108 protein-coding genes, 2 tRNA genes, 1 other RNA gene and 2 pseudogenes (1 of these 113 running past the window's edge) are annotated in these 112,082 nt (G+C 70.4%); 62 read left to right on the top strand and 51 right to left on the bottom strand.

Annotated elements, in window-relative coordinates:
* Positions 1-142: the final stretch of a UPF0182 family protein gene (locus ACLJQZ_RS36360; protein WP_410624739.1), read on the top strand. 2,846 nt of this gene lie to the left of the window's left edge; the window shows 142 of its 2,988 coding nt (coding positions 2,847-2,988); its start codon lies beyond the left edge, outside the window; it ends in the stop codon at positions 140-142.
* 66 nt (positions 143-208) lie between these two features.
* Positions 209-282, top strand: a tRNA-Met gene (locus ACLJQZ_RS36355).
* Between the two features lie 132 nt (positions 283-414).
* Here ACLJQZ_RS36355 and ACLJQZ_RS36350 read toward each other — a convergent pair.
* Positions 415-1,842: an FAD-dependent monooxygenase gene (locus ACLJQZ_RS36350; RefSeq protein WP_410624737.1), complete on the bottom strand. Its 1,428-nt coding sequence runs from the start codon at positions 1,840-1,842 to the stop codon at positions 415-417.
* A gap of 92 nt (positions 1,843-1,934) precedes the next feature.
* On the opposite strand from ACLJQZ_RS36350, the gene ACLJQZ_RS36345 reads away from it, so the two are divergent.
* The 8 genes from ACLJQZ_RS36345 (at position 1,935) to ACLJQZ_RS36310 (ending at position 7,960) form a co-directional block, all read left to right on the top strand.
* Positions 1,935-2,513, top strand: coding sequence for a TetR/AcrR family transcriptional regulator C-terminal domain-containing protein (locus ACLJQZ_RS36345; protein ID WP_410624735.1), 579 nt, complete (start codon positions 1,935-1,937; stop codon positions 2,511-2,513).
* A 78-nt stretch (positions 2,514-2,591) separates the two neighbouring features.
* Positions 2,592-2,668 (top strand) — tRNA-Met (locus ACLJQZ_RS36340).
* A gap of 380 nt (positions 2,669-3,048) precedes the next feature.
* Positions 3,049-3,549: a PadR family transcriptional regulator gene (locus ACLJQZ_RS36335; RefSeq protein WP_247061271.1), complete on the top strand. Its 501-nt coding sequence runs from the start codon at positions 3,049-3,051 to the stop codon at positions 3,547-3,549.
* 64 nt (positions 3,550-3,613) lie between these two features.
* Entirely contained in the window at positions 3,614-4,717 is a 1,104-nt protein-coding gene (gene prfB, locus ACLJQZ_RS36330; protein ID WP_247061274.1) for a peptide chain release factor 2, read from the top strand.
* Positions 4,718-4,897: 180 nt separating this feature from the next.
* A complete protein-coding gene (gene ftsE / locus ACLJQZ_RS36325; RefSeq protein ID WP_247061275.1) occupies positions 4,898-5,587 on the top strand; it encodes a cell division ATP-binding protein FtsE in 690 nt (229 codons plus the stop codon).
* A gap of 45 nt (positions 5,588-5,632) precedes the next feature.
* The gene (ftsX, locus tag ACLJQZ_RS36320; protein ID WP_410624731.1) at positions 5,633-6,526 is read left to right on the top strand and encodes a permease-like cell division protein FtsX; all 894 of its coding nucleotides are present in this window, start codon (positions 5,633-5,635) and stop codon (positions 6,524-6,526) included.
* A gap of 58 nt (positions 6,527-6,584) precedes the next feature.
* On the top strand, positions 6,585-7,067 hold the full coding sequence (smpB, locus tag ACLJQZ_RS36315) for an SsrA-binding protein SmpB (RefSeq protein WP_247061279.1): 483 nt from the start codon (positions 6,585-6,587) through the stop codon (positions 7,065-7,067).
* Positions 7,064-7,960, top strand: a complete 897-nt coding sequence (locus tag ACLJQZ_RS36310) for an amidohydrolase family protein (RefSeq protein ID WP_410624729.1) — start codon at positions 7,064-7,066, stop codon at positions 7,958-7,960. The genes smpB and ACLJQZ_RS36310 overlap by 4 nt, the downstream gene beginning before the upstream one ends.
* Here the strand turns inward: ACLJQZ_RS36310 and ACLJQZ_RS36305 are convergent.
* The 5 genes from ACLJQZ_RS36305 to ACLJQZ_RS36285 form a co-directional block, all read right to left on the bottom strand.
* The gene (locus tag ACLJQZ_RS36305) at positions 7,950-9,284 is read right to left on the bottom strand and encodes an acyltransferase family protein (protein WP_410624727.1); all 1,335 of its coding nucleotides are present in this window, start codon (positions 9,282-9,284) and stop codon (positions 7,950-7,952) included. The genes ACLJQZ_RS36310 and ACLJQZ_RS36305 overlap by 11 nt on opposite strands.
* 109 nt (positions 9,285-9,393) lie before the next feature.
* Positions 9,394-9,627 (bottom strand): hypothetical protein, encoded by a 234-nt coding sequence (locus tag ACLJQZ_RS36300; protein ID WP_410624725.1) that lies wholly within the window; start codon positions 9,625-9,627, stop codon positions 9,394-9,396.
* 119 nt (positions 9,628-9,746) lie between these two features.
* Complete coding sequence (locus ACLJQZ_RS36295; RefSeq protein ID WP_247061287.1) at positions 9,747-10,388, bottom strand: response regulator transcription factor; 642 nt, start codon at positions 10,386-10,388, stop codon at positions 9,747-9,749.
* A gap of 39 nt (positions 10,389-10,427) precedes the next feature.
* Positions 10,428-11,561, bottom strand: a complete 1,134-nt coding sequence (locus tag ACLJQZ_RS36290; RefSeq protein WP_410624723.1) for a sensor histidine kinase — start codon at positions 11,559-11,561, stop codon at positions 10,428-10,430.
* Positions 11,558-12,232, bottom strand: coding sequence for a sensor domain-containing protein (locus ACLJQZ_RS36285; protein ID WP_410624721.1), 675 nt, complete (start codon positions 12,230-12,232; stop codon positions 11,558-11,560). Before ACLJQZ_RS36285 ends, ACLJQZ_RS36290 begins: the two co-directional genes overlap by 4 nt.
* 161 nt (positions 12,233-12,393) lie before the next feature.
* Here ACLJQZ_RS36285 and ssrA point away from each other — a divergent pair.
* Both ssrA and ACLJQZ_RS36275 read left to right on the top strand, forming a co-directional pair.
* Positions 12,394-12,761, top strand: a transfer-messenger RNA (tmRNA) gene (ssrA, locus tag ACLJQZ_RS36280).
* A gap of 739 nt (positions 12,762-13,500) precedes the next feature.
* Positions 13,501-13,722 (top strand): hypothetical protein, encoded by a 222-nt coding sequence (locus ACLJQZ_RS36275; RefSeq protein WP_410624719.1) that lies wholly within the window; start codon positions 13,501-13,503, stop codon positions 13,720-13,722.
* 7 nt (positions 13,723-13,729) lie between these two features.
* Here the strand turns inward: ACLJQZ_RS36275 and ACLJQZ_RS36270 are convergent, their stop codons facing one another.
* Both ACLJQZ_RS36270 and ACLJQZ_RS36265 read right to left on the bottom strand, forming a co-directional pair.
* Positions 13,730-15,022 (bottom strand): diguanylate cyclase, encoded by a 1,293-nt coding sequence (locus tag ACLJQZ_RS36270; protein ID WP_410624777.1) that lies wholly within the window; start codon positions 15,020-15,022, stop codon positions 13,730-13,732.
* An 85-nt stretch (positions 15,023-15,107) separates the two neighbouring features.
* A complete protein-coding gene (locus tag ACLJQZ_RS36265) occupies positions 15,108-16,334 on the bottom strand; it encodes an MFS transporter (protein WP_410624775.1) in 1,227 nt (408 codons plus the stop codon).
* A 271-nt stretch (positions 16,335-16,605) separates the two neighbouring features.
* Here ACLJQZ_RS36265 and ACLJQZ_RS36260 point away from each other — a divergent pair, with 271 nt between their 5' ends.
* From ACLJQZ_RS36260 to ACLJQZ_RS36250, 3 genes are all read left to right on the top strand, one after another.
* On the top strand, positions 16,606-17,613 hold the full coding sequence (locus ACLJQZ_RS36260; RefSeq protein WP_410624718.1) for a type IV toxin-antitoxin system AbiEi family antitoxin: 1,008 nt from the start codon (positions 16,606-16,608) through the stop codon (positions 17,611-17,613).
* Complete coding sequence (locus ACLJQZ_RS36255) at positions 17,582-17,731, top strand: hypothetical protein (RefSeq protein ID WP_410624716.1); 150 nt, start codon at positions 17,582-17,584, stop codon at positions 17,729-17,731. Before ACLJQZ_RS36260 ends, ACLJQZ_RS36255 begins: the two co-directional genes overlap by 32 nt.
* A 142-nt stretch (positions 17,732-17,873) precedes the next feature.
* Entirely contained in the window at positions 17,874-18,392 is a 519-nt protein-coding gene (locus ACLJQZ_RS36250) for a hypothetical protein (protein ID WP_410624714.1), read from the top strand.
* Here ACLJQZ_RS36250 and ACLJQZ_RS36245 read toward each other — a convergent pair.
* On the bottom strand, positions 18,389-19,171 hold the full coding sequence (locus tag ACLJQZ_RS36245) for an IclR family transcriptional regulator (protein WP_410624712.1): 783 nt from the start codon (positions 19,169-19,171) through the stop codon (positions 18,389-18,391). The genes ACLJQZ_RS36250 and ACLJQZ_RS36245 overlap by 4 nt on opposite strands.
* Before the next feature lie 193 nt (positions 19,172-19,364).
* On the opposite strand from ACLJQZ_RS36245, the gene hutH reads away from it, so the two are divergent.
* From hutH to ACLJQZ_RS36215, 6 genes are all read left to right on the top strand, one after another.
* A complete protein-coding gene (hutH, locus tag ACLJQZ_RS36240; RefSeq protein WP_410624710.1) occupies positions 19,365-20,891 on the top strand; it encodes a histidine ammonia-lyase in 1,527 nt (508 codons plus the stop codon).
* Positions 20,892-20,893: 2 nt separating this feature from the next.
* A complete protein-coding gene (hutU, locus tag ACLJQZ_RS36235; RefSeq protein WP_410624708.1) occupies positions 20,894-22,546 on the top strand; it encodes a urocanate hydratase in 1,653 nt (550 codons plus the stop codon).
* The gene (locus ACLJQZ_RS36230; RefSeq protein WP_410624706.1) at positions 22,543-23,739 is read left to right on the top strand and encodes an allantoate amidohydrolase; all 1,197 of its coding nucleotides are present in this window, start codon (positions 22,543-22,545) and stop codon (positions 23,737-23,739) included. The genes hutU and ACLJQZ_RS36230 overlap by 4 nt, the downstream gene beginning before the upstream one ends.
* On the top strand, positions 23,736-25,025 hold the full coding sequence (locus tag ACLJQZ_RS36225; RefSeq protein ID WP_410624704.1) for a formimidoylglutamate deiminase: 1,290 nt from the start codon (positions 23,736-23,738) through the stop codon (positions 25,023-25,025). Before ACLJQZ_RS36230 ends, ACLJQZ_RS36225 begins: the two co-directional genes overlap by 4 nt.
* Positions 25,013-26,158, top strand: coding sequence for an imidazolonepropionase (gene hutI, locus ACLJQZ_RS36220; protein ID WP_410624702.1), 1,146 nt, complete (start codon positions 25,013-25,015; stop codon positions 26,156-26,158). Before ACLJQZ_RS36225 ends, hutI begins: the two co-directional genes overlap by 13 nt.
* A 109-nt stretch (positions 26,159-26,267) precedes the next feature.
* Positions 26,268-27,425, top strand: a complete 1,158-nt coding sequence (locus ACLJQZ_RS36215) for an FAD-dependent oxidoreductase (RefSeq protein ID WP_410624700.1) — start codon at positions 26,268-26,270, stop codon at positions 27,423-27,425.
* Positions 27,426-27,476: 51 nt separating this feature from the next.
* Here ACLJQZ_RS36215 and ACLJQZ_RS36210 read toward each other — a convergent pair whose 3' ends face one another.
* Positions 27,477-28,343 carry an esterase/lipase family protein gene (locus ACLJQZ_RS36210; protein WP_410624698.1) on the bottom strand — a complete coding sequence of 289 codons (867 nt, stop codon included), beginning with the start codon at positions 28,341-28,343 and terminating at the stop codon, positions 27,477-27,479.
* A gap of 104 nt (positions 28,344-28,447) precedes the next feature.
* Here ACLJQZ_RS36210 and ACLJQZ_RS36205 point away from each other — a divergent pair, with 104 nt between their 5' ends.
* Positions 28,448-29,650, top strand: a complete 1,203-nt coding sequence (locus ACLJQZ_RS36205) for a PucR family transcriptional regulator (protein ID WP_410624696.1) — start codon at positions 28,448-28,450, stop codon at positions 29,648-29,650.
* On the opposite strand, the gene ACLJQZ_RS36200 is transcribed toward ACLJQZ_RS36205, so the two are convergent.
* Positions 29,647-31,053 (bottom strand): nitrilase-related carbon-nitrogen hydrolase, encoded by a 1,407-nt coding sequence (locus ACLJQZ_RS36200; protein WP_410624694.1) that lies wholly within the window; start codon positions 31,051-31,053, stop codon positions 29,647-29,649. The genes ACLJQZ_RS36205 and ACLJQZ_RS36200 overlap by 4 nt on opposite strands.
* A 221-nt stretch (positions 31,054-31,274) precedes the next feature.
* Between ACLJQZ_RS36200 and ACLJQZ_RS36195 the strand changes: the two genes are divergently transcribed.
* Positions 31,275-32,399, top strand: a complete 1,125-nt coding sequence (locus ACLJQZ_RS36195; protein WP_410624692.1) for an anion permease — start codon at positions 31,275-31,277, stop codon at positions 32,397-32,399.
* An 8-nt stretch (positions 32,400-32,407) separates the two neighbouring features.
* Entirely contained in the window at positions 32,408-32,629 is a 222-nt protein-coding gene (locus ACLJQZ_RS36190; protein ID WP_410624690.1) for a hypothetical protein, read from the top strand.
* Here ACLJQZ_RS36190 and ACLJQZ_RS36185 read toward each other — a convergent pair.
* Together ACLJQZ_RS36185 and ACLJQZ_RS36180 are read right to left on the bottom strand one after the other, a co-directional pair.
* On the bottom strand, positions 32,611-33,357 hold the full coding sequence (locus tag ACLJQZ_RS36185) for a hypothetical protein (protein WP_410624688.1): 747 nt from the start codon (positions 33,355-33,357) through the stop codon (positions 32,611-32,613). The genes ACLJQZ_RS36190 and ACLJQZ_RS36185 overlap by 19 nt on opposite strands.
* The gene (locus ACLJQZ_RS36180; protein WP_410624686.1) at positions 33,354-33,563 is read right to left on the bottom strand and encodes a hypothetical protein; all 210 of its coding nucleotides are present in this window, start codon (positions 33,561-33,563) and stop codon (positions 33,354-33,356) included. Before ACLJQZ_RS36180 ends, ACLJQZ_RS36185 begins: the two co-directional genes overlap by 4 nt.
* A gap of 41 nt (positions 33,564-33,604) precedes the next feature.
* Here ACLJQZ_RS36180 and ACLJQZ_RS36175 point away from each other — a divergent pair, with 41 nt between their 5' ends.
* The 3 genes from ACLJQZ_RS36175 to ACLJQZ_RS36165 are packed head-to-tail and all read left to right on the top strand — an operon-like array spanning position 33,605 to position 36,610.
* Complete coding sequence (locus ACLJQZ_RS36175) at positions 33,605-34,312, top strand: dienelactone hydrolase family protein (RefSeq protein WP_410624684.1); 708 nt, start codon at positions 33,605-33,607, stop codon at positions 34,310-34,312.
* A 46-nt stretch (positions 34,313-34,358) separates the two neighbouring features.
* Entirely contained in the window at positions 34,359-35,939 is a 1,581-nt protein-coding gene (locus ACLJQZ_RS36170) for a sensor histidine kinase (protein ID WP_410624682.1), read from the top strand.
* Complete coding sequence (locus ACLJQZ_RS36165; RefSeq protein ID WP_410624680.1) at positions 35,936-36,610, top strand: response regulator; 675 nt, start codon at positions 35,936-35,938, stop codon at positions 36,608-36,610. Before ACLJQZ_RS36170 ends, ACLJQZ_RS36165 begins: the two co-directional genes overlap by 4 nt.
* Here ACLJQZ_RS36165 and ACLJQZ_RS36160 read toward each other — a convergent pair.
* On the bottom strand, positions 36,555-37,682 hold the full coding sequence (locus ACLJQZ_RS36160; protein ID WP_410624678.1) for an FAD-dependent monooxygenase: 1,128 nt from the start codon (positions 37,680-37,682) through the stop codon (positions 36,555-36,557). The two genes, ACLJQZ_RS36165 and ACLJQZ_RS36160, sit on opposite strands and share 56 nt — an antisense overlap.
* 108 nt (positions 37,683-37,790) lie before the next feature.
* On the opposite strand from ACLJQZ_RS36160, the gene ACLJQZ_RS36155 reads away from it, so the two are divergent.
* Positions 37,791-38,288: a TetR/AcrR family transcriptional regulator gene (locus ACLJQZ_RS36155; RefSeq protein ID WP_410624773.1), complete on the top strand. Its 498-nt coding sequence runs from the start codon at positions 37,791-37,793 to the stop codon at positions 38,286-38,288.
* 292 nt (positions 38,289-38,580) lie between these two features.
* Positions 38,581-38,859, top strand: a complete 279-nt coding sequence (locus ACLJQZ_RS36150) for a hypothetical protein (protein ID WP_410624676.1) — start codon at positions 38,581-38,583, stop codon at positions 38,857-38,859.
* A 189-nt stretch (positions 38,860-39,048) separates the two neighbouring features.
* Here ACLJQZ_RS36150 and ACLJQZ_RS36145 read toward each other — a convergent pair whose 3' ends face one another.
* The 4 genes from ACLJQZ_RS36145 to ACLJQZ_RS36130 all read right to left on the bottom strand — a co-directional run bounded on the left by ACLJQZ_RS36145 (position 39,049) and on the right by ACLJQZ_RS36130 (position 43,993).
* The gene (locus ACLJQZ_RS36145; RefSeq protein WP_410624674.1) at positions 39,049-39,804 is read right to left on the bottom strand and encodes an ABC transporter permease; all 756 of its coding nucleotides are present in this window, start codon (positions 39,802-39,804) and stop codon (positions 39,049-39,051) included.
* Positions 39,801-40,715 (bottom strand): ATP-binding cassette domain-containing protein, encoded by a 915-nt coding sequence (locus ACLJQZ_RS36140; protein ID WP_410624672.1) that lies wholly within the window; start codon positions 40,713-40,715, stop codon positions 39,801-39,803. The genes ACLJQZ_RS36145 and ACLJQZ_RS36140 overlap by 4 nt, the downstream gene beginning before the upstream one ends.
* Positions 40,716-40,784: 69 nt before the next feature.
* Positions 40,785-43,166, bottom strand: coding sequence for an ATP-dependent helicase HrpB (gene hrpB, locus ACLJQZ_RS36135; protein ID WP_410624670.1), 2,382 nt, complete (start codon positions 43,164-43,166; stop codon positions 40,785-40,787).
* Positions 43,163-43,993: a glutamate ABC transporter substrate-binding protein gene (locus tag ACLJQZ_RS36130; protein ID WP_410624668.1), complete on the bottom strand. Its 831-nt coding sequence runs from the start codon at positions 43,991-43,993 to the stop codon at positions 43,163-43,165. Before ACLJQZ_RS36130 ends, hrpB begins: the two co-directional genes overlap by 4 nt.
* A 67-nt stretch (positions 43,994-44,060) precedes the next feature.
* Here ACLJQZ_RS36130 and ACLJQZ_RS36125 point away from each other — a divergent pair, with 67 nt between their 5' ends.
* The 8 genes from ACLJQZ_RS36125 (at position 44,061) to ACLJQZ_RS36090 (ending at position 51,297) form a co-directional block, all read left to right on the top strand.
* On the top strand, positions 44,061-44,588 hold the full coding sequence (locus ACLJQZ_RS36125; protein WP_410624666.1) for a MauE/DoxX family redox-associated membrane protein: 528 nt from the start codon (positions 44,061-44,063) through the stop codon (positions 44,586-44,588).
* 72 nt (positions 44,589-44,660) lie between these two features.
* A complete protein-coding gene (locus ACLJQZ_RS36120; RefSeq protein ID WP_326946483.1) occupies positions 44,661-45,404 on the top strand; it encodes a DsbA family protein in 744 nt (247 codons plus the stop codon).
* Between the two features lie 110 nt (positions 45,405-45,514).
* On the top strand, positions 45,515-45,844 hold the full coding sequence (locus ACLJQZ_RS36115; RefSeq protein WP_328646205.1) for a hypothetical protein: 330 nt from the start codon (positions 45,515-45,517) through the stop codon (positions 45,842-45,844).
* Complete coding sequence (locus tag ACLJQZ_RS36110) at positions 45,841-46,965, top strand: NlpC/P60 family protein (RefSeq protein ID WP_410624664.1); 1,125 nt, start codon at positions 45,841-45,843, stop codon at positions 46,963-46,965. The genes ACLJQZ_RS36115 and ACLJQZ_RS36110 overlap by 4 nt, the downstream gene beginning before the upstream one ends.
* 9 nt (positions 46,966-46,974) lie before the next feature.
* Positions 46,975-47,349 (top strand): YbaB/EbfC family DNA-binding protein, encoded by a 375-nt coding sequence (locus ACLJQZ_RS36105; RefSeq protein ID WP_410624662.1) that lies wholly within the window; start codon positions 46,975-46,977, stop codon positions 47,347-47,349.
* 5 nt (positions 47,350-47,354) lie between these two features.
* A complete protein-coding gene (locus tag ACLJQZ_RS36100; protein WP_410624660.1) occupies positions 47,355-47,858 on the top strand; it encodes a YbaB/EbfC family nucleoid-associated protein in 504 nt (167 codons plus the stop codon).
* 292 nt (positions 47,859-48,150) lie between these two features.
* Positions 48,151-49,977 (top strand): glycoside hydrolase family 3 protein, encoded by a 1,827-nt coding sequence (locus ACLJQZ_RS36095; protein ID WP_410624658.1) that lies wholly within the window; start codon positions 48,151-48,153, stop codon positions 49,975-49,977.
* A gap of 66 nt (positions 49,978-50,043) precedes the next feature.
* A complete protein-coding gene (locus tag ACLJQZ_RS36090; protein WP_410624771.1) occupies positions 50,044-51,297 on the top strand; it encodes a ThuA domain-containing protein in 1,254 nt (417 codons plus the stop codon).
* A gap of 62 nt (positions 51,298-51,359) precedes the next feature.
* Here the strand turns inward: ACLJQZ_RS36090 and ACLJQZ_RS36085 are convergent, their stop codons facing one another.
* Entirely contained in the window at positions 51,360-51,704 is a 345-nt protein-coding gene (locus tag ACLJQZ_RS36085) for a hypothetical protein (protein WP_410624656.1), read from the bottom strand.
* A complete protein-coding gene (locus tag ACLJQZ_RS36080; protein WP_410624654.1) occupies positions 51,701-52,966 on the bottom strand; it encodes a PepSY-associated TM helix domain-containing protein in 1,266 nt (421 codons plus the stop codon). The genes ACLJQZ_RS36085 and ACLJQZ_RS36080 overlap by 4 nt, the downstream gene beginning before the upstream one ends.
* 131 nt (positions 52,967-53,097) lie before the next feature.
* On the opposite strand from ACLJQZ_RS36080, the gene ACLJQZ_RS36075 reads away from it, so the two are divergent.
* From ACLJQZ_RS36075 to ACLJQZ_RS36050, 6 genes are all read left to right on the top strand, one after another.
* Positions 53,098-54,405 carry a family 1 glycosylhydrolase gene (locus tag ACLJQZ_RS36075; RefSeq protein ID WP_410624652.1) on the top strand — a complete coding sequence of 436 codons (1,308 nt, stop codon included), beginning with the start codon at positions 53,098-53,100 and terminating at the stop codon, positions 54,403-54,405.
* Between the two features lie 97 nt (positions 54,406-54,502).
* Positions 54,503-55,687, top strand: coding sequence for a lipid-transfer protein (locus ACLJQZ_RS36070; protein ID WP_410624651.1), 1,185 nt, complete (start codon positions 54,503-54,505; stop codon positions 55,685-55,687).
* 7 nt (positions 55,688-55,694) lie between these two features.
* Complete coding sequence (locus ACLJQZ_RS36065) at positions 55,695-56,126, top strand: SRPBCC family protein (protein WP_410624649.1); 432 nt, start codon at positions 55,695-55,697, stop codon at positions 56,124-56,126.
* Entirely contained in the window at positions 56,123-56,962 is an 840-nt protein-coding gene (locus tag ACLJQZ_RS36060; protein WP_410624647.1) for a MaoC/PaaZ C-terminal domain-containing protein, read from the top strand. Before ACLJQZ_RS36065 ends, ACLJQZ_RS36060 begins: the two co-directional genes overlap by 4 nt.
* Positions 56,962-57,831, top strand: coding sequence for an SDR family oxidoreductase (locus ACLJQZ_RS36055; RefSeq protein ID WP_410624645.1), 870 nt, complete (start codon positions 56,962-56,964; stop codon positions 57,829-57,831). Before ACLJQZ_RS36060 ends, ACLJQZ_RS36055 begins: the two co-directional genes overlap by 1 nt.
* Complete coding sequence (locus ACLJQZ_RS36050; RefSeq protein ID WP_410624644.1) at positions 57,828-59,006, top strand: acyl-CoA dehydrogenase family protein; 1,179 nt, start codon at positions 57,828-57,830, stop codon at positions 59,004-59,006. Before ACLJQZ_RS36055 ends, ACLJQZ_RS36050 begins: the two co-directional genes overlap by 4 nt.
* A 52-nt stretch (positions 59,007-59,058) precedes the next feature.
* Here the strand turns inward: ACLJQZ_RS36050 and ACLJQZ_RS36045 are convergent, their stop codons facing one another.
* The 3 genes from ACLJQZ_RS36045 to ACLJQZ_RS36035 form a co-directional block, all read right to left on the bottom strand.
* On the bottom strand, positions 59,059-62,829 hold the full coding sequence (locus ACLJQZ_RS36045; protein ID WP_410624642.1) for a DNA gyrase subunit A: 3,771 nt from the start codon (positions 62,827-62,829) through the stop codon (positions 59,059-59,061).
* Between the two features lie 29 nt (positions 62,830-62,858).
* Entirely contained in the window at positions 62,859-64,910 is a 2,052-nt protein-coding gene (locus ACLJQZ_RS36040; RefSeq protein ID WP_410624640.1) for a type IIA DNA topoisomerase subunit B, read from the bottom strand.
* A 132-nt stretch (positions 64,911-65,042) separates the two neighbouring features.
* Positions 65,043-66,371, bottom strand: a complete 1,329-nt coding sequence (locus ACLJQZ_RS36035) for a hypothetical protein (protein ID WP_410624638.1) — start codon at positions 66,369-66,371, stop codon at positions 65,043-65,045.
* A 114-nt stretch (positions 66,372-66,485) separates the two neighbouring features.
* Between ACLJQZ_RS36035 and ACLJQZ_RS36030 the strand changes: the two genes are divergently transcribed.
* Both ACLJQZ_RS36030 and ACLJQZ_RS36025 read left to right on the top strand, forming a co-directional pair.
* On the top strand, positions 66,486-67,583 hold the full coding sequence (locus tag ACLJQZ_RS36030; RefSeq protein WP_410624636.1) for an LLM class flavin-dependent oxidoreductase: 1,098 nt from the start codon (positions 66,486-66,488) through the stop codon (positions 67,581-67,583).
* Positions 67,580-68,176, top strand: coding sequence for an FMN reductase (locus ACLJQZ_RS36025; protein ID WP_410624634.1), 597 nt, complete (start codon positions 67,580-67,582; stop codon positions 68,174-68,176). The genes ACLJQZ_RS36030 and ACLJQZ_RS36025 overlap by 4 nt, the downstream gene beginning before the upstream one ends.
* Here ACLJQZ_RS36025 and ACLJQZ_RS36020 read toward each other — a convergent pair.
* From ACLJQZ_RS36020 to ACLJQZ_RS36010, 3 genes are read right to left on the bottom strand one after another with little or no spacing between them, the layout of a single operon-like run.
* The gene (locus tag ACLJQZ_RS36020; RefSeq protein WP_410624632.1) at positions 68,164-68,763 is read right to left on the bottom strand and encodes a dihydrofolate reductase family protein; all 600 of its coding nucleotides are present in this window, start codon (positions 68,761-68,763) and stop codon (positions 68,164-68,166) included. The two genes, ACLJQZ_RS36025 and ACLJQZ_RS36020, sit on opposite strands and share 13 nt — an antisense overlap.
* Position 68,764: 1 nt before the next feature.
* Positions 68,765-69,094: an SRPBCC domain-containing protein gene (locus tag ACLJQZ_RS36015; protein ID WP_410624630.1), complete on the bottom strand. Its 330-nt coding sequence runs from the start codon at positions 69,092-69,094 to the stop codon at positions 68,765-68,767.
* The gene (locus ACLJQZ_RS36010; RefSeq protein ID WP_410624628.1) at positions 69,091-69,426 is read right to left on the bottom strand and encodes an ArsR/SmtB family transcription factor; all 336 of its coding nucleotides are present in this window, start codon (positions 69,424-69,426) and stop codon (positions 69,091-69,093) included. Before ACLJQZ_RS36010 ends, ACLJQZ_RS36015 begins: the two co-directional genes overlap by 4 nt.
* Before the next feature lie 142 nt (positions 69,427-69,568).
* Here ACLJQZ_RS36010 and ACLJQZ_RS36005 point away from each other — a divergent pair, with 142 nt between their 5' ends.
* Entirely contained in the window at positions 69,569-71,029 is a 1,461-nt protein-coding gene (locus ACLJQZ_RS36005; RefSeq protein ID WP_410624626.1) for a serine hydrolase domain-containing protein, read from the top strand.
* Positions 70,996-71,412 (top strand): PGPGW domain-containing protein, encoded by a 417-nt coding sequence (locus tag ACLJQZ_RS36000; RefSeq protein WP_247061384.1) that lies wholly within the window; start codon positions 70,996-70,998, stop codon positions 71,410-71,412. Before ACLJQZ_RS36005 ends, ACLJQZ_RS36000 begins: the two co-directional genes overlap by 34 nt.
* On the opposite strand, the gene ACLJQZ_RS35995 is transcribed toward ACLJQZ_RS36000, so the two are convergent.
* Positions 71,405-71,968 carry a TetR family transcriptional regulator gene (locus ACLJQZ_RS35995; RefSeq protein WP_410624624.1) on the bottom strand — a complete coding sequence of 188 codons (564 nt, stop codon included), beginning with the start codon at positions 71,966-71,968 and terminating at the stop codon, positions 71,405-71,407. The two genes, ACLJQZ_RS36000 and ACLJQZ_RS35995, sit on opposite strands and share 8 nt — an antisense overlap.
* A gap of 60 nt (positions 71,969-72,028) precedes the next feature.
* On the opposite strand from ACLJQZ_RS35995, the gene ACLJQZ_RS35990 reads away from it, so the two are divergent.
* Positions 72,029-72,700: a TetR family transcriptional regulator gene (locus tag ACLJQZ_RS35990; protein ID WP_410624622.1), complete on the top strand. Its 672-nt coding sequence runs from the start codon at positions 72,029-72,031 to the stop codon at positions 72,698-72,700.
* A gap of 4 nt (positions 72,701-72,704) precedes the next feature.
* On the opposite strand, the gene ACLJQZ_RS35985 is transcribed toward ACLJQZ_RS35990, so the two are convergent.
* From ACLJQZ_RS35985 to ACLJQZ_RS35950, 8 genes are all read right to left on the bottom strand, one after another.
* The gene (locus tag ACLJQZ_RS35985; protein WP_410624621.1) at positions 72,705-73,355 is read right to left on the bottom strand and encodes an epimerase; all 651 of its coding nucleotides are present in this window, start codon (positions 73,353-73,355) and stop codon (positions 72,705-72,707) included.
* A gap of 10 nt (positions 73,356-73,365) precedes the next feature.
* Entirely contained in the window at positions 73,366-73,761 is a 396-nt protein-coding gene (locus ACLJQZ_RS35980) for a carboxymuconolactone decarboxylase family protein (RefSeq protein ID WP_410624619.1), read from the bottom strand.
* A gap of 76 nt (positions 73,762-73,837) precedes the next feature.
* Positions 73,838-76,219, bottom strand: coding sequence for a DNRLRE domain-containing protein (locus ACLJQZ_RS35975; protein ID WP_410624617.1), 2,382 nt, complete (start codon positions 76,217-76,219; stop codon positions 73,838-73,840).
* A 120-nt stretch (positions 76,220-76,339) separates the two neighbouring features.
* Positions 76,340-78,835: a LamG-like jellyroll fold domain-containing protein gene (locus ACLJQZ_RS35970; RefSeq protein ID WP_410624615.1), complete on the bottom strand. Its 2,496-nt coding sequence runs from the start codon at positions 78,833-78,835 to the stop codon at positions 76,340-76,342.
* 31 nt (positions 78,836-78,866) lie between these two features.
* On the bottom strand, positions 78,867-79,841 hold the full coding sequence (locus ACLJQZ_RS35965) for an ABC transporter permease (protein WP_410624613.1): 975 nt from the start codon (positions 79,839-79,841) through the stop codon (positions 78,867-78,869).
* Entirely contained in the window at positions 79,838-80,800 is a 963-nt protein-coding gene (locus ACLJQZ_RS35960; protein WP_326946514.1) for an ABC transporter permease, read from the bottom strand. Before ACLJQZ_RS35960 ends, ACLJQZ_RS35965 begins: the two co-directional genes overlap by 4 nt.
* The gene (locus ACLJQZ_RS35955) at positions 80,793-82,349 is read right to left on the bottom strand and encodes a sugar ABC transporter ATP-binding protein (protein ID WP_410624610.1); all 1,557 of its coding nucleotides are present in this window, start codon (positions 82,347-82,349) and stop codon (positions 80,793-80,795) included. Before ACLJQZ_RS35955 ends, ACLJQZ_RS35960 begins: the two co-directional genes overlap by 8 nt.
* Complete coding sequence (locus tag ACLJQZ_RS35950; protein WP_410624608.1) at positions 82,349-83,425, bottom strand: ABC transporter substrate-binding protein; 1,077 nt, start codon at positions 83,423-83,425, stop codon at positions 82,349-82,351. The genes ACLJQZ_RS35955 and ACLJQZ_RS35950 overlap by 1 nt, the downstream gene beginning before the upstream one ends.
* Before the next feature lie 155 nt (positions 83,426-83,580).
* Between ACLJQZ_RS35950 and ACLJQZ_RS35945 the strand changes: the two genes are divergently transcribed.
* Positions 83,581-84,585: a LacI family DNA-binding transcriptional regulator gene (locus tag ACLJQZ_RS35945; RefSeq protein WP_410624606.1), complete on the top strand. Its 1,005-nt coding sequence runs from the start codon at positions 83,581-83,583 to the stop codon at positions 84,583-84,585.
* Between the two features lie 481 nt (positions 84,586-85,066).
* Here ACLJQZ_RS35945 and ACLJQZ_RS35940 read toward each other — a convergent pair whose 3' ends face one another.
* On the bottom strand, positions 85,067-86,230 hold the full coding sequence (locus ACLJQZ_RS35940) for an AAA family ATPase (RefSeq protein WP_410624604.1): 1,164 nt from the start codon (positions 86,228-86,230) through the stop codon (positions 85,067-85,069).
* A 312-nt stretch (positions 86,231-86,542) separates the two neighbouring features.
* Between ACLJQZ_RS35940 and ACLJQZ_RS35935 the strand changes: the two genes are divergently transcribed.
* From ACLJQZ_RS35935 to ACLJQZ_RS35910, 6 genes and pseudogenes are all read left to right on the top strand, one after another.
* Complete coding sequence (locus ACLJQZ_RS35935; protein ID WP_410624602.1) at positions 86,543-86,941, top strand: glycoside hydrolase family 95-like protein; 399 nt, start codon at positions 86,543-86,545, stop codon at positions 86,939-86,941.
* On the top strand, positions 86,941-87,891 hold the full coding sequence (locus tag ACLJQZ_RS35930; RefSeq protein ID WP_410624600.1) for an acetylxylan esterase: 951 nt from the start codon (positions 86,941-86,943) through the stop codon (positions 87,889-87,891). The genes ACLJQZ_RS35935 and ACLJQZ_RS35930 overlap by 1 nt, the downstream gene beginning before the upstream one ends.
* A gap of 80 nt (positions 87,892-87,971) precedes the next feature.
* Positions 87,972-88,301, top strand: a pseudogene (locus tag ACLJQZ_RS35925) (extracellular solute-binding protein); the annotation flags it as partial.
* Positions 88,302-88,521: 220 nt separating this feature from the next.
* Positions 88,522-88,725, top strand: a pseudogene (locus tag ACLJQZ_RS35920) (sugar ABC transporter substrate-binding protein); the annotation flags it as partial.
* Between the two features lie 48 nt (positions 88,726-88,773).
* Positions 88,774-89,013 (top strand): hypothetical protein, encoded by a 240-nt coding sequence (locus ACLJQZ_RS35915; RefSeq protein ID WP_410624781.1) that lies wholly within the window; start codon positions 88,774-88,776, stop codon positions 89,011-89,013.
* A 30-nt stretch (positions 89,014-89,043) separates the two neighbouring features.
* Positions 89,044-89,715 carry a GntR family transcriptional regulator gene (locus ACLJQZ_RS35910; protein WP_410624598.1) on the top strand — a complete coding sequence of 224 codons (672 nt, stop codon included), beginning with the start codon at positions 89,044-89,046 and terminating at the stop codon, positions 89,713-89,715.
* Between the two features lie 123 nt (positions 89,716-89,838).
* On the opposite strand, the gene ACLJQZ_RS35905 is transcribed toward ACLJQZ_RS35910, so the two are convergent.
* Entirely contained in the window at positions 89,839-90,402 is a 564-nt protein-coding gene (locus ACLJQZ_RS35905) for a snapalysin family zinc-dependent metalloprotease (RefSeq protein WP_326955688.1), read from the bottom strand.
* 186 nt (positions 90,403-90,588) lie between these two features.
* Positions 90,589-91,080: a winged helix-turn-helix transcriptional regulator gene (locus ACLJQZ_RS35900; RefSeq protein WP_410624596.1), complete on the bottom strand. Its 492-nt coding sequence runs from the start codon at positions 91,078-91,080 to the stop codon at positions 90,589-90,591.
* Between the two features lie 100 nt (positions 91,081-91,180).
* Here ACLJQZ_RS35900 and ACLJQZ_RS35895 point away from each other — a divergent pair, with 100 nt between their 5' ends.
* The 3 genes from ACLJQZ_RS35895 (at position 91,181) to ACLJQZ_RS35885 (ending at position 93,891) form a co-directional block, all read left to right on the top strand.
* Positions 91,181-91,885 (top strand): SDR family oxidoreductase, encoded by a 705-nt coding sequence (locus ACLJQZ_RS35895; protein ID WP_410624594.1) that lies wholly within the window; start codon positions 91,181-91,183, stop codon positions 91,883-91,885.
* A gap of 144 nt (positions 91,886-92,029) precedes the next feature.
* Positions 92,030-92,593, top strand: coding sequence for a TetR/AcrR family transcriptional regulator (locus tag ACLJQZ_RS35890; RefSeq protein WP_410624769.1), 564 nt, complete (start codon positions 92,030-92,032; stop codon positions 92,591-92,593).
* Between the two features lie 104 nt (positions 92,594-92,697).
* The gene (locus ACLJQZ_RS35885; RefSeq protein ID WP_410624592.1) at positions 92,698-93,891 is read left to right on the top strand and encodes a cytochrome P450; all 1,194 of its coding nucleotides are present in this window, start codon (positions 92,698-92,700) and stop codon (positions 93,889-93,891) included.
* A 469-nt stretch (positions 93,892-94,360) separates the two neighbouring features.
* On the opposite strand, the gene ACLJQZ_RS35880 is transcribed toward ACLJQZ_RS35885, so the two are convergent.
* Together ACLJQZ_RS35880 and ACLJQZ_RS35875 are read right to left on the bottom strand one after the other, a co-directional pair.
* Positions 94,361-95,155 (bottom strand): siderophore-interacting protein, encoded by a 795-nt coding sequence (locus tag ACLJQZ_RS35880; RefSeq protein ID WP_410624590.1) that lies wholly within the window; start codon positions 95,153-95,155, stop codon positions 94,361-94,363.
* Complete coding sequence (locus tag ACLJQZ_RS35875) at positions 95,152-97,425, bottom strand: ATP-binding cassette domain-containing protein (RefSeq protein WP_410624588.1); 2,274 nt, start codon at positions 97,423-97,425, stop codon at positions 95,152-95,154. Before ACLJQZ_RS35875 ends, ACLJQZ_RS35880 begins: the two co-directional genes overlap by 4 nt.
* Positions 97,426-97,501: 76 nt before the next feature.
* On the opposite strand from ACLJQZ_RS35875, the gene ACLJQZ_RS35870 reads away from it, so the two are divergent.
* The gene (locus ACLJQZ_RS35870) at positions 97,502-98,341 is read left to right on the top strand and encodes a TetR/AcrR family transcriptional regulator C-terminal domain-containing protein (RefSeq protein ID WP_410624586.1); all 840 of its coding nucleotides are present in this window, start codon (positions 97,502-97,504) and stop codon (positions 98,339-98,341) included.
* Here the strand turns inward: ACLJQZ_RS35870 and ACLJQZ_RS35865 are convergent.
* The 8 genes from ACLJQZ_RS35865 to ACLJQZ_RS35830 form a co-directional block, all read right to left on the bottom strand.
* Entirely contained in the window at positions 98,274-99,068 is a 795-nt protein-coding gene (locus ACLJQZ_RS35865; protein WP_410624584.1) for a class I SAM-dependent methyltransferase, read from the bottom strand. The genes ACLJQZ_RS35870 and ACLJQZ_RS35865 overlap by 68 nt on opposite strands.
* 11 nt (positions 99,069-99,079) lie before the next feature.
* Positions 99,080-99,310, bottom strand: a complete 231-nt coding sequence (locus ACLJQZ_RS35860) for a ferrous iron transport protein A (protein WP_410624582.1) — start codon at positions 99,308-99,310, stop codon at positions 99,080-99,082.
* Positions 99,307-99,537 (bottom strand): glutaredoxin domain-containing protein, encoded by a 231-nt coding sequence (locus ACLJQZ_RS35855; RefSeq protein ID WP_247061419.1) that lies wholly within the window; start codon positions 99,535-99,537, stop codon positions 99,307-99,309. The genes ACLJQZ_RS35860 and ACLJQZ_RS35855 overlap by 4 nt, the downstream gene beginning before the upstream one ends.
* The gene (locus ACLJQZ_RS35850; RefSeq protein ID WP_410624580.1) at positions 99,534-101,675 is read right to left on the bottom strand and encodes a phage holin family protein; all 2,142 of its coding nucleotides are present in this window, start codon (positions 101,673-101,675) and stop codon (positions 99,534-99,536) included. The genes ACLJQZ_RS35855 and ACLJQZ_RS35850 overlap by 4 nt, the downstream gene beginning before the upstream one ends.
* Entirely contained in the window at positions 101,672-102,274 is a 603-nt protein-coding gene (locus ACLJQZ_RS35845) for a DedA family protein (protein WP_410624578.1), read from the bottom strand. The genes ACLJQZ_RS35850 and ACLJQZ_RS35845 overlap by 4 nt, the downstream gene beginning before the upstream one ends.
* The gene (locus ACLJQZ_RS35840) at positions 102,271-103,062 is read right to left on the bottom strand and encodes an MBL fold metallo-hydrolase (protein ID WP_410624576.1); all 792 of its coding nucleotides are present in this window, start codon (positions 103,060-103,062) and stop codon (positions 102,271-102,273) included. The genes ACLJQZ_RS35845 and ACLJQZ_RS35840 overlap by 4 nt, the downstream gene beginning before the upstream one ends.
* Before the next feature lie 247 nt (positions 103,063-103,309).
* The gene (locus tag ACLJQZ_RS35835) at positions 103,310-103,495 is read right to left on the bottom strand and encodes a hypothetical protein (RefSeq protein WP_410624574.1); all 186 of its coding nucleotides are present in this window, start codon (positions 103,493-103,495) and stop codon (positions 103,310-103,312) included.
* A 1-nt stretch (position 103,496) separates the two neighbouring features.
* Entirely contained in the window at positions 103,497-105,674 is a 2,178-nt protein-coding gene (locus tag ACLJQZ_RS35830) for a terpene synthase family protein (RefSeq protein ID WP_410624767.1), read from the bottom strand.
* Positions 105,675-105,942: 268 nt separating this feature from the next.
* On the opposite strand from ACLJQZ_RS35830, the gene ACLJQZ_RS35825 reads away from it, so the two are divergent.
* Positions 105,943-106,233: a GNAT family N-acetyltransferase gene (locus tag ACLJQZ_RS35825; protein ID WP_326955677.1), complete on the top strand. Its 291-nt coding sequence runs from the start codon at positions 105,943-105,945 to the stop codon at positions 106,231-106,233.
* Between the two features lie 184 nt (positions 106,234-106,417).
* Positions 106,418-107,434, top strand: coding sequence for a S1 family peptidase (locus ACLJQZ_RS35820; RefSeq protein WP_410624571.1), 1,017 nt, complete (start codon positions 106,418-106,420; stop codon positions 107,432-107,434).
* Between the two features lie 89 nt (positions 107,435-107,523).
* On the opposite strand, the gene ACLJQZ_RS35815 is transcribed toward ACLJQZ_RS35820, so the two are convergent.
* Entirely contained in the window at positions 107,524-108,147 is a 624-nt protein-coding gene (locus tag ACLJQZ_RS35815; protein WP_410624569.1) for an SAM-dependent methyltransferase, read from the bottom strand.
* Positions 108,148-108,224: 77 nt separating this feature from the next.
* On the bottom strand, positions 108,225-109,811 hold the full coding sequence (locus ACLJQZ_RS35810; protein ID WP_410624567.1) for a discoidin domain-containing protein: 1,587 nt from the start codon (positions 109,809-109,811) through the stop codon (positions 108,225-108,227).
* Positions 109,812-110,025: 214 nt separating this feature from the next.
* On the opposite strand from ACLJQZ_RS35810, the gene ACLJQZ_RS35805 reads away from it, so the two are divergent.
* A complete protein-coding gene (locus ACLJQZ_RS35805; protein ID WP_410624565.1) occupies positions 110,026-111,231 on the top strand; it encodes a cytochrome P450 in 1,206 nt (401 codons plus the stop codon).
* Position 111,232: 1 nt separating this feature from the next.
* Here the strand turns inward: ACLJQZ_RS35805 and ACLJQZ_RS35800 are convergent, their stop codons facing one another.
* Complete coding sequence (locus ACLJQZ_RS35800) at positions 111,233-111,613, bottom strand: hypothetical protein (protein ID WP_410624563.1); 381 nt, start codon at positions 111,611-111,613, stop codon at positions 111,233-111,235.
* Between the last annotated feature and the right edge of the window lie 469 nt (positions 111,614-112,082).

Raw genomic sequence — 112,082 nt, 5'->3', positions numbered from 1 at the left:
AGCCGCCCAGAAATCCGGCAACTTCGCCGACCAAGGCGCGGCCCTGGCCGCCCTCGACGCGGCCGCGAAGGCCTACCAGTCGGCCAAGGCACAACCGGCCACGACACCCAGCACCACACCCACCAGCCAGCCCGGCGGGTGACGTCGACGACCTAAGTGACCCTGCTTTGCGCCCCCTCGAAACCAGGGCGTAAAGTAGGGAACACGACGCGGGGTGGAGCAGCTCGGTAGCTCGCTGGGCTCATAACCCAGAGGTCGCAGGTTCAAATCCTGTCCCCGCTACGGATGCAGGAGGCCTGTGTCGACGGAGAACGTCGACCGGGCCTCCTTCGCATTTCTCCTGGGGGTCGAACCCCCAGACCCCCGCCAGGGGGGCTTCGCCGCCCCTGGACCCCCCTTCGGGTGGTCGGGCTGTCAGGTCAGCCACGGCTCTGTTTCTCCTGTTGTGTTTGCTACGTAGCCGTCTGGGCGGATCAGGGCTCTTGTTACGTCTGGCCAGGGGAGGTTGTCCACTACTGCCACTTTGATGTTCGGGTGGGAGCTTTCTGTTTCTGTTTCTGTTGTTGTCAGTAGGACGAACTTTCCTTTGTGGAACCAGTCGCTTGCGTTGCCCGTCTTGGTTTTGAAGTCGGGTAAGCGGGTTCCTGTTGCTGGGTGGGCATTTTCGTCCGCTGGGTAGGTGATGCTCAGGCCTGATATCAGGCCTGACAAGTAATGCTGGGCTTGTGGGAGTTCGGACATTGCTCGGAAGAGCTTTCGTAGCGCCAAAAGCTCTGGGGTTGAGGGGATCAGGGCTGACTGGGCCGCTACGTTTTGTACTACCGCCTCTGCTACTGGGCGGCGTTCTTGTTCGTAGGTGTCCAGCAGGTCTTTGTGGCCGGTGCCTTTCAGGGTTGCTGCCAGTTTCCAGCCCAGGTTCATGGCGTCCTGGACGCCCAGGTTGAGGCCCTGGCCTCCGGCTGGGAAGTGCGTGTGTGCTGCGTCGCCTGCCAGTAGTACCCGGCCTACCCGGTACCTTGCGGCCAGTCTCGAGTCGTCTCCGAAGCGGGATGCCCAGCGGATCTCTTCGACCTTCGTCTCCGCGCCGTACGTCTTGGTGATCACGTCGCGGACTTCGTCGTCCGTTACCTCCGCTCGGAGGTTCGCCGGGCGGTTCAGGCGGTCTCCGTAGGCCAGGCGGTACAGGTTCGGTTCCGACAGCGGGATCAGGCCCGTGTACTTGCCGATGCCGTCCGCGGTGACGATGTCGCGCATCGAGCGCCACTCGCTCTGGGCTCCTGGTGGGGTTGCCGCGAACCGGACGTCCGCCACCACTCCGTGGCCGCGGCCGTCGATCCCTTCGAACGGGAGGTTCAGCGCTTTGCGGACCGCGCTTCGGCCGCCGTCGCAGCCCACCAGGTAGGACGCCCGGATCCGGGTCGTCGTGGTGGTGACCGTGACGGCCTCTTCGTCCTGGGTGAACTCCTTCAGCTCCTGGCCTCTGAGGACCTTCACGCCCTGCTCCGCCAGGCGCTCCTCCAGGGCCGCCTCCACTTGGGCCTGAGGGATGCCCAGCTGGTACGGGTGACGCGTGTCCCAGCCGGCGTAGCTCACCGGGATCATCGCGAAGTGGCCTTCGCCCACCGTCGCGAACGACCGCCGCTCCGCCCGGCCCAGCAGGCCGCGCAGATCCAGCACCTCCGCCGTGCGCGGCTGGAGGTTCAGGGCCTTCGACAGCCCCGTCCGCTCCGCCAAGCGCTCCAGCACCACGACGTCCACTCCGGCCAGTGCCAGCTCGTTCGCCAGCATCAGCCCGGTCGGCCCCGCCCCGGCGACGACCACCTCCGCCGTCAGCTCGTCCATGAGATCCCCTTAACAACGTTAAATTGACGTGCCCCGAGGATGCCCTTAACATCGTTAAGCTGTCAAGTTCGGACGCTGAGGAGATCGTGGACATGGCCCTGACCAGGCGGGACATCGCCCGTGCCGGGCTCAAGCTGCTCAACGAGGTCGGCCTGAATGGCCTCACGCTGCGGCTCATCGCCACCGAACTCGGCGTCAAGGCGCCGGCGCTCTACTGGCACCTGAAGAACAAGCAGGAGCTGCTCGACGAGATGGCGACGCAGATGTACGCCGACGCCGACCGGGAGCCGCCGGAGCCGCTGGGGGAGTGGGAGACCGTCGCCTACCGCGCCCGGGCGGCGCGCCGGATGATGCTGGCCTACCGCGACGGCGGGAAGGTCTTCGCCGGGACCTACCTCGGCGACCTGAGCCTGGTCGGCGAGCACGCGTTCCGCCGGAGCATCGACGCCGGGCTGGACGCGCGGCGGGCGGACCAGGTGCTCTTCACCGTCTACAGCTTCGTCGTCGGGTTCACCATCGAAGAGCAGGCCGTCTACCCGATGCCCGGCCAGCTGGACGAGCGCTACCGGGGCGCGCCCGGCGGCTCGGTGCTCACCGACGTCGACGCGCGGTTCGAGGACGGCCTGGCGATCGTCCTCGGGGGCGCCCGCGGCTGGCTCGGGCTGGCATAACGCCTGGTCAACGCGTTTCAGGACCCCCCTGTAAACGCCTTGAACGCACCGTGTAATCTTTCTCAAGTACCACAACGGCGCGGGGTGGAGCAGCTCGGTAGCTCGCTGGGCTCATAACCCAGAGGTCGCAGGTTCAAATCCTGTCCCCGCTACCACCAGGAGGCGCGTTCTCGGGAAACCGGGAACGCGCCTCTTTTTGTCATGTTCGTACGACTTTCGCCGCCGACTTTTCCGTGAAACCGTCGAATCGCTACGGATTCCGTCAGTCGGGCTCTCGTTCCCGATGGTTGCGGTGCGTGTCCACTGTGGGCCAAGCGGGGACGGCCGCCCGGCAAACTCACCTGCCTGGTGGTTGTCACCACCGTCCGGATGCGGCTGGTCGGACCAATGCGTGGTCACCGTGGTAGCGCTGCGTGTCCGGGGTCCACTGTGGACCAGAGCGGATTGGGCCGAACGAGGGGATCTCACTAGCCACAATGGACAGATCCGCTGACCACTGTGGACACAGGCGACGATAAGTGGGAATGTAGAGGGCGTGTCCGAATTGAATGCAACAGCCGCCGCCCTGCTCGGTCTGCTCCACGACGGTCCCGCCACCGGCGGGCAGCTCGTCGCGGGCGCCGGTGAGCGCTTCGGTGCCTTCTTCAGCGTCACCCGCAGCCAGGTGTACCGGGAGCTCCCGGCGCTGTCCAAGGAAGGTCTCGTCCGGCTCGGCAAGCAGGGTCCGCGCTCCAGTCAGCAGTACCTGATCACCGCCGCCGGCAAGAAGGCCTTCAAGACCTGGCTGACGTCCGAGGCCGGTCCCGACCACCTGCGCAGCCCGCTCATCCTGCGGCTCGTGCACGCCGGGTCGTTGACGGCCAAGCAGCGCGGGTCGCTGCTCGAGTCGGCGCGCACCAGCTACGGCCAGCAGCTCGACGACGCGAAGACGGCCACGAAGTCGGCCGAAGGGCCCTACGAAAAGGCCGTCGCCGAGTTCGCTCAGGCTCAGGCCAAGGCCGCCCTGAAGCTGCTCGACGCCATCCCGTCGGCCTGAGGTTCACCCCGCCCACGACCGGTGCTCGCGACCGGTCGTGGGTTTTGCCGTAACCTCGACAAACGTGAGTGATGAGTTCGACGCGGCATTGAAGGACCTGACCGGCAAGCTGACGCAGATCGAGTCGGTGATGGACCTCGACGCGTTGCGCGCGCAGGTGGCCGACCTGGAGCAGCAGGCTTCGAGCCCCAACCTCTGGGACGACCCCGAAGCGGCGCAGAAGGTGACCAGCCAGCTCTCCCACCGGCAGAGCGAGCTGCGACGGGTCAACGACCTGCGCCAGCGGCTCGACGACCTGGGCGTGCTGTACGAGCTCGCCGGCGACGAGGGTGACGCCGGCAGCATGGGCGAGGCCGAGGGTGAGCTGACCGAACTGGGCAAGGCCATCGACGGCCTCGAGGTTCGCACCCTGCTCTCCGGCGAGTACGACGACCGCAACGCCGTCGTCACCATCCGCTCCGAGGCCGGTGGCGTCGACGCCGCGGACTTCGCCGAGATGCTGCTCCGGATGTACATGCGCTGGGCCGAGCGCCACGGCTACCCGACCAACGTCTACGACATCTCCTACGCCGAAGAGGCGGGCATCAAGTCGGCGACGTTCACGGTGACCGCCCCCTACGTCTACGGCACCCTCTCGGTCGAGCAGGGCACCCACCGGCTCGTCCGGATCTCGCCGTTCGACAACCAGGGCCGCCGCCAGACGTCGTTCGCGCACGTCGAGGTGCTGCCCGAGGTCGAAGAGGTCGACCACGTCGACATCGCGGAGAAGGACATCCGCGTCGACGTCTACCGCTCGTCCGGCCCCGGCGGCCAGAGCGTCAACACGACCGACTCCGCGGTGCGCATCACGCACCTGCCGACCGGCATCGTCGTCTCCTGCCAGAACGAGAAGTCGCAGCTGCAGAACAAGGCCGCCGCGCTCAAGGTCCTCCAGGCCCGGCTGATGCTGCGCAAGAAGGAAGAAGAGCGCGCCGAGATGGACGCGCTCAAGGACGGCGGCTCCAGCTGGGGCAACCAGATGCGCTCCTACGTGCTGCACCCGTACCAGATGGTCAAGGACCTGCGGACCGAGTTCGAGGTCGGCAACCCGTCCGCGGTGCTCGACGGCGAGATCGACGGTTTCCTCGACGCCGGCATCCGCTGGCGTAAGCAGTCCGCGGCCGTTTAACGGTGCAAGGGGTGTTCGTGTGACCGCTCACAGGGGCTTTCCGGGGGTCCGGGTGGCGGAGCCCCCGGCGTGGGGCGTGGGGTACGACCCCACTACGCACAGTGCGCAAACGCCCCTTGCTCCACCCGGGTGGCCCGGGCAACCGGGGCTTCACGAGACCGGTGGGTAGTATGCCGAATCGTGATCCGGCTCGAAGAGGTTTCCAAGGTCTACAAGACCTCGACGCGGCCCGCGCTCGAGCGGGTGTCCGTCGACATCGAAAAGGGTGAGTTCGTCTTCCTGATCGGTCCCTCGGGATCGGGGAAGTCGACCTTCCTCCGGCTGCTGCTGCGCGAAGAGACGCCGAGCAAGGGCCGCGTGGTGGTGTCCAACTTCGACGTCGCCAAGCTGGCCCGCCGCCGGGTTCCCCGCCTGCGGCAGACCATCGGCTGCGTGTTCCAGGACTTCCGCCTCCTGGCCAACAAGACCGTCGCCGAGAACGTCGCGTTCGCCCTCGAGGTCATCGGCAAGCCCGGCCCGACCATCAAGAAGGTCGTCCCCGAGGTGCTGGAGCTCGTCGGCCTCGACGGCAAGGCGGACCGGCTGCCCAACGAGCTCTCCGGTGGTGAGCAGCAGCGCGTCGCGATCGCGCGCGCGTTCGTGAACCGGCCGCTGGTGCTGCTCGCCGACGAACCGACCGGGAACCTGGACCCCGACACCAGCCAGGACATCATGCTGCTGCTGGAGCGGATCAACCGCACCGGCACGACCGTCCTGATGGCGACCCACGACCACGGCATCGTCGACTCCATGCGGCGCCGCGTCGTCGAGCTGCAGCTCGGCCGGGTGGTCCGCGACGACGCCCGCGGCGTCTACGGCATCGGCCGCTGACCGCCCACCCCCGCACGCCCCCGACCCCAAGGACCTGCACCCGACATGCGCGCCAGTTTCGTCTTCAGTGAGGTAATCACCGGCCTGCGCCGGAACATCACGATGACCATCGCGATGATGCTGACCACGGCCGTGTCGCTCGCCATGCTCGGCGGCGGCCTGCTGGCCGTGCGGACGATCGACAAGATGAAGTCCAACTTCCTCGCCGACGTCGAGGTTTCGGTCTACCTCACCGACGACATCAGCGCGAACGACAAGAACTGCACCCAGTCGCTGTGCCAGTCGCTGCGCTCGGACCTGCAGGGCAACGACGGCGTCGAGTCGGTCGTGTTCGAAAACCAGGACCAGGCCTACGACCGGTTCAAGAAGATCTTCGAGAGCCAGCCCGAGCTGGTCGCCCTCACCGGCCCCGAGTCGCTGCCCGCTTCGCTGCACGTGAAGCTGAAGGACCCGGACCGCAGCGAGTCGATCGTGCAGGCCTACAGCACCAAGCCGGGCGTGCGGAAGGTCGACGACCAGAAGAAGTTCCTCGACCGCGTGTTCAACGCCTTCAACGGCGTCCGGAACATGGCCTTCGGCGCGGCGCTCATCATGGCCATCGCCGCCCTGCTGCTGATCGCCAACACGATCCAGGTGTCCGCGTTCACGCGGCGCACGGAGGTCGGCATCATGCGGCTCGTCGGCGCGACGCGGTGGTACACGCAGCTGCCGTTCCTCCTGGAGGCGGTGGTCGCCGGCGCGGTGGGCGCGATCCTCGGGATCATCATGCTGATCATCACCAAGGCCGGCTTCCTGGACTCGGTGTTCACCGGCGACGTGTTCCCGAAGATCACCATGCTGGAACTGCTGTTCCCGGTCGCGCCGATCCTGCTCGGGGTGTCCGTGCTGATCTCCGCCCTCACCGGTTACGTGACGCTGCGCCTGTACGTCCGGCACTAGCGGCGTCCGTCCGAAAAGGCAGCTGCTTGCTGCCCAGGTCATCACGTAGAGTGGTCGTATGCCCAAGGAACTTGGCCAGAAGGTGATCGTGTCGAACCGCAAGGCTCGGCACGATTACTCCATCCTCGACACCTACGAGTGCGGTCTCGTGCTCGTCGGCACTGAGGTCAAGAGCCTGCGCGAGGGCAAGGCGTCGCTGGCCGACGCGTTCGCGACCGTCGACGACGGCGAGGTCTGGCTGCGCAACGTGCACATCCCGGAGTACACGCAGGGCACGTGGACCAACCACACGCCGCGACGCACCCGGAAGCTGCTGCTGCACCGCCGCGAGATCGAGAAGCTCATCGGCAAGACCAAGGAGAGCGGGCTCTCGCTGGTGCCGCTGTCGATGTACTTCAAGGATGGCAAGGTCAAGGTCGAGATCGCCCTCGCGAAGGGCAAGAAGGCTTACGACAAGCGGCAGACGCTCGCCAAGCGAGACGCGGAGCGGGACATCAGCAAGGCCATGGGCCGCGCGCTGAAGGGCCGGTTCACGGAGTGACGCACGGCCCCGCGGACGACAGTGATGTCGCGCGCTGGACGGCGTCGCTCGGCCTGCCGGGCCTGGTCGACCTGCACGTCCACTTCCTGCCGAAACCGGTGATGGACAAGGTCTGGGCGTACTTCGACCGGGCCACGACGCACTACGGCACCGAGTGGCCGGTGCACTACCGCACCGACGAGCAGGACCGGATCGCCACCCTGAAGACGCTGGGGGTCCAGCGGTTCGCGCCGCTGGTCTACCCGCACAAGCCGGGGATGGCGCAGTGGCTGACGGAGTGGGCGCTCGAGTTCGCGGCGCGGGTCCCGGACGCGGTGCCGACCGGCACGTTCTACCCGGAGCCGGGCGCGGGGTCCGCTGTGGACGGTGCGCTGCGGGCGGGCGCGAAGGTGTTCAAGGCACACGTCCAGGTCGGCGCGTACGACCCGCGTGACGAGCACCTGACGCCGGTGTGGGGCGCGCTGGCCGACGCGGGTGTGCCGGTGGTCGTCCACTGTGGACACGGTCCGCTGCGGGGCGACTTCACCGGGTTGCAGGTCTTCGAAGAAGTTTTGGCGCGGCACCCGCGGCTGACAGCGGTGCTCGCGCACGCGGCGATGCCGGAGTTCGGCGCCGCGTTCGAGCTGCTCGCCAAGTACCCGCGGGTGCACCTCGACACCACGATGGTCGGCGTGCCGTTCGTCCAGGCGATGTCGCCGCTGCCGGCGGACTGGACGTCGCGGCTGGCCGACGTCGCCGACCGCGTGGTGCTGGGCACCGACTTCCCGAACATCCCGTACTCCTACGCGACACAGCTGCAGGCGATCGCCGGCTGGGCGGCCGACGATCGCCTGGGGGAGCCGTTCCTGCGGGCCGTCCTGCACGACACCCCGCTGCGCCTGCTCAACGCCTGAGCGCGGCCTTCTCCGTGACCGTCACCGCGTGGCCCAGCAGGCGGGTGCCCAGGTCCGTCGCCGGGATGTGCTTGCCCGCCAAGAGGAAGCCGGCCGTCGCGAGCAGCACCCACCGCACCGGCCCGTGCACGATGCCGTCCGACAGCGGGGCGAAACCGTGGGCGGCGAGGCCGAGCAGGCCACCCGACACCATCAGCCCGGCCACGATCAGCTGCGGCAGCTTCGCCGTCACCGCGACCGTGTCGCGCTGGGTCTCGAAGTGGGCGAACAACCGCAGCAGGCCCAGCAGCACCAGGCCGCACACCGCGAACCACGCGGGCGCCATCACCAGCCAGAGCACCGTGCCCGGCGCCGGGGTTTCGTAGCCGAGGCCGTACACCGTCACGCCCGCCACCACGATCAGCGCCGGCATGTGCCACAGGTAGACGGTCATGAACCGCGCGCCGAGCCAGCTGAGCGCGGTGCCGACGCCCGGTCGCTCGGCGAGTGCGTTGAGCTGCGGGCGGAAGGCGAGCAGCAGGCCGATCTGGCCGACGGCGAGGAACGCGAGCAGCACGGTCGGCGGGCTCATGTTCGACACCGGCGCGCCCGGCATGCCGATCATGCTGGCCGGGTACGGGCCGAACGCGACCATCAGCGCGGTGACGCCGAAGCCGGCGGCGGACAGCGTCAGCGCGCCGCGGCGGGTCAGCGAACCGAGACGGCCGTCGACGTAGTGGAAGCCGAGCTGGTGCACCGCGACCCAGACGAAGATCGCGTTGGCGTAACCGATGTAGCCGAGGTCGTTGAAGCGCGCGACGTCGACGAGCACGCCCGCCACCGCCATCACCAGCGGCACCTTGAGGCCCCAGCGGCGGTGCGCGGCCACCATCACCGGCGTGAGCAGCACGACCAGGACGTACACCGCGAGGAACCACAGCAGCTGCGCGGCGATCGCGCTGGCGACCTGCACCGGCTGCGGCGGGATGCCCAGGCCGCGCAGGAAGTCCGGCACGACCAGCCAGACGGCCAGCAGCGGCAGCACCGGCACCATCAGGCGCCGGATCCGCGCGGCGAGCCACTGGCGCGGGGAGTCCGCGCGGCGCAGCGAGATGAGGTTGGCGGCGCCCCCGGCGAAGAACACCAGCGGCATCACCTGCGACAGCCAGGTGACGATCCACCACCCCGGCGTCGCCAGCGCGTTGCCGGTGGCGAGCTGCCCGCCGGAGTAGGAGAGCACCGGCATGACCCAGTGCTGGGCGATGACGGCGAGGATGGCCCCCGCCCGGACGACGTCGAGAAACCTGTCCCGGCCGCCTCGTGCGACCCCCTGGCTTGTCTGCATGCAGTAGAGCTTGGCCGCTGCGACCTGCTGCAACAGCGGTGCTGACCGCCCTCTTCGGGGTCCTGTTCACCCCCAGCCGGAGCGGGGGTTGTCCCTACCGCCGGACGGCTCAGGACTCCCGGATGCCGTCGGGTTCGGCCTCACTGCGCGACGACGCGGCGACCCGGTACTCCCAGCCGTCCTCGGTGAGGCCGAGCTCGTAGCGCGTCTCGATCTTCGGGCCGTCGTGGAGGTGGATGTGCTTGATGACGGCGCCGGGCACGGGCTCGGTGTCCCCGAGCTCCTGGACCCGGCCGTCGAGCGGACCGCCGAAGAAGCGGACGCAGCGGGTTTCGTCGGACATCCGCGCACTCCTCTCGTCGGCGGGTCCGCTCATGGTAGGTGAGGGGACTCGAGGACGCCGCCCTCAGAACGGGTGACCCAGCGTCCACCTTACGGGACTTTTGGTCACTGAACGTCCACTCAACGGCCGAGATAGGTGAGGACAGCACGAACGCGACGGTGCTCCTCCGCGCTCGCCTCCAAACCGAGTTTCGAGAAGATGTTGCCGATGTGCTTCTCCACCGCGCCGTGCGACACCACGAGCGAGTTCGCGATCGCCGTGTTCGACAGGCCCTGGGCCATCAAGCCGAGCACCTCGGACTCGCGCGCGGTCAGGGCGTCCAGCGGGTTGCGGCGGCCGCGGGCCATCAGCTGGGCGATGACGTCCGGGTCGATCGCCGTGCCGCCGTTGGCCACCCGGCGGACCGCGTCCAGGAAGTCCGCGACGTCCGCCACGCGCTCCTTCAGCAGGTAGCCGACACCGCCGGCGCCACCCGAGAGCAGCTCGACCGCGTACGACTCCTCGACGTACTGCGAGAGCACCAGCACCGGGAGGCCCGGCACCTCCTTGCGGGCCGCGAGGGCGGCGCGCAGGCCCTCGTCGGTGAACGTCGGAGGCATCCGGACGTCGACTATCGCCAGGTCAGGACGGTGTTCCAGGACCGCGCCCAGCAGCTCGTCCCCGTTGTCGACGGCCGCCACCGTTTCGATGCCTTCGTCGGCGAGCAGGCGGGTGACCCCGGCCCGCAGCAGCACGGCGTCCTCGGCGATCACTACCCGCATCCGGCCCCCAGGTTCTCCGATGATCGGGGCCCAGCCTATTCACCATTCACAGGGGAGGTCAGCCCGGATTACGGTCGGCCCGCCGACCGGGCTCACCACGGTGATCACGCCGTCGATCGTCGCGGCGCGGTCGGCCAGGCCGGCCAGCCCGCCGCCGGGCCGCATCTCGGCGCCGCCGTGGCCGTTGTCGGTGATCTCGACGACGACGTGCGCGTCGTCGCGCCACACCTTCACCTCGGCCTCCTTCGCACCGGAGTGCTTCGCGATGTTCGTCAGCGTCTCGCCGACGATGAAGTACGCCGTCGTCTCCACCGCCGCCGGCGGCCGCGGCTCCACGTTCACCGTGACGTCCACCGGGATCGGCGACTTCGCCGCCTGCGCCGACAGCGCCGCGTCCAGGCCGCGGTCGCCCAGCACCGCCGGGTAGATCCCGCGGGCCAGGTCACGCAGCTCCGACACCGCGAGCTTCGCGTCCGAGTGCGCCTCGTCGATCAGCTCGCGGACGGCCTCGGGATCGTGGTCGAACTTCGCCTTCGCGCGGCCCAGGCTCATCGCGACGGCCACCAGCCGCTGCTGCGCGCCGTCGTGCAGGTCACGCTCGATGCGCCGGCGCTCCGCCTCGGCCGCGTCGACGCCCCGGGCCCGCGAAGCCTGCAGCCGCTCGGCCTTCTGCTCCAGCCGCCTCGTGCGGTTCGGGCCCAGCAACGCGATCGCCAGCTCCCCGTGCAGCCAGCCCAGCCACGGCGTCACCCAGATCGCCATCGGCAGCAGCACGATCGACGCGATCGCGATCGCGAACTCCACGCACGCCAGCGGGAACGCCGCCATCAGGTACGCCAGGTCCCGCCACGTCGTCGGGTCGCTCAGCCGGATCAGCCACCGCCGCAGCACCGGCTCGCCGTCGTAGGCCCGCCGCTCCACCGGCGGCAACGGCACCCGCAGCATCAGCCCGGCCCAGCCCCGCTCCCGATCCGCCGACCAGCGGATGAAGCTCGTCGTCGCCAGCAGGATCGGAAACCCGACCCACACCACCGCCGTGCCGACCCCCACCGAAATCCCCGTGACGATCAGCACGAACTGCACGAGCCGGAAGACGAAGCTCAGGACCATGTACCCGATCGTGCGAGCCGGGTGCGGCCGCGGGTGCTCGAGCTGGCGTTGCTCCGGCGTCATCCCGCCACCAGGTGCTTCTCTTCGTCTTCTTCCCACCAGCGCTCCATCCGACGGCGCTGGGCGACGGTCGGGCCGAGCAGCGCGTTCGCGAGCCGGGCGTGCGTCCCCGCCAGCGCCTTCGTCAGCGCCACGGACAACGCGATGAACAACACCCCCAGCGCCGCCCACGGTAGCGCTTCCACCGTCGAGTCCACGGTCAGCCACCGCAGGTCGTCCGACGGGAAGTAGTACGCGCCACCCGGCAGCCACCGGAAGTAGATCGGCAGCCCCGCCAGCGCCAGGCTCGTCGACCAGAACGCCGTCACCAGCGTGAACTCGATCAGCCCGAGCGGGAACAACACGAAGAAGTACAGCAGGTCCCGCCACGTCGACAGATCCTTCAGCCGCGCCTTCCAACGCAGGCTCTGCTTGCCCGCCGGCAACGGCAGGTACGGCAGATCGACGTACCGGTCCAGCAACGCGTAGACCCGCGCCCGCTCCATCCGCGCCGCACCCCGCACCCCCAGCACCAGCAACGCCAGCAGCGGAACCCCCACCCACACCACGACCGTCCCCAGCCCGGCCGCCGTCAGCGACGTCAAGATCGTGAACGCCGCCACCCCCAGCGGCAGGTTCATCAGCAGGAAAACCACCGAACCGCCGAACGGCGGATCCCGCCTCTCGCTAGCCATGACCTGGCTCCCTTCAGTCCCACGATGCCCCCAAGCATCGTTCGCCGGACCGCCGGCCGACATGGTGCGCGCGGGCATCCCGCCGGTAGGGCTGGCCCTACCCCGCCCTGGACCAAAGGGCTGGCGCCACGCGTTATGCTGTACAGGTTGTGTCCCACCAAGGGGGTGAACGGTTTCGACTTTGGACGTTGAGCCAGGAGAAGCGTGCCGGTGCAGGCGAGAGACCACCGTAAGCGTCATCGCAATCGAATAAGCGCCGATTCCAATCAGCGCGAGTACGCCCTCGCCGCCTGAGCGAGTGCGTCTCTGTCGGCCCGGGTGTGCCTCCGACCCGGGTACCGGCATCAGCTAGGAGGCTCAGCGGCAGTCCCGGCCACGGGGACCTGCCGTGAAGCAAACAGTGGCTGGGCCCGTCACTTCAGCTTGTTCGCGTGATTGAAGGGGCCGAGTAGAGACGAAGCGGACTGCGCACGGAGAAGTCCTGTCGATACGCCAGAGGACCCGGGTTCAATTCCCGGCACCTCCACCTTCGAGAAGGCCCTCGCTCCTTCGGAGCTTGGGCCTTCTCTTCGGTTTCGTCCATTGTCTCTGGGGGTCGGACCCCCAGACCCCCGCCAAGGGGCTTCGCCCCCTGGACCCCCCTGGGGCTGCCGCCCCTTGCCCCTGCTGCCGTGGCTGACTTGGGCGTGTTGGTGCACCCGTCTGGTGGTGCTGGGGGTCTTGGAGGTCCCGTCTGGCTTCACTGGGTGTCTTGGAGCACCCGTCTGGCTGCGCTGCGGGTCTTGGAACGCCTGTCTAGCCGCGCTGGGAGTCTTGGGGCGCCCGTCTTGCTTCGCTGGGGGTCTTGGGGCGCCTGTCTGGTGGTGCTGGGTGTCTTGGGGCCCTGTTTGCTGTGTCGGCAGTCTCTGGGTGTTCGGCATGCTGCGCTGGGAGTCTCGTAGTACCTGTCTGGCTTTGCTGGGTCTTGGTGTGCCTGCCCCGCTGACTTTGTATGTCTGGTGTGCTGTCCGGGCGTGCGGTGGTTGTCTTGTGTGGCTGTGGTTGCGCTGGGTGTGTGGGTGTTTCCGGCTGGTTCTGGTGGGGGTGCGGAGGGCCGTTCTTGTGGGTGTATCGGGCCCTAAGGTGCCGTGTTGGAGCGTTTACTGTGGGTGCTGTAGGGGACCTCCTTGTGGGTGATTTCACTCGGGGTGTCATGCTGTAGGTCGACGAAGGTTGTGGGTTCCGGTCGAGTCTCGACCGGGGATGCCCGTGCCGGAAGTAGGTGCCAGATGACCTGGGCCCGATCCAATGGCAGCTCCACCGCCAACGACGAAGACAGCCGGATGGGTCTTATCCGGGCTGAGGAAGCCGAACGGCTTTCCGAGCAGAACGACAAAGCCGTCATCACCGTGGCCGGGCACTCCTCGGACGTCACCGAGTGTGCCGAGCTGCTCGCCATGTTGGGGCTTGATGCCTCTTCCGGGCGGCGCCGATTCGTCCGCGCCTCATAACTTCCCGCTAGACCAGGTCCGCTACGTGGACCACCTTGTTCCTGCCCGTGGCTTTCGCGTGGTAGAGAGCGGTGTCCGCGGCGTCCAGGAGTCGTTGTAACGCCGTTCCCGCTGTGGGGTACGCGGCTATGCCTATCGATACCGACAGGCCCGTGACCCGCAGCTGGCCCACCGGGACAGTCAGTGCGCTGATCGCGCGGCGGATTCGCTCGGCAACCGCGCCGATGTCCGGGTGGGCTATGGCGGGCAGCAACACGACGAACTCCTCGCCGCCGAAGCGGCCCACCGCGTCGCCGCGGCCGCGGACCGCCGCGATGATCGCCTCGGCCACCGCTTTGAGCACCGCGTCACCGGCCAGGTGGCCGTACGTGTCGTTGACCTGCTTGAAGTGGTCCAGGTCCAGCATCAACAGACCGAACGTGCCGCGCTGGCGGGCCGCGCCGGCCAGCGTGCGCTCGGCCTGGGCGTGCCAGCCGCTCGTGTTGTACAGGCCCGTCTTGTCGTCCCGGTGGGCCGCCACCTCCAGCTGTCTCACCAGGACAGTGCGGTGCAGCAACAGCAGCGGCGGCAGGACCAGGAGCACCAGGCCCGGCAGCGTCGCGATCGCCACCGCGTTCAACGCGCCCAGGCACAGCGTGGCCACCTCCAGGCCGTTGTCGGCCCACGTGCCGAACAGCGCCTCCGGGGTCCGGCCGATCTCCCGGCGCGCGGGTAGCACCAGCAGCGCGTTGACCACGAAGAACGTCACGCCGGCTCCTGCGACCGCGAAGGTGCCCGGCCACGGGTGGGTCATCGCCGAGCGGACGTCGTCGAGATCGGCCAGGCGGAGCACGCCTTGGGCCGCGTAGCAGGACAGCAGGATGATCGCGGAGTTGCTGATCGTCCGGGACGCCGGGACGCGCTGCAGGCGGTACCAGCTGCGCAGTGCCAGGTGCAGGTACAAGCCGCCGACCAGCACCGCGAGCAGCAGCGGCGGCAACAGCAGAACTCCGGCGAACGTCCAGACCGACGTCATGTTGATGTGCGGCGTGCCCGAGACGCGGCGGCGGATGCGCTCGACCCGGCGGCCCGTCTCCGACTGCAGGACGCCGAGCGCCAGCAGGACCCCGAGGATCGCCAGCGTCCGCCGATCGACTTCGATGGGCGACGGCTTCAGCGTCAGCACCACCACCAGTGCCTCGCTGACCAGGCAGTACGTGATCACGCGCGGGCCTTGCCGCCACAGCGCCCAGCGCCGTGGCGAGACGAAAACGTCACGAAAGCGTGGCACAACGCGCGATGCTCCACCACCGCTCCGCATACTCATGGTGTCCGCCCGGTGACGCAGGCGGCACGGGTCGAGCCGGCGAAAGGAGGCGCGCCATGTGCGGTCGCGACAACTGATGTCATCGCTCTCCCTCCGAGTCCAGCAGCCTGACCCGGCGCCACGCTCGCGCGATCGGCACGGCCACGGCGGCCCCCGCCGCGCCGGCCACCGCGATGGTGTGCGCCGGGCTCAGCACGTCGGCCAGCACGCCGGCGGCCGCCGCGCCCACTCCTTGCACGGTGATCAGGCCTGCGGAGTTCACACCGGCGCACTGCGCGCGGTGCTCGTCCGGCACCCGCCGCATGAACGAGACCGTGCCCTGGATGTTGTAGCCGGTCGCCAGTAGCCCGGACGCGGCCAGCAGCACCACCGCCGGCACGAGCCCCGGCCGGACGACGAACACGATCAGCGGCAGCCCGGCCGCGATGCCCAGCCACCCGAGCACGCGGACCTGCGTCGCTTCCGGGATCCCTTTGCCGAAGACGAACCCACCGAGCACGCTGCCCGCCGGGTCCGCGGCCATGATCAGCCCGACGAGCGTCGCGCCCGCGCCGATGCCCGCCGCGTACGGCGCGGCCAGCGCCTCCGGGACGATGTAGAAGCCGGCCAGCCAGTTGAGCGCGACCAGCGTCCGCAGTGCCGGATCGCGCCGGATCAGCCGGGCGCCGGCCGTCGTCGACGCCAGCCAGGCGCGGCCGCCGGACGTCGTCGTGGCGGCGACGGCCGGCCGTCGCCGCACGCCGGAGGCCAGCAGCGCGGCCGACAGCAGGAAGGTCACGGCGTCCAGGGCCAGGGCGGCCGTCGGGGCGAGGGCCGCGATCAGCAGGCCGCCGCCGGCGAACCCGGCCAGCTGGGCGCCCTGGATCGTGACGTTCCGCAGGGCCATCCCGACGAGGTAGCGCTCGCCTTCGAGGACCGACGGCAGCAGCGCCTGCTGCGCCGCCTTGAACGGCCCGCCCAGCGCCGTCATCACCGCGACGAGCACGCACAGCACCCACAGCGGGACGCCGGGGATCGCGATGACGGCGACCAGCGCGGCCCGGGCCAGGTCGGACCCGATCATCACGTCGCGGCGCGGCCACCGGTCGCCGGCGCCGGCCAGCAGCACGCCGCCGAGCAGCGACGGAACGTAGGTGAGCGCGTAGGTCAGGCCGGTCAGCGCGGCCGAGTCGGTCCGCTGGAACACCAGCACGGCGAGCGCGACGCGGGCGAGCTGGTCACCGCAGATGGACAGCAGCTCGGCGGCCCACATCGCCCGGAACTCGGCGACGGCCAGGACCGCGCCGAAGCCCACCCGGGTCACCATCGGTGCCCCGGCTGCCACGATGCCACGCCGTCGTCCATCGCCGGTTCCCCTCGTGCCCCCACGACCGGTGTCCTCTTGCGCAACCACGGTAATCACCGAGCGGAGCGGAATCGAGGCGTTCGGTGACAGTTGCCCCGATCGCACCAGCCGGCACGCCGCCGGGTGGAGGTCAGCCGGGCGGGTTGCGGAGAAGAGAAAGAGTGTTCAGAATAAGAGCATGTTCAATTCAAATGAACATGCTCGCTCGTTGAACGCGAAAAGCTTGGCGGGTGTGGCAGTCGAGCGGCTGGGCGAGCTCGGGCTCCGCGGTGAGGTGCTCGCCGTGGAACACGCCGAACCCGCGAAGAGGCACCGGGTCGACGCCGTGCTGCGGCTCACGGCGGGGTCGGGGGCCACCCGGACCTACGGGGTCGAGATCAAGCCCCGGCTGACGCCTGAGCTGGCCACCAGCCTCAATCTGTCAACGCGGTTCCCGGCGTTGCTGGTCACGACCTACATCAGCGAACCGGTCGCCGAACGGCTGCGTGCCCTGGGGATCGACTACGTGGACACCGCGGGCAACGCCCACCTCGCATGGGACGACGTCCTCGTCGATGTCCGGGGACGTCGCAATCCGGCGGTCCCGCGTTCGAGAACTTCGCCGAGCGGGGCCGGTGCTTTCGGCCGGGCGGGTCTGCGGGTGGTGTTCGTCCTCCTCAGCTGGCCGGACATGGCGGCCCAGCCGTACCGGGTCCTGGCCGGAGCGAGCGGAGCCTCGCTGGGAACCGTCAAGGCGGTGATCGACGAGCTCACCGGAGCCGGTTACCTCTATGCGGGGGCGGAAGGCCGCCGGCTGGCCCGCGGTGGCGAGTTGCTCGACCACTGGTCGGAGGCATACTCGATCAACCTGCACGCCGCGCTCGCTCTTGGTGAGTTCTCCGTGGACGACCTCTCGTGGTGGCCGGACTCGGAGTCCGAGATGCGCTCGCTGGGGATCCAGGTGGGGGGAGAGGCCGGGGCCGGCCTCATCGACCCGCACCTGCGGCCCGCCTCCCTCACGCTTTACGCCGAACAGCTCCCGGTCCGGTTCATCGGCCGGCACCGCCTGGTCCGGGCCGAGGACCGGGGCAACGTCCACATCCGGGAACGGTTCTGGCGCGGGCCCGAACCCGATGCTTGGACGGTGCCATCCCCGCTGATCTACGCCGACCTGCTGGCTTCGGGAGATCCCCGCCAGCGCGAACACGGAGACCGGATCCGAACCAGTGATGATCGACTTATCCGCCTCGGCCGATCCTGAAATCCTGCTGGCCACCCGGGCGCTGACCCAGGTGGACGCCGCGGCCCAAGCGGCCGGAGTGGACTACCTGGTGGTCGGCGCGACGGCGCGCACGATCCTGTCGCTGGGGTTGATCTGACGCTCACCCGACCGGGCCACCCGCGACGTCGACATCGCCGCCGAGGTGGGCAGCTGGGTCGATTTTCCGACGGCTCGCCGGCAAGCTCGAAAAGCACGGCCGCAGCGAGCATTCGTTCCTCGTCGAGGGAATCGAAGTCGACGTGCTGCCCTATGGCGGCATCGAGCAGGCGGACCGCACCATCCTCTGGCCCGACGACCATCGGATGAACGTCCGCGGCATGCGCGAGGCGGTGGCGTCGGCTGAGTCCGTTCTCCTGCCCGGCGGGCTCACCGTTCGGGTTCCCGCGGTGCCCGCGCTGGCCATGCTCAAGCTGCTGACCTGGTGGGATCGTCGTGTTCTCACCACTCGCGACGCGATCGACCTCGCCACGATGATCTCCTGGTACTCATCGGGGACGTACTTCGATCTTCTGTACGACGAGTACGTGGACCTGCTCGGCCGGTTCGGTTTCGATCACGAGCCGGCCGGCGCCTGGCTCCTGGGCTCGCAGCTGCCCGGGTTGCTGGACGAGGAAGGAGCGCAGGTGTTGCTCCGGATCGTCGAAGACGACGACGTGCTGGGCCGGCTGGCCAACGACGCGCGGGCAGTCCGGGCTCCGGAGCTGATGCGGGCGCTGGGCGCCGGCATCCGGGACGCGGCCGGATCGCTCGACGGCTAACCCGGGTGGCCGCCGATGCGGGTGGTCAGCTCGGCTGCTGTTGCCGCTACCTCCGCTGCCAGCTCCGGCCATGTCTCTTCGCACGGTTCTGACGTGCAGTGGTGGCGCAACGTCACGCTGATCGCGGCCAAGGGGCGGGCGCCGTGGTCGAAGACCGGGCTGGCCACCGAGGCGAAACCCGCTGTGACGTGGCCGTCTTCGATCGACCAGCCCAGGCGGCGTTCCGCGGTGAGCGTGCGGCGTAGTTCGGCCAGGGTGGCCGGGCCGCGGCCGGTGCGGCGGACGAACGTCGAGGCCGACGGGAACAGCGCGCGGACGTGCGGGGCGGGCAGGTGGCGCAGCATCGCGCGGCCGGACGCGGTCAGCTGGGCCGGCAGGCGGACGCCGACCTCCGTCACCAGCGTCTCCGGGCGGGCCGGGCGCTCCTTGATCAGGTACAGCGACTCGTTGCCGTGCAGAACGCCGAGGTGCGCGGTGTGCCCGGCGCGGTCGACGAGCTTGCGCAGCAACGGGCCGGCCAGCCGTTCCAGGGGGTCGTGGCGCAGGTACGCCGAGCCCAGTTCGAACGCCGCGATGCCCAGGCCGTAGCGGCGTTCCGCGGGCAGGTGCACGACAAAACCGGCGGCCTCCAGCTCGTTGAGCAGGTGGTACGTCGTCGAGCGGGGGAGACCGGCCTCGCGGGCGATCGCCGACGCCGTGACCGGGCCGGGGCGCGTCGCCAGCAGCCGCAGCACCGCCAGCCCGCGCCGCAGCGCCGGGACCTCGCTGCTCTCGCCCACCGCTCACCTCCCCATGCGCCCCAATGTGGCGTTGGGTGCGCTGGACGCACCGAACGCCACATTGGGTGCGTCAGATGCACCCAACGCCACATTGGGGCGTTCGGGGCCAGCGTAACTCGGGGTGTCTGGGATCCCAGACGGAACCACTCGGTGGGGCATCCCACCAGCGGGAAAGACGCTGTCCAATGGGCCCATGCCGGAAAAAGTGCTCCTGGGTGCGGAACCCATGACCGCCGCCCAGGTCGTCGACGTCGTCCGCGGCCACGCGCCGGTCGGGCTCACGGACGCGGCCGAGAAGAACCTCGCCGCCACCCGCCAGCACATCGAGGACCTCGCTCACGCCGTCACGCCCACCTACGGCGTCTCGACCGGCTTCGGCGCGCTGGCCACCCGTCACATCCCGGTCGAGAGCCGGACCGCGCTGCAGCGCAGCCTGATCCGCTCGCACGCCGCCGGCGCCGGGCCGGCCGTCGAGACCGAGGTCGTCCGCGGGCTCATGCTGCTGCGGCTGCGGACTCTCGCCAGCGGTTACACCGGCGTTCGCCCGGGCACCGCGCAAACGCTTGCGGCCCTGCTCAACGCCGGGATCACGCCGATCGTCCACGAGTACGGTTCCCTCGGCTGCTCCGGCGACCTCGCGCCGCTGGCCGCGGTCGCGCTGGCGCTGATGGGGGAGGGCGACGTCGAGTACCGCGGTGAGGTCGTACCGGCCGGCGAAGCGCTCAAGCACGCCGGGATCGAGCCGGTCGTGCTCGCCGAGAAGGAGGGCCTGGCCCTCACCAACGGCACCGACGGCATGCTCGGCATGCTCCTGCTCGCCGCCGCCGACCTGCACCGGCTCTTCGACATCGCCGACCTCACCGCCGCGATGAGCGTCGAGGCGCTGCTGGGCACCGATCGCGCGTTCGCGGCCGAACTGCAGGCGCTGCGGCCGCACCCCGGCCAGGCGTTGAGCGCCGCGCGGATGTGGCACGCGCTGCAGGGGTCGAAGATCGTCGAGAGCCACCGCGGCCCGGACTGCAACCGCGTCCAGGACGCTTATTCGCTGCGCTGCGCCCCGCAGGTCCACGGCGCCGCGCGCGACAGCCTCGCGCACGCCGAGCTCGTCGCCGAGCGGGAGCTGGCGTCCGCTGTGGACAATCCCGTCGTGCTGGCCGACGGCCGCGTCGAGTCCAACGGCAACTTCCACGGCGCGCCCGTAGCGTACGTGCTGGACTTCCTCGCCATCCCGATCGCCGACCTGGCCAGCATCGCCGAACGCCGCACCGACCGGATGCTCGACAAGGCCCGCTCGCACGGCCTGCCGCCGTTCCTCGCGTACGACCCCGGCGTCGACTCCGGGCACATGATCGCCCAGTACACGCAGGCCGCGATCGTCAGCGAGCTCAAGCGGCTCGCGGTCCCGGCGTCGGTCGACTCGATCCCGAGCAGCGCCATGCAGGAGGACCACGTCTCCATGGGCTGGTCGGCCGCGCGGAAGCTGCGCAAGGCCGTCGACGGCCTGACGACCGTGCTGGCCATCGAGCTGCTGACGGCCGCCCGGGCGCTCGACTTCCGGGCGCCGCTCGAGCCGTCGCCGGTCACCGGCCGCGTCCGGGACCTGCTCCGCACCAAGGTCGAGGGCCCCGGCCCCGACCGGCACCTGGCGCCCGAGATCGCGGCCGCCGAAGAACTCGTCCGCTCCGGCGCCGTCCTCGACGCCGCCCGTCTGGAGGTCTGAGCATGTCCCGTGTCGTCCGTGCCGCCCGCGGCACCCAGCTGACCGCGAAGTCGTGGCAGACCGAAGCCGCGCTGCGGATGTTCCACAACAACCTCGACCCCGACGTCGCCGAGCGGCCCGAGGACCTGGTCGTCTACGGCGGTACCGGCAAGGCCGCCCGCAACTGGGCCAGCTTCGACGCGATCACCCGCGAACTGACCACTTTGGACGTCGACGAGACGCTCCTGGTCCAGTCCGGCAAGCCGGTCGGCGTGTTCCGCACGCACGAGTGGGCGCCGCGCGTGCTCATCGCGAACTCGAACCTGGTCGGCGACTGGGCCACCTGGCCCGAGTTCCGCCGCCTGGAACAGCAGGGCCTCACGATGTACGGCCAGATGACGGCCGGCTCGTGGATCTACATCGGCACCCAGGGCATCCTCCAGGGCACCTACGAGACGTTCGCCGCCGTCGCGAAGAAGAAGTTCGGCGGGTCCCTGAAGGGCACGCTCACCGTGACCGCCGGCCTCGGCGGCATGGGTGGCGCTCAGCCGCTCGCCGTGACCATGAACGACGGCGTCGCGCTGGTCATCGAGTGCGATCCGCAGCGCGCGCACCGCCGCGTCGAGACGCGCTACCTGGACGAGGTCGCCGACGACCTCGACGACGCGATTTCCCGCGTGACCAAGGCAAAGCGGGAGAAGCGGCCGCTGTCGGTGGGTGTCGTCGGCAACGCCGCCGAAGTACTGCCGGAGCTGCTGCGCCGCGGCGTCGAGGTGGACATCGTCACCGACCAGACGTCCGCGCACGACCCGCTGTCGTACCTGCCCAAGGGCGTCGACGTCGCCGACTGGCACGACTACGCGGCCAAGAAGCCCGACGAGTTCACCGACCGCGCGCGCGAGTCGATGGCCGAGCACGTCGAGGCCATGCTGGGCTTCCTCGACAAGGGTGTGGAGGTCTTCGACTACGGCAACTCCCTGCGCGGTGAGGCGAAGCTCGGCGGCTGCGAGCGCGCGTTCGACTTCCCCGGGTTCGTGCCCGCCTACATCCGCCCGCTGTTCTGCGAAGGCAACGGCCCGTTCCGCTGGGCGGCCCTGTCCGGTGACCCCGAGGACATCGCGGCGACCGACCGCGCGATGCTGGAACTGTTCCCGGAGAACGAATCCCTGGCCCGCTGGATCAAGCTGGCCGGCGAGCGCGTGGCGTTCCAGGGCCTGCCGGCGCGGATCTGCTGGCTCGGGTACGGCGAGCGGCACCTGGCCGGCCTGCGGTTCAACGAGATGGTCGCCAGCGGCGAGCTGAAGGCCCCGGTCGTCATCGGCCGTGACCACCTCGACTCCGGCAGCGTCGCCTCGCCGTACCGCGAGACCGAGGGCATGGCCGACGGCTCCGACGCGATCGCCGACTGGCCGCTGCTGAACGCGCTGGTCAACACGTCATCCGGCGCCAGCTGGGTGTCGATCCACCACGGCGGTGGTGTCGGCATGGGCCGCTCGATCCACGCGGGCCAGGTCAGCGTCGCGGACGGGACGCCGTTGGCCGCGCAGAAGCTGGAGCGCGTGCTCACGAACGACCCGGGAATGGGCGTCATCCGGCACGTCGACGCCGGTTACGATCGCGCGGCCGACGTCGCCGACGAGCGGGGCGTACGGGTGCCGATGCAGGAGGATGCGTGACCGCTTCTGGTTTCCTGGCCGAGATCGACGACGTCGGACGCGACCCGAAGCGCGGCGGTTACTCCCGTCACGCCTTCGACGCGCCGGAGCACGACCTGCGTGAGTGGTTCGTCGACCGCGCGCTGGGGCTCGAGCTGGACGTCGAAACCGACCGCAACGGCAACATCTGGGCCTGGTGGGGGCCGCCGGGACGCAACGCGGTCGTCACCGGCAGCCACCTCGACTCGGTGCCCGGCGGCGGCGCGTTCGACGGTCCGCTCGGCGTCGCGAGCGCTCTCTCCGCCGTGGAAACCTTGCGGGCCAAGGGGTTCCGGCCGCGCAAACCGCTCGCCGTCGTCGTGTTCGCCGAGGAGGAGGGCGGCCGGTTCGGCGTCCCGTGCCTCGGCTCGCGGCTGCTCACCGGCACCATCGACGCCGACAAGGCGCGTGGCTTGCGGGACGCCGACGGCGTCACGTTCGCCGAAGCGGCCAAGAAGGCCGGGATCGACCCGGCGCGGGTGGGGCCGGACGAAGAGCGGCTCGACCGGATCGGGCGGTTCCTCGAACTGCACGTCGAGCAGGGGCGCGGGCTGATCGACCTCGGCGCGCCGGTGGCCGTCGGCAGCACCGTGATCGCGCACGGCCGGTGGCGGTTCTCCTTCGAGGGACAGGGAAACCACGCCGGGGCGACGCTGCTGGCCGACCGCGCGGACCCGATGCTGCCCGCCGCCGCGACGGTCACCGCCGTCCGCCGGCTCGCCTCGGGCGTGCCGGACGCGCGCGCGACCGTCGGCCGGCTCGTGCCGACGCCCGGCGGCACCAACGTCATCGCGTCCACAGTGGACCTGTGGCTCGACGCGCGGGTGCCCGGCGAGGGCACCCCGGGGCTGGTCGCCGAGATCAGCCGCGCCGCGTCGGCCGCGGCGGCGGAAGAGGGCTGCCAGGTCAGGGTGACGCGCGAGTCGTACTCCGGCGACGTCGTGTTCGACGACGCGCTGCGCCGGGACCTCGGCGGCTGGCTGGGCGGCGTGCCGGAGCTGCCGACCGGCGCCGGCCACGACGCGGCCATCCTCGCCGGGTTCGTCCCGGCCGGGATGCTCTATGTGCGCAACCCGACCGGCATCAGCCACTCGCCGGAGGAGTTCGCCGAAGCCGCCGACGTCGAGGCCGGGGCTCAGGCCCTGGCCACCGCGCTGGAGCAGCTGACGCGATGACCTACTGGTGCGAGCAGGCGTGGCTGCCCGGCGGGATCGCGCGCGGGGTGCGGATCGACGTAGCCGACGGGCGGATCACCGGCGTCGTGCCGGACTCGCCGCGGACCGGAACCGTCCTGAATGGACTGACCTTGCCCGGGTTCGCGAACGGGCATTCGCACGCTTTCCACCGGGCGTTGCGGGGGCGGACGCACCATGAGCGTGGCACCTTCTGGACGTGGCGTGCGCGGATGTACGCGCTGGCGTCGCGGCTCGATCCGGACTCGTACTACCGGCTGGCTCGCGGCGTCTACGCCGAGATGGTCCTGGGTGGCTACACGAGCGTCGGCGAGTTCCACTACCTGCACCACGCGCCCGGTGGCACGCCGTACGCGTCGCCGAACGCCATGGGGGAGGCGCTGCGGGAAGCCTCACGGGACGCCGGGATCCGGCTGACCCTGCTCGACACGTGCTACCTCGCCGGAGGCATCGGCGTCGCGCCCGACGAGGTGCAGCAACGATTCTCCGACGGCTCGGCTTCGCGGTGGGCTGAACGGGTCGCCTCGCTGAAGGAGGACGACCTGTTCCGCGTCGGCGCGGCCATTCATTCGGTGCGCGCGGTCCCGGCTGATCAACTGTCGCTTGTGGACAGTGCCCGCGTGGTCCACATCCACCTCTCCGAGCAGCGTGCCGAGAACGAGCAGTGCCTGGCCGCCTACGGCCGCACTCCGGCGGAACTCCTCGACGACCACGGCGTGCTGACCGATCGCCTGGTCGCCGTGCACGCCACGCACCTGACGACGTCGGACATCGACCGGCTCGGGGCCGGTCGCGCGGGAGCGTGCTTCTGCCCGACCACCGAACGCGACCTCGGCGACGGCATCGGCCCGGCCCGCGCGCTGCGGGACGCGGGCGTGCGGCTGAGCGTCGGCAGTGACAGCAACGCCGTCGTCGACGCCTTCGAGGAGACCCGCGCGCTCGAACTCGACGACCGGCTGGCCAGCGAGGAACGCGGCCGGTTCACCGCCGAGGAACTCCTGGCCGCCGGAACCGACCACAAGACCGTCGGCTGGCCGGAGGTCGGACGGCTCGAAGAAGGCGCGGGCGCGGACTTCGTGACGGTCGCGCTGGACTCCGTCCGGACGGCCGGGATCGAGCCGTCCGGGGTGGTGTTCGCCGCGTCCGGCGCCGACGTCCGGCACGTCGTCGTCGCGGGCCGCGACGTCGTCCGCGACGGGGCGCACCAGCTGATCGAACGACCGGAAACCGTTCTGGCGAAGGAGATCGAGGCACTGTGGCTGTCGTGATCACGGGGATCGGCGAGCTGACGACCAACGACCCCGAGCTGGGCCGCCTCACCGACGCGGCCCTCGTGCTCGACGGCACGAAGGTGGCCTGGGTGGGCCCGAGCGCGCAGGCGCCGGACGCCGACGAGCACGTCGACGTCGAGGGTCGCGCGGTGCTGCCGGGCTGGGTCGACAGCCACACGCACCTCGTCTTCGCCGGGGACCGCACCGCCGAGTTCGAAGCCCGGATGGCCGGAAAGCCGTACACCGCAGGCGGAATCGCGATCACTGTCGGCGCGACGCGGGAGGCGTCCGACGAGCAGCTGGCCGCGAACCTGCGCCGGCACGTCGACGAAGCGGCCCGGCAGGGGACGACCTGCTTGGAGACCAAGACGGGGTACGGACTGACCGTCGCGGACGAAGCGCGCAGTGCCCGGATCGCCGGGGAGGTCGCCGACGAGGTGACGTTCCTCGGTGCGCACCTGGTGCCGCCGGGCGCCGACGCGGAGTCCTATGTGGACCTCGTGTGCGGCGAGATGCTCGACGCCGTCGCGGAAAGCGTGCGCTGGGCGGACGTCTTCTGCGAGACGGGCGCCTTCGACGAAGCCCAGTCGGCGCGCGTCCTCAAGGCCGCTGCGGAGCGCGGGCTGGGCCTGCGGGTGCACGGCAACCAGCTCGGGGAGGGCCCCGGCGTCCGGCTGGCGGTCGAGCTGGGCGCGGCGAGCGTCGACCACTGCACCTACCTGTCGGACGCGGACGTCGAGGCGCTGGCCGCGTCCGAAACCGTGGCGACGCTGCTGCCCGCGTGCGACCTGTCGACCCGGCAGTCCCTCGCCCCGGCGCGACGGCTGCTCGACGCCGGTGCGACGGTCGCGCTGGCCAGCAACGCCAACCCGGGCAGCTCGTACACGACGTCGATGGCCTTCTGCGTGGCGACGGCGGTGCTGCAGATGCGCATGACGATCGAAGAGGCCGTCTGGGCGGCGACGGCGGGTGGCGCGCGGGCGTTGCGTCGTGAAGACGTCGGCGTGCTGCGGCCCGGCGCGCGGGCCGACGTCCACGTGCTCGACGCGCCGTCCGTCACACATTTGGCCTACCGCCCCGGAGTTCCGCTCACGAAAGTGGTGTGGCGCGCCGGAGATCTCGTGCGCTAACGTGGATCGCAGAGGACGCGCGAACGCACGGTCCGGTATGGGTTAGTCCGGGCACTCGTTCCAGCGCTCACCCGTGCGTCCCTTCATCGCCAGCGACGAAGGGACAAGTGTGTCTGTCATCATCATCGGGGCCGGGATGGGTGGCCTGAGTCTCGCCCAAGGCCTGCACCGCGCCGGAATCGCCTGCCAGGTCTACGAACGCGACGCCGCGCCCGGCGCGCGGGTGCAGGGGTACCGGCTGCACATCGACCACGTCGGCGACTCGGCGTTGCGCGAAGTCCTGCCGCCTGAGCTGCACGAACTCTTCCGGGCGACGGCCGGCCGGGCGCTGCCCGCCACGCAGATCTACGACGAGCGGCTGCGGCGCGTTGACGAGCTGATCCTCAACGAAACCGGGCCCCACCTCAACATCAACCGCTTCACCGTGCGCCAGATCCTGCTGCACGGCCTGGATGTCAGCTACGACAAGCGGTTCACGCACTACGCGGCCGACGCCGGTGGGGTGACCGCGCACTTCGCCGACGGCAGCTCCGCCCGCGGAGACCTGCTGGTCGGCGCGGACGGCGTCAACTCCCCGGTGCGGCGCCAGTACTTGCCGCACGCCGAGGTCGTCGACACCGGGCTTCTCCAGCTGTACGGCCGGATTCCGCTCACCGCGCACACGAGGAAGCTGTTCGACCCCGAGATGTTCGCGGTGTTCTCGATGGTCGTCGCCCCCGACCGGACGATGGTCGGGTTCGCGCCGGTCGACTACCCGGAGCCCGTCGCCGAGGCGGCCGCGCGGCTCGTGCCGGGGCTCGAGCTGCGGGACCACGAGCCGTACATGACGTGCGCGGTCGGGGCGCGTCGTGAGGTCGTCGGGCTGAGCGACGCCGAGCTGGCCGCGTTGACGCCGGCGGAGCTGCAGGAGCTGGCTTTGGGGCTGGTGAAGGACTTCGCGCCGCGGGCCCGCGCGATGGTCGAGCACTGGGACGACACCGCGACGTTCCCGCAGCCGATCCGCACGAGTGTGCCGATCGGGCCGTGGTCACCGTCGCGGGTGACGCTCGTCGGCGACGCGATCCACGCGATGAGCCCCGCCGCCGGCGCGGGCGCCAACACCGCGTTGCGCGATGGTGCGGCGCTGGCGTCCGCGCTGGCCGGGGCTCCGCTGCTCGACGCCGTGGCGGCGTACGAGTCGGCGATGGTGGACTACGGCTTCGCGGCCGTCCGGGAGTCCGCGGCGAACGGTCGGCGGTTCATGGGCCAGAACCCGCTCCCGGTCTGACGCTCGTGAGTGGTAATGAGGGTTCTAACCCGAATTACCACTCACGACCGGCTACAGCGGCAGGATGAACGGCGTGCAGCGCGGGGTGTACTTCGCGTCGAGGGCGTGCAGGATCAGGCCGGTGACGTTCGGGTCGACGGCCTGGCCGAGGTGCCCGGAGAAGTCGGTGCGGCAGAAGTCCTGCAGCACGATGTCCGTCGCGCCCGGCTCGTTCAGGATGCCGCTGGTGTAGGGCGTGACGACCTCGTCGTAGCGGCTCACGATGCTCGTGTACGCCGGCCCGGCGACGTGCACGCCGCCGCGGGCGAGGTCGTCCAGGAACGCCGACGGTGCCAGGTATTCGGTGCACGAGCCGCACGCCGTCGTCAGGATCCCCCGCAGGCCGGGGACCGAGGCGAGGAGACCTTTCGCGAGCGCGTCGAGGCCGCCGAGCGTGGTGCCGCGGTAGTTCGCGCCGAAGCCGACGAAGTGCGCGACCTTCGCGGCACCACCGCCGAACTTGAGGTAGTACGCGGGCATCGTGCTGCCCTCCGAGTGCCCGACGATGTCGACCTTCGCCGCGCCGGTCGTGCTCCGGACGCGGTCGACGAACCGGCCCAGCTCGGCGGCGCTGTCCCGCATGGACGCGAGGCCGCCGACGAGCGAGCCGAGCACGCCGGTGCCGTAGGTCAGCGAGTAGACGCAGTAGCCCTGCGCGGCGATCTTCGGCGCGTGGAAGAACCAGTTGACGGTGTCGTTCGCGCCGAGGCCGTGCACGAGCACGACGGGCTGGAGGTGCTGCGCGGAGGGCCGGCACGACCAGTTGTTCCAGCCGCTGCTCGGCGCCGCTTCGGCGACCGCCGGAGCCGCGACGCCGAGAGTGACCGCCGCGACGAGCGCGGTCAGGATTCGCTTGACACCGCCGTTGGTGACCCGCATTTCCGTTGCCTCCAGTTACCCGTCAGTAAGTGATGCCTGTCATGATGTGACACAACGGGTCGTCCGCGACATGGGACGACGCTCAGAGTTGGACGGGGCCGGTTGTGACGGATGACAAAGCGTTCCGGGTCGGCGGCCAGAACCTGGCCGACCGGCTGACCGGCGCGCTGCCGGCACTGACCCGCGCGGTGATCGAGGAGCTGGTCGCCCGGCTCACGGCGTACCGGCTGATGCCCGGCGAGGAGCTGGCCGGCGACATCAGCCGCGTGATCGAGCAGAACCTGCGCTCGTTCGTCGGCGTGCTCAGGTCGAAGACGCTGCCGACGGCGGCCGAGGTCGCGTTCCTGCGCGAGTCGGCGGCCCGGCGCGCGGAAGAGGGTATCCCGATCGAGGTGGTCCTGACCGCGTACCACGTCGGCATCCAGGTCACCTGGGACACGACGACCGCCGACGCGCGGCCCGAAGACCTCGCGGACGTCATGGCGGTCAACGCGCTCCTGCTGCGCTACCTCGAGCTGATCACCCCGGCCGTCGCGGCGGGTTACCTCGCCCAGCAGCAGTCCATCTCCGGCGACGAGCACTCGGCGCGGCAAAGCCTGCTGGTCGCGTTGCTCGGCGGGGAGCCCGCGCAGGCCGCGGCCGACCAGGCCGGGCTGCGGCTGCCGCCGTCCTATCTGGTCGTGGCGTTCGGCTTCGGCGCGCACCCGGACGAGACGTCGGCGGACGTCGACCCGCTGGTCGCGGCCCGCCGCAAGCTGCGGCGGTTGCGCGCCGAGCTGGAACGGCAGGTCCGCGAGCCGATGCTGACGTCGTTGACCACGGACGGCGGGCTGGCGCTGCTGCCCGAGCGCGACCGGCCGTGGCTGGACGGCGTGGTCCGGGAGATGGCCCGCGCGGCGGCGGTCGACGTGACGGCCGGCGTGGTCGTCGCCGAACCTGACGGCGTCGCCGCGGCCGCCCCCTGTGCCCGCCGGATCCTGGCGGTGGCGCGGACCTTCGGCCGCCCGCCGGGCGTCTACCGGCTGGACGACGTCGTGCTGGAGTACCAGCTGTCCTGCCCCAGCGAGGCCCGCGACCGGCTCGCCGAGATGCTGGAACCGTTGTCCGGCAAGGCGGATCTCCTCGACACACTGCGGGCGTACCTGCGCCTCGGCGACCGCCGGACCACCGCGGCCCAGCTGCACGTCCACCCGAACACCGTCGACTACCGGCTGCGGCGGGTCCAGGCGCTGACCGGCCTGGACCCGACGTCGACGGCGGACGTGACGCTGCTCGGCGCGGCCGTGGTGGCGCGCGCGGCGGACTAGGCGTCGACGCGTTCCCGGCTCGCCGCGGCCGCGATGCCGGCCAGGGCCAGCAGCCCGCACAGCCACGCGAACCAGTCGCCGAAGCGGGCGTACGGCGTGCCGCCGCTGCCGAGCGGGACGTCGGCCGTCACCACCGAGAACGGCTGGTCTCCGGTGTGGGTGTCGGCGAGGACGCGGCCGTGCGCGTCGGACAGCATCGGCGTGCCGCGGGTGGCGCTCCACGCCACCGAGAACCCGTTCTCGACGCCGCGGATCAGCGCCGTGCGGCTGTGTTCCCAGCCGTCGACGTCCTCGTCGGACGCCGGGATCAGGACCAGGCCGGTGCCGGCCGCGCCGTAGCCGCCGCTGGGGTTGCCGAAGTTGACGTCCATGCAGACCAGCAGGCCGATCTTCGCCGGCCCCGCGAGGTACGCGAGGTCCGTGCCGTCGGCGATGTTCTTCGAATCCCCGTTGTGCCACTTGTGGAACTCGGCCGTCGGCCCGGACGGCGGGACGTCGAGCGCCGCGTTGAACCGGCCCTGCGGCGTCGTGTCGTAGACGCCGGTGACGACCTCGACGCCGGTGCGTCGGAGCTGCTCGACGAACCCGGCCCGGGACGCGTCGTCCACCGCGAAGGCCGCTTCCGGGAGCACCGCGACGCGCACGCCGTCCGGCAACGCGCCGATGGCGTCCACATAGGACTGGAGGAGCGCGGCGCCCTGCGGGGTCGTGACGTCCGTGGCCCAGGCCGCCTTGGCCGGGGCGATCAGCGCGACCGTCACCGTGGTTCCGGCGGGGCTGCTCAGCCGCGCGGTGCTCCAGAAGGCCAGCCCGGTCAGCGCGGCGGCGACGGCCACCACCGAGACCAGCCGGGACCGGCCCGTGACGCCGGGCGCGCAGATCGCGGCCACCGCGGCCGGGACGGCCAGGACCAGGAACTCGACGCCCCAGCCGCCGGTCACCGACGCGAGCTGCAGGACCACCGGCCGGTCGGCCTGGGTCGTCATGAACGTCCCCATCAGGCCGGTCGGGTTCAGCAGGGAGACCGCGTACAGCGCGACGGTCCACAGGCCGGCCGCGGCGAGCGCCGCCAGCACCGCGTGACGACGTCGCACCAGCAGCCGGAACAGGCCGACGACCAGTGCGAACAGCACCGCGCTGCCGGCGAGGATCGCGATCGCGGCCGGTCGCGGGACGGCCAGTGAATGCCAGAAGTAGCTCCAGGTGCCGGTGCTGCCCGCGGCGTAGGCGACGAACGCGCAGAGCGCCGCCGTCACCCCGGACACCCGCGGCGCGAGCAGCAGGATCGGCAGTGGTGCGAACCACGCCAGCGCGGCGACCGGGTCCAGCCCCGTGCCGAAGAAGAACAACACACCCGACGCCACTGTCGCGGCGATCGGCCAACCCGGCCCCAGTCTGCTCATGACCTCGACGTTCGCAGGGGCGGCAGCGGGCCGCACTGGGCCGCACCACCCTCTTCGTGGTCGGGCCGGCCCTACCTGCCGGAAATGTGCGGATCATCCCGGTAAGCGCTTTCGGGTTCATGGAGTGTTCAGGGAGCCGTCACACCGCAGGGATCGGGTTCCGGTCGGTCGATCAGTAGCGTTTTCAGCGAACAGCCTCCGGCGACGGAAATGAGCCCCGCATGGACTTCTCGCTGATCGTGCTGGTGGTGATCGTCGCGGCGCTGGCCTTCGACTTCACCAACGGCTTCCACGACACGGCCAACGCGATGGCCACGTCCATCGCCACCGGCGCCCTCAAGCCGCGGGTCGCGGTCGGGGTCTCCGCGGTGCTGAACCTCGTCGGCGCGTTCCTCTCGGTGGAGGTCGCGAAGACGATCTCCGGGGGGATCGTCGACGACACCAAGGTGACACCGGTGATCATCTTCGCCGGCCTGGTCGGGGCCATCGTGTGGAACCTGGTGACCTGGCTGATCGGGCTGCCGTCGAGCTCGTCGCACGCGCTGTTCGGCGGGCTGATCGGCGCTACCTGGATCGCGTCGGGCTCGGACGCCGTCCACTTCGGCAAGGTCGTCGAGAAGGTCCTCATCCCGGCGCTCGCCTCGCCGCTCGTCGCCGGGCTCGTCGCGACGCTGGGCACCTTCCTCGTCTACCGGATCACCGCCCGGGCGAAGCAGGACACCGTGGGCCGGACGTTCAAGGCCGGTCAGATCGCCTCGGCGTCCCTGGTTTCGCTCGCGCACGGCACTAACGACGCGCAGAAGACCATGGGTGTCATCACGCTGACGCTGATCGCGTCCGGTTCACTCGCTCCGGGCTCGAACCCGCCGATCTGGGTGATCCTGACCGCCGGCACCGCGATCGCGCTCGGCACCTACCTCGGCGGCTGGCGGATCATCCAGACGATGGGCAAGAAGCTCACCGAAATCCAGACGCCGCAGGGGTTCGCGGCCGAGACGAGCGCCGCGGCCGTCATCCTCACCTCGGCGCACCTCGGGTTCGCCCTCTCCACCACGCATGTCTGCTCCGGCGGCATCATCGGTTCCGGCCTCGGCCGCAAGCTCGCCGAGGTCCGCTGGGGCGTCGCGGGCAAGATGGTCGTCGCCTGGGCGCTGACGCTGCCGGCGGCCGCGATCGTCGGCGCGATCGCCGCCGAGGTCTCGACGCTCGGCACCTGGGGCACGGTCCTGATCGGCCTAGCCGGCGTCGTCATCGCGGTGGGCATCTACCTCGCGTCGCGGCGGAACCCGATCAGCGCCAACACCATCAACGAGCCCGAGCCGGCCACGCAGCCGGCCAACGTCTGAGGAGCGCCGTGCACATCGATTGGGGTTCCCTCGGTCTCGTCTTCGTCGTCGCGCTCGCTTCGGTCGTCGTGCTGACGAGCCTCTTCTCCTTCGGAGTGGTAGGGCTCTCGCAGCGCGAATCGGCGCGCGAAGCGGGCGGCTCGGGCACCGGCCCGCTGGCCGGCGCGATCCTCTGCTTCGTCGTCTGCCTGGCGATCGTCGCCTACGGGATCTACTTGATCGTCGCCTGAGCCCGTTCCCGGAGGCCTTCCGGGAGGGCGCCGAGCATCGGGGCCAGCGTGCCCCGGCGCTCGGCGCTCAGGTGGTTCAGCAGGTCCAGCGCCGGCGTCCAGAGGTCTTCGTCGGCGCCGGCCGCGGTGATGACGCGGCCGAGGCGGTGGGCCGGGAGCAGGCCGACGACGTGGTCGATGCGGTTCTTGTCGTCGAGGACGAACGCGATCCGCAGCAGGCCCGGGTCGTCGATCTCCTCGAGGCAGCGCCGGACCGTCGGGTCCGGGAGGTGCCCGACGAACCGGCCCAGCGTGATCCAGTCCGCGCGGTCGGCGAGCTCGGCCGCGACGGCGAGCACGGTCTCCAGGGGGATGCGCGAGATGATCGCGCTCGCGCGGCGCGGGTCGAGGTCGGCCGCGACCTCCGACAGGAACCGGGGGCTCAGGCGCTTCGCGACGTCGACGCCGCGGGCGACGTCGACCACGCCGGCGATCCGGGCGCACAGCAGCGGGCCGAACACCTTCTCGGCGATCTTCGCCAGCACCGCGCCGGGCACGATGCGCGCGGCGAGCGCCATCCGCTGCAGCACGGCGAGGTTCGCGTCGAACAGCGTGTCGGTGACGCGCTCGCGGAACACCCGCAGGTCGCCGGCGTCGACGCGCGCCAGGTACGCCAGCCGCTCCGGCTCGACGCCGAGGACGCGGGCCAGCTTGAGGATCTCGGCTTCGGCCTCGTAGTTGTCTGTCACAGTCCGACTGCCTTCCGGACCGCGCCGCGCAGCAACGCCGGGACGTACCGGAGGCCTTCTTCGCCCGCCTCGGCCAATGGCTTCGCCTGCCGCCTGCGCGCGTCGCGCAACGCGTCGGCGAGGTCCTGCCGCTCGTGCTCTTCGAGGGCCTCGATGCCTTCGGGGAGGTAGCCGCCCAACTGATCGGCGAGGGTGCGCTCGGCCATGGTGGATCATGATGCATCACCCGGGGCGCTACCGTGCGGATATGAGCATCGAGACGTCCACCACCCGTGTCGGCGACCTCTCCGCGTACCTGGCCCGCCCGGCCGGCGGATCGGAGTTCGGGATGCTGCTGCTGCCGATGATCACCGGCATCGGCGAGCAGGTCCGCGCCTGGGCCGACGAGCTCGCCGGCCGCGGCATCACCGCGTTGACCTGGGACGTCTTCCACGGCGCGAGCACCGACAACACCTCCCGCGAGGACCTCGGCGCGAAGCTCGGCGAACTGTCCGACGAGGTCGCGCTGACCGAGCAGACGGCGTTGCTCGACCACCTGCTCGGCGACCTCGGCTGCACGTCGGCGGGGGTCATGGGCTGGTGCCTCGGCGGCCGCTTCGCGCTCCTGCTCGCCGCCCGTGACCAGCGGCTTTCCGGCGTCGTCGCCTACCACCCGACGGTCCGCGACCCGCTGCCGCCGAACCACGACCTCGACACGGTCGCTTTGTCGACAGAGATCACCGCGCCGGTGCTCGTCGCCTACCCGGAGGCCGACACGGTCGTCTCGCACGAGACGTTCGACCGGCTCCAGGCCGCGCTGCAGTCCCGCGCGGCGGGCGCGACGTTCACCCAGCACTTCCCGGGCGCCGAGCACGGCTTCAGCGACTCCTCGCGGCACGGCACCGCGGTCAACGCCGACGCGTTCGCGCTCTCCTGGCCGCAGACCCTGGCGTTCCTGGACGCCCTGAAAGGTTGACTTTCGGCAGTGGTCGCCGGGCTGACCCGCTTGTAGCGTCGGTTCCGTGCTGGAGGTGACGAAACGCAGGTGGCGGGTGGTGTTCGACGCCGTTCTCGCGCTGTTCCTGGCGTTCATCGTCGTCTCGGATACGGTGGACACCCGGGCGTACTGGGAGATGTCCGGCGGTTTCGCCGTCGTCCTGGGCTCGGTGGCCACCGCCCGGCGTCACCCGGTCGTGTCGCTCGGCATCGCGCTGGCGGGGACGCTGGTCGTGCCGTTCCCGTACGGCAACCGCCTGCCGGTCTGGGTGGTGTTCGTGCTGGTCGCGATGTGCTACCAGGCCGGGCTGCGGATGCCGCGGGCGCGGCCGGGCCTGCTGCTCGGCGGCGCCGTCGCGGTGCTCGGCCTGCCGCTCTCGCTGCTCGTCGGCGAGGACGGCCTCGGCGACTGGGCCGAACTGGTCACGATGCTGGTGTTCGCCGGGCTGTCGCCGTGGCTGCTGGGCCGCTACGTCCGGCTGCGCGGGGAGCTGGCCCGGACCGGCTGGCGCCGCGCCGAGGAGATGGAGAGCCGCCAGCGCCTGGTCGCCGACCAGGCCCGGCTGCGCGAGCGCGCGCGGATCGCCAGCGACATGCACGATTCGCTGGGCCACGAGCTGAGCCTCATCGCCGTCCGCGCGGCGGCCCTGGAGGTCGCCGGCGGCCTCGACGACGACCAGCGCGGCGCGGCCGCCCAGCTGCGCACCAGCGCCGCGGCCGCCACCGAACGGCTGCGCGAGATCATCGGCGTCCTGCGCGAGGACGCCGCGCCCGTCGAGCCGGTGCAGGGTGACCTCGGCGAGCTGATCGCGCGGGCGCGGGCGTCCGGGCTGCTCATCGAGGCAGGAGTGGACAGCGCGCAGGCGCCGCCGATGGTCGGCCTCGCGGCCCACCGGGTCGTTCAGGAAGCGCTGACGAACGTCGCGAAGCACGCGCCCGGCGCCGCCGTGATGGTCCGGGTGACCATTTCCGACGCGCAGACCGAGGTGAGCGTCGTCAACGCGCCGCCGCCCGCCGGGCCGCTGCCGGGCGCCGCGTCCGGGCACCGCGGGCTGATCGGGCTGCGCGAGCGCGTCCGGCTGGTCGGCGGCACGCTGCAGGCCGGCCCGCACGCGGGCGGGTTCGCCGTCACCGCGACGCTGCCGCACGACGCCGCGCCGGTCGAGGAGACCGCCGAGCTGCGGGAGGCCGCCGACGACGCCGTCGGGCAGCCGACTTCCGCGCGGGCGCTGGAGCTGGCGCGGCGTGACGTCCGGCGCAGCCTGATCCAGGCCGTCGGCATACCGCTCGGGCTGTTCGCCGTGGTCCTCGGGGTGGCCGGGATCGCGTTCCTGTACCTGTGGAACTCCTCGGAGCTGCCCGGTCCGGTCTACGACCGGCTGCGGCTCGGGCAGCCGCGCGCCGAGGTCGCGCCGCTGCTGCCGGGCAACCAGCGCAGCGCCCGGCCGACACGCGGCGAGCCGCCGCTGCCGCCGGTGCCCGGGGCCGCGTGCGAGTACTACGGCACCGGAAGATCGTTCATGAACAACGACTACGCCGCCTATCGGCTGTGTTTCGCCGACGGGAAGCTGGTTTCGAAGGACGAGTTCGCCGAGGGGGTTTCGTGATCAGGGTCGTGCTGGCCGACGACGAAGCGTTGATGCGGGCGGGGGTGGCGGCGATCCTGGCCGCGGACGGCGGCATCGAGGTCGTCGCCGAAGCCGCCGACGGGCGTGCGGCGGTCTCCCAGGTGCTGGCCACGCACCCGGACGTCGTGCTGCTCGACATCCGGATGCCGGTGCTGGACGGCCTGGGCGCGGCCGCCGAGATCCGGCGGCTGCGGCCCGCGACCGGCGTCATCATGCTGACGACGTTCGGCGAGGACGACTACATCGAACGCGCGCTCGGCCTGGGCGCGGGCGGGTTCCTGCTCAAGTCGGGCGACCCGCGTGAGCTGCTGGCGGGCATCCACGCCGTCGCGGACGGCGCCGCGTTCCTCTCGCCGAAGGTGGCGCAGCGGGTCATCGCCCGGCTGTCCGGCGGCCGGCTCGCGCGCGCGTCGGCGGCCCGGGCGCGGATCGCGTTGCTGACCAACCGGGAGCGGGAAGTGCTGGTGTTCATCGGATCCGGACTGTCCAATGCGGACATCGCGGCGAAGCTGTTCGTCGTCGAGGGCACGGTGAAAGCGCACGTGAGCACCATCCTGACCCGGCTCGGCGCGAAGAACCGGGTGCAGGCGGCGATCACGGCGTACGAGGCGGGACTGGTCGGGGGAGACCCGGCGGCTGCCGGCCACTGATCCCGGCGCCGATCCTGGCCGTGGCTTCGGCGGGGGTCATCCTCAGGAGCGCTTTGCGCAGTGTGGTGGCGACCGGGTTGGTGAGCTGCGGGCCGATCTTCCCGGCTCGGACGGAGTCCCTTGCGACTTTCTGACTGCGGGGTCTGCGTTCTTGGTCGTACTTCCTGAGCGCATTATCGGTGGTGTCCTCTGTGGACGCGGCGTGGGCGAGCACGACGGCGTCTTCGAGGGCCTGGCAGCCGCCCTGGCCGAGGAACGGCGGCATCGCGTGGGCCGCGTCGCCGAGCAGCGCGATCCGGCCGCGGACGTAGGTGGGCAGCGGCGTGCCGAGGTAGTAGAGGTCGTGGTGGAGGATGTCCGCGGCGGGCGTCGCGTCGATGAGGGCCGGGATCGGGTCGTGCCAGTCGCCGAAGTGCTGCTCGAGGTAGGCCTTGACGTCGGCCGGCCGTTCCCCGGCCCGGACGACGTAGGAGATCCACCAGTAGACGTCGCCGCCGGCCAGCGGGAGGACGCCGATCTCGGCGCCGCGATCCCAGCTGGTGCTCAGCGGCGTCCCGGGCCGATGGGCGACGCCGCGGAAGGCCGTGCTGCCGCTGTAGACCGGTTTCGGTCCCTTTCTGATCTGGCTGTTGATCCCGTCGGCGGCTACGACGAGGTCGGCGTGGAGTTTTCCGCCGGTGTAGCGCACGAAGCCGTCGTCGCGGACTTCGGTGACTTCGGCGCCGGTCTTTATCGTCTCTCGGGGCAGTGCTCGCGCGAGCGCGTCGATGAGGTCCCGGCGGTGGATCGCGGCCAGGGGGAGCCCGTGGTTCCTTGTGAAGGCAGCCGCGTCCCAGCCGGTGATCCGTCGGCCACGCTTGTCTCTCAAGCCACCGTCGCGCTGTTCCTGGAGGGGAGCTTGGACGCCGAGGACGTCCAGGCAGCGCTGGGCGTTCGGCCAGAGGGAGATCCCGGCGCCGACGCCGGTGATCTCAGGTGCTTTTTCCAGGACGGTCACGTCCCAGCCGACCCGACGCAACCCGACCGCCGCCGCGAGCCCGCCGATACCGCCGCCGACCACCACCGCGCGCATAGCTCCTCCCCTACAGGTGTAGAGGACTCTACACCTGTAGAGTCCCTCGTTGTGGACCGTCTTTCGGCAATCGGCGACGCGGCGATCGAGGTGATCGCGGCGGAAGGCATGCGCGGCTTGACCCACCGAGCGGTCGACCGGGCGGCTTCGCTGCCCGCGGGGTCGACGTCGTACTACGCGCGGACCCGCGGCGCGCTGCTGGAGCTGGCGATCGCGCGGATGGTCACGCTGGACAACGTCGGCTTGGAGCCACCACCGGGTCGCTTGGCGGAGTTCCTGGCGGGTTTCGTCCACGCGGCGATCACCGTGGGCCGGACGCGAATGCTGGCGCGGTACGAGTTCGCGTTGGAGGCAACCCGCCGTCCGGAGTTACGTGCGGCATATGACAAGGGCGGCTTGCTGATCCGCCGCCGGTGCGCATCGGTCCTCGCGGCGGCGGGATCTCTTGAACCGGAGCGGCACGCGACGGTGTTGGTGGCCTGGCTGGACGGCGCGATCTTCGACGCGATCGCGGGCACGGGCTCTCTCGCGCCGCCCTCCCGAGCCGCGCTGACCCGCGGGGCCCGGGAAGTGCTGGCGGGCCTGGGTGTCTCCCCAAGTCCGTGAATGTCACATTGAGGGACGCTATGTCCCTCAATGTGACATTCACGGACTTTCCGTCGGCAGGGTTTCGGTGCCTGAGGTGGTTGTCCACACCCACGCCGTGATGTGGACAACCGCGGCCCGGACGTGGCCATTTCGGCCTTTTGTCGGGCCACCCCGATACGCTGGAAGCGGGGCCGGTCCCCCGGAGAGGGTGGGGGCTGCTTTGGGGGCGTCAGGCGTCCGGCGGCGCAAACTCCGGTGACCGCCCGGGTGGGCCCGGGTGGGTAGGGCAACGGCCAACACGCTGACCGGAGTGGCCAACACGCTGACCGGAGTGGCCAATACGCTGACCGGAGTGGCCAATACGCTGACCGGAGTGGCCAATACGCTGACCGGAGTGGCCAATACGCTGACCGGAGTGGCCGACACGCTGACCGGAGTGGCCAATACGCTGACCGGAGTGGCCGCCACGCCGGCCACGGAGTTCAGAGGCCGGTGCCGAACGCCGTGGTGGTCGTTGACGTCGCCGTGGTGGCTGCTCCGGGCGTTGTGTTGGCCGTTCCGGATGCGCCCGACGGTGCGTTCTCGGTAGCCGACGTTTCGGATTCCCGCCTGGCAGTTGAATGTGGTTGTCGATGGAGGTTTCGGGACGTTCGACGTCCCGAAACCTCCATCGACGAGTGCCGTAGTCGGAAAGCCGGGAAGTCGTGTCCCGGAACGGAAGCCTGCGTTGATGTGCCACCGGATGGTCAGGCGTCAACCCCCGGAGAGGGGTGGGGCGTCAGGCGTCCCGGCGGCGCAAGACCGCGGTACCCGCCAGCAGCGTGACGCCGGTCCAGACCGCGCAGATCAGCAGCCCCACCCAAGGTGCGTACGGTGCCGCGGCCTGGGTGATCGGGTTCGGCTGCCCCGCCTCGACCATCGCGTTCACCCCGGCGATTCCCGGGAAATACGGCACCCAGCCCGGCAGGCCCAGCGACGCCACGATCAGCGGCAGCGGCACCAGCGCCACGATCACCGTCACCAGCGTCCCCGCCGCGCTTCGCAGCGCCCAGCCCACACCGGTGCACAGCAAGCCCAGCAAGGCGAAGTACCCGCCCATGCCGGAAGCTGTTGTGAGGGCGCCGGCGACGGACGTCGGCAGGCCGTGGCCGTCCTTCACCAAACCCGCCAACGCCATTCCCGAGACCGACAGCGCCACGCCGTAGGCGAACAGCACCGGCAGCAGCACCGCCGCCTTTGCCAGCACCACCCGTGAACGCACCGGGGTCCACAGCAGGGTCGACCGGATGCCGCCGCCCGCGTATTCGCTTGTCACGAACAGCGTCGCCAGCGCGATCACCGAGAACTGTGTCAAGTAGAAACCGCCGCCCAGGGCGATCGTGTTCGCGCCCATCGGGTCTTCGCTGTCGTAGCGCTGGGCGATGGCCGACACCGCGCTGTAGAACGCCATCAGCGCGGCTCCGGCGATCAGCGTCCACCAGGTCGCGCGAACGGACCAGAACTTCGTCCACTCCGAAGAGACCGCCGCCGTCATGCCGACACCCCGTACTCCACCGAAGAAGCGGTCAGTTCCATGTACGCCTGCTCGAGCGACGCCGTCCGCTCGGCGAGGCCGTGTACCCGGATGCCCAGCTCGTGCACCAGGTCGCCGACGCGGGTGACGTCGATGCCGTCGACGACCAGTTCGCACGGGTCGTCCAGGTCCGTGTGGGCGCCTTCGGCCCGCAAGCGGCGGGACAGCGCGTCGCGTTCGGTGGGGTCCGGGACGCGCACCGAGACCGTCGTGCGGGAGTTGCCCGCGATGAACTCGGCGACCGGTGCGTCCGCGAGGAGCTTTCCCTTGCCGATCACCACGAGGTGGTCGGCCGTCAGCTGCATCTCGCTCATCAGGTGGCTCGAGACGAACACCGTCCGCCCCTCGCCCGCCAGGGAACGCATCAGCTGCCGCACCCAGCGAACGCCGTCCGGGTCGAGGCCGTTGACCGGCTCGTCGAACAGCAGCACACCCGGGTCGCCGAGCAGCGCGCCCGCGATGCCCAGCCGCTGCCCCATGCCGAGCGAGAACTGCCCGGCGCGCTTGCCCGCGACGTCCGAAAGCCCGACCGTCGCGAGCACCTCCTCGACCCGCGACGCCGCGATGCCGTTGCTGCGGGCCATCGCGAGGAGGTGCTTGCCGGCGCTGCGGCCGGGGTGCAGCGCCTTGGCGTCGAGCAGCGCGCCGACCTCGCGCAGCGGGTGCCGCAGCTCGGCGTACCGCCGCCCGCCGACGCGTACTTCGCCGGCTTGCGGATGGTCGAGCCCGACGGTCATCCGCATGGTCGTCGACTTCCCGGCGCCGTTGGGACCGAGGAACCCGGTCACCTGCCCGGCCGCGACGTCGCAGGTGAGCGCGTCGACGACGGTCTTCTCCCCGTAGCGTTTGGTGAGTCCCCTGAGCGTGATCATGCCACCCAGTCTGGGGTTTCCCCGGCGCCACGACATCGGACGACGGTCGTGGACCGCCCCCGACTTTCGTCAGGTGCGGCGACGCGTGACGTGCCGCGTCGGAGTGGCGGTCGCCGGGTCCTCGGGCCACGGGTGCTTCGGGTAGCGGCCGCGCAGGTCGGCGCGGACCGCCGGGTAGCCGTTGGTCCAGAACGACGCCAGGTCCGCGGTGATCGCCGCCGGGCGGCCGGCGGGGGAGAGCAGGTGCAGGACGACCGGGACGCCGGCGAGCGTGGGCGTGCCGGTCCAGCCGAACGTCTCCTGCAGCTTGACGGCCAGCACCGGCTGGTCACCGCCGTAGTCGACGCGGATGTGTGACCCCGTCGGCACTTCCAGCCGGTCCGGGGCGAATTCGTCCAGCCGGGAGGCTTCCGGCCACGGCAGCAGGGCCTTCAGGGCGGTACCGGCGTTGACGTTCGCGAGGTCCGCGCGACGGCGGGCCGCGGAGAGGTCCAGCCAGCTGTCCACATCGGACAGCAGCGCGGCGTCGTCGACGGCGGGCCACGGCGCGCCGAGCACCCGGTGCAGGAACGCCATCCGCTCGCGCAACCGGGTCCCGTCGGCGGTCCACTTCAGCAGCCCGAGGCCTTCGGCTCGCAGGCCCGCCACCAGGGCGTCGTGGACGTTCGGGTTCTGCAACGGCCGCGACGCCAGCGTGATGGCGCCGAGCCGCCGGACGTGCCGCGCGACGACGTCGCCGTCGGCCCAGGTCACTTCGTCCACTTCGGACACCGACCCGGCGCGCACGGCGAGGCGCTCGTCGGCAGCCGCGGCGAGCCGGATCGTGCCGTGCACGCGGCCGGGATCCCGGGTCGCTTCGGCGATGGCCAGCCACGCGGAGTCCAGGCCGCTCCCGGGCGGGAGTTCGGCCGCGGTGCCGCCGGCCATGAGGTAGACGGGCTCGCCGCCGGGACGTCGCCGCGCGAGCCGTTCCGGGTGCGCCAACGCGACGATCAACGCGGGATCGGGCCTGCCGTCGCCGGTCACCAGCCGCGAAAGCCGCTGAGCCTCGCGCTTCCAGCGTCGCGCCGCGTCGTCGCTCGCACCGCGCAGCCGCCGCAGCTCCGCGTCGACGTCCGTCAGCTTGCCGCCCGCGTCGAGGAGCGCCACGACCTCCGCCGCGTTGCGCGCGCCGACCGCCTCCGCGCCGTCCAGCAACGCCCGGGCCAGCCGCGGGTGCAGCCCGAGGTCGGCCATCCGGCGGCCGCGCGCGGTCACCGTGCCGTCCGGCGCCGTCGCACCCAGCGTGGCCAGCAGCGCGCGGCCCGCCGCCAGCGCGCCTTCGCCCGGCGGGTCCCACCAGGCCAGGCCGCTGCCGTCCGGCGTCGACCAGCACGCCAGCTCGAGGGCCAGCCGCGCCAGTTCCGCCGTCCGGATCTCCGGCTCGGGGTACGCGGGCAGCGTCGCCTGCTCGTGCTCCGCCCAGCAGCGGTACACCCGGCCCGGCGCCTCACGGCCCGCGCGGCCGGCGCGTTGCGCGGCCACCGCCGCCGACACGCGGACCGTCGCCAGGCCGGGCAGCCCGCGCCGGTGGTCGACGCGCGGCACCCGCGCCAGCCCCGAGTCGACGACCGCGCGCACGCCCGGCACGGTCAGGCTCGACTCGGCGACCGCCGTCGCCAGCACGACGCGCCGTCGCGCACGCGGCCGCAGCGCGTCGTCCTGCTGCGCCGCGGTGAGCCGTCCGTGCAGCGGCAGGACGTCCACATCGGACATGTAGAGTAGCCCGGAAGTGCGCGCGATCTCGCCCGCACCGGGCAGGAACGCCAGCACGTCACCGTCCCCTTCGGACAGTGCGGTCCGCACCGCGCGCGCCACCGCCGGCTCGGCGCGCTCGCCCCGCGACGGCGGCAGGTAGGACGTCGTGACCGGGTAGGTCCGGGCGGACGCCTCGATCACCGGCGCGTCACCGAGCAGCGCGGCCAGCCGGCCGGACGCCACGGTCGCCGACGTCGCCAGCAGCCGCAGGTCGTCGCGCAGCCCGGCGCGGACGTCCAGGAGCAGCGCGAGCAGCAGGTCCGCGTCCAGGTGCCGCTCGTGGCACTCGTCCAGCAGCACCGTCGCCACCCCGGGCAGCTCGGGGTCGCCCTGCACGCGCCGCACCAGCAGCCCCGACGTCACGACCTCGACGCGCGTGCGCGAGGACACCTTCCGGTCGCCGCGCACGGCGTACCCGACGGTCTCGCCGACCGGCTCGCCCAGGATCGCCGCCATCCGCCCCGCCGCGGCCCGCGCGGCCAGCCGCCGCGGCTCGGCGACGACGACGCGGCCGCCGTCGGACATCAGCGCCAGCGGCACGAGCGTCGTCTTGCCGGTGCCGGGTGGCGCCACGAGCACCGCGGTGCCGTGCGCGTCCAACGCGGCGAGCACGTCGGGCAGCACGGCCCGCACAGGCAGGTCGGGCAGTTTCACTTCTCGGTGACCTCAGGGGGTGGTGGGAGCTGGTAACCGGACGGGCCGATGTTCGCGTTGAGCGAGCGCAGCCATTCACCCGAAGAGACCATCTTGCCGATCGCGTCGTCGATCTTGCTCACCCCCTGCGTGTCGCCCTTGCGCAGGCCGACGCCGTAGTTCTCCGTCGAGAACGGCTTCCCGACGACCTTCAGCAGCTCGGGGTCCCGCGCGACGTAGCCGGCCAGGATGACGCCGTCGGTCGTCACGGCGTCGATCTGCCCGGCCAGCAGCGCCGTGACGCAGTCCGGGTACCGCGGGTACTCGACCAGCTGGACGGCCTGGGCGAACTTGTCCTTGACCTGCTGGGCGGGTGTCGAGCCGGTCACCGAGCAGAGCTTGCGCGAGTTGAGCGTCTCCGGCCCGGTGATGTCCGCCGCGGTGCGCCGGACCAGCAGGTCCTGGCCGGTCGTGAAGTACGGCCCGGCGAACGACACCTGCTGCTTGCGCTTGTCGGTGATCGAATAGGTCGCCACGACCAGGTCGACCGTCCCCGACGCGAGGTCCGTCTCCCGCGTCGCCGACGTCGTCTCGCGCCACGTGATGTCCTTCGCGTCGACGCCGAGCTCACCCGCCACAAAAGTTGCGACGTCGACATCAAAACCGACGAACCGGCCGTCCACGGTGTGCTCCGACAGGCCCGGTGCGTCGAACCGGATGCCGATGGTCAGGTGATCCGTGGCACTGGCGCGGGCCACCACCGAGTCGGTCGGCGAGACGTGGGCCGGCCCGCACGCGGTCGCCGTGACCAGCAGCAACGCCGAAGAGACCAGCACGCGCCACCGCATCCCGCCGCTCCCTCCGCCCCCGCCGGGCCCTCACGAGGTTCTCAGGTCCTCCCGTTAGCCTAAGTGCGTGGTGCGACCGTCCCAACCCGTACTGGACGCCGTCGGCACGCTCGCCCGGCTCGGGCTCGCGGCCGTCTGGCTCGTTTCCGGTGCCGTGAAGCTGGCCGATCCGGGGCAGACGTTGATCGCCGTCCAGGCGTACGACGTGCTGCCCGGCGCCCTCGTGAACGTGGTCGCCGTCGCGCTGCCGCTCGTCGAGCTCGTGCTCGGGCTGTTCCTGCTCGCGGGCCTGGCGACCCGGTGGGTCGCCGGTGCCGCGCTGGTGCTGCTCGTGGTGCTCATCGCCGGCATCGCCCAGTCGTGGGCGCGCGGGCTGAGCATCGACTGCGGGTGCTTCGGCGGCGGCGGCCAGGTGGCGGCGGGACAGACCGCATACCCGCAGGAAATCCTCCGCGACTCCGGTTTCGCGCTGCTCGCCGTCTGGCTGCTGGCGAGGCCGCGCACCTGGCTGTCGATCGACGGCTGGCTCGCGCGAGGTCGTGGGAACTCTGTCGAGCCCGAGCCCGACTACTCGGGTATCGCGGAAGGGAACTGATACACAGTGGGTGGAGCTGAGCGGACCGCTCGGAAGCGTCGTCAGGCCGCGCAGGCCGGGGGAGCGAGGGCGGTGGCCCAGGCCCGGGGCGCGTCCGGCGACAAGCGGAAGTGGATCATCGGGATCGCCGCCGTGGTCGTGGTGGCCGCGCTCGTGATCGGTGGCGTGATCTGGACGATCTCCGACAAGAACAAGACCGAGGGCCAGGTCATCAACCCCGGCCAGGCCACCACGTCGCTGGCCGCCGACGTCACGCAGAAGCGCGACGGCGTGGCCGTCACGGTCGGCAAGACCGGCGCGAAGTCCACGATCGACGTCTACGCCGACTTCCTCTGCCCGATCTGCGGCACGTTCGAGAAGAACAACAAGACGCAGATCGAGCAGGCGGTGAACGACGGCAAGCTGGCGGTGCGCTACCACATGGTGCCGCTGCTCAACGACCGCTCGAGCCCGCCCGGGTACTCGCTCGACTCGGCGAACGCGGCGCTCGCCGCGGCCGACGCCGGCAAGTTCCTCCAGTTCCACGACGCGCTGTACGCGAACCAGCCCGAAGAGGGCAAGCGCGGCTACGACAAGGCGCAGCTGATCGACCTGGGCAAGAACGTCGGCATCACCGACCCGAAGTTCGCCGAGACGGTCAACGCCGGCACCTACAACGACCAGATCAACGCCGCTTTCCAGCAGATCTCGACCGACCCCAAGCTGGCGCAGGACTTCGGCGGCGGCCAGAGCGGGTTCGGCACGCCGACGGTCACCTCGAACGGCGCGATCGTCAACTGGCAGGACCAGAGCTGGCTCACCGGGGTGCTCGGCTGAGTCCGGGCAATTCGCCCACTCGGGTACGGAACCTGGTCTAGGCTGAATCCCGCAGATGGGGAACCGGGGGTGGCGCGAGCACGTCGCATCCCTGGTGACAGGGAGGGCCAGTGGACGGTTCGCATTCGGGGTTTCACGTCGACGACGGCGCGTACACGCGGTACGCGCGTGAGGTCGATCCGCTCGGTGAAGACGTCAAAGGCGCGGCCGAAAAGCACGTCGGCCCGCACGTCGGGGTCGGCTTCTCCGACATGGGCGCGGAGTCCGGCCTGACCGGCGCCTACACCGGCCGGATGCGGGCGCTGCAGGAGAAGCTGCACCGGGTCGGCGGCGGCTGGAGCGCGATGGGTGACGCCGCCCGCCAGACCGACCGCAACTACGCCGGCGTCGAGGCCGAGCACAGCGACGTCGTCCGGCGGCTCGGGACGGATCTCACGTGACAGAGCACGCCGACCTGCTCGTCCGGCACGGCCTGGACACCACGAACCAGTTCGCGGACAAGCTGCACCACGACCCGGCCGCCATCAGCGGCGCGCGCGACGGGCACGTCGCGCTGCAGACGTCGATGGGCAAGACCCACGACACCGCGTCGGCGCAACGCGTCACCCTGACCTCGGCCAGCTCCGGCTCGACGACCGACCGCGCGACGGCGACGTCCAAGAGCCTGGAGCAGGAAGTCCAGGACCTGCTCGACGAGAGCGCCGAGATCGAGAAGGCCGTCGCCGAGGCGGCCGAGACGCTGAACCTGGGCCAGATCAAGAACGACCAGGTCCGCGACCAGATCATCAAGGAGATCTCGGCGTCGATGAAGGCGCTGGCGGCGGTCAAGAGCATTCAGCCGCCGGAGAGCCGCGGCGCCGCGTCGCGCGACATCCTGATGAAGCTGCAGACGAAGATCGGCCAGCTGACCGGCCAGGCCGCGACGTTCAGCGAGCAGACGATCAACCAGCTCACCGACATCGGCACCAAGCTGGGTGGCGGCGAGCAGACGACGTCGGCGAGCAGCGCGTCCGACACCAGGGTCGGGCAGTCCTTCAACAGCAACAGCGGCTACTCCGGCGGCGGCTCCGATGGCGGGGGCGGCGGCGGTGGGGGAGGCGGCGGTGGCGGCGGCGCCGTGCACAAGCCGCGGCTGCCGGTCGCGGTCCCGCCGCAGCCCGGCACCGGTGTCGGCATCAACCTGCCAGGCGGCAAGACCGTCATGGCGCCCAACGAAACCGCCGCGAAGGCCGTGCGCAACGCGCTTTCGCAGCTCGGCGTGCCATACGTCTGGGGCGGTACGGCGCGCGGCCAGGGGCTCGACTGCAGCGGCCTGACCATGACGTCGTACCAGGACGCGGGCCTGCAGCTGCCGCGGACGGCGGCGCAGCAGACGGTCGGGGCCGAGGTGCCCTCGATCGACCAGCTGCTGCCCGGCGACCTGGTCGTCTGGTCCGGGCACGTGGCGATGGTGATCGGCGACGGCCAGATGGTCGAAGCCGGCGACCCGGTCCAGATCAGCAAGATCCGCACCACGAACGCGGGACAGTCGTTCATCGGGTTCTACCGGCCGACGGGGTAACTTCGCATCGTGGCTGACTTCGACATGGACCTGGCGGCGGCCCGGGTCGCGGACCAGGCGGAACGGGCGGGCGCCGAGGCGTCCGCGCGCTTCGAGCGCTCGGGTCCGGTGGTGGGCAAGGCGTCAACCGACTCCATTGAAGTCCAGGTCGCGCCGGGCGGGCTGCTGACCGGCCTGACGATCCACCGGTCCGCGCTGCGGCACGGGTCGGCGGTGATCGCGGACCAGATCGTCGAGCTGGCCCAGCGCGCGACCCGCCGCGCCGGCGACAAGATGTACCACGCGCTGGCGCCGGTCGTGGACGCGTCACAGCTGGAGGCGCTCGGCTACGAGCCGATCCCGGACGACGACCCGGACGCCGAGTCCGTCTCCTACGGAAGGTGAGCGCGATGCCCACGACGCGTCAGCTGATTTCCCAGGCCCGGGCGCGCGAAGAGGCGCTGGCGCGGGTGGACGAGCTGCTCGCTTCGGCGTCCGGCACGGCCCACGACCACGACGGCCAGGTCGAGGCGACGGTCGACGCCCGCGGCAGGCTCCTGCGCCTGTGGCTCGCGCCGTCCGCGGTGAACCTGGGCGAGCGGCTGGGCCCGCTGGTGGTGGAGATCGCCCAGGCGGCCATGCGCGAGGCGACCCAGGACGGCTACAACAAGGTCGCGCTGCTGCTCGGCGAGGACATGACGTTCATGATCGAGCAGATGACGGGCCTGCCCGCGCCAGCCCGGGCCGAGGACGACGACCCGGGCATGACGGTCGAGGAGTTCCAGCGGCTGCGGGAGGAACGCCTGGGTTCCGCGCCCGCTGCCCCCGCTGCTCCCGCGCCGGTTTCGAGCGTCGAAGAGGAAGACGCGTATTGGGACACGTTCGACCCGGCGTCGCTGCGTTCGGACCGCTGACCAGCACCGAGCAGCCCCCGTTTTCCACGCTACCGCCGGCCACCGACAGTTTCGGAGGGCTAGGCCAGAGCGCCCCAATGTGGCGTTGGGTGCGTTGGACGCACCGAACGCCACATTGGGTGCGTCAGATGCACCCAACGCCACATTGGGGCGTTTGGGGTCGGGCCGGCTGAGCGGTGGAGCGCAATCCCGCTCAGTGGCAACCGAGTTCGCTCAGAGGTCTGGACCAACGTCGAAAGCCTGTGTCTTAATTCAAGGCGTGAATTTCGGTCTCTCGATGAGGAGGACCCGGATGGGTCTCGGACGCGGACTGGGTATCGGCGCGCTGGCCCTCGGGCTCCTGGTGACGTCGGAAACCCCGGCCCTCGCCGGGAACGGCCCGGCCTACAAGGACTCCTGGCGGCCCGTCAAGGTCCGGGTGGCCGATCTGCTCGGCCGCATGTCGCTCGACGACAAGCTCGGCCAGATGATGCAGGCCGAACGCCTCGGCGTGAAGTCGCCGGCCGACGTCACCACCGGCCGGCTCGGCTCGCTGCTCTCCGGCGGCAGCTCGCAGCCGACCCCGAACACGCCCGTCACCTGGGCCGACATGTACGACGGCTTCCAGAAAGCCGCGCTCGCCACGCCGCTGGGCATCCCGCTCATCTACGGCGTCGACGCCGTCCACGGCCACAACGGCGTCTACGGCGCCACCGTCTTCCCGCACAACATCGGCCTCGGCGCGTCCCGCGATCCGCAGCTGGTCCAGAAGATCGGGCGCGCCACCGCGGAAGAGGTCTCCGGCACCGGCATCGACTGGGACTTCGCGCCCTGCCTGTGCGTCGCCCGCAACGACCGCTGGGGCCGCACCTACGAGTCGTTCGGCGAGGTCCCGCAGCTGGCCACCGAGATGTCGACCGTCATCACCGGCCTGCAGGGCCGTTCACTGGACCAGCCCGGTTCGGTCATGGCGACCGCCAAGCACTACGTCGGCGACGGCGGCACCACCGGCGGCGTCAACGAGGGCAACACCGAGATCAGCGAACAGGAGCTGCGCCAGATCCACCTGCCGCCGTTCAAGGCCGCCGTCGACCGCGGGGTCGGTTCGGTGATGATCTCCTACAGCAGCTGGAACGGCGTCAAGATGCACGCCGGCTCGTACCTGATCAACGACGTCCTCAAGAAAGAACTGGGCTTCAAGGGGATCGTCGTCTCGGATTACAACGGCGTCGACAAGATCGACGGCAAGACCGGCTTCACGCCGGAAGAGGTCGAGGCCTCGATCAACGCCGGCATCGACATGGTGATGGTGCCGTACGACTGGCAGAAGTTCATCGACACGCTCCGCACGCTGGTGCAGCAGGGGCGCGTGCCGCTGTCGCGCATCGACGACGCGAACCGCCGCATCCTCACCAAGAAGTTCGAGCTCGGCCTGTTCGAGCACCCGCTGACCGACCGGCGGTTCCTGAAGACCATCGGCAGCAAGGAACACCGGGACCTGGCGCGCCAAGCCGTCCGTGAATCCCAGGTGCTGCTGAAGAACGACCGCCACGTGCTGCCGCTCTCCAAGCACGAAAAGATCTTCGTCGCCGGCAAGAGTGCCGACGACATGGGCAACCAGTCCGGCGGCTGGACGGTCGGCTGGCAGGGCACCAGCGGCCCGGTCATCCCCGGCACCACGATCCTCCAGGGCATCAAGAGCACTTCCTCGAAGGTGACCTACGCCAAGGACGGCGCGGGAATCGACAAGAGCTACGACGTCGCCGTCGCCGTCGTGGGGGAAACGCCTTACGCCGAAACCAAGGGCGACCGTCCACAAGGGATGGGCCTGGACGACGCGGACCTCGCGACGCTGCAGAAGCTGAAGGACTCCGGCGTGCCGACGGTCGTCGTCCTGGTGTCCGGGCGGCCGCTCGACATCGCGGCGCAGGTGGGGGACTGGGCCGGGCTCGTCGAGTCGTGGCTGCCGGGCAGCGAGGGCCAGGGCGTGGCCGACGTTCTCTTCGGCGGCTACAACCCGACCGGGAAGCTGCCGGTGACCTGGATGCGCAGCGCCGGCCAGCAGCCGATCAACGTCGGCGACGGCAAGCCCGCGCTGTTCCCCTTCGGCTACGGCCTCCACTACCCGCGCCCTTGGTGATCGGTCCCCGCCCCCACCGGAAGGAACACGTATGCCGTCCAGAACCCGCCGCCCGCTGATCCGGATATTGGCGTTCTTCGCCGCGCTGCTGGGGCTCAGCCTCGGCAGCCCGGCGGCCCCCATCGCGCACGCCGCGACGCCGTTCAAGGTGCTCGCCTTCTACAGCGGCACCTACGACGCCGCGCACATCTCCTTCGAAAGGAGGCCAACGTCTGGTTCCCGCAGCAGGCGGCGGCCAACGGCTTCACCTACACCTCGACGACCAACTGGAACCAGCTGACGTCCATCACGCCCGACCAGTACCAGGTGGTCATGTTCCTGGACGACCAGCCGCAGTCGCAGGCGCAGTTCCAGGGCTTCCAGCGGTACATGCAGGCCGGCGGCGGGTTCTACGGCTTCCACGTGACGGCCTACAACGACGACACCACGCCGTCGTACGCCAACTGGTTCCACAACGACTTCCTCGGCACCGGCCGGTTCACCTCGAACTCCTGGGGCCCGACGCCGGAGACGCTGAAGATCGAGAACCGCACCCACCCGTCGACGGTGAACCTGCCGGCGACGATCAAGTCGTCGACGTCCGAGTGGTACGCCTGGCAGAACGACCTGCGCCAGAACAGCAACATCACCATCCTGGCGTCGATGGACCAGTCCACCTTCCCGATCGGCACCGACCCGAGCCAAACCTGGTACAGCGGGTACTACCCGATCTCGTGGACGAACAAGAACTACAAGATGATCTACTCGAACTTCGGCCACAACGCGATGAACTACGACACGAACACCGCGCTGTCCTCGACGTTCGAAAGTGCCGACCAGAACCGCTTCCTGCTCGACGGCCTGAAGTGGCTCGGTGGCGGCGGCACGACCACCCCGCCGCCGGACGGCACGATCGACCCGTCGGCGTGGTACGCCGTGTCGAACAAGGCGAACGGCAAGTGCGTCGACGCGCGGGCCGCGGCCAGCGCCAACGGCACCGTGATCCAGCAGTACACCTGCAACGCCACCACGGCGCAGCAGTTCCAGTTCGCCCCGACCAGCGGCGGGTACGACCGGATCAACAACCGGATCAACCCCGCGCAGGTCATCGACGTCGCCAACGTGGCGACGACCGACAACGCCGGCCTGCAGCTGTGGGCCTACGGCGGCGGCAACAACCAGCAGTGGCAGCCGGTGTCGGAAGGCAGCGGCTACTACCACTTCTCCGTCCGTCACACCGGCAAGTGCCTGACGGTGCCGGGATCGTCCACAGCGGACAGTGTCCAGCTGGTCCAGGCGACCTGTAACGGCAGCGCCGCTCAGTCGTTCAAGGTCGGCTAGGGGAAGGTCCGTGAAGGACTCCTTACCGGCTCTTAGCGCCGGTAAGGAATCCTTCACGGCTTTCAGCGCCAGGTGGTCTGGAGGCGGATCACCAGGACGGCCAGGGTGAGCAGGGCGACGGCCAGGAGTACGCCCGCCGAGCGGGTGGTGTCGCGGGCGCCCCAGGCGAGGGCCGCGGGGAGGACCGCCAAGGAAGTGAGCAGGTAGGCGACGTGCGTGCCCGGTTCCGCTGGGTGGTGAGTGGACGCCAGGCCTGCGATCGCTTGCGCGAGCAGGGCCAGTTCGATCAGGACGGCCAGCGGGCGCCAGGGTGGCCACCGGTAGCGGCCCGCCGCGCTCACGACCAGGGCCGTCAGCCCGGCGAGCAGGCAGAGCGCCGTCGTGGCGAAGGCCAGGGGCTCGATCACGCCCGGCGCGCTTTGCGGCGACGGCGTTTCGTGCCGAGGCGGAAGAGCCACGTCGAGATGCCCGTGAGCATCAGCGCCAAGGGCGCCAGACCGAGGACGACCCAGACGAGCCGCCACCAGCCGTCAACGAGCCAGCCGAAGTGCGCGGCCTCGAACACCTTGCTGTAGAAGCGGTTCGCGGCCGGCTCCGGCGCGGCGTCCACGGAGGACACGTGGGTGGCGTCGTGGCTGTCGACGTACACCGTGCGGTCGCCGCCGAAGAACGCGCGGGCGCCGTAGGGCTGGTAGCCGTCGCCCGCGATCGACACCGAGTAGTAGTCGGTGCCTTCGGACGGCGGGACGAGGTAGCGGACGGTGCCGGGAGACGCGGCCAAAGCGGCCGAAGACGCCTGCTCGATGCCGATCTCCGGCGTGCCGGGCGCGGCCGGGTTCGCCGTGAAGCTGTACTTCGCCTCGTCCGGCGTCGAGCCGCCGGTGATCGCGAGCCACGCGTTTTCCACCGGCGGCAGGTAGAACGCGGCGCCGGTCACGCCCCACATCAGCACGAACGGCACCGACACGAGGCCGATCACGTTGTGCAGGTCGTAGTCGCGCGCGAAGCGGCCCTTGCCGAGCCGGACGCGGAAGCCGTGCGAGAACTTCTTGAAGCCTGGCCACCAGACGACGATCCCGGTGATCGCCAGCAGGATCATCAGCAGCCCGAGCACGACCAGGAGCAGCAGCCCCCAGTTCGTCCCGGCCGGCCAGTCGAAGCCGATCGACGGCACCGGCGCGGCCAGCCACGACACGTAGCCCGGGTCGTCCTTGCAGGTGAACGCGCAGTCGTGCAAGTTCGTCAGCCAGCCCATGACGCCGTCGTCGAGTTTCTGCGGCCCGGTGATCCGCCCGCTGCCGGGGTCGACGGCGTAGGCGGTGGTGTAGCCGGTGTCGCCGACGGCGATGATCCCGCCGTCGGCGCTGACCCAGGCCGCGGAGAACTCCGGGTGGGCTTGGCGGACCAGGTCCCGCGCCTGCTGCAGGCCGAGCGGGTGCGCGCTGTCGGTGTGCGCGTAGAAGTCGCCGTGCGTGGCCCGGAAGTACTCGGCGCGGTAGAGCAGGATGACGCCGAAGGTGGTCTCGAGGACCAGCAGCAGCCCGAGCACGAGCGACGTCCACCGGTGCGTGACGACCAGCGCTCGCCGTACGGGCTTCCGCCGGTACCAGCGCCGATTCGCTCGCTTCGGCGGAACGGTCCTGGTCAGGGTGGGTGCTTCGGCGGTCATGACGTCCCTCTACTCGGTGAAGATCGAAGTGAGGTTAGCCTTGCTTTACCTCGATCGTCTTCCGCCCTTCGGTGGATGTGCGGCGAGTCACCGCGCGGCTAACATGAAGCTCCTTCATGAATGGGGGAGCGATGCGGCGCAGTGCGGTCCTCGTGGTCCTGGCGGTGTTCGCGGGTGTCGTCGCGGGGGTGTCCCCGGCGGTGGCCGTCACCCAGCCGTTCTTCTGGGGCGTCGCGACCTCGGGTTATCAGGCGGAGGGTTCGGCGCCCGACAGCAACTGGCGCCGCTACGAGCAGGCGAAGACGTCGTCGATCAAGGAGCCCTACCGCGAGTCCGTCGACTTCCGGCACACCTACGTCGCGGACATCGACCGCGCGAAGCAGCTCGGCGTGAACGTGTTCCGCTTCAGCGTCGAGTGGGCCCGGATCGAACCGCGGCCCGGGCAGGTCGACCAGGCCGAGCTGGCGTACTACGACGACGTCGTCCGGCACGTCCTCGACGCCGGGATGCGGCCGATGATCACCCTCGACCACTGGGTCTACCCCGGCTGGGTCGCCGACCAGGGCGGCTGGGACAGCGACCGCACGGTCGACGCCTGGCTCGTCAACGCCCGCCGCGTCGTCGATCGCTACAAGGGCCTCGGCGCGCTGTGGATCACGATCAACGAGCCGACCGTCTACCTGCAGAACGAGACGGCCAACGGCGGGCTCGCCGGGTGGAAGCTGCCGTGGGCGCAGGCCCGGCTGGTGCGCGTCCACCGCGCCGCGTACGACCTGATCCACCAGCTCGACCCGGGCGCGCTCGTCTCCAGCAACACCGCGTACGTCCCGGCGGTGCAGGGCGTGCTGGACGCGTCGTTCCTCGACCAGGTGCGCGACAAGCTCGACTTCGCCGGCCTGGACTACTACTACGGCGCGAGCCTCGACAACCTCAGCGCGATCCACGCGGCGAGCGGCGAGTTCTGGAAGGTGACGCCGCAGCCGGACGGGATCTACTACGCGCTGCGGTACTACGCGCGGAAGTTCCCGGGGCTGCCGCTCTACGTCGTCGAGAACGGCATGCCGACCGACAACGGCAACGCGCGTCCGGACGGCTACACGCGCTCGGACCACCTGCGCGACCACATCTACTGGGTGCAGCGCGCGAAGGCCGACGGCATGAACGTGATCGGCTACAACTACTGGAGCCTCACGGACAACTACGAGTGGGGCAGCTACCAGCCCCGCTTCGGTCTGTACACAGTGGACGCCGCCACCGATCCGGCGCTGACCCGGCGCCCGACGGACGCGGTCGCGACGTACCGGCAGCTGATCGCGGACCACGGCGTCCCGGCGGGCTACACGCCGGTCCGGCCGCCGGGCTTCTGCTCGGTCGTCGACGGCCTGGGCAGCTGCCTCGACCCGGCCCGCTACCCCGGGCCAGTGGTTCCGCTGAGCTGACCCCACCTGTCACTTCAGCCCCAAAAGCTGGAGCTTTCGTAGGGAAAGATGCGTCTTTCTGGCTTGATAAATACATGCCGGTCTGTATGTTTGTTGCATGGCGAACAAGGTGTACGTCGTCGGCGTCGGGATGACGAAGTTCGAGAAGCCGGGCCGGCGGGAGAACTGGGACTACCCGCAGATGGCGAAGGAGTCCGGGACCCATGCCCTTGAGGACGCCGGGCTCGGGTACGACGCCGTCGAGCAGGCCTACGTCGGCTACGTCTACGGCGAGTCGACGTCCGGGCAGCGCGCCGTCTACGAGCTGGGGATGACCGGGATCCCGGTGCTCAACGTCAACAACAACTGTTCCACCGGCTCGACCGCGCTGTACCTGGCCGCGGAGGCGATCCGCGGCGGCCGCGCGGACTGCGTGCTGGCGCTGGGCTTCGAGAAGATGAAGCCGGGTTCGCTCGGGTCGACCTTCGACGACCGCGAGCAGCCGATGGGCCACCACATGCAGGCGCTCGCCGAGATCTCCGAGGTGCTGTTCCCACCCGCGCCGTGGATGTTCGGCGCCGCCGGCCGCGAGCACATGAAGGCGTACGGCACCACAGCCGAGCATTTCGCGAAGATCGGCGAGAAGAACCACCGGCACTCGGTGAACAACCGGTACGCGCAGTTCCAGGACGTCTACTCGCTCGACGACATCCTCGCGTCCCGGATGATCTACGACCCGCTGACCAAGCTGCAGTGCTCGCCGACGTCGGATGGCTCCGGCGCGGCGATCCTCGCGAGCGAGGCCTTCGTCGAGACGAACGGCCTGGCCGAGCGGGCCGTCGAGATCGTCGGGCAGGCCATGACCACCGACTTCCGCAGCACCTTCGACGGCAGCGCGAAGAACATCGTCGGCTACGACATGACGCGCCAAGCGGCGTTGAAAGTGTACGACCAGGCCGGGCTCGGACCCGCCGACTTCCAGGTCATCGAGCTGCACGACTGCTTCTCCGCCAACGAACTCCTGACGTACGAAGCACTCGGGCTCTGCGAAGAGGGCGAAGGCGGAACGCTCGTCGACAACAGCGACACCACCTACGGCGGCCGCTGGGTGGTCAACCCGTCCGGCGGGCTGATCTCCAAGGGGCACCCGCTCGGCGCGACCGGCCTCGCCCAGTGCGCCGAACTGACCTGGCAGCTGCGCGGCGACGCCGACAAGCGGCAGGTCCCGGACGTGCGGGCCGCGTTGCAGCACAACATCGGACTCGGTGGCGCCGCCGTCGTCACCGCTTACCAGCGAGCCTAGGAGAGACATGGGTCAGATCACCGCGTCCGTCGAACTGCCCGCCACGCCGGACAAGGTGTGGGCGGAGTTCTCGAACCCGAACAACTTCGAGAAGTGGCTGACCATCCACACCAAGTGGAAGGGCGACGTCCCCGCCGAGTTCGCGCAGGGCGCCCAGGTGTCCGAGGTCGTGACGATGCTCGGCATGGCGAACACGATCACGTGGACCGTCGACGAGTACGACGCGCCGAACAAGCTGGTCATCTCCGGGACCGGGATGGCCGGGGTGAAGATCCGGTTCTCGCTGTCGGTCGCGGCGGCCGGCTCGGGCTCGGTGGCTTCGATCGACGCGGAGTTCACCGGCCAGATGATCGTCGGCGCGCTCGGCAAGGCCGTCGAGAAGGACGGCAAGAAGAACCTCGACGAGTCCCTCGGCAAGTTCAAGGCCCTGGTCGCATGAAGTTCGACGCCACCGGCCTGGACAAGTGGACGTCGCCGGTGTCGTTCGACGTCACGCGCGAACGGCTCGTCGAATACGCGTTGGCGACCAACGACCCGATCCCGGCCCACCGCGCCGGCGACGTCGCGAGCCCGGTGTTCGCGATCGTGCCGGTGTTCCAGTCGCTGCTGGAACCGGCCCTCGAAGTCGTGCCGACGTCGCTGTTCGGCAAGGTGCTGCACGGCGAGCAGGACTTCCGGTTCCACCGCCCGATCCGGCCCGGCGACGCGCTCGTGTCGCGGGCGAAGATGACCGGGTACGAAGGGCTGCCGAAAGGAACCCGGGCGACGGTCTTCCTCGAGTGCCGTTCCGTTTCCGGCGAACTGGTGAACGAGCAGTACGTGACGTTCTTCGTCCGCGGCTTCGACACCGGCGAGAAGCAAGGGGTGCTCGGCCCCGGCCACCGGTTCGACGACGCGCTGCGCTCGCAGTCGCCGGTGGCGAAGGTCAGCCAGCACGTCGACGACGACCAGACGTTCCGCTACGGCCCGGCCGCCGGCGACCCGATGCCGATTCACCTCGACGAGGACGTCGCCCGGGCCGCGGGGCTGCCGGGGATCATCGCGCACGGGCTCTGCACCATGGCGTTCACGTCGTGGGCGGTGCTGACCGAGGTGGCCGGGTCCGATGTGGACAGACTGCGGCGGCTGGCCGTGCGGTTCGCGTCACCGGTGCTGCCGGGCCAGGACCTGTCGACGTCGATCTGGTCGGCGGGGCCCGGCGCTTTCGCCTTCGAGACCACCGTAGGAGACAAGGTCGTCGTCAAGGACGGCTTCGCCGAGATCGGAGACCACTGATGGGTGCACTCGACGGGCGCGTCGCGCTGATCACCGGCGCGGGCCGCGGGATCGGGCGGGAGCACGCGCTGCTGTTCGCCCGCGAGGGCGCGCGGGTGGTCGTCAACGACCTCGGCGGTGACAACGACGGAAGTGGCGCTTCCGCCGGGCCCGCGTCCGACGTGGTCGCGGAGATCCGCGCGCTGGGCGGGGAGGCGGTGGCCAACACGTCGAGCGTGACGTCGTGGGCGGGCGCGTCGGAGCTGGTCGAGCAGGCGGTCGCGGAGTTCGGCCGGCTCGACGTCGTGGTGAACAACGCGGGCATCCTGCGGGACGCGTTCGTTGCCGGGATCACCGAGCAGCAGTGGGACGACGTCATCGCGGTGCACCTCAAGGGCCACGCGGCGGTGCTGCACCACGCGGCGGCGTACTGGAAAGCCCAGTCGAAGGCGGGCACGCCGGTCGCGGCGGCGGTGGTCAACACAGCGTCGGCGTCCGGGGTGACGCTGCCGAACGCGGGCCAGGTCAACTACGGCGCGGCGAAAGCGGGCATCGCGGCGATGACGCTGGTGGCGGCGGCCGAACTGGAGCGCTACGGCGTGCGTGTCAACGCCATCGCCCCGATCGCCCGGACGCGGCTGACGCTGGCGACTCCGGGGATGGGCGCGATCTTCGCGGCGCCGGTCTCCGAAGGCGAGTTCGACGCGTTCTCGCCCGCGAACATCTCGCCGCTGGTGGCTTATCTGGCGTCCGAGAAGTGTGTTCTGACGGGCAAGGTGTTCGCGGTCCAGGGCGGCGCGATCTCGGAACTGGCGGGCTGGCACGACGTCAAGGTCATCGAGACCGAAGGCCCGTGGGGGATCGACGACATCGCGGCGAGGCTGCCGTGATCGAGTGGTCCGAGACGGACCTGCTGGTCCGCGACTCGATCCGCGAGTTCATCGCGAAGGAGATCCGTCCTCAGCTGGACGCGCTGGAGAGCGGTCAGCTGCCGCCGTACGACATCATCCGTAAGCTTTTTGCCGCTTTCGGGCTGGATGTCATGGCTTCGGAGGCGGTCTCGCGGATCTTGTCGCCGTCTTCTTCCGGCTCGTCTTCGTCCATGAGCGGCCAGGAAACGCTGGCGTTGATCGCGATCAGCGAGCTGGCCGGGGTGAGCCTGGGCATCGTGGCGTCGCTGGGCGTCTCCCTGGGGTTGACGGCCGCGACGATCCTGTCGAAGGGATCTCAGGAGCAGAAGGAGCGTTGGCTGCCGGGCTTGGCGACGTTCGAGAAGATCGGCGCGTGGGCGATCACCGAGCCCGACTCGGGCTCGGACGCGTTCGGCGGCATGCGGACGTCCGTGCGGCTCGACGGCGACGAGTACGTCCTGAACGGGCAGAAGACGTTCATCACGAACGGCCCGCACGCCGACGTCGTCGTGGTCTACGCGAAACTGGACGACGGTTCTTCGGCGCGCGATCGGCCCGTGCTCGCCTTTGTGCTGGACCGCGGCATGCCGGGGTTCGTGCAGGGCAAGGCGTTCAAGAAGATGGGCATGATGTCGTCCCCTACGGGCGAGCTGTTCTTCAACGACGTCCGCCTCGGTCCCGACCGGCTGCTGTCGTCGTCCGGTTCTTCGGACGCGCGGGAGAGTTTCACGGCGGAGCGCGTCGGCGTGGCGGCGTTGTCGCTGGGCATCATCAACGAATGCCAGCGGCTATGCGTCTCGTATGCGAAATCGCGGAAGCTGTGGGGTCAGGAGATCGGGCGGTTCCAGCTGATCCAGCTCAAGCTGGCGAAGATGGAGGTGGCGCGGCTGAACGTCCAGAACATGGTGTTCCAGACGGTGGCCAAGCTGCGGGCGGGCAAGCGCCCATCGCTGGCGGAGGCGTCGGCGATGAAGCTGTACTCGTCGGAAGCCGCGACGGAGGTGGCGATGGAGGCGGTCCAGCTGTTCGGCGGCAACGGGTACATGGCGGAGTACCGGGTGGAACAACTGGCCCGGGACGCGAAGTCGCTGATGATCTACGCGGGAAGCAACGAGATCCAGGTGACCCACATCGCCAAAGCCCTGCTGGCCTGACGGGGTCGTGAGTGAGAAACAGTGTTCTAACACTGTTTCTCACTCACGACCGTCAGTCGCGCTCGATGAGGTGGCCCACTACGTCCGGGCCTGGGTGCGCGTGACCCGAGCCGTCGCGGCGGACGTCCACCTCCGGTAGTTCCACCGGGTCTCCGTTGCGGGCCGAACCCGCCGGGCGGGGGCCGATCCAGGCCACCCTCAGCTCTGTCTCGCCCTTCAAGAACCGCTGGGCCCTGACTCCGCCCGTGGCTCGGCCCTTGGCCGGGTACTCGCTGAACGGCGTTACCTTGACGCTCACGCCCGTCGCCGTGATCACCATCGGCTCGCCGTGCTCGTCGTCGTCCGTGCGGAGCGCTCCGAAGAACACCGCCGCGCCCGCGCCGACGTTGATGCCCGCCATGCCGCCGCCCTTCAACCCCTGGGGGCGGACCAGCGATGCCGCGTACTTCAGCAGTGAGGCCTCCGACGTCAGGAACGCCAGCATCTCCGTGCCGTCGCGGAGCCACGTCGCGCCGACGACCTCGTCGCCGTCCTTCAGGCTGATCACTTCGAACTCGTCCGAGCGGACCGGCCACTCCGGCGAACACACCTTCACGACGCCCGCGCGCGTGCCCAGCGCCAGGCCCGGGGAGCCTGCCGCCTGCTCGCCCAGCGGCGCGATGCCGACGACCGTCTCGCCCTTCTCCAGCGGGACCAGCTCGCGAGCCGCCATGCCGCCGCGCAGGGAGACCGTGCCCGCTTGCTCCGGCAGCACCGGCAACGGCAGCACGTCCGTCTTGAACGCCCGGCCGCGGCTCGTCACCAGCAGCACCTGGCCGCGCGCGGTCGTGTGGACCACCGCCGCGACGGCGTCGTGCTTGACGCGGCCGTTGCGCCGGCGCGTCTCCGTCGACTCCTCGGACTCCGCTGCCGTGCGCGCGACCAGGCCGGTCGCCGACAGGATCACCTGGCACGGGTCGTCCTCGACCTCCAGCGGCCCGGACGGCTTCGACGCGGCCAGGACCTCCTTCAGGTCGCCGTCGATCAGGGCGGTGCGGCGCTCGGTCGGGAAGTCCTTCGCGATCTTCGCCAGCTCCGACGAGACGAGCTTCTTCAGCACGGACTCGTCGTCGAGGATCTTCGTCAGCTCCGCGATCTCCTCGCGCAGCCGCTCCTGCTCGGACTCCAGCTCGATGCGGTCGTACTTGGTCAGCCGGCGCAGCGGGGTGTCGAGGATGTACGTCGCCTGGATCTCGGAGAGCTTGAAGCGCGTCATCAAGCCGTCTTTCGCGGCCTGCGCGTTGTCGCTCTCGCGGATGAGCTTGATCACCTTGTCGATGTTGAGCAGGGCGATCAGCAGGCCGTCGACCAGGTGCAGCCGCTCTTCGCGCTTGCGGCGCCGGTACTTCGTCCGCCGCGTGACGACCTCGTAGCGGTGCCGCAGGAAGACTTCCAGCAGCTCCTTGAGCCCGAGGGTCTGCGGCTGGCCGTCGACGAGGACCAGGTTGTTGATGCCGAACGACTGCTCCAGCGGCGTGAGCCGGTAGAGGTCGGCCAGCAGGGCCTGCGGGTTGACGCCGACCTTGCACTCGATGACCAGCCGGGTGCCGTTCTCGCGGTCGGTGAGGTCCTTGACGTCGGCGATGCCGGTGAGCCGCTTGGACTTGTTGACCTCGTCGGTGATCTTCTCGATCACCTTCTCCGGGCCGACGCCGTAGGGCAGCTCGGTGACGGTGATCGCCTGCCGCCCGCGACTGCCCTCCAGGGGCCCGGTCTCGACGTTCGCGCGCATCCGGACGACGCCGCGGCCGGTCTCGTACGCGCGACGCACCTCGTCGAGGCCCAGCAGCTTGCCGCCGGTGGGCAGGTCGGGGCCGGGGACGAACTCCATCAGCTTGTCGAGCGTCGCGGTCGGGTGCGTGATCAGCCACCGCGCCGCCGCGACGACCTCGCCGAGGTTGTGCGGGATCATGTTGGTCGCCATCCCGACCGCGATCCCGGACGTGCCGTTGACCAGCAGGTTCGGGAACGCCGCGGGCAGCACGGTCGGCTCTTCGAGCGAGCCGTCGTAGTTGGGCCGGAAGTCGACGGTGTCCTCGCCGAGCTCACCGACGAGCTGCATGGCCTCGGGGGACATGCGTGCTTCGGTGTTGTGGTTGACGAACCCACCGGCCAGGAAAGAGTGGTCCTCCGTCTTGACGCGCACGGAGTAGACCTCGGCCGGAGCGGCGGCGACGGCCTCGGTGACCTCTTCGAACCGGTATCCCGAATCCATGATCGGCAGAATCGTGGCCAGGATCTCGGTGTCCTTGATCCGGTCGATGATCCGGAGCCGCTCGGTCTCCCAGCGCTCCATGCGATCGAAGTTGTGCTGGGTCAGCCACTTGCGTCCGCTGCCCCGACGATCGAAGTCGAGCGCACCACGGACGTAGTCGGCGACGAACGGGACTCGATCGGAGCTGAGCCGGTGCGGGCGCAGGACCGAACGCTGCAGCAAGGTCTGCAACTTGGCCTGCTTGGTCTTCAGGAAGCCGACGCGCTCCGCGAATGCGCGGACGTTGCGCAGGCCGGAAACGACCAGCCGGTGTTCGACCGATCCGCTGGGGCGGGTGTATCGGCGATGAGTGGCGATGACGCCGAACTCGGCCAGCAGCTCCTGGAGTTCGGCTGCCAGCCGCTCGCTGTAGCTGCTGTACTGGACGGTGAATCCGTCGAGCGCGACACGGCAGCCGCCGTCGCCCTCGAACGCGGCCATCAGGAAGGCGCGTTTGATGCCGGGATCGCCCTTCCAGACACATTCCGGCACGAACTTGTCGCGGGCCTGGTGGCCGATGAACTCCGCGAGCGGGCTCGCCCGGAAGGCGTCCATGCCTCCCGCGTACTCCTGCACGTCCAGTTCGTGGATCCGCTTGCGGTCCTGACGGGTCTGCCTCTCGGACACGTAGCGCTTGCCGGCGACGACCTGGTCGTAAGCATGGAGCACCTCGTCGAAGAAGTGCTTGTCGGTGTTGTTGAACCCAGCGCGGTGCTCGCTGGCGAAGCCTTCGGAGACCCAGGCGCCGGCGAGCACGCCGAGGTTGTACTCCCGCGCCGTCGGGACGACCTGTGACCAGGCGTTGCGGGCCAGGCACACGATCGTGCCGGGCTTGATCTCGTCCAGCTGCTTCCACTGGAACACCGGAACGCCCATCGGCGCTTCGAGGCACAGCACCGGGTGGTTCTCACTGCCCCGGATCGAGAAGCCGGACTTCGTGGTCACCCGGACGGTCGGGTGGACACCGGAGTTGAAGACCTTGTCGACCTGGACGGCCTTGCCGTCCTTATCCAGGACCTCGAAGTCGGCGTCGGCCTCCGAGTCGGCAGGGAGGCTGACCACGTCGGCGATACGCGGGCTGGATCCGTCCGCGAGGCGGATTCGGGTGTCGCCCGTCACGCAGTAACGCGAAGCGGCCGGTCCATCGTCTGGGGACCCGAAGTTTCCGTGCCCGTCGATGAGTGGGACGTTCAGCGAGAAGTCCTGCGCCAGCCGCACCATCGCGTCGTAGATCGCGACGTCACCGTGCGGATGGTATTTGCCCATGACGTCGCCGACCACGCGGGACGACTTCACGTACGCGTGCGTCGGGCGGTAGCCGTTCTCGTTCATCGAGTACAGGATCCGGCGGTGCACCGGCTTCAGCCCGTCCCGCGCGTCCGGGAGGGCGCGTGAGTGGATGACCGAATACGCGTACTCCAGGTAGGAGTCTTCGATCTCCGTCTTCAGCGAGTTGTCGAAGACGTTCGCACCGGCGGAGTCGAACGCGCTGGGATCGACCTTGGTGGTGGGGCCCTTGCGGCGTGCCACGGCAGAACTCCTTGGTAGCTAAGAAAATATCAAGCGTCGATGGCGTCGCGGTCGATCCGGTCCGAGGAGGCGACCAGCCAGTTCCGCCGGGGCTCGACCTTCTCGCCCATCAGCAGTTCCAGCGCGCCCTCGGCGGCGTCCGCGTCGTCCATGGTGATGCGGCGGACCGAGCGGGTGGACGGGTTCATCGTGGTGTCCCACAGCTCGTCGGCGTCCATCTCGCCGAGGCCCTTGAACCGCGGGACCGGCGTGACGATGCTCTTGCCCGCCCGCTCCAGCTGGGCGAACTTCGACTCCATCTCCTGCTGGGTGAAGGTGAAGTGCGTCTCCGGGTTGCGGCCCTTGGTGACGAGCTTGTGCAACGGCGGCATCGCGGCGTACAGCCGGCCGTCCTCGATCACCGGGCGCATGTACTTGGCGAACAGCGTGATCAGCAGGGTCCGGATGTGCGAGCCGTCGACGTCCGCGTCCGCCATCAGGATGACGCGGCCGTAGCGCATGGTCGTCAGGTCGAACGTGCGGCCGGTGCCCGCGCCCAGTACCTGCACGATCGACGCGATCTCGGCGTTCTTCAGCGTGTCGCCGAGCGAGGCCTTCTGGACGTTGAGGATCTTGCCCCGCAGCGGCAGCAGCGCCTGGTACTCCGAGACGCGCGCCATCCGCGCCGACCCGAGCGCGCTGTCGCCCTCGACCAGGAACAGCTCGCTGCGCGAGACGCCGGTGGTGCGGCAGTCGACCAGCTTCGGCGGCATCGCCGCGCCTTCCAGCGCGGTCTTGCGCCGGGCGGCGTCCTTCTGCTGCTTCTGGGTGAGCCGGACGCGGGAGGCGTCGACCACCTTCTGCAGCACGACCTTCGCCTCGGACTTGGTCTTGCGGTCCTCGGTCCAGGCCTTGACGTGCTTGTCGACGATGCCCTGGATGACGCGGGTGACACCGGCGGTGGACAGCTCGTCCTTGGTCTGCGACGTGAACTGCGGCTCCGGCAGCCGGACGTGGATCACCGCGGTCATGCCCTCGAGGACGTCCTCGATCGTCGGCATGTCCTCCTTGGGCTTGAGCAGCCCGCGGGTCTTGGAGATGGCGTCCTGCAGCGCCTTCGCCATCGCGCGGTCGAAGCCACGGCGGTGCGTGCCGCCGTGCACGTTGCGGATCGTGTTGGTGAAGCACTCCACCGTGCGCTCGTAGCCGGTGCCCCAGCGCAGCGCGACCTCGATCTCGGCGCGGCGCTCCACATTGGACTGCATGACGCCCGCCGCGTCCGCCGCGTTCTCCTTGTACGTGCCCTCGCCGGTGATCAGCAGCGTGCCGCAGACCGGCTTCTCGCCCGACGGGGTGAGGAAGTCGACCATGTCCACCAGCCCGTGCGGGAAGTGGAAGGTCTCCTCGTTGATCGTGTCCTCGATGGCGGTGCGCAGCACGTACGTGACGCCCGGGACGAGGAACGCGGTGTTGCGCATCTTGGCCCGCACGCCCTCGACGTCGAGCGCCGCGCCGGACTCGAAGTACCGCGAGTCGTACCAGTAGCGGATCGAGGTGCCGCCGCGCTCGCCGCGCTTCATCTTGCCGACGAGGTTCAGCCCGGAGCGGCGGGTGAACTTCGCCTTCGGGCCGGGCGCGTCGAAGGTGCCGGGGACGCCGTGCTTGAACGACATCTGGTGGACCTTGCCGTCCTGCTTCACGGTGACGTCGAAGCGGTGCGACAGCGCGTTGACCGCCGAGGCGCCGACGCCGTGCAGGCCGCCGGAGGTCTTGTAGCCCGAGCCGCCGAACTTGCCGCCGGCGTGCAGCCGGGTCAGCACCAGCTCGACGCCGGACAAACCGGACTTGGCGTGCGTGCCGGTGGGGATGCCGCGGCCGTCGTCGTCCACCTGGACGCTGCTGTCGGCGTGCAGGGTGACGACGATCTTCGTCGCGTACCCGGCGACACCTTCGTCCGTGGAGTTGTCCACCACCTCGGAGAAGAGGTGGTTGATACCACGGCTGTCGGTGGAGCCGATGTACATCCCGGGGCGTTTGCGGACGGCTTCCAGACCCTCGAGATGCGTCAGGTCATCGGCCCCGTACAAGGTCTCGGCAGTCACAGGGTCGTTCTCCCGGATCGTGGCTCGCGAAGGTTCAGTGAGGTGCGGACTCGGCCTGCACCGTACTGCAGGATATCCGCCTGCTCCGACAACTTCCGCGCGTCCGTCCCCCGGTGTGGCGTGAACCGCCCCCTAGCGGGGGTCGAAACCGAGGTCGGGCCACAGGCTGAGCACCGCTTCGATCTTCCGCGGGACCTGGAAGCTGTTCCGGAAGTTCGGCTTCTCGCCGATCGTGGCGAGCCCCTTCCGCAGGTCCCCGAACGCCGGCCGCGACACCGTCTCGCGCGTCAGGATGTAGCAGTAGGTGCGGCGCGGGTAGGCGTACTCGTCGATGTAGGCGTGCAGCACGAGGCCGGGGGCCTCGATCCGCGACCCGACGAGCGCCCGGCCCTGCTTCTGGCTGTAGACGCGGATCACGTGCACGCCGGCGCGCAGCGTGCGCGGCGGGTCCTGGCCCTGGCCGTCGTCGGCCCAGAACAGCTCGACGCGGAACGGCGCCTCGCCGTCGTCGCCGGGGTGGGTGTGCTCGCGGGCCAGCTCCTCCAGGCGGTACTCGGCCTCGGCCGACGGCTCGCCGCCTTCGACGATGCTCACCAGGTACAGCTCGGCCGGACGCGGCCAGGACGGCCGGGGGACGTCGGTGGCTTCGGCCGGTTCGGTTTCGGCCGCGGCCGCAACCGGTTCCGGGCTTCCGGAGGTGACGGCCGGTGTTTCGGCGGGCGTGGCGTCCGACGGCTCGGCCGGGGCCGGCGTGTCGGTCACCGCCGGGCGCACCGGCGACGGGGCGGGCGGTGCCGGGCGGACCGGCGTGACCGGCGGGGCCGGGCGGACCGGGGACGGCGGGGGAGTGGCGGCGGCCGGACGGACCGGCGTCACCTGCCGGGTCGTGACGACCGGCCGGGCCGCGGGCGTGCGGGCCGGCGTCGCCGGACGCGGCGGGGTGACCAGCTTCCCGGCGCCGTACTGCTCCAGGAGCGGCTCCAGGTCGCCGGCGGTGAGCGAGGGCCCGGCCAGGTCGGCCCATTCGAGCCAGGCCTCCTGAGCTTCCTCGACGGTGTTCTTCTCCGTCGAGAGCGTGACCGCCTCGAACAGCTGCCGCGGGCCGGCGGCGGTGACGTCGGCCGAGCCGACCACCACGAACGCCGGGTCGTCCTCGGCGATCACCAGCTTCGCGTTCAGCCCGCGCAGCGAGTGCACGGCCACGCCGGCCTTCACCCAGTGCAGCAGGGCGTGCGGGCTCGTCGTGCCGGCGAGCACCGAATCCAGGCCCGCGTCCGTGATCAGCGTGTCGCCCGGCTGCAACGGCAGCAGGGCGGCCGCGCCGGGACCGACGTGACCGAAGGCGGCCACCAGGTTCCGGCGTGGGCTGAGCAGTGGGGTGATCGAGGCCCAGATGTCGCGGCCGGTGAGAAGTCGTACCGAACGTTCTGCCAAACCCAGCCGAGCGAACTCCGCGTCCATGCCTCTGACCTTAGCTGGTGCCCCTCGGACGCCGACGGGGCGGAATATCTCTTGCTTGGAAGTAGTTGAACGCGCATGTAAGATGGGCACGCGCCTTCGGAAAGGGAGCAGGTCATGCAGTTCGGAATCTTCACGGTGGGCGACGTCACGGCGGACCCCACGACCGGCACCACGCCCACCGAGCACGAGCGGATCAAGGCGATGGTCCGCATCGCGCTCAAGGCCGAAGAAGTCGGTCTCGACGTCTTCGCGACGGGTGAGCACCACAACCCGCCCTTCGTGCCCTCTTCGCCCACGACGATGCTCGGCCACATCGCCGCGCAGACGTCGAAGCTGATCCTCTCGACGTCGACGACGCTGATCACCACGAACGACCCGGTGAAGATCGCCGAGGACTTCGCGATGCTGCAGCACCTCGCCGACGGCCGCGTCGACCTGATGATGGGCCGCGGCAACACCGGCCCGGTCTACCCGTGGTTCGGCGAGGACATCCGCCAGGGCATCCCGCTCGCCATCGAGAAGTACGCGCTGCTGCGCCGCCTCTGGCGCGAGGACGTCGTCGACTGGGAGGGCAAGTTCCGCACGCCGCTGCAGGGCTTCACCGCCACGCCGCGCCCGCTCGACGACGTCCCGCCGTTCGTCTGGCACGGCTCCATCCGCAGCCCGGAGATCGCCGAGCAGGCCGCCTACTACGGTGACGGCTTCTTCGCGAACCACATCTTCTGGCCGAAGGAGCACTTCCAGCAGCTCATCGCCTTCTACCGCCAGCGGTTCGAGCACTACGGCCACGGAAGCGCGGACCAGGCGATCGTCGGCCTCGGCGGCCAGGCGTTCATCCGGCCGAAGTCGCAGGACGCGTGGACCGAGTTCCGGCCGTACTTCGACAACGCCCCGGTGTACGGGCACGGCCCGACGCTGGAGGAGTTCACCGACCAGACGCCGCTGACCGTCGGCAGCCCGCAGGAAGTCATCGACAAGACGCTGACCTTCCGCGAGCACTTCGGCGACTACCAGCGTCAGCTGTTCCTGATGGACCACGCCGGCCTGCCGCTGAAGGTCGTCCTCGAGCAGCTCGACCTGCTCGGTGAGCACGTGGTCCCGGTGCTGCGCAAGGAACTCGACGCGATGCGCCCGGCGCACGTGCCGGACGCGCCGACGCACGAATCCCTGAAGGCCTCGAAGGACGCGGCGCTCGTCGGGAGCCAGGCGTGAAGCTCGCGGTGGTGACGGCCGGCCTGTCGGTGCCGTCCTCGACCCGGTTGCTGGCCGACCGGCTGGTCGCGGCGACCATCAACGGGGTCGCGGCCGGTTCGCCGGTCGACGTCGAAGTCGTGGAGCTGCGCGACATCGCGCTGGACGTCACGAAGAACCTGCTCACCGGCTTCCCGAGCCCGGAGCTGCGCCAGGCGATCGAGACGGTCACCGGGGCGGACGCGCTGATCGCCGTCACACCGGTGTTCACCGCCGGCTACAGCGGCCTGTTCAAGTCGTTCTTCGACGTCCTGGACGCGGAGTCGCTGGTGGGCAAGCCGGTCCTGCTCGGCGCGACCGGCGGCACCGAGCGGCACTCGCTGGTGCTCGACTACCAGCTGCGGCCGCTGTTCGGGTACCTGAAGGCGGACCCGGTCGCGACGGGCGTGTACGCGGCGTCGTCGGACTGGGGCAGTGGTGAAGGCGCGCTGCAACGGCGGATCGAGCGGGCGGGCGCCGAGCTGGCGACCCTCGCCGCGGGCCGCCCCGTCGTGCCCGAGACGCCGTCCTTCGTGCCCTTCGACCAGCTGCTGGCGTCCACTCAGGACCGGTAGCGCACCCGGTACCGCAGGTGGGTGACGCCTTCGCCCTCGACGACCTCGACCCGGTCCAGCTCGGCGCCGCCGGGGCCGAGGTGGTCGAAGTAGCGCACGCCCTCGCCGAGGAACACCGGCACGAGGTCGATCGCCAGCTCGTCCAGCAGGCCGAGGGTGAGGCACTGCTGGGCGATGGCCGGGCCGGAGACGCCGACGTTGCCGTCACCCGCGGCTTTCGCCCGCTCGATCGCCGTCTCGACGTCCGGGCAGAACGTGAACGGCGCCAGGTTCTCCGCGGGCCAGTCCGCGGGCGGTGGGCGGTGGGTGACGACGAACGCCGTGCCGCCGCCGAGCGGGCGGCCGCCCCAGCCGTGGGTGTGGTCGAAGACCGTGCGGCCGCAGACGAACGCGCTGTGCTCGGCCTGAGCCAGCTGTCGCCGGAGGTAACCCGCGCTCGCTTCGGCGACGCGGAACGTCATCGGGTAGCCGACCATCGGCACCTCGACGTCGCCGGCGGAGTACCAGTCGAACAGCGGCCCGACGGAGTTGTCGGGCCGCGCGACGAACCCGTCCAGCGACATGCAGAAGCTCGCCGCGACGGTCATCTCAGGCGTCCTTCTCGAGCAGCGTCTCGAGGCAGACGTCGCCGGGCGCGCCCTCGAACTCGAAGGTCTGGATGATCTTCCCGGCGCTCACCGTGTGGTAGACCCCGCGGAAGCGGTACTCGCCGCGTTCGTCGCGGTGGACGTAGTGGTAGCCGCCGCCGGACCGCGCGTCCAGCTCCAGTGGTTCCATCTCCATGCCGTGCGGGCCCAGCCAGCGCACGATCAGGTCCGGGTCGGTGTAGGCCCGCAGCACCTTCTCCGGCGACGCCGCGACCTCGCGGGTGACGTCGATGAACGGGGTGCCGGGCTGGGCGGTGATCGTGGTGCTCATCCGTTTTCCTCCAGGGTTTCCAGGACGGCGTCGAGCCGCCGGTAACTGCGTTCGGTGGCCAGCCGGTAGGTGTCGATCCAGCCGGTCAGCTCTTCGAGGGCGGCCGGGACGAGCCGGCACGGCCGCCGCTGGCCGTCGCGGCCGCGGCTGATCAGCCCGGCGTGCTCCAGCACCTGCAGGTGCCGGGAGATTGCCTGCTTGGTGATCGCGAAGGGCTCGGCCAGCTCGTTGACCGTCGCCTCGCCGCGGGAGAGCCGGGCGATCAGCGCGCGGCGCACGGGGTCGCCGAGTGCGGTGAACGCCCGATCCAGCGCCTCGTCGTCAACCGCCATCTTTATCAACCAATCTGTTTATCAACCGATGTGTTGAATATAAGAACGCGCGGGGCCGTCGTCAAGGAGGTGTCGAAAGTAGGGGATGGCTCGCGCCGTCCGGCAGCCGACGGTGGGTGGGCCCGTTGCCTACTTTTGCGCTATGACCAGGCTTTTCGCGCTGCTCGGCGCGTTCTTCTTCCTGCTGGCGACCCCGGCTTCGGCTGCTCCCGCCCGGGAGGGCATCGACGATTACGTCCGCGCCTACCTCGACCACGCCGGCCTGCCCGGCGCCGCGGTCGCCGTCACGCACGGCGCCGACGTCGTGCGTGTCGCCGGCTACGGCCACGACGCGGCGGGCGTGCCGATCACCGCGTCGACCCGGCTGCCGATCGCGTCGCTCAGCAAGTCGATGACGGCGTTCGCCGTGCTCCAGCTCGTCGACGCCGGCCGCGTCGGGCTCGATCAGCCGGTCACGCGCTACCTGCCGGAGTTCCGGCTCGCCGACCCGCGCGGCACCCGGATCACCGTGCGGATGCTGCTCGACCAGACGTCCGGGATGGCCGACTCGGCGTTCCCCGACCTGACGCTGCCGCAGCCGCACACGCTCGCCGAAGCCGTCTCCCGGCTGCGGGACGCGGGCCTGGCCGACGAGCCGGGCGCGAAGTTCCACTACCACAACCCGAACTACGAGGTGGCCGCCCGGATCGTCGAGGTCGTGGCCGGTCAGCCGTTCGCCGGGTACCTGCGGACACGGCTGTTCGCGCCGCTCGGCATGACCTCCAGTTCCACTGTGGACAGTCCGCCGGCGGACCTCTCGCCGGGGTACGTGCGGGCGTTCGGCTTCGCCGTCCCGGTCGGTGAGCCGGACTGGTTCACCGGCGGCAGCCACGGCGTGCTGAGCACCGCGACCGACCTGACGCGGTGGCTGATCGCGCAGCGGGACGGCGGCGGCGTGCTCTCGCCGGCGTCGGCCGCGCTCGCGCACACCCCGGCACCCGGCCGCGACTACGCGTTCGGCTGGGGCGCCTACCGGCCGGGACAGCTGTCCCACAACGGCGAGTGGTTCAGCCACACCGCCGCGCAGATCCTGCTGCCCGGCGGCTACGGCGTCACGGTGCTCGCCACGACCGGGCTGGCCTTGGACAACGACGCCGAGTCGCTGGCGCAGGGCCTCGCGACGCTCGTACAGGGCGGGACGCCGGAGCTCGCGCTGCCCGCCGGCGTCGTCGCGGACCGGGTGCTTGCCGGGCTGATCCTGCTGTCGGTGGTGCTGGCCGTGCTCGGCGTCCGTCACGCGCGGCGGTGGGCGGCGCGCCGGACGTCGTGGTGGCGGGCCGGGCTCCGGCTGCTGCCGAGCCTGCTGCCGGCGGTGGTCCTGGCGCTGCTGCCGCAGCTGATGAGCGTCGTGTTCGCCGGGCGGCAGGGCACGTTCGGGCAGCTCCTGTACGTCTGGCCGGGCGTCGTGAGCTGGCTCGCGGCGGCCACGCTCTGCGCGTTGGTGGTGTCCGCGGCGCGGATCCGGGTACTCGCGAGTGGCACGCGACGGCACAACCGGGAAGAATCGGGCGGAACGAGGGGAGTGGCCGAGTGGGGATCGGTAAACAGGCCAAGCGCATCATGATCACGGTGGCGGGCGGGATCCTGCTGGTGGTCGGCGTACTGCTGCTGGTCCTGCCCGGGCCCGGGCTGCTGCTGGTGCTCGCCGGGCTGCTGCTGCTCGCGTCGGAGTTCCCGAAGCTGGAGCGGTACGTCGACCCGGTCCGCGACCGCGCGATGAAGGCGGCCGAGGAGAGCGTCTCGTCACCCCTGCGGATCGCCGGCTCGGTGCTGGCCGGGCTCGCCCTGCTGGCGGCGGGCATCGTCTGGGGCACGGTCAAGTCCCTGCCGTTCAGCGGCTGGAGCACCGGGTCGAGCCTGATCCTGTCTTCGGTGATCCTGTTCGCGCTGCTGATCTGGAGCTACCGCCGGGTGAAGTCCCGCCGGGAGGAGAAGGCGGTCAGCTGATCAGCTTGCGGACCGCTTCGGTGACCGTCGCGCGGCGGTAGGCCTCGTCGTCGGGGGCCGTGGCGATCATCTCGGCCGTCTGGGCCGACCACATCGCCGCCAGCGTCAGCACCATCATCAGCAGCTGTTCCGGCTCGAAGCGGTCCGAGACCGTGCCGGCTTTCTGGGCCGCGCGGATGGCCTCGACCTTGCCCTTGGCCGAGTCCTCGATCGCCTGGATCGTGCGGCCCGTGCCGGCGCGCTCGAGGCGGTACCAGGCGGAGATCCGGGTCACCTCGGGGTAGGCGACGTAGTTGTCGAACAGCCGGCCGGCGTACCCGGGCAGGTCGTCGGCGGTGATCGGCGTCTCGGCGAGGGTGCGCTCGACGATCGTGTCGAAGACCGCGTCGAACAGGTCGTCCTTGCTGCCGAAGTAGGTGTAGACGAGGCCCGCGCTGCACTTCGCGCGCGTCGCGATCCGGTCCATCCGGGCGCCGGCGATGCCGTGCGCGGCGAACTCCGCCAGCGCGGCTTCGAGCAGCTGACGGCGCTTCGCGGCGGGGTCCCGGGTGGCCATGTCCCGATTCTAGTTGAACGAACGTTCAGCGCGGCCCGCCCGGACGGTAACCTCGCCCCCATGAGCGGCGGATTCCAGCGCGCCCGGCGGCCCGAGCAGATCGAGGCGCGCCGCACCGCGATCCTCGCCGCCGCGCGCGAGCTGCTCGCCGAGCGGCCGGTCGCCGAGATCAGCCTGCGGGAACTCAGCTGCCGGGTCGGGCTCGCGAAGTCCAACGTCCTGCGCTACTTCGACAGCCGTGAGGCGATCTTCCTCGAGGTCCTCGACGCCACCTGGACGGACTGGCTCGACGACCTGGAAGCGACCCTCGCCGACCCCGGCCCGGACGAACCCGGCTTCGCCCGCGAAGAACGTCTCGCCGCGACGCTCGCGACGTCGCTGGCCGGGCGTCCGCTGCTGTGCGACCTGATCAGCTCGATGGGGTCGGTCCTGGAACGCAACATCTCGCTCGAGTTCGCCCGCGGCTTCAAGCGCCGCGCGGCCGCGAACACCGAACGGCTCGGCGAGCTGGTCCGGAAGCGGCTCCCCGAGCTGACGGCCGAGGGCGCGGCGCACTTCGCGGGGGCGGTGGTCGTGGTGGTGTCGGGGCTGTGGCCGTACGCCAACCCGACCGACGCCGTCGCGGCGGTGACCGCCGAGCTGGGCGGCCCGCCGGCCGCCGAGTTCTTCACGACGGCGCTGGCCGAGGGCCTGGCGAACTTGCTCGCGGGGCTGGTCGCGCGGGGCCGGTGACGGCTCAGTTGGCGCGTTCGGCGGCCGCGTTGATGTCGGGGTTCTCCAGGATCTGCCGCTCGTAGCCGTGCGCCGCGACCTCCAGCATCGCGCGGCCGATGTCCTCGGTGGTCGTCACCACCCGCGGCGCCAGCCGGCTCAGCACCGGGTACAGCGGCGCCACCACGCGGTAGATCGTCCGGTACAGCGGGGTCTTCGACGTGATCCCGTGTCGCGGCTGGATGTAGCCGGGGCGGAAGAAGAACGTCCGCAGCGGCAGCTTGGCCAGCGCGTTCTCGGTCGCGCCCTTGACGCGGGCCCAGCGCACCCGGCCGCGTTCGGTGCTGTCGGTGCTCGCGCCCGAGACGTACACGAACGTGGTGTCCGCCGGTAGTGTCCGGGCGACCGCAAGGGTGAGCTGGTAGGTGATCCGCTCGTACTCCTCGGCCGCCACGCCGACCGACGACAGGCCGAGGCAGAAGAAGCACGTGTCGTAGCCGGTGATCGGCTCGAGGGCGAACAGGTCCTTCTCGACCTTCTCGGTGAGCTTCGGGTGGGTGGTGCCGACCGGGGCCCGGCCCACGGTCAGCACCGCCTCGACCCGCTCGTCCAGCAGGCATTCGCGCAGCACGCCTTGCCCGACCATGCCGGTCGCGCCGAACAGGACCACCCGCACGAGCCCACCCCTACTCCCCGGTCACCGGCAGCAGCCCGCGCTCGCCGAAGACCTTCTTGGCCACGAAGGTCGCGTTCAGCGCCTTCGGGAATCCACAGTAGACGGCGGAGTGCAGCAACGCCTCGACGATCTCGGCCGGCGTCAGCCCGACGTTGAGCGCCGCGTTGACGTGCACGTCCAGCTGCGGCTCGCACCCGCCGAGGGCGGTCAGCATGCCGAGCGTGACGAGCTGCCGATCCCGCGGCGCCAGCCCCGGCCGCGAGTAGATCTCCCCGAACCCCCAGGAAACGACGGCCTCACCCAGCGCGGGCGAGACGTCGGCGAGGTTGTCGAGGACGCGCTGCCCACCCTCGCCGTCGATCTCGGTCAGCTTCTTCAGGCCACGTTCGAAGCGCTCGTCGGTCATGTCGGGTTTCCTTTCCCCAGCGATCTGTTCGGGATCGACGCTAGGGGCTGGAGCGCGCTCCAGGGCAAACCCGGATTCAGCTCGCCCGCACCGCGCGCGGCAGGCTCGCCGGATCCGGGGTGACGTAGAAGCTGGTGTACGAGGTGTCGGAACGCTGTCCCGCCGCGTCGGCGCTCCAGACCGTCACCGACAGCAGTTCACGCTCCTGAAGCGCCGGCGCGGTGAACTCGAACACCCCTGTGCCGTCGGCGGCGGGCTGGACGGCCACCTCCGGTCCGGTGGTGCTCCACGTCCGGACGGAGTAGCCGTACGACGCCAGGCCCGGTTGCACCGGCGTGACCGTGCAGTGGACCACCTGGCCCGGCTGTGCGCCGCCGTTCGCGTCACAGGTGAGCGGCGGCGCCGCGGACCGGGGGTAGAACGAGTAGTACGCCGTTTCCGACACTGTGCCGTCGGCGAAGGTGCTGGTCACCTCGAGGTACTGCGTGTCGGTCGTCAGCGGGGTCAGGACCGCGCTCGCCGTGCTGTCCGGTCCTTCGGGGACGGTGACCGCCGACCCGCCGTAGGTGTAGGTGTAGCTCACGACGCCCGGCACCGACGACGAGAACCGGAACGTGCCCGGCGTGGTGACGTACCCGCCTTGCCGGCCTTCCGGGTACTCGGCGCTGGTCGCGGTCGGCTCGTTCGAGGCGATCTGGACTTCGGCCTCCCGGGTCGCCGACTGGATGCCGTCCGCGGTGGTCGTGTGGACGTCCAGGTAGTGGCCGTACGCCGAGCCGGGCACGATCGTCACCCGCGCCGTGCCGTCCGGACCGACCGGGACGGTCACCGGGTCGCCGTAGTCCCAGTCGTAGGTGAAGGTCACCGAGCCGGGCAGGATCGCGTGCAGGGTGAAGACCACCGGCTTGCCGACCATGGTGTCCGCCGGCACGTCGACCACGGGCAGACCGCGGTCGATCGGGAGCTGCCCGCCGCCCGGACCGGACAGGTTGCCGTTACCCATCCGGGCCCGCACGGTGACGTAGTAGGGCTTGGTCGCGTCGGACGGCGTGACGTCGATGGTCGCGGTGTGGTCCGATCCGGCCGGCGCGGTGATCTCCGGTCCACCGTCGATCGAGTAGACGTACCCGGAAGCGCCGTCGGCGCCGTGCGGGGCGAAGGTGCAGTGCTGGGTCTCGCCCAGGTACGCGTGGGCGGGGGCGCACGTCATCGACGGGCCGTTGGCGGCGACCCAGAAGCGGTAGTCGGTCCGGTCGGACCACGTGCCGGCCGCGTCGACACTCCACACCGACAGGTACTGCGGGCCACTCGAGTCCGGCACGACGGTGACGGTGGCCGGACCGCCCTTGTGCGTGGCCGCGACGTAGTCGCGCGAGGAGTCGAAGAGCCCGTAGTAGTAGCCGACGACGTCCGGGACGCCGTTGGCCGTGAACGTGAACGAGCCGGGCACACCGGTACCACCGGTGCCGAGGCCGACTTCGTAGTAGTCCTTCGAGGACACGACCGGCGGCTTGTCCGGCGGCACGAAGTCGGTGGTCAGCTTGCAGACCGCGCTCCACGGCCCGGCGTCCGGGCCGTCGAGTCCGCGCACCTGCCACGCGTACGTGGTCGCGTCGGCGAGCCGGCTCCGAACGTCCATCGAGGCGTTGCCGCCGCTGCTGAAGGAGTTCTGGATCGTGACCCGCTGCTCGGGGTGGTCGACTGGCCACAGTGCCCACTCGGCTTTGCCGAAGTCGCCGTCAGGGTCGGTGATCACCGCGCCGAGGTTTGTCGAGCCACCGCCGACGATGACCGGCTTCGCCGCGCAGGCGTGGGTGGTGTCGACCGTGAGCTGCACGGGCTTCAGCGGCGCGCGGTTGTAGCTGATGCTGAGCGTCGCGTGCGGGTTGTAGGCGCGCCCGGACTTCGGGTCGCTCTGCTGGGCGTCGGGCAGCCGCAGGGCGAACGTCGCGGTCTTGCGGCCGGCGTCGAGCGCGTTCTGCAACGCCGTGGTGGCGTTCCAGAACACCCCGCGAGCGGGGCAGGACGTGTCGATGATCGGACCGCCCGCCTCGACCAGTTCGGCCGGCTGGTTGTTCCACGTCGGCTTCTTCGCCGGATCGGTCAGCCACAGCTCGGTGGTCCGGGGCGCCGAGCAGTCGGCGACCGTGGTCTCGTCGACGGAGACGCCCGCTCCTTCCAGGCGCGTCCCGCGCAGGGCCGAGAGGTCGAACGTCACGTAGGACTTCGAGACGTGGGTGACGCCGTTCGCGTACGTGTGCGCGCCGACGGGTACATCGCCCGCCGGGTCGGTGAAGCTGGTGCGCGGCGCCGTCGAGTCGACGTACGCCCACGAGCCGGCCGCGATCTCCGTGATCGTCGACGCGGCCGCGGGTGCTGCGGTGACGACGGCCGCGCCCGCGGCCAGTAGTGCGGAAGTGACAGCGAAAACGGCCGCCGCCCGGACCTTCGAGCCCATCGGGCCTCCCCCTGGAGTGTCGGTTCAGTCCCGTATCGAGGGGGGTCCGGATGGTGTTACCGGGAACGCGGAAAGGCCGCATCGGGATCTTCCCGATGCGGCCTTTCCGGACGAAACCGGCTACTTACCGCTGCTGTACAACGCGCTCACGTCCGCGTCGGACAGCGCCCGGTCGTAGACGTGGACCTGGTCGACCGCGCCGTTCAGGTAGTCGACCGGGCCGCCGCCGTACTTGCCGCGGCCGATCACCGTGTGGCCCGTCGACGGGTCGCCGAGGCAGACGCTCTTCGTGGCCGCCAGCTGGCCGTCCACGTACAGCTTCAGCGTGCCCGACGCCGCGTCGCGGACGCCGACCACGTGGTACCAGCGGTTCGCTTCCGGGGCCGCCGGCGCCAGCGCCCGCGTGCCCACGAAGCTGAACGCCAGCCGGTGGTCCGCGCCCGAGTACTGCAGGAAGAACGCGCTGGTGTTGTCGCCGTCCTGGCTGACCACCGTCTGGAAGCCGTCACCCACGGCGTTGAACTTGACCCACGCCGCCGCGCTGTAGCTGCCCTCGGTGTTCACCAGCGACGCGCCCGTGTCGGCGTACTGGCCCGACCCGTTCACCGCCAGCGCCGAACCGCTCTTGCCCTCGGTCCAGGACGCGCCGCCGACCAGCGTGGCGTCGTGGTCGCCGACGGCGTCCGCGGCCACCGTGCCGGTGTTCTCGTCGAACGGGTAGGCGGCGATGCCGTCGATCCCCGGCGTGCCCGCCGGCACCGAAGGCCCGGACACCGGCTTGCCGGTGGCGCCCTTGATGACCGCCTCGTTGGCCGCGCGGACCGCCGCGAAGTCCATCTTCTTCACCTGCCGGTCGTAGGTGAAGAAGCCGTTGACCTCCTTCTCGACGTCGGTGGTCTGCGTGTAGACACCGGCCGAGACGCCGCACCGCTGGGCGACCAGCAGCAGGCGCTGCTGCAGCTCGCCGTAGCGCCGGGTCAGCGTCGCGCTGTCGGGCTCCATCTCGTAGGCGAAGCTGCCCGCCGGGTCGAACTCGTGCCCGGCGACCTTCAGGCCCAGCCCGCCGTACTCACCGTCGACGGCCGCGCGCGTACCGGTCTGCAACGGCGTTCCCGGCCCGGTGTAGGTGTGGTCGTCGTAGATGTCGCCCTTGCCACTGTCCGGTTCGGACCTACAGCAGTTGACGCCGGATTCGGCGTTGACCAGCCGCGAGGGATCCCACGACTTGACCTCGTCGGCGATGCGGCCGACCTCGTAGTCGCCCCAGCCCTCGTTGAACGGCACCCACGTGACGATCGACGGGAAGCTCGAGTGCTGGTCGATCATCCGGTGCATCTCGGACTCGAAGTTCACCCGGGACGCCGCCGAAGGTTCGATGTCGTCCTTCATCGCCGGCATGTCCTGCCACACCAGGAGACCCAGCTTGTCGGCGTAGTAGTACCAGCGGTCCGGCTCCACCTTGATGTGCTTGCGCACCATGTTGAAGCCGAGCGCCTTCTCCTGCTGCAGGTCGAACTTCAGGGCCGCGTCGGTCGGCGCGGTGTAGATGCCGTCCGGCCAGAAACCCTGGTCCAGCGGGCCGACCTGCATGACGAACTTGCCGTTGAGCAGCATCCGCTGCTTGCCGTCAGCGGTCTTGCCGACGCTCACCGACCGGATGCCGAAGTACGAACCGACTTCGTCCCCTGTGGACAGTCGCACGCGCAGGTCGTAGAGGAACGGGTCGTCCGGCGTCCACAGGTGCGGCCGGTCCACCTTGAGCTTCAACGGCTTGTTCGCGTCACCGGTGACGCGCCCGACCGGACGGCCGTGGTCGTAGGCGATCGCTTCGACGCGCTGCTTGACCGGCCCGCCGACCACGGCGTTGATCATGACCGACCCGGACGCGGCGTCCGGGGTGGTGTCGAGGCGGTCGATGTGCGCCGAGGCGACCGGCTCCATCCAGACGGTCTGCCAGATGCCGGAGGACGGCGTGTAGAAGATGCCGTCGCCGGGCTGGCGCTGCTTGCCGATCGGCTGCCCGCCCTGGTCGTTCGGGTCGGCGACGCCGACGACGATCTCCTGGGTCTTGGCCGTGGTCAGCGCGTCGGTGACGTCGACGGAGAACGCGTCGTAGCCGCCGGTGTGGCGGGTGACGGTCTTGCCGTTGACGATGACCGTGGCGTCGTAGTCGACGGCCTGGAAGTGCAGCTGCAGCCGCTGACCCTTGCCGACCTGCCAGTTCTTGGGCACCTCGAAGGTGCGGCGGTACCACATGTTCGTCTCGTGGCGCATGATCCCGGACAGCGCGGACTCGACCGGGTACGGCACGAGGATCCGCTCGCCGAGCGTCTTCCCGATCGGCGCGGCCTCACCCGGGGTCGCCTTGGCGAACTCCCAGACGCCGTTGAGGTTCTGCCACTTGTCGCGGGTCAGCTGCGGCCGCGGGTAGTCGGGCAGGGCGTTGGTGGGCGACACGTCCTTCGTCCACGGCGTGGACAGCGGGGGCGTCAGCCGCTGCCACTGGGGTGCGGCCGCGGCACTCGCAGCGGGCGCGGTGCCGAGACCGGCCACCGCGATGGCGAACGCGGCGGTGGCGGTGAGCCATCTCCGGGTTTTTCGGGCAGGACGAAACATCGTTGAGACCTCCTGATCGGGGGAACGGGGCTCAGCGGGTTCGGGATCGGGCCAGCAGGCGCTGGATCACCACGACGATGAGCAGGAAGGCCCCGCTCACCACCGTCTGGTAGTTGGAGTCGAGCGTGCCGACCTGGTTGATGACGTTCTGGATCAGCACCCGCAGCAGCACGCCGACGAGCGTGCCGACGATCGTCCCGGCGCCGCCGGTGAGCAGCGTGCCGCCGATGACGACGACCGAGATCGCGTCCAGCTCGGTGCCGACGCCGATCACCGTGACGCCGGACTGCAGGTACGCGGCGGTGAGGATGCCCGCGAAGCCGGCGAGGGCGCCGCTCAGCGTGTAGAGCGCGATCTTCGTGCGGACCACCGGCAGGCCCATCAGCAGCGCCGACTGCTCGGCACCGCCGATGGCGAACACCGACTGGCCGAACCCGGTGCGCCGCAACAGCACGCCGCCGAGCGCGAAGAGGACGAGCGTCAGGTACACCGGGACGCCGATGCCGAAGATCGTGCCCTGCCCGAGCCAGAGGATCGCCGAGCCGGGCGCGATCTTGAACGTCGTCGCGCCTTCGGAGGTGATGGCGAGCAACAGGCCGCGGGCGAACAGCAGCGTCGCCAGCGTCACGATGAACGGCGCCATCCCGGTGCGGGCGATGAGCACGCCGTTGAGGAAGCCGATCGCCGAGCACACCACCAGCGGCAGCAGGAGCGCCACGAGCAGGCCGTACTGCGCGCCGTACGCGGCGAGCACGCCGCCGAGCGCGTAGTTCGAGCCGACCGACAGGTCGATGCCGCCGGAGATGATCACGAACGTCATGCCGAGCGCGATCACCGCGAGGAACGAGCCCTGCAGCGCGAGGTCGCGCAGGTTGTCCGCGGACCCGAAGCGCGGGAACGCGAACCACGCGGCGGCGAGGCCGAGCACGAGCACGACGGCCGCGCCCTGGCGCTGCAGCACCCCGGCGAACGCGGCGTTGCGAGCTGTCGTCTGGGTGGCGGTCATTTGCGGCTCCGCTCACGGGCGACGTAGACGGCGACGACGATGATGGCCGCCTGGACCATCTGCGCCGTCGAGTCCGGCAGGTTGTGCTTGATCAGGGTGGCGTGCACCAGCTGCATGAGCAGCGCGCCGAACACGGTGCCGAGCACGCGGACCCGGCCGCCGGTCAGCGGCGTGCCGCCGACGACGACCGCGGTGATCGCGGACAGCTCCATCAGCAGCCCGAGGTCGTTGGGGTCGCTGGCACCCAGCCGCGACGTCGCGAGCACGCCGGCCACCGCGGCCAGCGCCCCGGAGATGACGTAGACGCCGACCAGCACGCGCTTCACCGGGAGTCCGGCCAGGGAGCTGGCCGTCCGGTTGCCGCCGACGGCGACCAGCTGGCGGCCGAACGTCGTGCGCTGCACCAACAGCCCGGCCAGCACCGCGAGCACCCCCGCGACGATGACCATGACCGGCACGCCGAGGACGTCACCCGTGCCCAGCGCCAGGAAGTCCTCGTTGCGCAGCTGGACGAGCTGGCCGTGCGCGATCACGAGCGCGAGCCCGCGGCCCCCGACGAGCAGCGCCAGTGTCGCGATGATCGGCTGGATCCCCAGGTAGGCCACCAGGTAGCCGCTGAACAGGCCGGACAGGATGCCCGCGATCACCGCGACGATGACCGCCGTCAGCGGTCCGGCTCCGAGGTAGAGCGGGATGAGCGCGGCGGCGATCGACATCACCGAGCCGACCGACAGGTCGATGCCCTCGGTGCCGATCACCAGCGCCATGCCGAGCGCGACGATGCAGACCGGCGCCGCCTGCACCAGCTGCGTGCGGAAGTTGGCCGCGGACAGGAAGTTCTCGGTGAAGAAGACGTTGAACAGCAGCAGCACGACGACGGCCAGGTAGACGCCGTAGTTCTGCAGCCAGGCGGTGACCTTGGCCCGGTCCGGTGCCCTGGTCAGGGTGGCGCTAGACATCGTTGTCACCTTCCGCTGCGATCGCGGCCAGGACGTTTTCCTCGGTGATGCCGTCACCGGTCAGCTCGCCGACCACCGAGCCGTCGCGGAGGACGACGACGCGGTCCGAGCCGTCGATCAGCTCTTCCAGCTCGGACGAGATGAGCAGCACGCCGAGACCTTCCTGCGCGAGCTCGTCGATCAGCGCCTGGACCTCGGCCTTGGCGCCGACGTCGATGCCGCGCGTCGGTTCGTCGAGCAGCAGGATCTTCGGGCCGGTGGCGAGCCAGCGGGCGAGCAGCACCTTCTGCTGGTTGCCGCCGGACAGCTCGGACACCTTCTGCTCCGGGCTCGCGGCCTTGATCCGCAGGCGCTCCATGAAGATCTTGACGACCTTGTCCTGCTTGGCCTTGCTGACCAGGCCGAACGGCGAGAGCGTCGGGAGCGCGGCGAGCACGATGTTCTCGCGGACCGACAGGTTCGGGATGATCCCGTCGGTCTTGCGGTCCTCGGCCAGCAGCGCGATGCCCGCGCGCATCGCCGCCGCGACCTTGCCCTTCTTGAGCGGTTTCCCGGCCAGCAGCACGGATCCGCCGTCGAGCGGGAACGCGCCGACGATGGCCCGCGCGGTCTCGCTGCGGCCCGAGCCGAGCAGCCCGGCCAGGCCGACGACCTCGCCGGGCCGGATGCTGACCGAGACGTCGTGCAGCCGGCGCATGCCGGACAGGTGCTCGGCCTTGAGCAGCGGTTCGCGCTCGACGTCGTGCTCCTCGCCGAACGCCGTGACGCCTTCCTCACGGATCTGGCGGATCTCGCGCCCGAGCATCAGGGACACCAGCTCGATGCGCGGGAGCTTGGCCAGCGGTCCACTGTGGACGACACGGCCGTCGCGCAGCACGGTGACGCTGTCGCAGACCCGGTACAGCTCGTCCATCCGGTGGCTGACGTAGACGATCGCGATGCCTTCGGCGTGCAACCGGTTCAGCACCTGGAAGAGCGTCTCGACCTCACGCGGTTCGAGCGACGACGTCGGTTCGTCCATGATGACGACCTTCGCCTCGGTCGACACCGCGCGGGCGAGGGCGACCATCTGCTGCGCGCCGACGCCCAGGGTGTGCAGCGGGCGCTTGACGTCGTCGTCGATGCCGTAGCCCTTGAGCAACTCGCGGGCGTCGGCGTACATCTTGGACCAGTCGACGAGCCCCGCTTTGGTGCGCGGCTCGCGGCCGAGGAAGACGTTGCTGGCGATGCTCATCAGCGGGACGAGGTTGACCTCCTGGTAGATCGTGGAGATCCCGGCCCGCTGCGCCTCGATCGGCCGCTTGAACGTCACCGGCTCGCCGAGGTGGCGGACCTCGCCCTCGTCGGGCTGGTAGACGCCGGTGAGCACCTTGATCAGCGTCGACTTGCCGGCGCCGTTCTCCCCGACGAGGGCGTGCACCTCGCCGGGGGCGAGCCGGAAGCTGACGTCGTCGAGCGCGAGGGTGCCGGGGAACCGTTTGGTCACCCCGACCACCTCGAGCACCGGTGCGGTCGTCATCGCGACGTCCTCTTCGGTGGCTGCGGTCATCAGTACGCGTTCCCGACCTTCTGCGCCGCGTTGGACTCGTCGTACTGGTCGTCGGTGATCACGATGCTCGGCGCGATCGGCTGGCCGTCGGCGAACTTCTGCAGCGTGTCGAAGGCGAGCTGGCCGAAGCGCGGGTTGGACTCGATGACGGCGTTGTAGCTGCCGTCGGCGATCAGCTGCACGGCGTTGCGCGTGCCGTCGACCGAGACGACCTTGACGTCCTTGCCCGGCGCCTTGCCCGCGGTCTTGAGCGCGTTGACGGCGCCGATGCCCATCTCGTCGTTCTCGGCGTAGACGGCGGTGAGGTCCGGGTGGCTCTGGATGAGCTGCTCCATCACGGCCTGGCCCTTGGACCGGTCGAACTCGCCGGTCTGCTCGGCGACCACGGACAGGCCGGGCGTCTTGGCCAGCTCGTCCTTGAAGCCCGAGGTGCGGTCGGTCGTCACGTTGTTGCCGGACGCGCCGAGCAGGATCGCAACCTTGCCGTTACCGCCGGTCGCCTTCACCATCGCGTCGGCCGCGCGCTTGCCCTGCTCGACGAAGTTGGAGCCGATGAAGGTCAGGTAGTCGGTGCACGGCGCCGACGTCACCTTGCGGTCGACGGTGACGACCGGGACCTTCTTGGCCTTCGCGGCGTCGAGCGCCGGCTGGAGGCCGTCGGAGTTCAGCGGCGCGACGATCAGCAGCTGCGCGCCCCGGTCGAGCAGCGACTTGATGTCGCTGATCTGCCGGTTGAGGTCGCTCTGGGCGTTGGTGACGAGCAGCTTGTCGGCAGGGATGCCGAGCTTCGCGGCCTGGTCGCGAATGGACTGCGTCTCGGCGATCCGGAAGGGGTTGGCCTCCTTTTCGGACTGCGAGAAGCCGATCACCGCGGTCTTCGGGTCGATCTTGGGGTAGCCGGTCTTAGCCAGCGTGCAGCCGTCGGCGGAGGGCGCGGCGGAAGAGGCGGACGCGGCCGGCCCACCGCCGTTCGACGGTGCGGCCGGGGTCTCCTCCCGGGCGGTGCAGGAGGTGAGGGTGAGCGCGGCGGCGGCCGCGGTGACCAGGACCAGGCGGGGACGGGTGGACAGCGGCACAGCGACTCCTCGGGCAGCGACGGTGGTGGCCCGCTCACCGGGGTGATCGGAGTCACCGCGGGAGCCTTGAGGTACTTTTTACATCGTTGGAACAACGTTGTAAACCGGCAAATTGTCGCTATGCTCTGGCTCACGCCGATGTGAAGGGATCGCCCGTGACCGTGACGCTCAAGGACGTCGCCACGCTCGCCGGAGTGTCGGTGAAGACGGTGTCGAACGTGGTGAACGGCTATGCCTTCGTCAAGCCGGAGAACCGCCGGCGCGTGGAGGAAGCCCTGGCGGCGACGGGTTACCGGCCGAACGTGGGGGCGCGCAACCTGCGCCGCGGCCGCACCGGGTTCCTGGCGCTGATGGTGCCGGAGCTGTCCATCCCGTACTTCGGCGAACTGGCCGGTCTGGTCATCACCGCGGCCCAGAAGCGCGGCTGGAGTGTCTTGATCGAACAGACCCAGGGCACGCGGGAGCGCGAGCGCAAGACGCTGTCCTCCCTGGGTCCCCACCTGGTCGACGGCGCGCTGGTCCACCCGGAGGCGTTGGAGGCCGCGGATTTTCCGGACGAACCGGGCGGAATCCCCCTGGTGATGCTGGGCGAGCACGCGGTCGACGTCCCCATCGATCACGTGGCGATAGACAACGTCCTGGCCGCGCACGTGGCGGTGTCCCACCTGGCCTCCCTGGGCCGCACCCGCATCGCGGCGATCGGCCGCAACCCGGCGCGCGGGACGTCGTCCCAGCGCCTGGCGGGCTACCGGTCCGCGCTGGCCGACGCGGGACTGTCCTATTCGGACTCCCTGGTGGCCCCCGCCGAGAAGTGGCACCGAGGTTATGGAGCGGCGGCGATGAAGTCGTTGCTGGCGTTGCCTTCCCGGCCTGATGCGGTCTTTTGTTTCAACGACCTCCTGGCGATCGGCGCGCTGCGTGCGGTGGCGGAGCTGGGGCTCCGGGTGCCCGAGGACGTCGCGATCGTGGGCTTCGACAACAACGAAGAGAGCGCGTTCTCCCTACCGGCGCTGACGACGATCGCCCCGGACAAGACCGCACTGGCGGAAGCGGCGATCGACCTGGTGCACCGCCGCATCACGGGGGAGAAGTCGGCGCCACCACAGGACGTCCAGACACCGTTCGCACTGGAAATCCGCGAAAGCACCAAGGGCCGCTGACCCGTACCCGCTCAGCGAACTCACGTACCCAGAGGGTCGCCTCACGTACCCCGACGGTCGTCTCGCGTACCTGAGCAGTCGGCTCACAAGCCGACCCTCCGGGTACGCGAACCGACTCCTCGGGTACCGGTGACCACGCTGGTCACCGTGGTCGGCACGGTCTCCGTGACGGTCACCGGCTCGGCTGTGACCGTGGTCGGCACCGGCTGAGGCCGCTGCGCGGTGGGGGTCGGCGAGCAGGCGGCTGTCAATACGGCGACGGCCAGCACGCCGGCGGCGGTGAAGTGGCGCATCATCGGGATCTTTCGGGCAGGGCGGACGTTCCACCCACCATGCGCCGAGCTCACCCGGAGAACCAGGGCCGTTGGACCCCGTACCCCGACGGTCATCTCGCGTACCCAGGCAGTCGGTTCGCGTACCTGGGCAGTCGGCTCACGAACCGACTCTCTGGGTACGCGAGCCGACCCTCTGGGGACAGACTTCAGCGGGTGGGCCAGTGCCATGACGGGCGGTCCAGCCGTCCTTGGCCGACGAGCTTGGTCTCGCCGTACTCCTTCTCCAGCTCCACCTCGCCCACCTCCGCGATCTCCGACAACGCCCTGATCAGCGGCTGGGCGTGCGAGACCACCACCACCTGGGTTTCCTTCGCCGCGACGGCGATCAGCGATGCCAACGCGGGCAACAGATCCGGGTGGAGGCTGGTCTCAGGCTCGTTCAGCACCAGCAGTTCCGGGGGACGCGGCGAAAGCAGGGCCGCCACCCACAGCAGGAACCGCAAAGTCCCGTCCGACAGCTCGGCGGTTTCCAGTGGGCGCAGCAGGCCGTGCTGGTGGAAGCGGACCGTGAACCGGCCCTCCGGTGCCACCACTTCCAGGCGTGACCCCAGGAACGCCTGGTCCACCACCGCGTCCAGCTCCGAAGCCCGGCCGATCTCGATGATCGTGCGCAGGGCCGCCGCCAGGTCGGCGCCGTCGTGGGACAGCACCGGCGTGCGGGTGCCGATCTGGGACTGGCGCGCCGGCGCGAGAGCGTCCGTGCGGAAGTGGTCGTAGAACCGCCAGCCACGGATGCGCTCGCGGACCACCAGCAGCTCCGGGCACGCCCTCGGGTCGGCGAACTCGCTCAGCATGCTGTCGGTCAACCGGATCTTGTGGACGTCCTCGCCCCAGCTGCCGGACGCCACCCGCGTGCGGACCGCCGGGCCCGAGCGGTCGGCCAGCAACGCCGACGGGCGAAGCACCGGGCCGGACCACACCGCTTCGCGCTTGAACTCCGGGTCCCGGTTGAACATCGTGTCCAGGGGCTGCGGCAGGCCCAGGTCGAGCGCGTAGCCGTACTCGTCGCCCGCGAACCCCAGCCGCAGGCCGCGGGCCTTCGTCCGCACCGTGCCCTGGACCGGCGTGCGCCCCTCACGCACCGACCGCCCGATCGTCTCCGGGCCGGCCCACAGCGTCGACGGCAGCCCACCCTCGTGGGCCAGCGCCGCCACGGCGCCGTTGCGTGACGCGTCCGCCAGCAGCCGCAGCGCCCGGTACAGGCTCGACTTGCCGCTGCCGTTCGGCCCGGTGACCACCGTCAGCCCGGACAGCGGCAGCACCAGGTCGCGCAGCGAGCGGTAGTTCTCGACGGCCAGCGTGGTCAACATCCTTCGAACCTAACCGCCACCCCCGACAACTTCTGATTCATCAGATCTTTGTCCGAGTCAGGTCGTTGACAGCATCGGGCCTGTGCAGTCAGAACCGTCAGTCGTCGATCCTATAGGATCCATGGTTCTCGCGATACGGGCCGTGGTCCTCCGATGTCTGACATAGTTCCCCCGACCTCGACGGAGTGGTCAACGGCAGCCTCCCGTGTCAGCCGGGCCCTGGGTGTCCTCGGCGGCCTGACGGTGCTCGCGGGCCTGCTCACGGCCCCGGCTCGGGAGAACCGGCAGTAGCCGCTCGCCCAGAAGCCGTACTTGGGCTGGAGCAGCTGGAGCCTCGAGTCGACGAACTACCCCGGCGTCAACCCAGTCGGCTCGGCCAGCTGGCTCACCGAAAAGCACGTCCTGCAGCAGGCGGACGTCCTCGCGGCGAAGTTCACGGCGAGGCTCGCGGAACTGGTGCTGCAGAGCCACAACGACGTCGTGACGCTGCTCCCGGCGCGGCCCGCGGAGTGGGCGAACGGCGAGGCGCGGGGGTTGCGTTGCCGCGGTGGGCTCGCGGTGGACCTCGAATGGCGCGAAGGTGAGCTGGTCTACGCCGTGCTGCGGCGGCTGTCCGGCGACCCGGCCGACGTGGTGCGCGTGCGCCACCGCGGCCGGGAGACCGAGCTGCGGCTGCGGGCCGGCGAGTCCACCGTCCTGAAAGGACTCTGATGCTCACCGACCTCGGTCTCGCCGCGCTGCAGGAATACCGCAGCGACTACGCCGCCCCCGCCGACTTCGACGAGTTCTGGACGTCGACCCTCGACGACGCCCGCGACCACGACCTGGCCCTGCAAGTCACGCCGGTCGAGACGCCGTTGCGGACCCTCGACGTCTTCGACGTGACGTTCGCCGGCTTCGGCGGCCACCCGGTCCGCGCCTGGCTGCGGCGGCCGCGCGGCGTCGAGGGCCCGCGGCCCGCGATCGTCCAGTTCCACGGCTACGGCGGCAGCCGGGGGAGCGCGCTGCAGGAGCTGACCTGGGCGTCCGCCGGGTACGCGCACCTGCAGGTCGACGTCCGCGGCCAGGGCGGCGTGACGCCCGACCCGGTCGGCAGCGGACCGGCGTACCCCGGCCACCTGACGCGCGGCATCGACAGCCGCGAAACCTACGTCTACCGGCGGATCTTCACCGACGCGGCCCGCGCGGTGGACGCCGTGCGCGCGCTCGACGTCGTCGACCCGGCGCGGGTGGCGGTGCTCGGCAACAGCCAGGGCGGCGGCATCGCGCTGGCCGCGGCGGCGCTGGTCCCGGACGTCGCCGCGCTGCACGCCCAGGCCCCGTTCCTCTGCGACTTCCGGCGGGCCAGCCTGATCGCGGGGGAGCGGCCGTACGTCGAGCTGACGCGGTACCTGGCCGACAAACGGGACGCCGTCGCGCGGACGTTCGAGGTGCTGTCCTACTTCGACGGCGTCGGCTTCGCGGCCCGCGCCACCGCGCCCGCCTGGTTCTCCGCCGGGCTGATGGACGGGATCGTGCCGCCGTCCACGGTGTTCGGCGCCTACCACGCCTACAAGGGCCCGAAGCAGATCGGCGTCTGGGAATACAACGGCCACGACGCCGGCGGCGCGGACGACGTCCAAGCGGTGCTCGAAGGGTTCCGGCCGATCCTGCGGCCCTGACCATCCACAATGGAGTGAACTGATGAGAACTTTGGCGATCGGCCTGGTGGCGACGCTGGGAGCGCTGGTGGCCGCCTGCGGTGGCGGCTCGGCGAGCGGCAACGGGAACACCGTCAACTGGTGGACCTGGGACGACAAGCAGGCGGCGGCCTACCAAGCTGACCGCCGGGTTCGTCGCGGGCACCGCGCCCGACGCGTTCCAGAACAGCGTCCAGTACTTCCAGGCCTACGCCGCGCAGCACCAGCTGCTGCCGCTGGACGACCTCGTCGCCCGCGACAAGTTCGACCTCAAGCGGTTCTCCGTCGGCGTCGACTCGTGGAAGTTCACCGACGGCAAGCAGTACGCGCTGCCGCTCGACTGGTCCGCGACCGGGCTCCACTACAACGTCAACACCATCACGGACGACGGCGGGACGTTCGAGAAGGTCGCGGCGCACCTGAGCGTCGACAAGAACGGCGTCCGCGGCGACCAGCCCGGCTTCGACAAGGACCACGTCGCCACCTTCGGCACCGGCCAGCTCGCCTCGCGGGACTTCATCGGCGAGTCGACGTGGAGCTCGTTCGCGATGACCGCCGGCTGGCGGCCGGCCGACAAGCGACACCGACCTGATCGGCTCGGGCAAGGTGGCGATGGAGACGGCCGGCTCGTGGACGGCGGGCACGTTCGCGAAGCTGCCGGGCGTGAAAGTCGGGATCGCGCCGACCGTTCTCGGGCCGTCCGGGAAGCGCGCGCTTCTGTCGAACTCGAACGAGAACAACATCTGGGCGGGCACGAAGAACCCCGACCTGACCTGGAAGTGGGTCTCGTACATGGGTTCGCCGGACTGCCAGTCGGCTGCCGGCGCGAGCGGCACGTTCTTCCCGTCGATCCCGGTGGCCCAATTGGATAAAGCTGACGCGGCCGGGAAGGCCACGGCGATGCAGGGCCAGGGCGTCGATCTGTCGGTGTTCACCACGATGATGAAGGACGGCTCACTCATCCCGGCCGTCGTCTACGGCAACGGTGCCGCCCTGCAGGACGCGGAACGGCCGCTGTTCGAGGCGTACTTCGCGCACCAGCGCGGCGACGATGTCTTCGCGGAGATGGCGCGGAAGAGCAGCCAGATCCTGGGCAAGCAGTAGCCTGTAGTCACCAACGACGAGGGAGTCAGGGTGAGTTCCGGACGACGGCTCGAGGCACTGCCGAACCGGCAGGTGCTGGCGGACGGCGTCTACGAGCAGATCCGGGCGCTGATCATGAACGACGGCATGGAGCCGGGCGCGCGGGTGAACATCGACGAGATCGCCCGCGAGCTCGGCGTCTCCGGCACGCCGGTGCGCGAAGCACTGGCGCGGCTGGAGTCCGAGGAGCTGGTCAGCCGGCTGCCGTTGCGCGGCTACCGCGTCACGGAGTTGCTGAACCGCAAGGAAGTCGACGACATGTACGCGCTGCGGCTGCTGCTGGAGCCGCCGTCCGCGGCCCTGGCGGCGGCGGCGATGTCGGACTCGCGGGTCGCCGCGCTGGAAGCCGAACTGGCGACGTGCCCGGCGGCCCTGGTCGACGACGCGTACAGCGACTACAAGGCCCTGACCGCGCACGACGCCCGGCTGCACGAGCTGATCCTGCGCTTGGCCGGGAACGTCGCGGTGGAGCAGGCGTTCGCTCGCACCCACTGCCACCTGCACTTCTTCCGGCTGAACTACAACCAGCCGTTCGGTGAGCAGACGATCGCCGAGCACCGCACGATCGTGGACGCCTTGGTCGCGGGCAGCGCGTCCGGCGCCCGCAAGGCGATGACAGCCCACCTGGAAGTGGCCCGGGACCGCCTGGTCTCCCGCCTCTGAACGCCGTGTCGACCCGCCAATCACGCGTGTCGGCTTCGCAATCACGCGTGTCGACCCTTCCGTCACGTGCGAAGGCCGCACCGGTTGCCCGGTGCGGCCTCCCCCGACGACGTCAGCTGCGGGTCACTTGACCGGCATCGTCACTTCGTAGATGCGGGTCGGCGTGCCGGCCGCCGCGCGGAAACCGCTGGCCCACAGGGATTCCACCTGAGCGGACTCGTCCGCGTTCGGGTTCGCGTTGGTGCACGACGGGCCGGGGCCACCGCCGGACATCAGCTCGGTGCACGGGCCTTCGTAGTGGTCCGGCAGGCCCAGCGCGTGACCGGTCTCGTGGGCCGTGATGCGGGTCTGGTTGTACTCCTCGGCCTGCGTGTAGTCGATGAAGATGGTGCCGCTGCCGTGGCCGTCGGTCTGGGCGTACGAACCCTGCGGGTCGTTGCCTTCGGTGTAGTGCAGCGTGGCGCCCGAGGAGCTTTCTTCGAGCTTGACGTTCGAGACCGCCGCGTTCCAGTTCGCCGCGCCGGCGTTGATCTGGGCGCGGAAGGTGGGGGCGTCCGAGGTGTCGTAGTAGACGATCGTGGCCGCTTCGGCCTGGGCCGGGGCCGCGAAGGCCGGGGCGGCGGTCATCGGGGTGGCGATCATCGCCAGTGCGACAGCGGCTCCGGGCAGCAAGTACTTCCTGGACATCGGGACGGCTCCTCGCGGTAGGGCAGCTGTGGGGAATTTGCCGGGTTTGCGTGTGCTGTGGTCCGAATTTACGTATCCAGGCGCCGCTTGTGACCCGACTTTCGTACTGCGTGTTTAGTGGTGATTTACCAACCATTTTGCAGTGTTGACATGCGCTGCCACGCATACGAGGATGCCCCGCCGGGCTCAGGAGATCGGCTCGGCCAGCGGGATCTCACCTTCGCTCAGCCATGATCCGCGCCACGTCAGATCGTCCCTGACCAGCGGTTTTCCGCAGCTGTCGCAGTTCGCGCCCGGCCGGGTGAGCTGTCCGCAGCCGGTGTGGACGAGCTTCATCGGGCCGTACGCGCTCACCGAATCGGTGTGGGCGTCACCCCACGCGCCGAGAGCGTGGAGCACCGGCAACGCGTCCGAACCGGCCTGCGTGAGCCGGTATTCGTGCCGGGTGCGGCCGCCGTCGCGGTAGGGGAGCTTCGTCAGCAGCCCGCGGTCGACGAGCTTGCCCAGCCGGGTCGTCAGCACGTTGTCGGCGATGCCGAGCTCGCTGCGGAAGTCCTCGAACCGGGTCGTGCCCGCGGTGGCGTTGCGCAGGATCAGCAGCGTCCACGGCTCGGCCAGGACGTCGGCGGCGCGGGCGATCGGGCAGGAGGCGTCCTCCCAGGTGATGCGACGGCTCATGTGTGATCCCTTCGAGCTGGCTTGCTTGGAGCAAGTTTACGCCGTAGGGTCGCCGGTAGTTAGCTTGCAACGAGCAAGTCAGACGCGAGAGGAGTTCGACATGGAGATCACAGGTGCGGTGGCGCTGGTCACCGGGGCCAACCGCGGGCTCGGGCGGCAGTTCGCGGCCGCCCTCGTCGAACGGGGAGCGGCGAAGGTCTACGCGGCCGCGCGCAACCCGGAGTCGGTGGACCTGCCGGGAGTGATCCCGTTGCGGCTCGACGTCACGGACCCCGAATCGGTCCGCGCCGCCGCCGCGATCGCCGGGGACGTCACGCTGCTGGTCAACAACGCCGGCTCGGCCACCGGGGCATCGGTGCTCGGCGGGTCCCTCGAGGACATCCGGCTGGAGATGGACACGCACTACTTCGGCACGCTGGCCGTGACGCGTGAGTTCGCGCCGATCCTGGAGCGCAACGGCGGCGGCGCCGTGCTCAACGTCCTTTCGGTGCTGTCCTGGTTCACCGCGCCGCAGGTCGCGGCCTACTCCGCGGCGAAGTCGGCGGCCTGGTCGCTGACCAACGCGCTGCGCCTGGAACTGGCGTCGCAGAAGACGCAGGTGACCGCGTTGCACGTCGGGTACATGGACACCGACATGGCCAAGCACATCGACGGCCCGAAGGTCGACCCGGCGGTCGTGGCCGGTCTCGCTCTCGAAGGTGTCGAACAGGGCCGCTACGAGGTGCTCGCCGACGACGTCAGCCGGGGGGTGCGCGCCGGGCTTTCCGGCGACCTGACCGGGCTGTACCCGAGCCTGACCGCCTGAGTCCACTTAGGACATCGGGTGGCCGCCATGGTCATTCCGGGACCCCCGGAACGCGGCCGCGGCGGCCACCGGCGTATGAATGGGCGGGTGCCGGACAACGCGGGAATCGGCCGTACCAGGAATCGTTGGGGCGAAGGGGATCGGCTGCGCGGAGAAATCCTCGCGGCCGCCGCCCGGCTGCTCGCCGAGCTCGGCGGCGAGGACGGGCTGACGATCCGCGGGGTGGCCCGCGCGGTCGGGATCGCCCCGGCCAGCATCTACCAGCACTTCGGCGACCGCGCGGAACTCGTGCAGGGGCTGCTGGACTACGAATACGCGCGGCTGCGCGACTCGATGCGCGCGGCGGAGGAGTCGCTCGGCGAGACCGACGTCGTCGGCCGGGTGCGGGCGCAGATCCACGCCTACTGCGCGTTCGCGATGGATCATCCCGGACATTACCGGCTGATGCTCGCGAACGGAGCGTCCCGGCCCGATCCGGACGCGCGCGCGGAAGGGCCGCTGCTGGACGTCATCGACGGGCTGGCCGCGGCGTTCGAGCGGTGCGTCGAAGCCGGCCACCCGCTGCGGGTTTCGCCGGGTCGCGCGGCCGCGGTGGTGTTCGTCGGTGCGCACGGGCGGGTCGCGCTGTTCCACAGCGTGCTGCACCGGACCGGGGCCGAGCTGGTGGAGCCGTTCGTCGACGAGCTGCTTTCACTCGTGTTCGTGTGATCTTCCCGCTGTCGCCTGAACGGAGTGTGGCGGAGTCGCGACAAGATGCTTAGCATAGCTATGTAATTTCTTGTCGAACTGTGCGGCGGCTTCGGGAGGTCCTCATGACGGACGGTGTGCCCGCTTTTCCGATGACCCGGCGGTGTCCCTTCGACCCGCCGGCCGAGCTCGGGGAACTGCAGCGTGACGAACCGGTTTCCCGCGTCAAGCTGTGGAACGGCAGCACGCCGTGGCTGGTGACGCGCTTCGAAGACGTGCGCACGATCCTGCGTGACCCGCGGGTGAGCGCCGACTCCGACCGGCCCGGCTACCCGCACCAGAGCGCGGCATCGGCGGCGCGGCGCAACCGCGTCAAGTCGTTCATCAACATGGACGGCGCCGAGCACGCGGCACAGCGCAAGCTGCTGACCGGCGACTTCCTGGTCAAGAAGATGGAGGCGCTGCGCCCGGCGATCCAGAAGATCGTCGACGACCTGATCGACGACCTCCTGGCGGGCCCGAAGCCGGTCGACCTCGTGCCGGCGTTCGCGCTGCCGCTGCCGTCGCTGGTGATCTGCGAGCTGCTCGGGGTGCCGTACGAGGAGCGCGAGTTCTTCCAGGACATCACGAAGGTGATGATCTCGATGGACGCGTCGCCCGAAGAGGCCGTGAAGGCCACCGACGAGCTGCTCGCCTACCTTTCCCGCTTGGTGGAAAAGAAAGCGGTGTCCCCGGGCGACGACGTCCTGAGCCGCTTGGCGGTCTCGCAACTGGGCGCGATGACCGCCGAGCAGATCGCCGGGATGGGCCAGCTGCTGCTGGTGGCGGGCCACGAGACGACGGCGAACATGATCGCGCTCGGCACGGTGGCGCTGCTGGAGAACCCGGCCCAGCTGGACCTGGTCCGGTCCGGCGACGCGGAACTGCTGCGCAGCGCGGTCGAAGAGTTGTTGCGGTACTTGAACATCACGCACTCGGGCCGCCGTCGCGTCGCCGTCGAAGACTTCGAGCTCGGTGGCCAGGTCATCCACGCCGGCGACGGCATCATCGGCGCCTCGGACATCGCGAACCGCGACGACTCGGTGTTCGAGACGCCGGACGAGCTGGACGTCACGCGCGGCGCCCGCCACCACGTCGCCTTCGGCTACGGCGTGCACCAGTGCCTCGGCCAGACGCTGGCCCGGGTCGAGCTGCAGGTAGTCTACGGCACGCTCTACCGCAGGATTCCCCCGCTGCGGCTGGCGGTTCCGGTCGAGGAGCTGGAGTTCAAGAACGACATGCTGGTCTACGGCGTCCATTCACTGCCGGTCACCTGGTGACGATTCCGGTTCTGCCGGATTCCGGTTCTGTCGGTGCCCGCCGGTAGCCTGGAAATCGGGGGCTTCTTGTTGCTCTTGAGCTGCTGATTCGCTTGCGCCGCAACGGAAATCTCGCTGTGCGCGGCGCTCGCGAGGATCACCCGGTTTAGCGATGGTGTTCGCACACGTGTTCGGTAACGTGGGATTCGTGACGACAACGATTCTCCGCCGCGTGTTCCGGTCCCTGTGCCGCGTCAGGTCAGAGCGCGCTCTGACAGGCGTCGAGATCAGCGGCCAGGTGGCCGGTGAGGCCAGCGTCGGTGTCCTGCCGTGGCACCAGTTCCAGCTCGGCTCGCCGGCCGATCGCCTCCAGAGTAGCTCGGAGACAACCGGCCGGCGGCCGCGGTTGTGCGGGAACTGCCGAGCACCTCTGCCGATGGGCGGGACCTGCGGCAAGCCCGGGCAGTGCTCAGCTTCGCCCGCGAGCCCGTCAGCCGAGCTTTTCGGCGGCGTCCGCCAGATCTTCCGGCGTGGGCGCGTCGTCCTGCGTGAGCTTGCGGCGCCAGTAGCCGGTGAACTCGATGTCCCGTTTGCCGAGCCCGCGGTCGCCCACCAGGTGCCGGCGCAGCGCCCGGACCATCCCCGCCTCTCCGGCGAGCCACGCCGAGACCGAGCCGTCGCCGAGTTTCGCCTCGCGCACCGCGTCCAGCAGCGCAGCCCCGTGCGGGGCGCCGTCCCGGTGCAGCCAGTGGACGTCGCCGGGCAGTGGTTGCTCCTCGGCCGCGTCCGGGATCTCCAGGAACACCACCGCGTTGTCCACTTCGGGCAACAGGGACGAGACCGCGGGGATCGCCGTCTCGTCCCCGGCCAGCAGCACGGTGTCGGCCACGGGGAGCGGACGGCGGTAGGCCGCGTCCGGGCCGTACCGGCCGAGGACGTCACCCGGAGCCGCCGTGCGGGCCCAGCTCGTGGCCGGGCCGCCCGCGTCGCCGTGCAGGACGAAATCGACGTCGATCTCGGCGAGAACCGGGCGCCGGTCGCGCACCGTGTAGCTGCGCATCACCGGCCGCTCTTCGGCCGGGATCGCCAGGAACGCCTGGTACCAGCGCATGACGTCGCCGTCGGCGGAAGGCAAGCGCACCGGGCGTCCCGGCGGCGGGAACATCAGCTTCAGCTGCTGGTCCGGCCACGCCTCCAGGTCCTCCAAGCCCTCGCCGGTGAAGGTGACGCGCACCGTGCGCGGGGTCACCCGGTGGACGGCCGTCACTTCGAGCAGGCCCGTCATGGCTTCCCCAGGTACTCGCGCAGGTGGCGGGCGGTCAGGGTGGTGGCGTCGGCGACCAGCGCAGCCGGCGTGCCCTCGAAGACCACGCGGCCGCCGTCGTGGCCGGCGCCGGGGCCGAGGTCGATCAGCCAGTCGGCGTGGGCCATCACGGCCTGGTGGTGCTCGATGACGATCACCGTGTTGCCCGCGTCGACGATCCGGTCGAGCAGCGCGAGCAGCTGGTCGACGTCGGCCAGGTGCAGGCCGGTCGTCGGCTCGTCGAGGATGTACGTCGAGCCGTGCTCGGCCATCCGGATCGCCAGCTTGAGCCGTTGCCGCTCACCACCGGACAGGGTCGTCAGCGGCTGCCCGAGCGTCAGGTAGCCGAGGCCGACGTCGGCGAGCCGGTTCAGCACCGCCCGCGCGTTGCCGGACGGGAAGAACTCGCGCGCCTCGGTCACCGGCATCGCCAGGACCTCGCTGATGTTCTTGCCCCGCAAGGTGTACGTCAGCACGTCTGGTGTGAAGCGCTTGCCTTCGCACTCCTCGCAGACCGACGCGACGCCGGCCATCATCGCCAGGTCCGTGTAGACGAGCCCGAGGCCCTTGCACTTCGGGCAGGCGCCTTCGGAGTTGGCGCTGAACAGGCTCGCCTTGACCCCGTTGGCCTTGGCGAACGCCGTCCGGATCGGGTCGAGCACGCCGGTGTAGGTGGCCGGGTTCGACCGCCGCGAACCGCGGATCGCCGACTGGTCGACCACCACGACACCGTCGCGGTGGGCGAGGGAGCCGTGGATCAGCGACGACTTCCCGGACCCGGCGACACCGGTGACCACGGTCAGCACGCCGAGCGGGACGTCGACACTGACATCGCGCAGGTTGTGCAGGCTGGCGCCGGTGATCCGGAGGTGCCCGGCAGGCGCGCGGACCTCCGGGCGCACCGTGACGCGGTGGTCGAGGTGGCGCCCGGTGAGCGTGCCGGACGCGCGGAGGCCGTCGAGGTCGCCGGTGTAGCAGAGCCGTCCGCCGGCCTTGCCCGCGCCGGGACCGAGGTCGACGACGTGGTCGGCGATCCCGATGGTCTCCGGCTTGTGCTCGACGACCAGGATCGTGTTCCCCTTGTCCCGCAAGCAGAGAAGGAGGTTGTTCATCCGCTCGATGTCGTGCGGGTGCAGGCCGACGGTCGGCTCGTCGAAGACGTACGTGACGTCGGTGAGGCTCGAACCCAGGTGGCGCACCATCTTCACGCGCTGCGCCTCGCCGCCGGACAACGTGCCCGACTCGCGGTCCAGCGAGAGGTAGCCGAGGCCGATCTCGACCAGCGAGTCGAGCGTGTCGCGCAGGTTGCCCAGCAGCGGCGCGATCGACGGCTCGTCCAGCTTCCGGACGAACTCGGCGAGGTCGCTGATCTGCATGGCCGAGCAGTCGGCGATGTTCCGGCCGTCGATCGTCGACGAGAGCGCGGCCTGGTTCAGCCGGGCGCCGCCGCACGTGGCGCAGGTGCTGAAGGCCGCGGCCTTCTCGATGAACCCGCGCAGGCGCGGCTGCAGCGACTCGGTGTCCTTGTGCAGGTAGAGGCGCTTGACCTTCACCGCGAGACCCTCGTAGGTGACGTTGGTCTTGCCGACCTTCACCTTGCAGGAGTCCTTGTGCAGCAGGTCGTCGAGCTGCTGCGGGGTGTAGTCCCGGATCTTGGCGTCCGGGTCGTAGAAACCGGAAGCGAGGTAGGTCTGGACGTACCAGGTGTCCGGGGTGAAGCCGGGTACCTGGATGGCGCCGTCGTTGAGGGACTTGTCGAAGTCGAGCAGGGCGCGGACGTCGAGGTCGGACACCCGGCCGAGGCCCTCGCACGCCGGGCACATGCCCTCGGGCAGGTTGAAGCTGAACGCGCCGGACGTGCCGACGTGCGGTTCGCCGAGCCGGGAGAAGGCGATGCGCAGCATTGTGTGGGCGTCGGTCGCGGTGCCGACGGTCGAGCGGGAGTTGGCCCCCATCCGCTCCTGGTCGACGACGATGGCGGCGCTCAGGTTCTCCAGCAGGTCGACGTCCGGGCGCGAGAGGTTCGGCATGAACGATTGGAGGAACGCGCTGTAGGTCTCGTTGATCATGCGCTGGGACTCGGCCGCGATGGTGCCGAAGACGAGGGACGACTTGCCGGAGCCGGACACGCCCGTGAACACCGTCAGCCGGCGTTTCGGGATGTCGAGGTCGATGCCGGTCAGGTTGTTCTCCCGGGCCCCCCGGACCTCGATCACGTCGTGGGTGTCGGCGGCCCGCCTGGGTGAGGTCATACCGTCCTTCTTGATACTTTAGGCTGTAAGGTGATTGCTCGGGATACAATACTTTAGGCTGTAAGGAGTCGGCAAGGTGGTCGTCTTCGCCGGTCAGGGCGACGCCCGGCGGTCCATGGAGCTGCTGTGGGGGCCGCGCGTCGGCGCCCCGCGCACCGGTCCCGGGCCCAAGCCGGGGCTGAGCGTCGAGGCGATCGTCGGCGCGGCGATCGGGATCGCCGACGCCGACGGCATGGCGGCGCTGTCCATGCGCTCGGTCGGGGAGCGGCTCGGCCGCACGGCGATGGCGCTCTACACGTACGTGCCGGGCAAGACCGAGCTGGTCGACCTGATGTACGACCGGACGCTCGGCGAGCTGCCCGGGGACCACGACCTGGCGCGCGGCTGGCGGCCGGCGGCGCTGGCCCTGGCCGACGAGCTGTGGGACCTGCACCTGCGCCACCCGTGGCTGCTGCAGGTCTCCCCGGCACGGCCGGTGCTCGGGCCGGGGGAGTTCCACGTGCAGGAGACGCTGCTGCGCGTCCTGGCGGAGACGGGCCTACCCCTGCCGCGCGTGCGCTGGGTGGTGTCGGCGCTGTTCAACGTCGTGCGCGGCTCGGTCCAGTCGGCGGCGGAGTCCCGGCAGGCGTCGCGCGAGACGGGGCAGTCCGAAGAGGACTGGTGGTACGCCCGATCGGCCCTGCTCGGCGAGCTGGTCCCCGATCTCCCGGCCCGCTTCCCGACGGTGTCGGCCCTCGGCGCGGACATGGCCGCGGTCCCGGACGGCGAGCCCTACCTGGAGCGCGAGGCGCGGCTGTCGTTCGAGGCGGGGCTGGAGCTGCTGCTCGACGGCGTCGAGGCGGCGATCGTCAGGGCTTCCGAGCCTCGATCTTCCGAGCCTCGATCTTCCGGGCCTCGATCTTCCGGGCCTCGATGAGGAACCGGGTCGTGTGGGCGACGAACGGGCCGTCGCGCTCGATCAGGTCGTGCAGCTCCCGCAAGCGCGGCCGGTACTGCTCGACCGTGAAGCCCGGGACCATCCAGATCACCTTGCGCAGGAAGTAGACCACCGCGCCGATGTCGCGGAACTCGGTGCGCAGCGACTCCGAGCGCAGGTCGACGACCTCGAGACCGGCCTCCGAAGCCGCGGTGACGGCGTGGTCCGGGCGGCGGCCCTCGCGGACGTCGGCCGGTTGCGGGCCGAGGAAGTACTCGACCAGCTCGAACACGCTCGCCGGGCCGACCTGCTGGGAGAAGTACGTCCCGCCGGGGCGCAGCACGCGGGCGATCTCGGCCCACCACGTCCGCACCGGGTGGCGGCTGGAGACCAGGTCGAACAGGTCGTCCGCGAACGGCAGCGGCGGCTCGTCCGCAGTCGCGACCACGACGACCCCGCGCGGCCGCAGCCGGGCCGACGCCGCCGCGACGTTCGGGGGCCACGACTCCGTCGCCGTCATCAGGGGTGGCAGGGATGGGCAGCCGTCGAGGACCTCGCCGCCGCCGGTTTCCAGGTCGAGGGCCGCGTGGACGCCGGCGAGGCGTTCGCCCAGCAGCCGCTGGTAGCCCCACGACGGGCGTTGCTCGGTCGCGCGGCCGTCGAGCCACGAGAAGTCCCAGCCGTCGACGGACACCGCGTCGGCTTCGGCCACCAGTTCGTCGAACATGGTCCCGATCGTCACAAAGCCGGGGGCGCGCCGCCAGCCGATTTCCGCACCGGGGGCGGCGGTACCGGCTTGGCCAGGGCGACGGCGTCGAAGTCCACCACCACCGGGCCGCGGCGGGTTTCGACCGTGCACGTCGAATCGTCGCGCGCGACCAGCGGCCCGAGCGCGTCGGTGAAGCCGCCCTCGATCCGGTAGCGCACCACGACCCGCGTCCCGATCGGCAGCTCTCGCAGCAGTTTCACAGCCGCGAACCCAGTTCCGCGTCGGATGGCTCGACCAGGAAGGTGCCGTCGTCCCAGACGATCGTCGGAATGCGGCGCTCGCCGTCCTGCAGCGAGCGGACCCGCGCCTCGGCGGCCGCGTCCGCCTCGACGTCCACATAGGAATACTCGACGCCTTCGCGGTCGAGCAACGCGCGGCTGCGCTTGACATCCGGGCACCAGGAAGCGCCGTAGACCGTCAGTTTCACGAAGCGACCTCCGAAGCGACAGGGGTTTCGGCCGAAGCCGGGGCAGGGGCAGGGGCAGGAGCGGGCGAGGGGTGACCCAGGTGCGTCAGCCAGCCGCGGAACACCCGGTGCAGGGCCTCCGCGCCGACGACGTCGCCGGGCGGCGGGAACTCGCGGGGGTGCACGACGAAGCCGCGCTGCTGCGGGCCGCCGAGGCCGCCGTGCGAGCCGACGTGCGTCTCGAACGGTGACGACTGGTCCGTCTCCGGGTCGTAGTTGCTGTTGATCATCACGTCGGCGCAGTGCGGGAACGTGTCGACGCGGCGCACCAGGTCCGCGGCGTGCGGGCCGTAGCGCAGCAGCGGGTCCTCGCCGATGACGACGCCGGTGGCGAGCCGGTGCAGCCCGTCGCGGCCCAGCACGACCGGCCCGAACTCGCGGCTGCGCACCAGCAGGAACCCGACGCCGGGGTGGTCCACCAGCGACGGCAGCAGGTCGGGGAACTCGCGCTCGATCGTCTCCAGCTCGACGCGGCCTTCGTGCTCGGTGAACGACACCATCGCGGTGTGCCCGGACACGACCGCGACCACCCCGGGCGCCACGCGCGTGACCGCGCCGGGGGAGCCGGACTCCGTGCGCGGCCGGTCCTCGCCGCCTTCGGCGTTCTCGACGCGGCCCCGCAGCCGGCGCGCGATCAGGCCGCCGCTCTTCGTGGCCTCCGCGAGCGCCGCGTTGATCTGCCAGCTCTCGGCCTGGCGGCGCTTGCCCGAAGCCGCCGACGGCGAGCCGCCGCACAGCCGGCCGACGTACGCCTCGATCGTCTCGCCGAACCGCTGCGAGAACGCCTGGCCCTGGGTCTGGCCGTGGTCCGACAGCGCGACGACGTGGTAGCGGCGCGAGGAAAGCCGGCTCGCCCGGTGCAGCCGGGCGATCTGCTGGTCGATCGAGCGCAGCACCGACAGCGTGTCGAAGCGCTCGATGCCGGAGTGGTGCGCGACCTCGTCGTAGCCGAGGAAGTCGGCGTAGACGACCGGCCGCCCGGCCAGCATGTCGCCGAGGATCGCCGAGACGACGACGTCGCGCGCGATCACCGTCGTGCCCGGCCTGGCCAGGGGGTACCAGCCGCCGCGCGGGATCCGCGGCACGACGCCGGCGCGGCGCTGGCGGATCGACGCGCTGATCTCGCGGAAGACGTCGGCGAGGGCGACGACGAACGTCCGCAGCGCGTTGACCGGGTTCGCGAAGTAGGCGTAGTAGCCCGCGCCGAGGCGGTCGCGGTGCCGGTGGCGCAGGCCCTTCGGGACCAGCACCGGGATCGAGCTCATGGTGAGGCTGACGTGGTCGGCGTCGCCGGAGAACAGGTTGCCGCGGCTCGCGCCGTCGCCCGAGAGGAGGCCGCGCCCGTCGGAGTGGCGCCGTTCGATCTCGGCCGCGTCGGTCGGGTGCGCGCACGCCATCACGTGGTCGCGGTCCTTTTCGTACCAGCGGAACCCGAGGATGTCGTGGTTGGAGCCGTGCAGGATGCCGCAGACGCTCGCGCCGGTCTGGGAGCTCCAGTCGGTGTGCCACTGCGTCAGCGCGTGGCTGTCCTCGGCGAGCCACGCGGCGAAGGTCGGCATGTCACCGTCGCGGATGGCACGGCGGACGGTGTCGTACCCGAGGCCGTCGATCTGCAGGAACACCACGCCGGGCGGCTGTTCGGCGTCGCCGGGCTCGGCGGCGTGCCGGCGACGGCGGCGATTCGCGCGGCGGAAGAAGATCTCGTCCTCGTCGATGGCGAGCAGGCTGGAGATCACCGCGCCGACGCCGGCCATGGCCACGGTGACGATCACCGCGGTCCGGAAGCCGACGATCTCGACGCCGGGCACCGTCTTGAACACGGCGAGCGTGCCCGCGCCGAGCAGCAGGAACCCGAAGAGACCGAAGGTGAAGAACGCGAGCGGGTAGGCGATCCGCATGACCAGCGGCCAGACGAACGCCGCCAGCACCCCCAGCAGCAGCGCGCAGACCGTCGGCTGCCACCAGTGCGTCATCCGGAAGCCGGACAGCAGCACGTCGAGCAGGCGCAGCGCGCCGGTCACCGCCACCCACACCAGCAGGACGCGGGCGACGACCCGGCCGCCCCGCAGCAGCCGGCCCTTCGGCGCGGTCGTCGTCAAGCTCGGTCTCCCGTCTTCTCTTTCGCCTCGGCTTTGTTCCGCCGCCAGCGGGCGATCAGGTTCAGCAGCACGGTGACCAGCAGGACCAGCACCGTCGCCAGCAGGGTCGCGATCAGAGGCGAGTCGAAGATGCCTCCGCTGACGATGCCGAGCAAGCTGTAGGCGACCGCCCAGAGCACGCACGCGACGAGCGCGGCGGGCAGCAGGCGCCGCCACGGGTAGCTCAGCGCGGCGGCCGCGAGCAGCACCGGGATCCGGCCGGCCGGGACGAGCCTGCCGATCACGACGATCTGCCATCCGCGGCGGGCGAACTGGTCACGCGCTTTCTCGAGCCGTTCGGCGGGCTGGCGGCGGCTGATCCAGCGGAACGCGGCCTCGCTGCCCAGGCGCGGGACGCCGAACGTCACGACGTCACCGACGTACGCGCCGAGCGTGGCCAGGACGATCACCAGCGGCAGCGACAGGTGGTCGGTGGTGGTGGCGACGGCGGCCGCGGCGCCGACCACCGCGCCGGTGGGCACGATCGGGATGATCGAGCCGAGCAGCACGCCGCCGAACAGCACCGGGTACCCGATGGCGGCCGGGTCCGTCCAGTTCACGCCCGGTCCGTCGAGGCCGGGAGCACGACGTCGGCGCCGGGCTCGGTGAACAGGACGTCGGTGGCGATCTTCGCCGCGGCCACGTGGGCCGCGAACTCCCGCGGCGGGTCGGCGAGCAGCCGCCGCATGCGCGTGGTGCGCCGGATCCCGGGGAGGGCGAGCGTGCCCCAGTGCACCGGCACGACCGCGCGGGCCTGCAGCAGCCCGGCGGCCTCGGCGGCCCGGGCCGGGTTCAGGTGGCCGGGCCCGAGGTTCGGCCCCCAGCCCCAGACGGGCAGGAGCGCGACGTCGACCGGGCCGAACGCGGCCATGCCGTCGAAGAGGTCGGTGTCACCGGCGTGGTAGACGCGCAGACCCTCGCTGTCGATCAGGTGGCCGATGGCCGGGCTCTGCGGGCCGTGGGTGAGGCGCGGGCCCCAGCGGTGTCCGGAGTGGATGGCCTCGGTCGCGGTGATGGTGAGGCCGCCCTCGGTGAGCGTCTCGCCGGGCGCGATCTCCTCGACGGCGGTGAAGCCCTTCTTGGCGAGCCAGGTCCCGGCCCCGCGCGGCACGACGATCCGGGTCCGCCGGCCGACGAGTTTCAGCGACGGCACGTGCAGGTGGTCGCCGTGCAGGTGCGACAGCAGCACGAGGTCGACGCCGGCGTAGGCGCCAGGCGGGGGCGGCGGCACGACCCGGGTCAGCCCGCCGACCCGGGCGGTGAGCACGGGATCGGTGAGGACGACCCGATCACCGAGCTCGAGCCGGACGGTGGAATGGCCGAGGAAACGCAGGTTGAAGCCGCTCACGCCCTTGAGTATCGCCTTCTCGCGCCGGGAATGCCCGGCGGAGTGGCGCGAACGACGCGACCGGTGTGATCCGGGCGCCGCCGCACGTGATCAGAGGGTCGACACGTGTGCCTGGGGGGTCGACACGCGTGCCTGGAGGGTCGGTTCGTGTGATCGGAGGGTCGACACGGCGCGCGGGAGCCTGCGCGTCGTGTCGACCCTCCACTCACGCGAGTTGACTCCCCAGTCACGCGAGCCGGCGGTTCCGTCACACCCGGACTTGGCGCCGGAGCCTGCGGGATGATCGGATCAGCCGGACCCGCAGGCGTCTTCGGGTCCGGCGCAGCCGCGCCCGGAGGTCCGTGCGCAGCGCCTGCTCGGCCTCGCGGTGCATGCCGACCGCGCGCAGCAGCCGGGCGATTTCGCACTGCTTCGTGGTCGGGGAGCCCGGCACGTCACCGCCCGCTGGGGAGCAGGGACGAGATGCGCAGCGACGACGTGCCGATGCCCGTCGGGCCCTGCCACGCCGAAGCCGCCATCGGGTGGTAGTTCAGCTCCTTCTCGGTGTAGCGGCCCACGTTCTCGTGCCAGTTGACGATGCCCGCCAGCCAGTCGCGGAACTCCTCGACGTACTCCAGCAGCATCTCCTGGACGTCCGGGTCGATGGCGTAGTCGCGGAACAGCGCCGGCAGCTCGATCGCCGCCGCGTGCTTGAACTCCGCCAGGCGGGCCTTCATCAGGTCGTCGACGACGCCGAACGCGCGTTCCTCGGAGCAGTCGAGGAAGTTCCGCACCACCAGCACGGCGTTGTGCAGCTCGCCCTCGTACTGGATCTCCTTGCGGTAGGAGAAGACGTCGTTGACCAGGCACGCGTAGTCGGTCGCCGCGTGCTCGATCGCCTGGACCGGGCGCGTGCGGTACAGCTCCGGCGGCACCGCGCGGCCGTGCGAGAAGCGCGAGAGGCTCATCGTGAGGTCCGAGCCGAACGTCCGGCGCCGCATCTCGACGTAGTCGATCGGGTCCGGGATGCGGTTCTGCGCCTGGTTCACCAGCTCCCACAGCCAGCTCGACGTCATCGAGTCGACGGCTTTCCGCACCGTGCGGCGGTTTTCGGGGGACATCCCGGCGGTGGTGCGCGGCCAGACGTCGGCCAGTCCCACCTCCAGCGCGTTCGTCGGCGTCGGCGTGGGTTCGCCGTCCACCGGCATGAACAGCGACAGCCGCGCGTTACACGCCTTCGCCCCGGCGAGGTCGCGGGTCGCGCCGAACACGATCGGGTAGTAGTCGTCGGCGAACGTGCCCCAGGTCAGCCAGTCGCTGGTGACGTCGAGCTGGTCGGCGGCGGCGTCCGGGTGGATGCCCGCCGCACACAGCGGGAGGTCGGTGGCGCGCAGCTTCCGCTCGTCCCACACCACGCCGTCGAGGAAGCCCATCCGCCGCGCCCAGTCGACGTTGCGGACGCGGCACGCGTCCAGGTGCGGGCTCAGCCGCAGCGGGAACGGCAGCTCGACCGGTGGCCGCTCGATCTCGACCGCGCGGAACGGCGTGCTCGAGTACGACCGCAGCCGTTGCGGCGCGGTCGCGAGCACGGACGAGAAGATGCGCGCGGCCGACGTCCCGAGCCCGGTGGCGGTGCCCAGCTCCGGGCCGCCGCGGGATTCCAGGGCGCCTTCGTTCATGTAGCGGCTGGAGCGCAGGTGCCACTCGTGTCCGCCGGACTGCCAGTCCTGCAGGCCCTTGACGTAGGCGAACGTCGCCATCCGCGACGCCGGGTCGACGGCGTGCTCGTCGAACAGCGCCGGGACCTCGGTCAGCGCGGTGTGCTCGAACTGGTGCAGCCGGGAGGTGATCAGGTCGTTGACGGCGTCGGCCGCCTGCTGCGTCGTCAGCCCGAGGAACTTCTCGAACACGAGGACGCCGTTGGACAGCTCGCCCTCGTCCTCGACCTCGCGCTGGTAGGAGAACAGGTCGTTGCGCAGGTGGACGCCGTCGGCGAAGCAGTCGCGCAGCACCTCCATCGGGCGGGCCGCGGCGATCGCATCGGGCACCTCGGCGTGCACCGAGTGCTCGACGAGGTTCGCCGACCACGGCGCGCCGCCGACCTTCCGGCGCATCTCGATGTACTCGATCGGGTTGGAGAGGCGGCCTTCGTTGATGTTGGCCAGTTCCCACAGCGACTCTTCGAGCAGCGCCTTCGTGCTCTCGATGAAGCGACGCCGCCAGCCGGGCGAGCGGTGCGGGATCGTCCGGTTCCAGAGGTCGGTGAGGCCGCGTTCGACCGGGTTCTCCGGGGTGTCGGTGATCGCGCCCTCGGCGGGCATGAACAGGTTCAGCCGGTCGAGGTAGCCGCGCGCGCTGTCGATGTCGCCGGTGCGCTTGTACAGCTCGAGGAAGTGGTCGTCGAAGTAGAAGACCCAGACGTACCAGTCGGTGATCAGGTCGAGCTCTTCGGCGCCGGCGTCCGGGTGGGTGTAGGCGCAGAGCAGGGCGTAGTCGTGGGAGTCGAGGTCGTGCTCGTTCCAGATCACCGTGCCGTGCTGCGGGACGTCGATCATGTCCATCGCGTACGCCCAGGCCTTGCTGTGCTCGCGGGCGCCCTCGAGGTGCGGGTTCAGCCGCGCCGGGTAGGGCATGTAGAACTCGGGGAGGACGAACGGCTGCTGCGGCACGCGGGTGAGGCCTTTCCGTTGCGGCGCTGGCGGTTTCCGACACGATGAGGCAACCAAAAGCAGCCGGGCGCGCCAAGGGTCTCGGTCGGGTTGCACACGAACGGGAAGCCGCTGTCCCCCGGGCGGCCCAGTCGGGTTCACGGCCCGGGCGCGCGAGGCGGCCGGCCGTCGCACGATGGGGGAAGGCTTGGCGGCCGTCCGGTGTTCACGCCGCAGAGAGAATGGAGTGCCAATGACCAAGGTGACCGACAACCCCGCCGAGAGCCGCTACGAAGTGTGGTCGGACGAGAAACTGGCGGGCTTCGCCGCGTACGACCAGCGGGGCGACCTGACCGTGTTCACCCACACCGAGATCGACGACGCCTTCGCCGGCCAGGGCCTGGGCAAGGTGCTGGCGGCGGGCGCGCTGGACGACGTCGTCGCGAAGGGCGGGACGATCGTGCCGGTCTGCCCGTTCATCGCCGGGTACCTCCGGAAGCACCCGGACTACGAGGCGCACGTCCGTTGGCCGTCCGGGTCTTGAGCCGAAGGGACTACACCAGGCGTTTGTTACGCCGAACGCAGTAGTGGCACGGATGCGCTGTGTCCTGGGAGCGAGGTATGTCCGGTTCTGCCGGTTATTAACCAACCTTAGTCGGTGGTGCGTTGGTTGCTCGGCAACCAAAGTGACCGGCGCAGGCTTCGAACCGGCAAACTGGAGGAAGTTGATGACTCCCCGGAAGACCGCTCTCAAGACCTTCGCTGTGTTGTCGGCCGCGGCGCTGACGTCCGGCGTGTGCGCGTCGGCGGCCACCGCGTCCCCACTGGCCTTCTCCGAGATGCAGGCCAGCGCCGTCAGCAACGCCACCCAGGTGGCGGGCTCGCTCGGCGCCACCTCCGGTGGCATCTACCTGGAGAACGGCAAGGCCGTCGTCACCGTGACCGACGACGCGTCGGCGCAGAAGGTGCAGGCCGCGGGCCTCACCGCGAAGAAGGTCAAGCACACCTTCGCCGCGCTCACCGGCGTCAAGAACTCGCTGGACGCCGTGAAGAACGTCCCGCAGACCGCGTGGGGCATCGACACCAAGACCAACCAGGTCGTGGTGAAGGTCTACGACTCGGCCAGCAAGGAGACGGCCGACAAGGTCACCGCGGCCGCCGCGCAGTACGGCGACAGCGTCCGGGTCGAGCACCGCACCGGCAAGCTCGAACTGCACATCGCCGACGGCGACGCGATCCAGAACGACCAGGGCCGCTGCTCGCTCGGCTTCAACGTGACGCGCGGCGGGGAGCCCTTCCTGCTCACCGCGGGCCACTGCACCAACCTCGGCGGCACCTGGGCCGGCGGTGACGTCTCCGGCGCCACGGTCGTCGAGAGCGACTGCCCCGACGCCGACTCCGGCCTGCTGACCCGCCCGAACGGCACCGGCCCGAGCGAGATCAACACCGGCCAGGCGATCACCAGCGCCGCGGAGCCGACGGTCGGCGAGCAGATGGAGAAGCAGGGCTCGACCACCGGTGGCGGCAGCGGCGAGGTCACCTCGGTCGACGAGTCGGTCAACTTCGACGTCGGTGTCCTCAACCACGAGTTCGGCACGACCGCGCACACCGACCACGGTGACTCGGGCGGCCCGGCGTACGACGGCTCGAAGGGCCTCGGCACGCTGTCCGGCGGCGACACCGTGACCAGCTACTTCTACCCGCTCACCCTGGAGCTGCAGGCTTACGGTCTGTCGCTCGCCTGATCCACACTCGGTGGAACACCCGCAAGGGCCTCTTCACACGCGTCGAGGGCGCGTGAAGGGGCCCTTGCGGCTTTCTTTCAAGGGCAGAGCTAGAGCCGCTTCGCGCGGTAGACGGCGTCGGTGTGGTGGCCCTCGCCGCGCGTCTCGCACGTCTCGACGACCCACTCCCGCGCGTCGCCGAGGTAGTTCGTGATCTCCTCCGGCTCGAAGAACAGCTCCTGCGGCGGCGCCTCGCCGCCGAACTCCCGCATCGCCCTCGGCGAGTGCCCGACGATCAGCAGCGAACCGCCGGGCCGGACCGCCACCGCGGCCGCCGTGAACACGTTCTTGCGCAGGTCGGGCGGCAGGTGCATGTACTGCGCCGAGATCAGGTCGTAGGTCTCCTCGGGCCGCCAGGTGAGGATGTCGCGGTGCAGCCACCGGACGTCGACCCCGCGTTCCTTGCCCGCGGCTTCGGCGCGGGACAGCGCGAGGGTCGAGATGTCGGCGCCGTCGACCGTCCAGCCCTGCTGGGCCAGCCAGATCGCGTCGCCGCCTTCACCGCTGCCGAGGTCGAGGGCGTGCCCGGGTTTCAGCCCGGTCACCTCGCTCTCCAGGTTGCGGTTCACGTTCCCGCTCCAGATCCGGTGCTCGTCACGCTGGTAGAGCGCTTCCCAGAACTCCTGCTTGAGCATGTTCTCGACGGTCACCGGCTGTTCGTGGGTGTGGGCCATGGTTCCTCCTCGGGGACGTCCTCCCACCATGCGGAGAACGTCCCCGAGAAGACAAATCCAGTTGCCGGTTCGGCAACTTATGCGGTGCCGTACACCTGCATCTCGTACAGCGAGTAACCGTACGCCGTGCCGCGCGTGACGCCGTTCATCCGCACGTACCGGCCGCTGCCGGAGAGCCCGGTCAGGTCGTCCGTGGCGCCGTTGCCGGTGGTGGTGCTGTAGATCGTCGTCCAGGTCGTGCCGTCCGGCGAGGTCTGGATGCTGTACGCCTTCCCGTACGCGGCTTCCCAGGTCAGCTTGACGTGCGAGACGGCCTTGGTCGCGCCGAGGTCGACGCGCAGCCACTCCGCCGCGGTCTCCTTGCTGGCCCAGCGGGTGCCGGTCAGGTTGCCGTCGAAGGCCGCGCTCGCCGGGTAGGACGTCGACTCGGTCGACGACGCCGTCGCCGTCTTGCCCTGCGACAGCAGTGTCTCCTGACCGCCGCCACCGCCGGTCACGGTGACTCCGAGTGACGCGGTGTTCGTGCCGCCCGTGATGGTGATCGTCGCCGAGCCGGGGGTGGCGTTCGCGGCGGCGGTGACCGTGGCGGTCGAGGTGCCGCCGGCCGGCACCGACGCCGGGGAGAAGGCCACGGTGACGCCCGCGGGAGCGCCGCTCGCGGACAACGTGCCGGACGCCGCGCCGGTGGCCGTCACGGTGGCGGTCACCGAAGCGCCGGGTGCCACCGAAACCGACGACGGCGTCACGCTGAGGCCGGCCGGGGTGCCGGCCGGGGTGAACGCCCAGCGGGCCTGGTCACCGGAGCAGCTGCCCGCGGTGAGTGCCGTGCCCGAAGCGCGGAAGCACTTCTTGCTCGTCTGGATGTCGGAAATGGTGCCGTCCGGGTTGATCGACCACTGCTGCGCCGGGCCGCCGGTGCAGGTCTGCAGCACGATCGAGCTGCCGGAGATGCCCGCGCACTTGTCGTTGTGCACGAGGAACGCGCCGTGGAAGGTGAAGCGCTGGGCGTCACTTCCGGTGCAGGCGGCGACCTTCAGCGTGGTCCCGCTGCTCGGCGCCTCGAGGCACGTGCCGGTGGAGTTGTTGCGGTACTGGCCGACCGTGGTGTTCGGCTGCGCGCCGCCGTAACACGCACCGGTGCTGGTGTTGAAGATCGGCGTCGCGTCGTACGGCTCGGACGACGGCGGGTCGACGACCACCGGTTCCAGGACCGGCGTGTTGTCGGCGTTGTAGTGCGTCAACGCGTCTTCGCAGTCGATCGCGTCGAAGGCGCTGCCGCCCTGGCCGCCGAGCCAGAGGTCGATGTGGCGCAGGTTCGGGCCGCCGTTGGGGCCCTGGCCGTTCCAGTCGTCGGAGCACTCGTCGCAGCCGTCTTCCATGATGAAGTACTTCTTCACCCGGGGCACCCAGACCTTGGTGCCGGCCTTGAGCTCGGACGTGCTGGTCGCGAACGTGATCGGGTCGGCGTAGGTGCCCTTGCCGCCGGCGGTGTCGTGGATCCGCGGGTAGGCGATGTCGCCGCCGGGCGGGGTGTTGTCCCACCAGCCGTAGAAGGTGAGGAACGTCGGTTGCGTGGTCTCCGCGCTCGCCGGGGTGCCGCCGGCGAGGGCGCCGGCCAAGGCGAGGAAAAGGGTCACGACGAGCACGAAAGCGCGCCGGGTCATGCTGCCTCCGGGAGGACTGGACGGACGATGACTGCGGCGTGCGTCCAGGTTCGCGGTGCGGCGACGGCGCGTCAAGACCTATTCGTAAAGTTCTCTAACGAACGCCGTCCGGACTGGGCCATCCGGGTCGGATGTGGGTCGGGCGTCCCACGACGGCGCCGGACGTCTCCATGGTGGAAGTGTCCAGACCACCGGTAGAGAGGCGTGATCCGCTGTGACGGCAGCATCCGACACCCCGGCCCTCCCGACGACGCGACCGGCCGGATGCCCGTACGACCCACCCGAGAACTACGCGACGTTGCGCGAAGAAGCGCCGACGTCGCAGGTCCGCTGCCCGGCGGGCATGGACGCCTGGCTGGTCACGCGCTACAGCGACGTGCGCGCGGTGCTCGCCGACCGCACGATGAGCTCGCGCGGTGCGTCTTCGGTGCACGTGAACGCCGGCGCCGACCTCGACGAAGAGGTCGCCCCGGGCTCGATCATCCAGCTCGACGGCAAGGACCATTCGCGGCTGCGCAAGATGGTGCTCGCGGAGTTCACCGTGCGGCGCGTCGAGGCGATGCGGACCTACGTCCAGGGGCTGGTCGAGAGCCACCTCGACGCGATGCTCGCGAAGCCCGGCGAAGCCGATCTGGTGCGGGACTTCGCGTTGCCGATCCCGTCGCTGGTGATCTGCGAGCTGCTCGGCGTCCCGTACGCCGACCGCGAGCGGTTCCAGCGCCAGAGCTCGACGCTCGTCAGCACCGACACCACCCGTGAACAGGGACAGCAGGCCTACGAAGAGCTTTCCGGGTTCCTGGCCGCGCTCTTCGTCGACAAGCGGGAGAATCCACAGGACGACTTGTTCAGCCGGCTGATCGCCCGGGGCCGTGAGACGGGTGACGCGCTCACCATGGAAGAGCTGGTGATGCTCGGGCTCAGCCTGCTGGTGGCCGGGCACGAGACGACGGCCAACATGATCGCGCTCAGCACCCTGGTGCTGCTGGATCACCCGCAGCAGCGCGAAGTCGTGCTGGCGGCACCGGAGCGCGCCGTCGAGGAGCTGCTGCGGTACCTGTCGGTCGTGCAGTTCGGGGTGCTGCGCTACGCCACCGAAGACGTCCAGGTCGGGGCCCGCGCGGTGAAGGCGGGGGAGTGGCTGGTCGCCGCGCTGAACTCGGCCAACCGCGACGAGGAGCTGTTCCCGGCCGCCGACAAGCTCGACTTCCACCGCGAGCCGCCGCGCACGCACGTCGCCTTCGGGTTCGGCGCGCACCAGTGCATCGGCCAGCAGCTGGCGCGCGTCGAACTGCAGGAGGCGCTGACGCGGTTGTTCCGCCGGGTGCCGGACCTGCGGCTCGCGGTGCCGCGGGAGTCGTTGGCGTACAAGCACAACACACTCGTCTACGGCGTCCGCGAGCTGCCGGTCGCCTGGAGCTGATTCATATCCGTGAAAACGAAACTTTCGAAAGTGCTCTCGCTTTCGAAAGTTTCGTATTCCTGCCCTTCTCGACGGTGTCCGGGGCCGCCGCCGCGGTCGAGGACGACGGGGCCGGCTGCGCACCGGTGCCGCCGTCATCACCTACGACCCGCTCGCCGTCGGCAAAGATCTCGAGCCGGAAGGCCGGGAACCTGGCCGGCTGGCGCGACTGGACGACGCCCACCCTGACCGACTCGGGTACGGCGACGACCTCGGTGAACCAGTGGACGGGCGGCTTCGTCACGACGGTACGCGTCACGGCCGGCGCGGTGATCACGTCCGGGTGGAACGCCGGGCGCAGCGGGGACAGCGGCACCGTCCGGTTCACGAACGTCGAGTTCAACGGCGCTCCGGCGCCGGGCAGGCGATCGAATTCGGCTACCAGGGTACCGGAACCGGCACGGGCACGACCGTCTCCTGCGCCTAGTTCCGTGCGTCGCATGTTTGATCGCGCGGCGGAGCCAGTGCGCCGCCGAAGTCTCGACTTTGGGCGCGGCAGGTGATGCGCCCCAATGTGGCGTTGGGTGCGTTGGACGCACCCGACGCCACATTGGGTGCGTTGGACGCACCCAACGCCACATTGGGTGCATGTCGCCTCGCGACCACGTCTCCAGCCGGAAGATCTCCGCGTGGAACAGGCTCGCAGCCTTCGGCACGCACTATCAAGCGGCTGTCAACGACTCAGGACACTAGTGTGTCGCGTCGTAAATTCGTGAGTTAAGTGGGTAGTATGGGGATATGTCGAGAACCGGGCGTCCGAAGGCTGAGCTGGTGTTGGCTGATGTCGAGCGTGAGCAGTTGATTCGCTGGTC

The sequence above is a fragment of the Amycolatopsis sp. cmx-8-4 genome (assembly GCF_046548675.1).
Classification (GTDB): domain Bacteria; phylum Actinomycetota; class Actinomycetes; order Mycobacteriales; family Pseudonocardiaceae; genus Amycolatopsis.
Note: the sequence above shows the minus strand (reverse complement) of the source record. Positions and strands in the feature narration are given on the sequence as shown.

Coding starts and splice junctions, on each gene's coding strand:
- ACLJQZ_RS36350 (WP_410624737.1), bottom strand. CDS start 1,842: ATGGACGAGCTGACGGCGGAGGTGGTCGTCGCCGGGGCGGGGCCGACC.
- ACLJQZ_RS36345 (WP_410624735.1), top strand. CDS start 1,935: ATGGCCCTGACCAGGCGGGACATCGCCCGTGCCGGGCTCAAGCTGCTC.
- ftsX (WP_410624731.1), top strand. CDS start 5,633: ATGCGCGCCAGTTTCGTCTTCAGTGAGGTAATCACCGGCCTGCGCCGG.
- smpB (WP_247061279.1), top strand. CDS start 6,585: ATGCCCAAGGAACTTGGCCAGAAGGTGATCGTGTCGAACCGCAAGGCT.
- ACLJQZ_RS36305 (WP_410624727.1), bottom strand. CDS start 9,284: ATGCAGACAAGCCAGGGGGTCGCACGAGGCGGCCGGGACAGGTTTCTC.
- ACLJQZ_RS36300 (WP_410624725.1), bottom strand. CDS start 9,627: ATGTCCGACGAAACCCGCTGCGTCCGCTTCTTCGGCGGTCCGCTCGAC.
- ACLJQZ_RS36295 (WP_247061287.1), bottom strand. CDS start 10,388: ATGCGGGTAGTGATCGCCGAGGACGCCGTGCTGCTGCGGGCCGGGGTC.
- ACLJQZ_RS36290 (WP_410624723.1), bottom strand. CDS start 11,561: ATGACGCCGGAGCAACGCCAGCTCGAGCACCCGCGGCCGCACCCGGCT.
- ACLJQZ_RS36285 (WP_410624721.1), bottom strand. CDS start 12,232: ATGGCTAGCGAGAGGCGGGATCCGCCGTTCGGCGGTTCGGTGGTTTTC.
- ACLJQZ_RS36275 (WP_410624719.1), top strand. CDS start 13,501: ATGACCTGGGCCCGATCCAATGGCAGCTCCACCGCCAACGACGAAGAC.
- ACLJQZ_RS36270 (WP_410624777.1), bottom strand. CDS start 15,022: ATGCGGAGCGGTGGTGGAGCATCGCGCGTTGTGCCACGCTTTCGTGAC.
- ACLJQZ_RS36265 (WP_410624775.1), bottom strand. CDS start 16,334: ATGGTGACCCGGGTGGGCTTCGGCGCGGTCCTGGCCGTCGCCGAGTTC.
- ACLJQZ_RS36255 (WP_410624716.1), top strand. CDS start 17,582: ATGATCGACTTATCCGCCTCGGCCGATCCTGAAATCCTGCTGGCCACC.
- hutH (WP_410624710.1), top strand. CDS start 19,365: ATGCCGGAAAAAGTGCTCCTGGGTGCGGAACCCATGACCGCCGCCCAG.
- hutU (WP_410624708.1), top strand. CDS start 20,894: ATGTCCCGTGTCGTCCGTGCCGCCCGCGGCACCCAGCTGACCGCGAAG.
- ACLJQZ_RS36225 (WP_410624704.1), top strand. CDS start 23,736: ATGACCTACTGGTGCGAGCAGGCGTGGCTGCCCGGCGGGATCGCGCGC.
- ACLJQZ_RS36210 (WP_410624698.1), bottom strand. CDS start 28,343: ATGCGGGTCACCAACGGCGGTGTCAAGCGAATCCTGACCGCGCTCGTC.
- ACLJQZ_RS36200 (WP_410624694.1), bottom strand. CDS start 31,053: ATGAGCAGACTGGGGCCGGGTTGGCCGATCGCCGCGACAGTGGCGTCG.
- ACLJQZ_RS36195 (WP_410624692.1), top strand. CDS start 31,275: ATGGACTTCTCGCTGATCGTGCTGGTGGTGATCGTCGCGGCGCTGGCC.
- ACLJQZ_RS36180 (WP_410624686.1), bottom strand. CDS start 33,563: ATGGCCGAGCGCACCCTCGCCGATCAGTTGGGCGGCTACCTCCCCGAA.
- ACLJQZ_RS36175 (WP_410624684.1), top strand. CDS start 33,605: ATGAGCATCGAGACGTCCACCACCCGTGTCGGCGACCTCTCCGCGTAC.
- ACLJQZ_RS36160 (WP_410624678.1), bottom strand. CDS start 37,682: ATGCGCGCGGTGGTGGTCGGCGGCGGTATCGGCGGGCTCGCGGCGGCG.
- ACLJQZ_RS36155 (WP_410624773.1), top strand. CDS start 37,791: ATGCGCGGCTTGACCCACCGAGCGGTCGACCGGGCGGCTTCGCTGCCC.
- ACLJQZ_RS36145 (WP_410624674.1), bottom strand. CDS start 39,804: ATGACGGCGGCGGTCTCTTCGGAGTGGACGAAGTTCTGGTCCGTTCGC.
- ACLJQZ_RS36140 (WP_410624672.1), bottom strand. CDS start 40,715: ATGATCACGCTCAGGGGACTCACCAAACGCTACGGGGAGAAGACCGTC.
- ACLJQZ_RS36130 (WP_410624668.1), bottom strand. CDS start 43,993: ATGCGGTGGCGCGTGCTGGTCTCTTCGGCGTTGCTGCTGGTCACGGCG.
- ACLJQZ_RS36100 (WP_410624660.1), top strand. CDS start 47,355: ATGCCCACGACGCGTCAGCTGATTTCCCAGGCCCGGGCGCGCGAAGAG.
- ACLJQZ_RS36095 (WP_410624658.1), top strand. CDS start 48,151: ATGGGTCTCGGACGCGGACTGGGTATCGGCGCGCTGGCCCTCGGGCTC.
- ACLJQZ_RS36080 (WP_410624654.1), bottom strand. CDS start 52,966: ATGACCGCCGAAGCACCCACCCTGACCAGGACCGTTCCGCCGAAGCGA.
- ACLJQZ_RS36075 (WP_410624652.1), top strand. CDS start 53,098: ATGCGGCGCAGTGCGGTCCTCGTGGTCCTGGCGGTGTTCGCGGGTGTC.
- ACLJQZ_RS36070 (WP_410624651.1), top strand. CDS start 54,503: ATGGCGAACAAGGTGTACGTCGTCGGCGTCGGGATGACGAAGTTCGAG.
- ACLJQZ_RS36065 (WP_410624649.1), top strand. CDS start 55,695: ATGGGTCAGATCACCGCGTCCGTCGAACTGCCCGCCACGCCGGACAAG.
- ACLJQZ_RS36060 (WP_410624647.1), top strand. CDS start 56,123: ATGAAGTTCGACGCCACCGGCCTGGACAAGTGGACGTCGCCGGTGTCG.
- ACLJQZ_RS36055 (WP_410624645.1), top strand. CDS start 56,962: ATGGGTGCACTCGACGGGCGCGTCGCGCTGATCACCGGCGCGGGCCGC.
- ACLJQZ_RS36035 (WP_410624638.1), bottom strand. CDS start 66,371: ATGGACGCGGAGTTCGCTCGGCTGGGTTTGGCAGAACGTTCGGTACGA.
- ACLJQZ_RS36030 (WP_410624636.1), top strand. CDS start 66,486: ATGCAGTTCGGAATCTTCACGGTGGGCGACGTCACGGCGGACCCCACG.
- ACLJQZ_RS36020 (WP_410624632.1), bottom strand. CDS start 68,763: ATGACCGTCGCGGCGAGCTTCTGCATGTCGCTGGACGGGTTCGTCGCG.
- ACLJQZ_RS36015 (WP_410624630.1), bottom strand. CDS start 69,094: ATGAGCACCACGATCACCGCCCAGCCCGGCACCCCGTTCATCGACGTC.
- ACLJQZ_RS36010 (WP_410624628.1), bottom strand. CDS start 69,426: ATGGCGGTTGACGACGAGGCGCTGGATCGGGCGTTCACCGCACTCGGC.
- ACLJQZ_RS36005 (WP_410624626.1), top strand. CDS start 69,569: ATGACCAGGCTTTTCGCGCTGCTCGGCGCGTTCTTCTTCCTGCTGGCG.
- ACLJQZ_RS35995 (WP_410624624.1), bottom strand. CDS start 71,968: ATGGCCACCCGGGACCCCGCCGCGAAGCGCCGTCAGCTGCTCGAAGCC.
- ACLJQZ_RS35990 (WP_410624622.1), top strand. CDS start 72,029: ATGAGCGGCGGATTCCAGCGCGCCCGGCGGCCCGAGCAGATCGAGGCG.
- ACLJQZ_RS35980 (WP_410624619.1), bottom strand. CDS start 73,761: ATGACCGACGAGCGCTTCGAACGTGGCCTGAAGAAGCTGACCGAGATC.
- ACLJQZ_RS35975 (WP_410624617.1), bottom strand. CDS start 76,219: ATGGGCTCGAAGGTCCGGGCGGCGGCCGTTTTCGCTGTCACTTCCGCA.
- ACLJQZ_RS35970 (WP_410624615.1), bottom strand. CDS start 78,835: ATGTTTCGTCCTGCCCGAAAAACCCGGAGATGGCTCACCGCCACCGCC.
- ACLJQZ_RS35965 (WP_410624613.1), bottom strand. CDS start 79,841: ATGACCGCCACCCAGACGACAGCTCGCAACGCCGCGTTCGCCGGGGTG.
- ACLJQZ_RS35960 (WP_326946514.1), bottom strand. CDS start 80,800: ATGTCTAGCGCCACCCTGACCAGGGCACCGGACCGGGCCAAGGTCACC.
- ACLJQZ_RS35955 (WP_410624610.1), bottom strand. CDS start 82,349: ATGACCGCAGCCACCGAAGAGGACGTCGCGATGACGACCGCACCGGTG.
- ACLJQZ_RS35940 (WP_410624604.1), bottom strand. CDS start 86,230: ATGTTGACCACGCTGGCCGTCGAGAACTACCGCTCGCTGCGCGACCTG.
- ACLJQZ_RS35930 (WP_410624600.1), top strand. CDS start 86,941: ATGCTCACCGACCTCGGTCTCGCCGCGCTGCAGGAATACCGCAGCGAC.
- ACLJQZ_RS35905 (WP_326955688.1), bottom strand. CDS start 90,402: ATGTCCAGGAAGTACTTGCTGCCCGGAGCCGCTGTCGCACTGGCGATG.
- ACLJQZ_RS35900 (WP_410624596.1), bottom strand. CDS start 91,080: ATGAGCCGTCGCATCACCTGGGAGGACGCCTCCTGCCCGATCGCCCGC.
- ACLJQZ_RS35895 (WP_410624594.1), top strand. CDS start 91,181: ATGGAGATCACAGGTGCGGTGGCGCTGGTCACCGGGGCCAACCGCGGG.
- ACLJQZ_RS35885 (WP_410624592.1), top strand. CDS start 92,698: ATGACGGACGGTGTGCCCGCTTTTCCGATGACCCGGCGGTGTCCCTTC.
- ACLJQZ_RS35880 (WP_410624590.1), bottom strand. CDS start 95,155: ATGACGGGCCTGCTCGAAGTGACGGCCGTCCACCGGGTGACCCCGCGC.
- ACLJQZ_RS35875 (WP_410624588.1), bottom strand. CDS start 97,425: ATGACCTCACCCAGGCGGGCCGCCGACACCCACGACGTGATCGAGGTC.
- ACLJQZ_RS35865 (WP_410624584.1), bottom strand. CDS start 99,068: ATGTTCGACGAACTGGTGGCCGAAGCCGACGCGGTGTCCGTCGACGGC.
- ACLJQZ_RS35830 (WP_410624767.1), bottom strand. CDS start 105,674: ATGCCCTACCCGGCGCGGCTGAACCCGCACCTCGAGGGCGCCCGCGAG.
- ACLJQZ_RS35825 (WP_326955677.1), top strand. CDS start 105,943: ATGACCAAGGTGACCGACAACCCCGCCGAGAGCCGCTACGAAGTGTGG.
- ACLJQZ_RS35820 (WP_410624571.1), top strand. CDS start 106,418: ATGACTCCCCGGAAGACCGCTCTCAAGACCTTCGCTGTGTTGTCGGCC.
- ACLJQZ_RS35815 (WP_410624569.1), bottom strand. CDS start 108,147: ATGGCCCACACCCACGAACAGCCGGTGACCGTCGAGAACATGCTCAAG.
- ACLJQZ_RS35810 (WP_410624567.1), bottom strand. CDS start 109,811: ATGACCCGGCGCGCTTTCGTGCTCGTCGTGACCCTTTTCCTCGCCTTG.